This window comes from Saprospiraceae bacterium (assembly GCA_016717265.1).
GTDB lineage: Bacteria > Bacteroidota > Bacteroidia > Chitinophagales > Saprospiraceae > Vicinibacter.
In genome coordinates, this window is the sequence record JADKFX010000001.1 from 57,672 (window position 1) to 173,014 (window position 115,343).

Annotated in this window: 119 protein-coding genes and 4 pseudogenes (2 of these 123 cut by a window edge); 112 read left to right on the forward strand and 11 right to left on the reverse strand. The window is 33.1% G+C overall.

What is annotated here, in order from left to right; all coding sequences use genetic code 11:
- From IPO86_00265 to IPO86_00605, 69 genes and pseudogenes are all read left to right on the forward strand, one after another.
- A protein-coding gene (locus IPO86_00265) for a hypothetical protein (protein ID MBK9726530.1) crosses the window boundary here: on the forward strand, positions 1–206 show its 3' end. 454 nt of this gene lie to the left of the window's left edge; 206 of the gene's 660 nt are visible here — the last part of the coding sequence; the start codon falls outside the window, past its left edge; its stop codon occupies positions 204–206.
- A gap of 197 nt (positions 207–403) precedes the next feature.
- Entirely contained in the window at positions 404–967 is a 564-nt protein-coding gene (locus IPO86_00270; protein MBK9726531.1) for a hypothetical protein, read from the forward strand.
- A 220-nt stretch (positions 968–1,187) separates the two neighbouring features.
- Complete coding sequence (locus IPO86_00275) at positions 1,188–1,844, forward strand: hypothetical protein (protein ID MBK9726532.1); 657 nt, start codon at positions 1,188–1,190, stop codon at positions 1,842–1,844.
- Between the two features lie 294 nt (positions 1,845–2,138).
- A complete protein-coding gene (locus tag IPO86_00280; protein MBK9726533.1) occupies positions 2,139–3,065 on the forward strand; it encodes a hypothetical protein in 927 nt (308 codons plus the stop codon).
- 188 nt (positions 3,066–3,253) lie between these two features.
- Entirely contained in the window at positions 3,254–3,937 is a 684-nt protein-coding gene (locus IPO86_00285; GenBank protein ID MBK9726534.1) for a hypothetical protein, read from the forward strand.
- A gap of 145 nt (positions 3,938–4,082) precedes the next feature.
- Positions 4,083–5,798 carry a DUF262 domain-containing protein gene (locus IPO86_00290; protein MBK9726535.1) on the forward strand — a complete coding sequence of 572 codons (1,716 nt, stop codon included), beginning with the start codon at positions 4,083–4,085 and terminating at the stop codon, positions 5,796–5,798.
- A gap of 217 nt (positions 5,799–6,015) precedes the next feature.
- Positions 6,016–6,828 carry a hypothetical protein gene (locus tag IPO86_00295; protein ID MBK9726536.1) on the forward strand — a complete coding sequence of 271 codons (813 nt, stop codon included), beginning with the start codon at positions 6,016–6,018 and terminating at the stop codon, positions 6,826–6,828.
- Between the two features lie 177 nt (positions 6,829–7,005).
- A complete protein-coding gene (locus tag IPO86_00300) occupies positions 7,006–7,869 on the forward strand; it encodes a hypothetical protein (protein ID MBK9726537.1) in 864 nt (287 codons plus the stop codon).
- A 34-nt stretch (positions 7,870–7,903) separates the two neighbouring features.
- Positions 7,904–9,358 carry a hypothetical protein gene (locus tag IPO86_00305; GenBank protein MBK9726538.1) on the forward strand — a complete coding sequence of 485 codons (1,455 nt, stop codon included), beginning with the start codon at positions 7,904–7,906 and terminating at the stop codon, positions 9,356–9,358.
- 168 nt (positions 9,359–9,526) lie between these two features.
- Positions 9,527–10,180, forward strand: a complete 654-nt coding sequence (locus IPO86_00310) for a hypothetical protein (GenBank protein MBK9726539.1) — start codon at positions 9,527–9,529, stop codon at positions 10,178–10,180.
- 280 nt (positions 10,181–10,460) lie between these two features.
- Positions 10,461–11,987: a T9SS type A sorting domain-containing protein gene (locus IPO86_00315; GenBank protein MBK9726540.1), complete on the forward strand. Its 1,527-nt coding sequence runs from the start codon at positions 10,461–10,463 to the stop codon at positions 11,985–11,987.
- Between the two features lie 260 nt (positions 11,988–12,247).
- Entirely contained in the window at positions 12,248–12,469 is a 222-nt protein-coding gene (locus IPO86_00320; protein MBK9726541.1) for a hypothetical protein, read from the forward strand.
- A complete protein-coding gene (locus IPO86_00325) occupies positions 12,462–12,767 on the forward strand; it encodes a type II toxin-antitoxin system RelE/ParE family toxin (GenBank protein ID MBK9726542.1) in 306 nt (101 codons plus the stop codon). Before IPO86_00320 ends, IPO86_00325 begins: the two co-directional genes overlap by 8 nt.
- A 225-nt stretch (positions 12,768–12,992) precedes the next feature.
- On the forward strand, positions 12,993–13,868 hold the full coding sequence (locus IPO86_00330) for an alpha/beta hydrolase (protein ID MBK9726543.1): 876 nt from the start codon (positions 12,993–12,995) through the stop codon (positions 13,866–13,868).
- Positions 13,865–14,071 (forward strand): hypothetical protein, encoded by a 207-nt coding sequence (locus IPO86_00335; protein ID MBK9726544.1) that lies wholly within the window; start codon positions 13,865–13,867, stop codon positions 14,069–14,071. Before IPO86_00330 ends, IPO86_00335 begins: the two co-directional genes overlap by 4 nt.
- Positions 14,072–14,094: 23 nt before the next feature.
- The gene (locus IPO86_00340; protein MBK9726545.1) at positions 14,095–14,958 is read left to right on the forward strand and encodes an AraC family transcriptional regulator; all 864 of its coding nucleotides are present in this window, start codon (positions 14,095–14,097) and stop codon (positions 14,956–14,958) included.
- 90 nt (positions 14,959–15,048) lie between these two features.
- A complete protein-coding gene (locus tag IPO86_00345; GenBank protein ID MBK9726546.1) occupies positions 15,049–15,912 on the forward strand; it encodes a nuclear transport factor 2 family protein in 864 nt (287 codons plus the stop codon).
- A gap of 92 nt (positions 15,913–16,004) precedes the next feature.
- Positions 16,005–16,400: a hypothetical protein gene (locus tag IPO86_00350; GenBank protein MBK9726547.1), complete on the forward strand. Its 396-nt coding sequence runs from the start codon at positions 16,005–16,007 to the stop codon at positions 16,398–16,400.
- A 290-nt stretch (positions 16,401–16,690) separates the two neighbouring features.
- The gene (locus tag IPO86_00355) at positions 16,691–17,629 is read left to right on the forward strand and encodes a YHYH protein (GenBank protein MBK9726548.1); all 939 of its coding nucleotides are present in this window, start codon (positions 16,691–16,693) and stop codon (positions 17,627–17,629) included.
- Positions 17,630–17,650: 21 nt separating this feature from the next.
- Positions 17,651–18,952 (forward strand): sulfatase-like hydrolase/transferase, encoded by a 1,302-nt coding sequence (locus IPO86_00360; GenBank protein ID MBK9726549.1) that lies wholly within the window; start codon positions 17,651–17,653, stop codon positions 18,950–18,952.
- A gap of 151 nt (positions 18,953–19,103) precedes the next feature.
- Positions 19,104–19,598 (forward strand): hypothetical protein, encoded by a 495-nt coding sequence (locus IPO86_00365; protein ID MBK9726550.1) that lies wholly within the window; start codon positions 19,104–19,106, stop codon positions 19,596–19,598.
- 306 nt (positions 19,599–19,904) lie between these two features.
- The gene (locus tag IPO86_00370) at positions 19,905–20,312 is read left to right on the forward strand and encodes an SRPBCC domain-containing protein (GenBank protein MBK9726551.1); all 408 of its coding nucleotides are present in this window, start codon (positions 19,905–19,907) and stop codon (positions 20,310–20,312) included.
- The gene (locus tag IPO86_00375; protein ID MBK9726552.1) at positions 20,312–20,635 is read left to right on the forward strand and encodes a winged helix-turn-helix transcriptional regulator; all 324 of its coding nucleotides are present in this window, start codon (positions 20,312–20,314) and stop codon (positions 20,633–20,635) included. The genes IPO86_00370 and IPO86_00375 overlap by 1 nt, the downstream gene beginning before the upstream one ends.
- A gap of 5 nt (positions 20,636–20,640) precedes the next feature.
- Positions 20,641–21,549, forward strand: a complete 909-nt coding sequence (locus tag IPO86_00380; GenBank protein ID MBK9726553.1) for an SRPBCC domain-containing protein — start codon at positions 20,641–20,643, stop codon at positions 21,547–21,549.
- Between the two features lie 20 nt (positions 21,550–21,569).
- On the forward strand, positions 21,570–21,743 hold the full coding sequence (locus tag IPO86_00385) for a hypothetical protein (GenBank protein ID MBK9726554.1): 174 nt from the start codon (positions 21,570–21,572) through the stop codon (positions 21,741–21,743).
- A gap of 29 nt (positions 21,744–21,772) precedes the next feature.
- Positions 21,773–22,582 (forward strand): hypothetical protein, encoded by an 810-nt coding sequence (locus IPO86_00390; GenBank protein MBK9726555.1) that lies wholly within the window; start codon positions 21,773–21,775, stop codon positions 22,580–22,582.
- A 207-nt stretch (positions 22,583–22,789) separates the two neighbouring features.
- Positions 22,790–23,974: a beta-lactamase family protein gene (locus IPO86_00395; GenBank protein MBK9726556.1), complete on the forward strand. Its 1,185-nt coding sequence runs from the start codon at positions 22,790–22,792 to the stop codon at positions 23,972–23,974.
- A gap of 159 nt (positions 23,975–24,133) precedes the next feature.
- Positions 24,134–25,168, forward strand: a complete 1,035-nt coding sequence (locus IPO86_00400) for a hypothetical protein (GenBank protein MBK9726557.1) — start codon at positions 24,134–24,136, stop codon at positions 25,166–25,168.
- Between the two features lie 160 nt (positions 25,169–25,328).
- On the forward strand, positions 25,329–26,546 hold the full coding sequence (locus IPO86_00405; protein ID MBK9726558.1) for a hypothetical protein: 1,218 nt from the start codon (positions 25,329–25,331) through the stop codon (positions 26,544–26,546).
- A 217-nt stretch (positions 26,547–26,763) separates the two neighbouring features.
- Positions 26,764–27,684 (forward strand): T9SS type A sorting domain-containing protein, encoded by a 921-nt coding sequence (locus IPO86_00410; protein ID MBK9726559.1) that lies wholly within the window; start codon positions 26,764–26,766, stop codon positions 27,682–27,684.
- Between the two features lie 396 nt (positions 27,685–28,080).
- On the forward strand, positions 28,081–28,935 hold the full coding sequence (locus tag IPO86_00415) for an alpha/beta hydrolase (GenBank protein ID MBK9726560.1): 855 nt from the start codon (positions 28,081–28,083) through the stop codon (positions 28,933–28,935).
- A gap of 311 nt (positions 28,936–29,246) precedes the next feature.
- Complete coding sequence (locus IPO86_00420; GenBank protein MBK9726561.1) at positions 29,247–29,615, forward strand: hypothetical protein; 369 nt, start codon at positions 29,247–29,249, stop codon at positions 29,613–29,615.
- 192 nt (positions 29,616–29,807) lie between these two features.
- Positions 29,808–30,035 (forward strand): hypothetical protein, encoded by a 228-nt coding sequence (locus IPO86_00425; GenBank protein ID MBK9726562.1) that lies wholly within the window; start codon positions 29,808–29,810, stop codon positions 30,033–30,035.
- Entirely contained in the window at positions 30,036–30,215 is a 180-nt protein-coding gene (locus IPO86_00430) for a type II toxin-antitoxin system RelE/ParE family toxin (protein ID MBK9726563.1), read from the forward strand.
- A 217-nt stretch (positions 30,216–30,432) separates the two neighbouring features.
- Positions 30,433–30,675, forward strand: coding sequence for a hypothetical protein (locus IPO86_00435; GenBank protein MBK9726564.1), 243 nt, complete (start codon positions 30,433–30,435; stop codon positions 30,673–30,675).
- Positions 30,657–30,959 (forward strand): type II toxin-antitoxin system RelE/ParE family toxin, encoded by a 303-nt coding sequence (locus IPO86_00440; protein ID MBK9726565.1) that lies wholly within the window; start codon positions 30,657–30,659, stop codon positions 30,957–30,959. Before IPO86_00435 ends, IPO86_00440 begins: the two co-directional genes overlap by 19 nt.
- A gap of 238 nt (positions 30,960–31,197) precedes the next feature.
- Positions 31,198–31,383 (forward strand): hypothetical protein, encoded by a 186-nt coding sequence (locus IPO86_00445; GenBank protein MBK9726566.1) that lies wholly within the window; start codon positions 31,198–31,200, stop codon positions 31,381–31,383.
- The gene (locus IPO86_00450; protein MBK9726567.1) at positions 31,380–31,637 is read left to right on the forward strand and encodes a type II toxin-antitoxin system RelE/ParE family toxin; all 258 of its coding nucleotides are present in this window, start codon (positions 31,380–31,382) and stop codon (positions 31,635–31,637) included. Before IPO86_00445 ends, IPO86_00450 begins: the two co-directional genes overlap by 4 nt.
- Positions 31,638–31,842: 205 nt before the next feature.
- Positions 31,843–32,073, forward strand: a complete 231-nt coding sequence (locus IPO86_00455) for a hypothetical protein (protein ID MBK9726568.1) — start codon at positions 31,843–31,845, stop codon at positions 32,071–32,073.
- Positions 32,066–32,382 (forward strand): annotated as a pseudogene (locus IPO86_00460) (type II toxin-antitoxin system PemK/MazF family toxin). Before IPO86_00455 ends, IPO86_00460 begins: the two are co-directional and overlap by 8 nt.
- Before the next feature lie 169 nt (positions 32,383–32,551).
- On the forward strand, positions 32,552–32,839 hold the full coding sequence (locus IPO86_00465; GenBank protein MBK9726569.1) for a type II toxin-antitoxin system HicA family toxin: 288 nt from the start codon (positions 32,552–32,554) through the stop codon (positions 32,837–32,839).
- Positions 32,829–33,041 (forward strand): type II toxin-antitoxin system HicB family antitoxin, encoded by a 213-nt coding sequence (locus tag IPO86_00470; protein ID MBK9726570.1) that lies wholly within the window; start codon positions 32,829–32,831, stop codon positions 33,039–33,041. The genes IPO86_00465 and IPO86_00470 overlap by 11 nt, the downstream gene beginning before the upstream one ends.
- A gap of 175 nt (positions 33,042–33,216) precedes the next feature.
- The gene (locus IPO86_00475; GenBank protein ID MBK9726571.1) at positions 33,217–34,263 is read left to right on the forward strand and encodes a hypothetical protein; all 1,047 of its coding nucleotides are present in this window, start codon (positions 33,217–33,219) and stop codon (positions 34,261–34,263) included.
- A 205-nt stretch (positions 34,264–34,468) separates the two neighbouring features.
- On the forward strand, positions 34,469–35,104 hold the full coding sequence (locus tag IPO86_00480; GenBank protein MBK9726572.1) for a hypothetical protein: 636 nt from the start codon (positions 34,469–34,471) through the stop codon (positions 35,102–35,104).
- 2 nt (positions 35,105–35,106) lie between these two features.
- Entirely contained in the window at positions 35,107–35,694 is a 588-nt protein-coding gene (locus IPO86_00485; protein ID MBK9726573.1) for a hypothetical protein, read from the forward strand.
- Between the two features lie 139 nt (positions 35,695–35,833).
- On the forward strand, positions 35,834–36,658 hold the full coding sequence (locus IPO86_00490; GenBank protein MBK9726574.1) for an FkbM family methyltransferase: 825 nt from the start codon (positions 35,834–35,836) through the stop codon (positions 36,656–36,658).
- Between the two features lie 224 nt (positions 36,659–36,882).
- On the forward strand, positions 36,883–37,056 hold the full coding sequence (locus tag IPO86_00495) for a hypothetical protein (protein MBK9726575.1): 174 nt from the start codon (positions 36,883–36,885) through the stop codon (positions 37,054–37,056).
- A complete protein-coding gene (locus IPO86_00500) occupies positions 37,050–37,349 on the forward strand; it encodes a type II toxin-antitoxin system RelE/ParE family toxin (GenBank protein MBK9726576.1) in 300 nt (99 codons plus the stop codon). Before IPO86_00495 ends, IPO86_00500 begins: the two co-directional genes overlap by 7 nt.
- A 210-nt stretch (positions 37,350–37,559) precedes the next feature.
- Positions 37,560–38,357, forward strand: a complete 798-nt coding sequence (locus IPO86_00505) for a sterol desaturase family protein (protein MBK9726577.1) — start codon at positions 37,560–37,562, stop codon at positions 38,355–38,357.
- 216 nt (positions 38,358–38,573) lie between these two features.
- Positions 38,574–39,659 carry a hypothetical protein gene (locus IPO86_00510; protein MBK9726578.1) on the forward strand — a complete coding sequence of 362 codons (1,086 nt, stop codon included), beginning with the start codon at positions 38,574–38,576 and terminating at the stop codon, positions 39,657–39,659.
- Positions 39,656–39,835, forward strand: coding sequence for a hypothetical protein (locus IPO86_00515; protein ID MBK9726579.1), 180 nt, complete (start codon positions 39,656–39,658; stop codon positions 39,833–39,835). Before IPO86_00510 ends, IPO86_00515 begins: the two co-directional genes overlap by 4 nt.
- 3 nt (positions 39,836–39,838) lie before the next feature.
- Positions 39,839–40,426 carry a hypothetical protein gene (locus IPO86_00520; GenBank protein ID MBK9726580.1) on the forward strand — a complete coding sequence of 196 codons (588 nt, stop codon included), beginning with the start codon at positions 39,839–39,841 and terminating at the stop codon, positions 40,424–40,426.
- A gap of 195 nt (positions 40,427–40,621) precedes the next feature.
- Positions 40,622–41,434 (forward strand): S41 family peptidase, encoded by an 813-nt coding sequence (locus IPO86_00525; protein ID MBK9726581.1) that lies wholly within the window; start codon positions 40,622–40,624, stop codon positions 41,432–41,434.
- Positions 41,435–41,441: 7 nt separating this feature from the next.
- Positions 41,442–42,005, forward strand: a complete 564-nt coding sequence (locus IPO86_00530; GenBank protein MBK9726582.1) for a hypothetical protein — start codon at positions 41,442–41,444, stop codon at positions 42,003–42,005.
- A 109-nt stretch (positions 42,006–42,114) separates the two neighbouring features.
- Positions 42,115–43,227 carry a hypothetical protein gene (locus tag IPO86_00535; GenBank protein MBK9726583.1) on the forward strand — a complete coding sequence of 371 codons (1,113 nt, stop codon included), beginning with the start codon at positions 42,115–42,117 and terminating at the stop codon, positions 43,225–43,227.
- A 165-nt stretch (positions 43,228–43,392) separates the two neighbouring features.
- A complete protein-coding gene (locus IPO86_00540) occupies positions 43,393–44,349 on the forward strand; it encodes a PD40 domain-containing protein (GenBank protein ID MBK9726584.1) in 957 nt (318 codons plus the stop codon).
- 198 nt (positions 44,350–44,547) lie between these two features.
- On the forward strand, positions 44,548–45,591 hold the full coding sequence (locus IPO86_00545) for a hypothetical protein (GenBank protein MBK9726585.1): 1,044 nt from the start codon (positions 44,548–44,550) through the stop codon (positions 45,589–45,591).
- Positions 45,592–45,786: 195 nt separating this feature from the next.
- Positions 45,787–46,350, forward strand: a pseudogene (locus IPO86_00550) (hypothetical protein).
- A 486-nt stretch (positions 46,351–46,836) separates the two neighbouring features.
- Positions 46,837–47,178, forward strand: a complete 342-nt coding sequence (locus IPO86_00555; GenBank protein MBK9726586.1) for a transcription initiation protein — start codon at positions 46,837–46,839, stop codon at positions 47,176–47,178.
- A 42-nt stretch (positions 47,179–47,220) separates the two neighbouring features.
- The gene (locus tag IPO86_00560; GenBank protein MBK9726587.1) at positions 47,221–48,480 is read left to right on the forward strand and encodes a sigma-70 family RNA polymerase sigma factor; all 1,260 of its coding nucleotides are present in this window, start codon (positions 47,221–47,223) and stop codon (positions 48,478–48,480) included.
- Between the two features lie 181 nt (positions 48,481–48,661).
- Positions 48,662–49,612, forward strand: a complete 951-nt coding sequence (locus IPO86_00565) for a hypothetical protein (protein ID MBK9726588.1) — start codon at positions 48,662–48,664, stop codon at positions 49,610–49,612.
- Between the two features lie 184 nt (positions 49,613–49,796).
- Positions 49,797–50,189, forward strand: a complete 393-nt coding sequence (locus tag IPO86_00570) for a DUF1398 family protein (protein ID MBK9726589.1) — start codon at positions 49,797–49,799, stop codon at positions 50,187–50,189.
- A gap of 35 nt (positions 50,190–50,224) precedes the next feature.
- Positions 50,225–50,674 carry an SRPBCC family protein gene (locus tag IPO86_00575; GenBank protein ID MBK9726590.1) on the forward strand — a complete coding sequence of 150 codons (450 nt, stop codon included), beginning with the start codon at positions 50,225–50,227 and terminating at the stop codon, positions 50,672–50,674.
- Between the two features lie 48 nt (positions 50,675–50,722).
- Complete coding sequence (locus tag IPO86_00580) at positions 50,723–51,169, forward strand: VOC family protein (protein MBK9726591.1); 447 nt, start codon at positions 50,723–50,725, stop codon at positions 51,167–51,169.
- Between the two features lie 166 nt (positions 51,170–51,335).
- Positions 51,336–51,836: a TonB family protein gene (locus IPO86_00585; protein ID MBK9726592.1), complete on the forward strand. Its 501-nt coding sequence runs from the start codon at positions 51,336–51,338 to the stop codon at positions 51,834–51,836.
- A gap of 166 nt (positions 51,837–52,002) precedes the next feature.
- Positions 52,003–52,188, forward strand: a complete 186-nt coding sequence (locus IPO86_00590) for a hypothetical protein (GenBank protein MBK9726593.1) — start codon at positions 52,003–52,005, stop codon at positions 52,186–52,188.
- Positions 52,176–52,463 (forward strand): type II toxin-antitoxin system RelE/ParE family toxin, encoded by a 288-nt coding sequence (locus IPO86_00595; protein MBK9726594.1) that lies wholly within the window; start codon positions 52,176–52,178, stop codon positions 52,461–52,463. The genes IPO86_00590 and IPO86_00595 overlap by 13 nt, the downstream gene beginning before the upstream one ends.
- A 233-nt stretch (positions 52,464–52,696) precedes the next feature.
- Positions 52,697–54,175, forward strand: a pseudogene (locus IPO86_00600) (IS1182 family transposase).
- Positions 54,176–54,439: 264 nt separating this feature from the next.
- The gene (locus IPO86_00605; GenBank protein MBK9726595.1) at positions 54,440–55,693 is read left to right on the forward strand and encodes an alpha/beta hydrolase fold domain-containing protein; all 1,254 of its coding nucleotides are present in this window, start codon (positions 54,440–54,442) and stop codon (positions 55,691–55,693) included.
- 378 nt (positions 55,694–56,071) lie between these two features.
- Here the strand turns inward: IPO86_00605 and IPO86_00610 are convergent, their stop codons facing one another.
- Positions 56,072–56,233, reverse strand: a complete 162-nt coding sequence (locus IPO86_00610; protein MBK9726596.1) for a hypothetical protein — start codon at positions 56,231–56,233, stop codon at positions 56,072–56,074.
- Here IPO86_00610 and IPO86_00615 point away from each other — a divergent pair.
- From IPO86_00615 to IPO86_00625, 3 genes and pseudogenes are all read left to right on the forward strand, one after another.
- Positions 56,202–56,546, forward strand: a pseudogene (locus tag IPO86_00615) (type II toxin-antitoxin system RelE/ParE family toxin). The gene IPO86_00610 and the pseudogene IPO86_00615 overlap by 32 nt on opposite strands.
- Positions 56,530–56,832, forward strand: coding sequence for a helix-turn-helix transcriptional regulator (locus IPO86_00620; protein MBK9726597.1), 303 nt, complete (start codon positions 56,530–56,532; stop codon positions 56,830–56,832). Before IPO86_00615 ends, IPO86_00620 begins: the two are co-directional and overlap by 17 nt.
- A 90-nt stretch (positions 56,833–56,922) precedes the next feature.
- Positions 56,923–57,369 carry a helix-turn-helix transcriptional regulator gene (locus IPO86_00625; protein ID MBK9726598.1) on the forward strand — a complete coding sequence of 149 codons (447 nt, stop codon included), beginning with the start codon at positions 56,923–56,925 and terminating at the stop codon, positions 57,367–57,369.
- A gap of 983 nt (positions 57,370–58,352) precedes the next feature.
- On the opposite strand, the gene IPO86_00630 is transcribed toward IPO86_00625, so the two are convergent.
- Genes IPO86_00630 through IPO86_00645 form a run of 4 tightly spaced genes read right to left on the reverse strand, consistent with a single transcriptional unit; the run spans position 58,353 to position 64,856 of the window.
- Positions 58,353–61,124, reverse strand: coding sequence for a T9SS type A sorting domain-containing protein (locus tag IPO86_00630; GenBank protein MBK9726599.1), 2,772 nt, complete (start codon positions 61,122–61,124; stop codon positions 58,353–58,355).
- A gap of 40 nt (positions 61,125–61,164) precedes the next feature.
- Complete coding sequence (locus tag IPO86_00635) at positions 61,165–62,568, reverse strand: hypothetical protein (protein MBK9726600.1); 1,404 nt, start codon at positions 62,566–62,568, stop codon at positions 61,165–61,167.
- Positions 62,549–63,115: an RNA polymerase sigma factor gene (locus tag IPO86_00640; GenBank protein ID MBK9726601.1), complete on the reverse strand. Its 567-nt coding sequence runs from the start codon at positions 63,113–63,115 to the stop codon at positions 62,549–62,551. The genes IPO86_00635 and IPO86_00640 overlap by 20 nt, the downstream gene beginning before the upstream one ends.
- 22 nt (positions 63,116–63,137) lie before the next feature.
- Positions 63,138–64,856 carry a carboxypeptidase regulatory-like domain-containing protein gene (locus tag IPO86_00645; protein ID MBK9726602.1) on the reverse strand — a complete coding sequence of 573 codons (1,719 nt, stop codon included), beginning with the start codon at positions 64,854–64,856 and terminating at the stop codon, positions 63,138–63,140.
- Between the two features lie 712 nt (positions 64,857–65,568).
- Between IPO86_00645 and IPO86_00650 the strand changes: the two genes are divergently transcribed.
- A complete protein-coding gene (locus IPO86_00650; protein MBK9726603.1) occupies positions 65,569–65,964 on the forward strand; it encodes a DUF1801 domain-containing protein in 396 nt (131 codons plus the stop codon).
- A 10-nt stretch (positions 65,965–65,974) separates the two neighbouring features.
- Positions 65,975–66,433, forward strand: coding sequence for an SRPBCC domain-containing protein (locus IPO86_00655; GenBank protein ID MBK9726604.1), 459 nt, complete (start codon positions 65,975–65,977; stop codon positions 66,431–66,433).
- 611 nt (positions 66,434–67,044) lie between these two features.
- Here the strand turns inward: IPO86_00655 and IPO86_00660 are convergent.
- Positions 67,045–67,554 carry a hypothetical protein gene (locus tag IPO86_00660; protein ID MBK9726605.1) on the reverse strand — a complete coding sequence of 170 codons (510 nt, stop codon included), beginning with the start codon at positions 67,552–67,554 and terminating at the stop codon, positions 67,045–67,047.
- Between the two features lie 334 nt (positions 67,555–67,888).
- Here IPO86_00660 and IPO86_00665 point away from each other — a divergent pair, with 334 nt between their 5' ends.
- The 32 genes from IPO86_00665 to IPO86_00820 all read left to right on the forward strand — a co-directional run bounded on the left by IPO86_00665 (position 67,889) and on the right by IPO86_00820 (position 100,777).
- Positions 67,889–68,359, forward strand: a complete 471-nt coding sequence (locus tag IPO86_00665) for a DUF1801 domain-containing protein (protein ID MBK9726606.1) — start codon at positions 67,889–67,891, stop codon at positions 68,357–68,359.
- Between the two features lie 470 nt (positions 68,360–68,829).
- Positions 68,830–69,186, forward strand: a complete 357-nt coding sequence (locus IPO86_00670) for a nuclear transport factor 2 family protein (protein ID MBK9726607.1) — start codon at positions 68,830–68,832, stop codon at positions 69,184–69,186.
- Positions 69,187–70,247: 1,061 nt separating this feature from the next.
- Positions 70,248–70,733 carry an RNA polymerase sigma factor gene (locus IPO86_00675; GenBank protein MBK9726608.1) on the forward strand — a complete coding sequence of 162 codons (486 nt, stop codon included), beginning with the start codon at positions 70,248–70,250 and terminating at the stop codon, positions 70,731–70,733.
- 37 nt (positions 70,734–70,770) lie between these two features.
- Positions 70,771–71,022, forward strand: coding sequence for a hypothetical protein (locus tag IPO86_00680; GenBank protein MBK9726609.1), 252 nt, complete (start codon positions 70,771–70,773; stop codon positions 71,020–71,022).
- Positions 71,022–71,474 (forward strand): hypothetical protein, encoded by a 453-nt coding sequence (locus IPO86_00685; protein ID MBK9726610.1) that lies wholly within the window; start codon positions 71,022–71,024, stop codon positions 71,472–71,474. Before IPO86_00680 ends, IPO86_00685 begins: the two co-directional genes overlap by 1 nt.
- Positions 71,471–72,160 (forward strand): hypothetical protein, encoded by a 690-nt coding sequence (locus tag IPO86_00690; protein ID MBK9726611.1) that lies wholly within the window; start codon positions 71,471–71,473, stop codon positions 72,158–72,160. Before IPO86_00685 ends, IPO86_00690 begins: the two co-directional genes overlap by 4 nt.
- Entirely contained in the window at positions 72,157–73,191 is a 1,035-nt protein-coding gene (locus IPO86_00695) for a c-type cytochrome (GenBank protein MBK9726612.1), read from the forward strand. Before IPO86_00690 ends, IPO86_00695 begins: the two co-directional genes overlap by 4 nt.
- Positions 73,192–73,239: 48 nt before the next feature.
- The gene (locus IPO86_00700; protein ID MBK9726613.1) at positions 73,240–74,616 is read left to right on the forward strand and encodes a YHYH protein; all 1,377 of its coding nucleotides are present in this window, start codon (positions 73,240–73,242) and stop codon (positions 74,614–74,616) included.
- Positions 74,617–74,712: 96 nt separating this feature from the next.
- Positions 74,713–76,365: an aryl-sulfate sulfotransferase gene (locus IPO86_00705; GenBank protein MBK9726614.1), complete on the forward strand. Its 1,653-nt coding sequence runs from the start codon at positions 74,713–74,715 to the stop codon at positions 76,363–76,365.
- A gap of 507 nt (positions 76,366–76,872) precedes the next feature.
- Positions 76,873–77,457: a hypothetical protein gene (locus IPO86_00710; protein MBK9726615.1), complete on the forward strand. Its 585-nt coding sequence runs from the start codon at positions 76,873–76,875 to the stop codon at positions 77,455–77,457.
- Between the two features lie 232 nt (positions 77,458–77,689).
- Positions 77,690–78,151 carry a PaaI family thioesterase gene (locus IPO86_00715; protein MBK9726616.1) on the forward strand — a complete coding sequence of 154 codons (462 nt, stop codon included), beginning with the start codon at positions 77,690–77,692 and terminating at the stop codon, positions 78,149–78,151.
- Positions 78,152–78,667: 516 nt separating this feature from the next.
- Positions 78,668–79,333: a hypothetical protein gene (locus tag IPO86_00720; GenBank protein ID MBK9726617.1), complete on the forward strand. Its 666-nt coding sequence runs from the start codon at positions 78,668–78,670 to the stop codon at positions 79,331–79,333.
- Positions 79,334–80,400: 1,067 nt separating this feature from the next.
- Entirely contained in the window at positions 80,401–81,780 is a 1,380-nt protein-coding gene (locus IPO86_00725; protein MBK9726618.1) for an HAD-IB family phosphatase, read from the forward strand.
- A 3-nt stretch (positions 81,781–81,783) separates the two neighbouring features.
- A complete protein-coding gene (locus tag IPO86_00730) occupies positions 81,784–82,971 on the forward strand; it encodes a sodium:proton antiporter (GenBank protein ID MBK9726619.1) in 1,188 nt (395 codons plus the stop codon).
- Positions 82,972–83,025: 54 nt separating this feature from the next.
- The gene (locus IPO86_00735) at positions 83,026–83,544 is read left to right on the forward strand and encodes a mechanosensitive ion channel (GenBank protein ID MBK9726620.1); all 519 of its coding nucleotides are present in this window, start codon (positions 83,026–83,028) and stop codon (positions 83,542–83,544) included.
- A complete protein-coding gene (locus IPO86_00740; GenBank protein MBK9726621.1) occupies positions 83,541–83,837 on the forward strand; it encodes a hypothetical protein in 297 nt (98 codons plus the stop codon). Before IPO86_00735 ends, IPO86_00740 begins: the two co-directional genes overlap by 4 nt.
- Positions 83,838–83,959: 122 nt before the next feature.
- Complete coding sequence (locus IPO86_00745) at positions 83,960–84,466, forward strand: GNAT family N-acetyltransferase (GenBank protein ID MBK9726622.1); 507 nt, start codon at positions 83,960–83,962, stop codon at positions 84,464–84,466.
- Between the two features lie 35 nt (positions 84,467–84,501).
- Positions 84,502–85,050, forward strand: coding sequence for a GNAT family N-acetyltransferase (locus IPO86_00750; GenBank protein ID MBK9726623.1), 549 nt, complete (start codon positions 84,502–84,504; stop codon positions 85,048–85,050).
- A 2-nt stretch (positions 85,051–85,052) separates the two neighbouring features.
- Positions 85,053–85,880, forward strand: a complete 828-nt coding sequence (locus IPO86_00755) for a class I SAM-dependent methyltransferase (GenBank protein ID MBK9726624.1) — start codon at positions 85,053–85,055, stop codon at positions 85,878–85,880.
- 425 nt (positions 85,881–86,305) lie between these two features.
- Positions 86,306–86,671, forward strand: coding sequence for a glyoxalase (locus IPO86_00760; GenBank protein MBK9726625.1), 366 nt, complete (start codon positions 86,306–86,308; stop codon positions 86,669–86,671).
- 287 nt (positions 86,672–86,958) lie between these two features.
- Positions 86,959–88,155: a PAS domain S-box protein gene (locus tag IPO86_00765; protein MBK9726626.1), complete on the forward strand. Its 1,197-nt coding sequence runs from the start codon at positions 86,959–86,961 to the stop codon at positions 88,153–88,155.
- Positions 88,156–88,300: 145 nt separating this feature from the next.
- Positions 88,301–88,753, forward strand: coding sequence for a GNAT family N-acetyltransferase (locus IPO86_00770; protein ID MBK9726627.1), 453 nt, complete (start codon positions 88,301–88,303; stop codon positions 88,751–88,753).
- A gap of 44 nt (positions 88,754–88,797) precedes the next feature.
- The gene (locus IPO86_00775; protein MBK9726628.1) at positions 88,798–89,040 is read left to right on the forward strand and encodes a hypothetical protein; all 243 of its coding nucleotides are present in this window, start codon (positions 88,798–88,800) and stop codon (positions 89,038–89,040) included.
- Between the two features lie 60 nt (positions 89,041–89,100).
- Positions 89,101–90,663, forward strand: coding sequence for a glycosyltransferase family 39 protein (locus tag IPO86_00780; protein ID MBK9726629.1), 1,563 nt, complete (start codon positions 89,101–89,103; stop codon positions 90,661–90,663).
- Positions 90,664–91,057: 394 nt separating this feature from the next.
- The gene (locus tag IPO86_00785) at positions 91,058–91,573 is read left to right on the forward strand and encodes a GNAT family N-acetyltransferase (GenBank protein ID MBK9726630.1); all 516 of its coding nucleotides are present in this window, start codon (positions 91,058–91,060) and stop codon (positions 91,571–91,573) included.
- 352 nt (positions 91,574–91,925) lie between these two features.
- The gene (locus IPO86_00790; protein MBK9726631.1) at positions 91,926–93,020 is read left to right on the forward strand and encodes a hypothetical protein; all 1,095 of its coding nucleotides are present in this window, start codon (positions 91,926–91,928) and stop codon (positions 93,018–93,020) included.
- Positions 93,021–93,042: 22 nt separating this feature from the next.
- Positions 93,043–93,999 carry a response regulator transcription factor gene (locus tag IPO86_00795; protein ID MBK9726632.1) on the forward strand — a complete coding sequence of 319 codons (957 nt, stop codon included), beginning with the start codon at positions 93,043–93,045 and terminating at the stop codon, positions 93,997–93,999.
- Between the two features lie 255 nt (positions 94,000–94,254).
- Positions 94,255–96,921, forward strand: a complete 2,667-nt coding sequence (locus IPO86_00800; GenBank protein MBK9726633.1) for a T9SS type A sorting domain-containing protein — start codon at positions 94,255–94,257, stop codon at positions 96,919–96,921.
- Between the two features lie 206 nt (positions 96,922–97,127).
- Complete coding sequence (locus IPO86_00805) at positions 97,128–97,493, forward strand: hypothetical protein (GenBank protein ID MBK9726634.1); 366 nt, start codon at positions 97,128–97,130, stop codon at positions 97,491–97,493.
- Complete coding sequence (locus IPO86_00810; protein MBK9726635.1) at positions 97,486–99,030, forward strand: hypothetical protein; 1,545 nt, start codon at positions 97,486–97,488, stop codon at positions 99,028–99,030. The genes IPO86_00805 and IPO86_00810 overlap by 8 nt, the downstream gene beginning before the upstream one ends.
- A gap of 44 nt (positions 99,031–99,074) precedes the next feature.
- Positions 99,075–99,422 (forward strand): hypothetical protein, encoded by a 348-nt coding sequence (locus tag IPO86_00815; GenBank protein ID MBK9726636.1) that lies wholly within the window; start codon positions 99,075–99,077, stop codon positions 99,420–99,422.
- 494 nt (positions 99,423–99,916) lie between these two features.
- A complete protein-coding gene (locus IPO86_00820; protein ID MBK9726637.1) occupies positions 99,917–100,777 on the forward strand; it encodes a T9SS type A sorting domain-containing protein in 861 nt (286 codons plus the stop codon).
- Between the two features lie 80 nt (positions 100,778–100,857).
- On the opposite strand, the gene IPO86_00825 is transcribed toward IPO86_00820, so the two are convergent.
- Positions 100,858–101,649, reverse strand: a complete 792-nt coding sequence (locus IPO86_00825) for a redoxin domain-containing protein (GenBank protein MBK9726638.1) — start codon at positions 101,647–101,649, stop codon at positions 100,858–100,860.
- Positions 101,650–101,658: 9 nt separating this feature from the next.
- Entirely contained in the window at positions 101,659–102,837 is a 1,179-nt protein-coding gene (locus IPO86_00830; GenBank protein ID MBK9726639.1) for a T9SS type A sorting domain-containing protein, read from the reverse strand.
- A gap of 319 nt (positions 102,838–103,156) precedes the next feature.
- Between IPO86_00830 and IPO86_00835 the strand changes: the two genes are divergently transcribed.
- The 5 genes from IPO86_00835 (at position 103,157) to IPO86_00855 (ending at position 107,358) form a co-directional block, all read left to right on the forward strand.
- A complete protein-coding gene (locus IPO86_00835; GenBank protein ID MBK9726640.1) occupies positions 103,157–104,557 on the forward strand; it encodes a peptidoglycan DD-metalloendopeptidase family protein in 1,401 nt (466 codons plus the stop codon).
- Between the two features lie 80 nt (positions 104,558–104,637).
- The gene (locus IPO86_00840) at positions 104,638–104,958 is read left to right on the forward strand and encodes an MmcQ/YjbR family DNA-binding protein (protein ID MBK9726641.1); all 321 of its coding nucleotides are present in this window, start codon (positions 104,638–104,640) and stop codon (positions 104,956–104,958) included.
- 295 nt (positions 104,959–105,253) lie between these two features.
- A complete protein-coding gene (gene rlmF, locus IPO86_00845) occupies positions 105,254–106,216 on the forward strand; it encodes a 23S rRNA (adenine(1618)-N(6))-methyltransferase RlmF (GenBank protein ID MBK9726642.1) in 963 nt (320 codons plus the stop codon).
- 282 nt (positions 106,217–106,498) lie between these two features.
- Positions 106,499–106,909: an SRPBCC domain-containing protein gene (locus tag IPO86_00850; protein ID MBK9726643.1), complete on the forward strand. Its 411-nt coding sequence runs from the start codon at positions 106,499–106,501 to the stop codon at positions 106,907–106,909.
- Between the two features lie 59 nt (positions 106,910–106,968).
- Positions 106,969–107,358 carry a hypothetical protein gene (locus tag IPO86_00855; GenBank protein ID MBK9726644.1) on the forward strand — a complete coding sequence of 130 codons (390 nt, stop codon included), beginning with the start codon at positions 106,969–106,971 and terminating at the stop codon, positions 107,356–107,358.
- A gap of 286 nt (positions 107,359–107,644) precedes the next feature.
- On the opposite strand, the gene IPO86_00860 is transcribed toward IPO86_00855, so the two are convergent.
- On the reverse strand, positions 107,645–110,101 hold the full coding sequence (locus IPO86_00860; GenBank protein ID MBK9726645.1) for a TonB-dependent receptor: 2,457 nt from the start codon (positions 110,099–110,101) through the stop codon (positions 107,645–107,647).
- Between the two features lie 256 nt (positions 110,102–110,357).
- Complete coding sequence (locus IPO86_00865) at positions 110,358–113,735, reverse strand: methylmalonyl-CoA mutase family protein (GenBank protein ID MBK9726646.1); 3,378 nt, start codon at positions 113,733–113,735, stop codon at positions 110,358–110,360.
- Between the two features lie 282 nt (positions 113,736–114,017).
- On the opposite strand from IPO86_00865, the gene IPO86_00870 reads away from it, so the two are divergent.
- Positions 114,018–114,707: a hypothetical protein gene (locus IPO86_00870; GenBank protein MBK9726647.1), complete on the forward strand. Its 690-nt coding sequence runs from the start codon at positions 114,018–114,020 to the stop codon at positions 114,705–114,707.
- A gap of 112 nt (positions 114,708–114,819) precedes the next feature.
- Here the strand turns inward: IPO86_00870 and IPO86_00875 are convergent, their stop codons facing one another.
- On the reverse strand, positions 114,820–115,343 hold the 3' portion of the coding sequence (locus tag IPO86_00875) for a Fic family protein (protein ID MBK9726648.1). Its footprint extends 7 nt past the window's final position; only the last 524 of its 531 coding nucleotides appear in the window; its start codon lies beyond the right edge, outside the window; it ends in the stop codon at positions 114,820–114,822.

The following is a 115,343-nucleotide window of genomic DNA, read 5'->3' on the forward strand; positions in this document are numbered from 1 at the left end:
ATTTAGAAAAAGAATGGGAAAGAAAAAATAGCTTAAAGTTGGGGTATGGATTTGTATTAACAGGGCTTATCCTTATCGGGATATTTTTTAGGAATGGAATTGCTTTTAATGAAATAATAAGTTCGATTCTATTATTCGGAGTTCTTCTTATTCCAATAGTAAGTGGCAGCTATCTGATTTTAAAAAATAATAATGCCAGCAGGTAACAGCACATTTGCAATAGGCGGGGTTTCGTGCTCCGAATATAGTTTTGTATTTAAAAAAAGTTTATATCTTCGATTAAACATTTGTGGTGAAAAGCCCGCCCATCGCAAATCTGCAAAACGTTACTGGCCATCCAAGAATGAAAACATACATGACACTAATCTTTCATCGTCGCATTTGGTTAAAATTCGCTTTCGGCTTGAAGTCCAAAAAGTGTTTTGTAATATTCTCAATTTTTTCATTTTCTAATTGTTTTATAACTAACACTCCAGGCTTTTATAGCGGCTACAGTAAATTGACTGAAGAACAAAAGAAATCAATCATTTTTGTTGAAGAAAATACTAGTTTTTGCGACTTAAAAAATGATCAAAGGATTTATTCGATTTCTGCGAATCAATTACTAAAATGCTTAAAAAGAAACCAAACTTCCATAATTTATTTTTGGTCGCCAAATTGTCATGCTAAAAGCTGCATCTCTTTAGTTGCAGCTCAAAAGTATTGTGACAATAATAATTACACCCTTTATATTATTACAGAATACTACGACTTAGAAAAAATAAAAATCCAAAATAACGTTTCCTTGTCAATGTTGGCAGTAAATCATGAATATTATAAAACGGATTATTGTAACAAGTATGTCGACTTATTTACAAAAGAAATTGTAAAGAATAAGAAATTAACTAAACCTGAATTGCACAATAGATTTTTTGTTTTTAAAGCTGACAGTTTAGTTAAAACAAAAGCAATTTTATTCACAGAATAAAGACATTTCACTATACTGTTTTGCGATACAACGATCTTCATAAAACAAATTGAAGTAAATTTACTTGCTGAATTGAAGTAATAAATCAGACGGCCAGTAACACTAGCTTGACACAATGCCGCCAAAATTATTTATATTTGCCATCAACCATACGTTAAGGCGGCACAGCGTCAAGCCAAATCCGTTATCGCCAAGCCCAAATATGATAAATAGAAAATAAATGAAATCAATTACCTTAATTATTATTCTTCTATTTGGATTCGGGTTCTTATTGCAATATTCAAAAATTAGAAATTTGAATAATCAGGTTAGTTCTTTAAATGATACAATTGTAGAACTTAAGATTCTAAAAAGTCGTTATCCCAGATTTTCTTATATCAGTAATGAAGCCGCAAATAAAATTAATGAGCTTCAATATTTTAAGCCAAACGATTCCATTTCAGAAATTCATAGAATTATATTCAGTTTTGGAACTACATCCAAAATATTGAAAATTGAATGCTTTAAAAATGATTCAATAAGGTTAACGTATAAATTAGTAACACTTAAGCACCCAATATTGGGTCTAGGAACTGATAGTCTATTAAAAACAAGTATTCAAAGATTAGACAAAAGGATCCTTGATGAATTTAAAAATAAGTTTAGTAGCATCAGCAATTACGAGTTAACTTCTAGGATGGATGGCGAATCCGATTGCATAGGCCCTCAATTATCTTGGGAAGCATTAATTGAATTTAATCATTATGAATATTCGGAAATCTGTAGGAAGTATTCAAGCTTCATGCATACTTGTAAATTATTAATGAGACATGTTGGAGATCAGGAATTACAAGAAATATTAAACCAAATAGAGAATCAAGAAGCTAAAATTAAATAAGATTTGAAAGCAGAACAAAAAATGCGGCCTGGCGATAACATGGCATAGACGCTACACCGCCAGGCATCATAAGTCATTCTCTTTTAATTTTTTCTTATAATGAAAAACTAATTTCCTACTTTTGGCTGCTAAGGATTGGCGGCGCAGCGTCTATGCCCAACCGTTATCGACGACCAATAAATATTAGATATCATGCTCTTATGACTAAATAATACAAATAAAATGAAACATTTCAAACCCTTTATAATATTATTTCTAATAATACCGGCAGCATTAAATTGTCAAAATATCTGCATGGAAGAAATTAAAAATGAAATTGAAAAGTATGGGATTTTTAATCAGGATAAAAAAGGGAAAGAAATTCTTACAAGCATGAGAAGTTTATCCATTGGTCAATTAATAATATTAATGAAAGTAGGATCTCCTCTGGTTAAACTTTATTCTTTCTGGTGCTATGTTCAAAGTGATAATTCGGATTATAGAACCTATTTTCCAGAATTAGTAACCGACACTTTTAAAGTCGAATATTATCAAACTGGATGCGTTCGTTTTGGACCCAGAGAGGTAGGAAGTTTTATTTTTAACATTGCCGAAAATTTATATGGAACTTATGGAAATTCTAAAACATACCCTGATTACTTAGACAGTATGGCATTAGAACTACAATCCTATGAAGGAATAAGAGGCAATATCAATTGCAGATTGATGAATATAAAAGCCCCAGAAAATTTGTATGAAAAATTAAGAGAAAAAGCAAAAAAAGGTGATGTTCCTGCTATAATTGGACTGTCTAGTTACAATAAAGAACAAGATATACCAATAATTAAAGAACTATTAAAACCAAATACTACTTCAATGTTCTATGGCTTAAAATGTGTTGATAAATTCCCACATAAATCTTTTGAAGATGATATTCTTGGAATATACTACTTACAGTTAAACCAAAAACATCCGCTGACATTCCATTCAGTATGTAAAGTCTTGAGAAAATATAAATCGCCAAAAGTTGAAGAAGCATTTACCGAATTGATTTCTTATCCTGTCAAGTATTATTTTCAAACTATAATATTGTGGCATTCCTTTGATGAAATAAAAGAAAATGAACACCCAATAAAAAAAAGGTTATTGAATAAACTTGGCATAAAGGAAATTGAAAGAAGATCAAAGGAATATAAAGAAATGAATTATTGGCAAACTGCAAGCAAAGAAAATAGAAACTGATATAAATTAAGAGCAAATGATGCTCACGATAAGAAAGGCCGTCGATAACATGGCATAGACTCTACACCGCCAAGCATCTAAAATCATTCTCTTTCAATTTTTTCCGGTAATGAAAATGTTATTTGCTATTTTTGGATGCTCAGAGTTGGCGGTGCAGCGTCTATGCCAAATCCGTTAGTGCCAATGCTATGACAACAAATCAGACATCTATATCAACATATCATGAGTATATATTAGAAGCAATATACTCGTTGCGACACGGACTTTCTTTTTATGAAAGAACTAAACTGATCCCACCAGACATAGGCTCAGACAATTCAATGATTATAGCGGAAATAAATTGCAGATATTCATTCTTGATGATTTCTAACTCATTAGAATCAGCCGCAAATGCATTGCTACTCAGCTTAAATCTAGACCAAGAATATTACGGGGAGTTTGAACGGACTAGCACATTAGTCAAGTTTAAATTATTCTGCGATTTTATGGGCAAGCGACTTGACCAAGGTGACATAAAATTTGGGCGAATAAAGGATATCATTAATTGTAGAAACGAATTTGTCCATCCTAAGCCAAGGAAAGCCAATTACAGTATTGACAGCGTAACTTCAGAAATAAAATATGATATTAAATCAACCAAGAATAGAAATTATCCTATATACTTTAGTGAAATAAAACCAAAACATGTGCTGACTGCATTAGAAGACGCTTTGACTTTCCTTTCTTGGGTTTGCTTTGACATTTGTAAACTTGAAACACAAGACGGAGCATTTAGACTTGGGCTTGGCTCATATGGAAGCACTGCAGATATAGACATTATTGGAGAAGAAAACCAAATAAAGTTTGACAAAAGAACATTTGGAAACGGATGAAAAGTACTGGCACTAACACGGGTTTGGCAAAAGTGGCGGTTCAGTGCTCCGCAGACACATTTGTGGTTAATCAAACATTGGTTCTCCGCATCAACATTTGTGGTGAAAATCGCCACCTTCGCCAAACCCAAAAACGTTGGCAGTAATGCCCAAACGACGAAATAGTTTAAACAAAAAACCACTAACATTATTTATGAGTGACTTTTACATACAAGATTTTGATTTACGCAAACTAAAAAGCAAATTTGAAGACCGAGTATTTGCGATACCACAAATACAGAGAAGTTACGTCTGGAAAAAAGACAGTATTTGCAAATTGATGGACAGTATATTTAATAACTTTCCTATTGGCATTGCTTTAGTTTGGGAGACAAAGACTAGCAAAGCATTTGAGATAAGACCCAATGCGAAGACAATAATTCCACAGTACAATAAAAATGCGGCTACAGCAGAAGTCATTATTGACGGACAACAGAGACTTTCAACTATATACGGAGTTCTTAAAGGAATAGAACCAAGTAAAGATGTAAACTCTAAAATTAACTTCACTGAATTGTATTTTGACTTCAACAAAAATGCTGAAAGCCGATTTGTATTTAAAAGAAAACTTTCGGAAAACGAGAATAATCTTATACCGCTAAAAGAAATTTTGGACACACAGCCTTCTGTCCTTTCTAAAAGAAATAAACTTAAAAAGTACCAAGCTGTTGAAGCAAAAAAATGTTATGATGCGTTTTATAGATATAAGTTTAGCATTCTGAAATTCAGAGGATTTGATTTTGACCAAGCAAGAGAAATTTTTATACGTGTTAATTCGGCAGGCATGCGATTAAGTAGAGCAGACCAGTTTTTTGCAGAAGCAACTACTGTTCATTTAAGAGACCATGTAGAGGATACCAAAAAAGATTTAGAATCAGGCTTTAAGGAAATCTCTGACGACGCAATGCAAAATACTGTAGCATTGTTTTATGGAGCTAATAAAATTGGGGGAGCAGAGTTTAAGCGTTTATTAAATTCAACTTTAAAGCAAAATACTAAAGAAACCGATTTTAGAAGTGAATGGAAGAAAATTGAGAATGGGTACAAATTATGTGTTGACTTTTTAGCTTCCGAATTCTTAATTAAAAATTTGAAAGAATTACCAATATCTAATATGTTTTCAATGCTTTCTTTCTTTTTTGCTGTCAATGGAAAGAAAGCGACACCCTATCAAATAAAGCAAATTAGAAAATGGTTTTGGCACACTTGCTTAAATAAACGCTATTCAGGTAGTGAATTCAACAAAAACATACCGACCGACATTAAATTATTCAGAGAACTAGCCAACGGAAAACAAATAAGTTACACAGTTGACAAAAAGGTAAACGTATTTGATTTTATGCGTTCAGACTATCGAGAAAATAGTTCTGTAGCAATAGCATATTACCTAATGCTAAAAAGCAAGACACCTCTTTATTTGATGAGTGGACGACCAATGCTACTTGATAACGTTTCTTCAATTTCCAACAAAAAACACAGGCATCACATTTTTCCAAAAGCATTACTTGAGAGTAATAATTACAATGACAAATGGATAAACTGTATAGCAAACATTTGCTTTTTAGAAGCCGATCAAAACCAGTCAATTGGAAGTTCTCTACCTAAAACATATTTAAGCAAATATGAACATCTAAAACATTTTAGAAAAGCCATGTCTTCGCATCTTATTCCAATAACAAATGACAGTCCAATATGGAGTAATAAGGTTTCAGACGGTTTTCTTGAATTCATAAACATAAGAATAAAAATTATTTTGACAGAAATAGAAAAAATTGCAGGAGCAGAAATGTTTGAAAAATTTGACGACTTGAAACGTTTATAAACTCATCATGAACGACAAACATAACAAAAGCACTACTGCCAACATGCGCTAAAAAGAAAGAAGGGCTTTAGTGGTTTCCTCATCATTATTACTATCTTCGTCATAAGGAAGTGAACAAGCAGAAGTGCTTTCTATTCCCTTCCTTCTTTTAGCGCAAAACCGTTGTGTGCAACCTTAACAAGCAAAATTCAATTATTACTATTAAATAGAATATACGATGACAAAACATGGCAGACGAAAATTTATTTTCACTTCCTTGGGAATTCTCGGTAGCGGGTTATTGGGAGCTTGGATTTTCAGGCGTAAGTTGGTTAGACAAATGTTATTTACATTTTCTGATAATCCCACTGTTTCTGTAACAGCTTCTCCCTTGGAAACAGAACCTTGTGTGTTAACCTCAAAACAAGTTGAAGGCCCCTTTTATCTGCCTTCTCCAGAACGAAGTAACATAGTGGAAGACAAGATGGGCGAATTGCTTAACCTAAGAATGCAAGTAGTTCAGTATCCTGATTGTTCACCAATTTCAAATGCTGTAGTAGAAATATGGCAGGCAGATGCAGAGGGAAACTATAGCGGGTATCCAGAACAAATCAGCCAAGACGAATGGGAAATGTTTATGCTTTTTGGAAAAAATGGTGAAAAACAATCCAATGGAGAATATCATGTAAAACAGGTTACACAAACCACTTATCTGCGTGGCTTACAAAGAACGGATGAAAACGGTTGGGTAAATTTTGACACTATCGTTCCTTGCTGGTATATCGGGCGAATTCCACATATCCATTTCAAGGTTTTTGTAAACAACAAAGAATGGATTAACTCTCAGCTTTATTTTGAAAAAAACTATTGCGACAATCTATTTACGACCAAAGAACCCTACACTAATATGGGTAAGTGTCCAATGGACTTTCCCAATGATGCTGTCTTTGCAATGGCGGGAGGAAAACATAATGGACTATTACTTACGCCACAGTTGACAGATGACAATAATCTTTCAGCTATTGTAAAGATAGGAGTTATTAAAGCATGAGTTATTTGACACAAGGCAGCACACAACAGCGGTTTTGCAAAAAAGCGGGTTCAGTGGTTAATTGAACATTCTACCTCGCATCAAATTTTGTGCTGGGTTGACAGTTTTGAGCTCCGAAATCCGCTTCTTCGCAAAGCCCGAAACCGTTAGGCGCAAGCCATAGAAAAATATTTAAGAATGGTAATTTCACAAAAGACTCTAGAAAAACTTAGAGATATTATTAACGAAGAATCTGAGTATAGAAGCGGTCCTAAACTCGTTAAGTTTTTTAATAATTTAGGGTTCAGAGATTTATATGGCCAAGGTTTTCCATCAAGATGGAAATACACCGACGATAGCTTGACAAAAATCAATGGAACTCCGGAGCTTGATAAAGCAATAAAGAATGTTTTTGCAGTTCAGAATTTTATTGGAAAAACTTCAGAATTAGATAAGTTAATAGAAAGCTTCAACCAATACTTGGCTTTTGATAAATGGAAAGTTGCTAGAAAAGAAACTGAAATAACTTTTGAACGAGTAGATAAGGTAATTTTAAAAACAGAAGTAAAGGTTGAACTTGGGGAAAACGAGTTTTTAAATCAAGAATTTGATAACATATCGATTGATGATATTGGTTTAGATATAATGATTAGTGATATAATCAAACTAAGAATTAAGGAAATAAAGGAATGTCTTAAAGCTGAAGTGCCTTTATCCATCATATTTTTATGTGGAAGTACTTTAGAAGGAATTCTACTAGGAGTTGCTCTTAAACATCCAGCAGAATTTAATAGAAGCTCTTCCTCCCCAAAAGCACTGGATGGAAAGCCTAAACCTTTCCACTCATGGACTTTGAGTAATTTTATTGATGTCTCTTGTGATGTTGGAATTTTGAAGCTAGATGTGAAAAAATTTAGTCAATCACTCAGAGACTTTAGAAATTATATTCATCCTTATGAACAATTAAGCTCTCAATTTAACCCTGACATTCATACAGCTAAAATAAGTTGGCAAGTTTTAAAAGCTGCCTTATATCAATTAATAAACTACAAGATAAATTAGCCAGTGCTTAATAGGTGCGATCAATATATATTTTATGAAAGAAGATTCATTTAAAATGGAATTAATTCCTAAAAATGTTGCCAGTCCACAGCAAATGGAAACATCAATTGCGGCATTTAACAAACCAATCGCCGATTTATTGGATTTTTGTGGTCTACCCACTGTGGATGTGCTTTCTCCCATTGAAGAAAGAAGAAAAGTAATTTATGCTTTAGAAAGTACACTTGAAATTCTACCATACCCTGATAGACAAAAAGCTTATTATTTGTCAAAATTTACAGTGGCGGTTACCGTAGGATTATTTGATGGGGCACTTAGTTTTCTTTGGGATGAGACAATAAGAGCCGTCAGGAACTTAGTTTCTGGATTCGATTTACAATACTTCTTTCAAATTGCTGAAACAATCTCACCTAAATATAAAAACTTGGTTAATTCCGAGGATTTAGAAGCGATTTCTGAACATGACCTTTTAGAAATAACCCGTCGAATTGGCTTAATAAATGATGTAAATTTCAAAAGACTAGAGCATGTAAACTATATGCGTAATCATGCAAGTTCCGCTCATCCTAACGATCATGAAATCACTGGAATTGAATTGCTATCACTACTTGAACATTGTTTAAAGCATGCAATCACCGCAAAGCCAGATCACTCTGTAATTCAAATTAAACAACTATTAGACAACATAAGAAAGAATGACATTCCTGACGAGGATTTTGAACACATAGGAAAAGATTTCATAAAGCAACCTCAAGAAAGAATAGATGACTTTATGAAATCTATTTTCGGAATTTATGTTGATCCTAGACAAGATGCTCAAACTAAAGTGAATATAGAAAAACTAATCCCATATCTCTGGGGTAGTTGTCAAGAAGATACTAAGTTCTATATCGGAACCAAATTCGGATACTATCGAAACAATGCGGATTTAGATCGTAAAAATTCAACCCAGAGATTTTTAGAAATTGTAAATGGCTTAGAATATAAAGATGAAGACAGCTTAGCCGCAGAACTTATAGAAAAATTACAAAATTTAAGGACAGTCCATTTTGAATGGAATAATTTTTACAATGAGTTCCCACACGCAAAATCTATTCTTGATTCTATTCCTAAGACAGGAATACCAGATTCGTCAAGAAAGTTATTCGTGAAAATTATTTCAATTTGTTTTGTTGGAAATGGAAAAGGGTACAAACAAGGTGTTGATGAAAATGCACTACCAATTTACAATGGTTTTATTCAATCATTTGGCGTGACAGAGATTAAACACTTTGTTCATCTATTTAAAGATCATGAGTTCGTCTATGACCTGGATACATCACTTGCAGACCAAAGAATAAAAAAATTAGCGGAGTACCTAAAGACAAAAACAAAAGATATTCATATTTTAGATTTACTTGATTTAGTTATAAAGTTTCCATTAAAGTCTCTGAATAAACTCTCTATTGATTCAAGATATAAAGAAATAATTAAGCACATAGACGAATAATGCCTGCGCCTAACATGGCATAGACTCTACACCGCCAAGCATCTTAAATCAATTTCTTTTAATTTTTTGGGGTAATGAAAAATGTATTTCCTAATTTTGGCTACCAATGGTTTGGCGGTGCAGCGTCTATGCCAAATCCGTTATAGCCAAGCCCAGATTCATTTAAAGATGAGTATTTTTAAAACAGAGTATTATAAGGTATCAAGCATAATTGAAGTATTCAAATTCTTCTTATTAATTCTATCATTTGGACTTATTCAATGCACTTCAGAAGAAAAGAATAATCTCCAATGCTCTTATTTAGTTACATGTGATCTTCAAGATACAATCGAATGCTTTTTCCATTTTTATTCTCCAATTCCCTTTGTTGAAATCAAAGTAGTATCTAAATATTATTGCGATCCAATAACAGTATTTTATAATGAAGAATTTGGACAATTGCATTTTAATCTTTACTCCGAAAGAATTGAACAATCCAGAGATTATTCTACTACTGAATATGTCAATAACAATATCAATGAAATAACCCAAATTGAAGGCGTAAAAAAATATGCAAAGCTTAAAATATATCCTCTAACTGCATATTCCCGAAGGACTCATGGCTATACTTATGGTTATTCTTATAATAGGTTGAGTAAAGAAGATGAATCGTCATGTGTCACTTCAATATATGTTGCAGATTCCCTAATAGGATATGGGATCAGAGTGTATACTGAGCATAAGATTAATAATTTAATGCAAACAGATGCAATCTCTAGCAACTTAGCTTCCTGTATTCTACAAACGTTCTCAATTCACGATATTAATAATCCAGGCAATTAATGTATGCACATTTAATAACAACAAAAAGGCCTGGCTATAACACGGCATAGACTCTACACCGCCCAGCGTCTTAAAACATTCTCTTTTAATTTTTTCCGGTAATGAATATTTTATTTCTTAGTTTTGGCTGCAATTGATTTGGCGGCGCAGCGTCTATGCCAAATCCGTTGGCAGCAATGCAAAGAAATTAATTATATTTGCAAAGCACATTTGCTAAAATTACTAATATTGTTACTTCTAATTATAACATCAGATTTTGATCAAATTAAATACTCAAACAATGAAATATTTTACTTCACAAGTAATTATCGTTTTTCTCTTTTTGCAATTACCCCTTTCTCAATGCAATGGTCAGTGCAAATTCGAAATAGACTCTCTATTTGGATCGACGAAGCCAGGAATTCAAATTGTTGATTCAGCACAAATTTTCCAGTTAAGTAATGGTAGTTACATGAAAAGTGATGATGACGATCATTTTGTCATCGGAACTATTCGTGACTCTTCCATTCAATTTAGAGGAACCATTGTAAAGTTTAACAAAAATGGTTCAATAGATAATTCCTTTGGGAAGAACGGAAAAGTATTTGTGAATAATAGTGGAAGTTCCATATTACGTGGGGGAATCAAACTTTTAAATGGCTCTATGCTTGTTTGTGGAAATCTAAGTTCGGGTGTATTGGTTGCCAAATTCAATTCTCAAGGTCAATTAGATCCAAGTTTTGCCAAAAATGGAATATATACAGAGAAGTCCATACTATCCTTTGGAAATGGAACTTCAATTTTAGTTGATAAAAATAATAGCATTTATGTGTCCGGTTATGTGAGTACTAGAAATACAGGATTTTTTATTTTAAAATTAGATCTAAATGGAAAACTAGATTCCAGCTTTGCTACCAATGGTGTATATAAATATGAAAGCCCTATTGAAACATTAGAAAGCGAAGTCGAAATGGAAAACATAAATGACAATCTTTTTATTGGCTTTTCTACCGGCTCAGGAAATTTAAGCGATATTATAATTTCCAAATTTAATTCAAATGGAATCATTGATACTACATTTGGTAAATCTGGTAGATTAACAATTGATAGAGGATTTAATGACCACTTGTATTCCATGAAAAATACTTCTGACGGTTATTTAACATTATATGGTTATATAAGGTATACATCTTCGAAATGGGGTGGTTTTTTAACTAAAATCGATTTAAACGGTAACATCAATAATCAGTTTGATCCGAATGGTTATAAATTATATAATTCTTACCTTCCACTTGATATGGAAATTTGTAACAATAATTTAGTTCTTTTAAATGGAGAGCATGATGGCACAACCTTGTATGCCACTTTATCTTCAGTTGATTTAATTAGTGGAAAAATGGATAGTACAATTGGAGATAATGGAGTTTTAAAATTTTATCTTGGAAATCTTGCAACAACTCCTTATCATGCCGAACATTTAAGAATACATAATGATAAAATAACAATTTATGGTCACAATGGATATGGCTTAGCAAGTTTTGCCCAAGCCAAAATTTTGAAGCCTTCTGCTACAATTCAAAACAATAGTACTTCCCCGTTCGCAATATTTCCGAATCCAACTAATGCTGAACTGAAATTTATTCCTATTGAAGATAACTATGTGATGAGTTTTACAATTTTTGATTCATTTGCTCGAGAAATACTGTCTGCCAAGGAGTTTAATGTTAATCATGATTATATTGATGTTTCAAATTTTAAATCTGGATATTATTTTTTAAAAATATTTTCAAAAGGTAAATATTTTTATTCAAAATTTTTAAAGATTTAAAATCCTTAGCCAATTAAAATTATAGCTTTATAATTACTTCTTAAAAAGCAAAATAGCACTGGTGCCAACACGGCATAGACTCTACACCGCCAAGCATCAGAAATCATTCTCTTTTAATTTTTTTTTGGCAATTAAGATATAATTTTTTAGTTTTGACTGCTATTTGTTTGGCGGTGCAGCGTCTATGCCAAAACGTTACAAGCAAGCCAAAGCATTGTAATTAATATTAAAATTTGTAATTTAGCATAAATAAATTGTATATGTCCACAGTTAAAGAAAAGATAATCAAAGGAATACAAAATATTGACAATGAAGAATTACTTCAAGAGGTCTATACGCTTATACAAGATATACAGGAAACTAAACAAGTTATTACTTTAAATGCTGAACAAAAATTGTTGATTGAAGAAGCCAGAAATGATTATAAAAGTGGCAGATATTATTCAACAGAAGAAACATTTAAAGATTTATTAGATGACTAAACCAATCGCCTGGTCACAAAACGCAAAGAACGACTTAAAAAACATTAAGAAATTTTTTGACACTCGAAATCAATCATCAACCTATAGTAAAAAGCTATTAAAAACATTTCGTGATTCAGCTAAATTAATAGAAAAGTTTCCATTATTATCAATTCCTACTGAAAATGATAATGTTAGAGGTTTTGTGATACTAGAATATATCATCTTTTATGAAATAATGAGTGAGCACATTCTGGTTCTAATCGTTTGGGATTGTCGACGCGATCCAGAGCAATTGAACAAATTAGTGAAGCGATAAGAAAGGCCTGCTTGTAACATGGCATAGACTCTACACCGCCAAGCATCTAAAATCATTCTCTTTTAATTTTTTCGGGTAATGACAATTTAATTTTTTATTTTTGGCTGCTAATGGTTTGGCGGTGCAGCTTCTATGCCAAATCCGTTAGCTGCCATTTTTTGGCGACAGTGCAAACATCAAACTAACTGCAAAAAAATAGACATATTTACTGACTTGTAACAGACAATGGAAAATATCACTACACGACAATTCAACGGAGTAAACCTTAGCTGGCTCGACAAAGGACAAGGCAAAGCAGTAGTTTTTATTCCCGGTTCTAATGGCGATTACCGAGCATGGCTTCAACAGGTTGACGAGTTTTCAAAACACTTCAGAGCTATCTCAGTAAGCAGACGGTTTCAATTTCCAGACAAGTTTGAGATTGGTGGAAGCAGCACAATTGATGAGAACATTGACGACATCAAACAACTCGTTGATTTTCTCAAATTAGACAAATTTGTATTGGTTGGACATTCATTCGGTGGCTATGTTGCATTAGCTTTTGCAGAGAAATATCCTCAACTGATTGACAAATTAATTTTGGAGGAGCCGACAGTATTTCCATTTCTGATGACTAAAGCATTTAATCCTTTGAAATTAATTCCTCTCATGTTTAAAAACTTTGGGGTAGCGACTTCGTTTTTGCGGACAGGGTTAAAGGGCATAAAGCCGACACGGAAATATCTATCAAATAACGAGTTCCAAAAAGCGAAACTTTCTTTTGCAAACGGTATTGTCGGACATCCTGTAAAACTTGAGGACTTAAATCCTACAATGCGACAAGGGCTTGAAGACAACATCAAAACTTTTGCAGCAGAAAGTAAAACGGCATTTGCATATCCATTGACAATTGAGAGAATGAAAGCCCTCAAAGTAAAAACCCTACTGTTGGAAAGCGACAAGTCACCAAGTTGGTTTTCTTTCATCTGTAAAAACCTTGAACAGACTTTGCCCAATGCAAAATTGGCGAGGGTAAGTTCACCCACACATTGGCTGCACCTTGACTTGCCAGCTGAGTTTAATAGAATGGTAATTGACTTTATAAACGAAGACAAAATATGAGTAATTCCTTCTCTCAACATTTGTGTGAACTTCAGACTAAACGACTTATCGGAGAGAGTATAACGGCAGCTAACAAGGGGTTTGCGATAGCGGGGGTTCCGTGCTTCGCAGACACTTTAGTGCAAGGTGGAAGTTCAGTTCTCCGAACAAAGTTTAGTGCTAAAACACCCCGCCATCGCAAACCCCCTAAACGTTATCGGTAATCTTAAAGACAGACACAGCGTAAATGAACAAACTGCCGAAAATAAAATTTAGAAATGACCTTGACCAAATTGGTTTTGAAATTCTGTCGTTGGAGAGTTTGACAAAAACAGAATTACCCAAAGACCATAATCCGTATCAGCCACACCGAATTAACTTCTTTGCGGTTTTAATCCTTGAAAATGGAAAAGTTAATCATATTATTGACTTTAAGAAGACAATTGTTTCACAAAATGAATGCTTAATCATTTCAAAAGGACAAGTCCATTGCTTTGATAAATTGAATGAATACAAAGGATATTTAATTCTATTTACAGAAGATTTTTTAGAAAAAAACATAGCCAAATCAACTATTGATAATATTTCAAGGCTTTATAATTATCATATTTTTAGCTCGAAATACAAGGTAGATAAAGATAGTGTTGAAATATTTGAACTTCTAAACAAAGAACAAAAACTAAAACACCACAATTTAAAATCCAATATTATTGCTTCTTTGCTTTCAGCTTTTCTTCTAAAATTAGAAAATCACAATCAAAAAGAACCTTTTAAAGCAACCTACAATCACCAATATGATTTATTTGTTTCCTTTGAAAAACATTTAGAAATACACTTTACCGAAAACCGAAACGCTAAATTTTATGCAGAAAAGCAAAACATTACTTACAAGCATTTAAACGAAGTTTGCAAGCAGTTTTCAAATAAATCTGCCAAAGAATTTATTGATGATTTTATCATTTTAGAAGCTAAAAGACAACTATCTTCCACCACACTATCAGTCAAAGAAATTGCCTACTATTGTGGATTTAACGAAGTAACCAATTTTCAAAAATATTTTAAAAAAATAACTACTGAAACACCTATTAGTTTTCGACAAAAATTTCAATAGGTTACACATTTACCATACTTTGTATTTCTTTAACCTTTCTCAATATTTGAACTCAAAGTAAATTTGCATTTCATTAAATAAAATAATAAAATGGTCAAAGTACAATCAATTTTCACAATGCTATTTTTAGCAACAACTCTTTTAAGTTTTACATCATGCGACAAAGAAGACACTACACCGACATTAACCAACGAACAAAAGGTTAAGGAATTATTTACTGTTTTTAGTACTGGAAATCCTGATGGATTAAAACACATTAGTGATGCTCAATACAAACAGCACAATCCTTTTGCACCAGACGGAAAAGCAGGTTTAACTGCAATGTTTAACGGACAAGCAACAGGTATTACATTAGATAATCACCGAATTTTTTCAGAAGGAAATTATGTAATCACTCACACAACCTACGGTGGCACTTGGAATAATGGAACACCACAAGTTGCCTTTGATGTGTTTAGGTTTGACAATGGATTAATCGTAGAACATTGGGATAATTTACAAAACATAAGCAATCCAATAACTGACACAACAAATGGTAATTCTCAAACAAATGGAACTACAACTATTTCAAGTGGCGATGTGAGTGCAAACAAAACACTTGTAACTAATATGGTAAACAATGTTCTCATAGCAGGACAATGGAGCACAAGAGCAAATTATTTCGCCACAAACTACATTCAACACAGCCCAAATGTACCTAATGGAATTGCTTGGATGGCAATGTTTCCAGACGGAACACCATTTTATTCTTCGCTAAAATTTGTGTATGGAGCAGGAAATTTTGTTTTGGCAATGAGTGAAGGTTTAGAGTTTGTAAACAACACACCAACAGGAAACAAAAAAGCCTACTTTGATTTATTTAGAATTGAAAATGGGAAAATTGCTGAACATTGGGACGCTGTTTCTGTAATTCCACCAGCCAATCAATGGGCTAATTCAAACGGAAAATGGTAAATAGGTTACATATTTACCACACAAGGTAATAGATTAACATTTCTTAAAATTAATAAGCAAAGTAATTTTGCACATAAATAAATTAATATAAAATGACAACAGATAATTCAACTCAAACAATGCCAAAATGGATAACCATTTATTTGTGGGTAGCTACAATTATGGCAACAATGTTTAGCCTTTTGGCTTATTTCAAGCCCGATGTACAATTTGCTACATGGGAAACTTTAACAGCAACAGGAGCAACTTCATTAGCAGGTCCATTAGGACTCTACATTGCAAGAAACTTGGCAACAGCCATTTCAGGGTTTTATGCTTTGACACAAAAATCTTTTCCAATGCTAAAACTGTTATTAGTTTTACGTTTGGTTACAGACGGTTTAGACTTTGCACATAATGCGTCAGCAGGAAATATGCAAGGTGGAGTATTTGCACTAATAATGTTCTTAATTGAAGCATTTGCTTTATTCAAGATTTCAAAAAAGTAATTTCTAAACGACATAAAATTTAAAAGGACAATGCAGAAATGTGTTGTCCTTTTTGACGTTGAAGAAAGAAAGACTACCGATAACAGGGGTTTTGCAAAAGCTGGGCTTCAGTACTAAATTGAACATTGGAATTCTAATGAACATTGTGCTAAATTTGAACATTAGTACTTCTAATCCCAGCCTTCGCAAAGCCCCAAAACGTTATAGCCAATTTTAAAAAACCGACAATTCAAATTAAACCTTTTATAAAAATCTAGTCAAACAAGAATTAATCATAAAAACAGCTTATCATGGAACAATTTAAAAGAACATGCGCAGCAAGTTTTCTTATTCTTGCAGTTTCAATATTTACAATTTCTAGTTGTAGTAAATCAGAAGAAGAAAATATTGTTACGCCTACGCATGAGATACCAGACTTAACCAAATTGCCTTTGGGTGGTACAGCACCTTACAAAATATTAATTAGAAACCAAGGTAATCCAAACCCTGATTTTCTTTCTTTATGGTTATGTGGATTACCATCTAATGGGGCTGGTGCAAATAATGCAGCTGACTGGACAAATCCTGATGGAACTTGGGATTATACCAAGAAACCACAAGTCGCAGGAAATGTAATTTGGACTTCTGAATTTAAAATTACTTTAGATGGTAATGGCAACCGTGTATTAACAGGCAATGGTTTACCAAATCATCCAACTGGAGTTTTTCCTATACAACAAGGTACTATAGCCTGGAACTATGATAAAAATCCAAATATTATTTCTCCTCAACCTTTAAGTTTTACTATTCCTGCATTACCGAAAGAAGCTGCAACAAAATCTTGTGTAGGATTTGGTCCTGCTGGTTATTCCTTAACGGGTAGTGCAATTTACCATGGTGCTTCAACTCTTGGCACAGATGCGGCTGCACACGAAATGTTAGATAGATTTGGCGGTCATACAGATGGTACGGAAAGATACCATTATCATTATCCATCAAAAGATTTACAAGACCACATACATTCAAATTCATCTGGACATTCAGCGCTAATGGGATATATGCTAGATGGTTTTGGAATTTATGGTCCTTATGGAGAAAACGGAGAGTTATTAAAATCCGCAGATTTAGACGAATGTCATGGCCACAAACATCCTGTAATGTGGGATGGACAAATGGTTGATATTTACCATTATCATTGGACGTATGATTTTCCGTATAATATTGGTGCTTACAAAGGAACTCCACAATAATCATCATATAGCAGAAAGTATATGTCTAAATTAAAATATTTATTCGCATTTCCAATTCTTGCTTTCTTCATCTTTTCCTGTTCAAAAGATGAGGAAGGTAATACAACTGATGATAATGCTAATTCCAGCACCCCAAATATTCTTTTGATTATTGCAGATGATTTGGGAAAAGATGCCATAAAAGGCTATCAAGAAGGCAGTATAAAACCAAACACTCCCAATATTGATGCCATTAGAAATAATGGTTTACTATTTACTAATTTTTGGGTTAATCCAACGTGCACACCCACCAGATCTTCAATTATTACTGGAAAATATGGCTATCGTACGGGTGTAAAAGGAGTTGGTGATATATTAAATTCTTCAGAAACTGTCCTCCAAAAATATATAAATAATAATACAGGTAATAAATATGCAACAGCAGTAGTTGGTAAATGGCATCTTTCTGGAAATAGTACTGGCATTAATCCTGAAACTTTTGGTATTGATTATTATGCAGGGTTAATTCGTGGGGCAGTAGATGACTATTATCAATGGCAACTCACAGAAGATGGTGCAACCAGTCAGCAAACAACATACATAACAGAAAAATTTACAGAATTAGCTATTAATTGGGTAAACACCCAAAGTAAACCTTGGTTTCTTTGGTTAGCTTACAATGCTCCACACACACCATTTCACGTTCCGCCAAGCAATATGCACAATCAAGGAAACTTGCCTGCATACACCAATGGTATGGATGCAACTCCCTATTTTATGGCTTCTATAGAAGCGATGGATTATCAAATTGGACGTTTTTTAGCAAATATTCCCACAGATGAAAAAGAAAACACAATTATTATTTTTTTGGGAGATAATGGTACTACAAATCTTGTAGCTCAAAGCCCATATTCAAGCGCAAAAGTAAAAAATACTTTGTATCAAGGCGGTATAAACACGCCTTTATTTGTTTCAGGTAAGGGAGTTTCAAGAACTGGAACAGACAATCAGTTATTGATAGGAACTGACCTCTTTTCAACTATTGCCCAAATTGCAGGTGTAAATGTAAATGAGTATAACGATAGTAAAAGTTTTAAATCTTTATTTTCTCAATCTAGCAGTATTCGGAATTATCAATATTCAGAGCTAAAAGACGGAACTGATGAGTTGTGGACAATTAGTAATGGTACATACAAATTATTAATTAAAAATTCTGGTAATGAAATGTATAATTTGGTAAATGACCCTTTTGAAAATAATAATTTACTGAATGGTGTGCTATCCACTACAGAACAGAGTGTGAAAACATTATTGGAAACTGAATTAGATAACATAAGACAATAAAAACTGGCTTTAACAGCACCTACACGCAAGTAGAGGTTTCGTGCTTCTATGAAAGTGAAGTGCTAAATCCAAGTTCTGTACTTTTAATAAAGTTCAGTGCTAAAAATCCTCACCTGCGTGTAGCCGCAAAACGTTATAGGCTATACCAATTATGAATACATTAATTATCATACCATCCATTTTCGGAGTAAGTCTAGAAGTTTATTTAATACTAATAATACTTGCCATTCCCATTTTTTATATTTGGCGTTGGATATTTAAAAAATTTATCAAAAATACCAATATTCAAAAAACTGAGATTTGGCTCGCCACGCTTATTACAACCCCATTAGTATATTATTATAGTGTCATCTTGCTTTTTTCTATACTTTGTTATTATCCAACTAATAAATTTGAAAAAGAAAAATGGATAATGGATAAAGAACATCGTTACGAACTATCAGATGACATTATTGAAAACAAATTACTTATTGGCAAATCAAAACTTCAGGTAATTGAAATTGTAGGCCTTGATTCAAATTGCGATGAAAATGATAAGTGGAAATACTATATAGGATTTGCATCTTGTCTTGGTATTGATCCAAGTGTTTTACAAATTACTTTCAAAGATGGAAAAGTAGTAGAAGTAATTCAGTATGAAGGATGATAACAAATGAATGCACAGCCTATAACACGGCATACACACATTCCAGCCGAGACCTTAACCATTCTCTATAATCTTTTTCGTTCAATAAAATTTAATGTTTTATTTTTGGCTTCCAGCATGAGGCGGGAATGCGTGTATACCAAATCCGTTACCACCAATGCTAAAAAGACAATTCCCATAGACAATTAATCGGCCGACAATTAAGCCTTTTCCCTCTGCTAGACAGCCAAACAAAAATATTTTCAGAAAAACTTGTTTGGTAACTTTAAAGTTACATATCTTTGCGTAACTTTTAAATTACCTATTATGCAAAAAGAAATTAAGCACACATTTTATTTTACTCAAACGCCACAAGAAGTTTGGGATTATTTAACCAAGCCCGTATTAATGGAGCAATGGCTAATGCCAAGCGATTTTCAGCCCGTTGTTGGACATCACTTTCGTTTTACAAATTCTAACAACACATTTGTTGTTTGCGAAGTTTTGGAAGTGAAACCATTCACACATCTTTCTTATGTATGGAAAAACGATTGGGCTGTCACTAAAACTCCTTACACTTCAAAAGTCAGTTGGACACTTACCCCGATTGAAGGAGGAACAGAATTATTATTGGTGCATAGTGGATTTGAGATGTTCAAAGATTTAGCCGCACACAATGGTGGCTGGATGTTCTTAGTGAACAAATTAGGTGAACTTTTAAAGACAGCTAAATAATGCAAACACAAACGCTTGACGCATTCCAAGTAATTGCCGACCCAAGCAGACGACACATGTTGCAGTTGCTTTCAAAAGAAAGTTTAACTATAAATCAGTTGGGAGAAAATTTTGACATGAGCCGACCTGCTGTTTCAAAGCATATAAAAATTCTTTACGGTGCAGGATTCATTTCCATTACAGGCATTGGCAGAGAAAGACATTGCATACTCAAACAAGATGGCTTTAATGAGTTACAGAACTTCATTAATTACTTTGATAAATTCTGGACAACCAAACTCAACAAATTGCAAACAATTTTAAACAACAAATCAAAATCATAAAGCAAATGACAACAACAGATTTTACAACAACTATTTTAGTTGACAATTCTCCAAGCGAAGTTTTTAACGCAATCAACAATGTTCGTGGCTGGTGGAGTGAAGAAATTGAAGGCGACACAAACAAACTAAATGATGAATGGAGCTATCATTACCAAGATGTGCATCACTGCAAAATGAAAATCGTGGAATTTATTCCTAACAAAAAAGTAGTGTGGTTGGTGATGGACAACCACTTTAGTTTTACTAAGGACAAAACCGAATGGAAGGGCAACAAAATTATTTTTGAGATAACTGAAAAGGAAAATCAGACCCAACTTCAATTCACACAAGAAGGTTTAGTTCCCGAGTATGAGTGTTATGATATTTGTCAAGGTGCTTGGAACACATACATTCAAAAAAGTTTACGGAGTTTGATAACAACAGGTAGCGGACAACCCAACGGCAAAGACAAACCACAAACCGAAGACGAAATGAAATTGACTTCAAGTTTCACAACCACTTTTTTCGTGAATCAAACACCCGAAGAAGTATTCAACGCAATCAATAATGTAAGTGGCTGGTGGCAAGGAGAAGTAAAAGGCAGTTCAAAAAAATTGAATGATGAGTTTGAATATCGTATGCTTGACATTCACTTTTCAAAACAAAAATTAGTTGAAATTATTCCGAATGAAAAGGTAGTATGGCTGATTACTGAAAGCAACTTGAGTTCTTTCAAAGACATGCAGGAATGGAACGGCACGAAAGTTATTTTTGAAATAAAGGAAATAAATGGCAAGACACAATTGCGTTTCACTCATCTTGGATTAGTTCCTCAATTCCAATGCTACGGTGATTGTTCAGGTGCATGGGGAATGTTGGTTGAGCAAAGTTTATTCAGTTTGATTACGACAGGCAAAGGCAAAAAAGTTTTTTAATAACATGACAGCGGACAAAAATGACAGGACACAAAGTTGATAGCACTGGTGGTAACAGCACATTTGCAATAGGCGGGGTTTCGTGCTCCGCAGACAGTTTAGTGGTAGCCGAAAGTTATGTGCTCCGAATAAAGTTCAGTGGTAAAAAACCCGCCCATCGCAAATCTGCAAAACGTTATGCCAAATGCAAATGACACGATCTTTAAAAATATTTTCCTGCATTTTGTTGACAAGTGTTTTCCTTTCATGTCAGCACTCAGTCGACAAAGGAGATATAACTAAATATCCAACACTTGAGTATCGCGACCTAGAAGGACTTGAAATTAGATTACCGTACATATATAAATACGGTGACAAGAAACAGCTAATTGTATATGGAAGCAATCACACTACAAATCCGAGGGATTCACAAATAGTTGACATAGAGAATAAAATTATAAATTTTAAACCAGATTTAATCCTATATGAGTGTGATGGAATATCAACCGAAAAAACAAAAGACGCTACAATTGCGGAGTATTTTGAAATGGGATGGGTGATGTACCTTGCTGATAGCCTCAAAATTAATGTAAAGAATATTGAACCTCTTACAAAAAACAAATACAGCTATCTTTTAGAGAAGTATCCAAAAAATGAAGTGCTATTAGCAACACTTAGCTTGCAGATTACAATGATGCAAAAAGAAAAAGAAGATTTTAAAAGCAAGTATCCATCAATGATACATTCTTTATTGCAAGAAGGATTTCCCTTGAAAGAGGAAGAGCAGACGGTTGAATATTTCTACAAAATATACAAAGACTATTTCAACAATGATTTTTCTTATGATAATTTTGACTCAAGGACAATTCAATCAAAATACAATAAAACATCATTAAACAAAATAAACCAGGATGCTAATAAGTACAGGGACCAACAAATTATTGCATTAGTTGAAAACGAATTTAAGAAGCACAATAAAATATATTTGCAAATTGGTGGATGGCATGCAATAGTTTGTGAACCTGCATTTAGAAAAATTACAGAAGACAACTGAGAGTGCTATTCGGACAAACAGAAATAGCACTTGGCATAACACGGGTTTTGCGTTAGTGGGCGGACCGTGCGAATCGAAACATTTGAGCAATTAATAAACATTGGTGCTGGCAGACAGTTTTCGGTTTCAAAAGCCCACCAACGCAAAGCCCGAAAACGTTATGCGTTATGCCAAAGCGACACGTAAAATTAACGATAAACAAAAAATATGAAACTTAAAATCTTACTTGGACTTATATTGACTTTAAACTTGGCATTTGGACAAAATCAACAAATAACAAGGCTTGACGGGACTAAAATCTCTGTTGTCGAAATTGACGAAACCGTAAAACGCTTAATGGACAAAGCAAATGTTCAAGGTTTAAGTTTGTCAATACTCAATAAAAATCAACAAGCCTACATAAAATCCTATGGGTTTAAGAACATAGATAAAAACGAATATTTAGACACTTCAACTGTTTTGTATGCAGCATCATTTAGCAAAGCCGTATTTGGCTATTTGACAATGAAATTGGCACAGGAAAAAGTAATTGACTTAGACAAACCTCTTTACAAATATTTGAGCAAACCAATTCCAGAATATGAGTATTTCTCAGACCTAAAATCTGACGACAGATGGAAATTGATGACTGCAAGAATGTGTTTAAGCCATACAACAGGACTTCCAAATGTCAGATGGGTTCATCCAACAACAGGAGTACTTGACACACTTGGCGTTATGAAAATTTATTTTACCCCGGGACAGAAATATGCTTATTCGGGAGAAGGCATTAAACTTTTGCAGTTAGTTATAGAAGAAATAACAAATAAAAATGTTGAAGAATTGGCAATGAAAAAAATCTTCAAACCAATTGGAATGAAAAGAACAGGATACATTTGGCATGAAAAATTTGATGATAATTACGCAATAGGACACCTTGCAGACAATACACTCAACCCAAAGAAAAAGAGAACTACACCAGTGGCTGGTGCTTCCTTGGTAACAACAATTTCAGACTATACAAGATTTATTGAGTATTTGATGAAACAGAAAGGTTTAGATAAAAAAATGTTTAAAGAAATGATTTCACCTCAAATTGAAATACTGTCAAAAACACAATTCCCAACAATAACAGAAGAAACAACAACGGAAAACAAAGCAATAAATTTATCTTACGGACTTGGTTGGGGACTTTTGAAATGCAAGTATGGCAGAGCATTTTTTAAAGAAGGACACGATGATGCTTGGAGAAACTACAATATAAATTTTATAGACAAAGGCATTTCAATAATCATAATAACAAACAGTGCTAATGGAGAAATTATTTTTAAAGAACTATTAGAAACATTAATTGGCGATACTTTTACACCTTGGAAATGGGAAGAATATTTTCCAATCGACTACAAGAAGTAAAGGCACAAACGCCTAACACGGGTTTGGCAAAAGTGGCGGGTCAGTGCTCCGCAGGCACATTTGTGGTTAATCAAACATTGGTTCTCCGCATCAACATTTGTGCTAAAAATCGCCACCTTCGCCAAGCCCGAAACCGTTAGGCGCAAGAAACAAAGTATTATGTTTAAAATTATTACAAAAATTCTAATAACAATATTTTGCTCTCATTTATTAATTGGACAAAAAATAAATGAGAAACCGATTTTAAAATCTCGTTCAACCTATTTATTTTGGAGTAAAGAAAAATATGAAAATAGAGATTCATCATTCAGAATTACAAATTTGCAAAGTCAATCATGGTATGATCAATCTGGAAACCTTTTAAAACATATAAATTACCCAACAACTATTAATGATTCCTCCATTACAATATATGAATACCAGTATATCGGTGATACACTGATTGAGCTTATTTCACTGGCGGGTGGTTTCAAACTTACAAAAAATACTAAATTATTAATTAAGAATGAATACCATCCGATAGAATCAAGGCGATACGGTTGGGGAAATATTGGCAATTACCGCGCCAATAAAAGGGAAAGTGTTTACGAATACGATTATGACACTTCCGGAAATTGCATTAAATCAATACTTCGATTAGAGCATTCCGATACGACTTTTCATTATATCTTTAAATATGAGAATGACAGTTTAAATAAACAGATAATCTGTCATCGTATAGATCAAATAAATAATCAAAATCATACTACATATACTGATAAGGATTGGAATAATGGAATTAAAAAATGGAAGACCGTTAATGAAAACTCAAGTTATGATTTCATTAAAATTCATTCTCCATTGTCCTATTTTGATAAATTTAGTTGGTTTGCATCAATAGCAATTGAAAACAATGATACAATTGAATACTCAATTGAATATACCTTTAATATTGATAGTATAACAAAGTCAATTTGTAGACTAAATTATCAAAATCGATATCTGTGTAAAACCGAGTTTATCTATGTAAATGAAAAGATTAATTCAGAATTTCGGTATTCACTAATCAATCACAAGTGGGAAATTTCAGAATCAACCACCTTTGAATATGACTTATGGGGACCGGAGAAATTAAAAACAAGAAATGTATTTAAAGATGGGATAATTTCCAATGCATATATAACAATCTCGGAAAACGAATATTACCAAAAATAACCTGCGCCTAACACGGCATAGACTCTACACCGCCAAGCATCTTAAATCATTTTCTTTTAATTTTTTCCGTTAATGACAATTTAATTTTTTAGTTTTGGCTGCTAATGGTTTGGCGGTGCAGCGTCTATGCCAAAACGTTAGCACCAATTTTTAGACAGACATGACAAGACGACTTTTCATCTGGACATTTTTTCTCCCTTTGACTTTTGCATTCTTCTCTTGCAACGGACAAGTTAAAACCGACATTCCCAAAAACAAACAAACCAACGGCGGACAACCGAAAATTATTAAAAATCACTTCCTTGAATGGCCTGACGACCTTTTCTACGTTCAATGCGGGACGCAGGACAAGGCTGGAAATATGTGGTTCGGTACGGCTGGTAATGGCATCTACGTTTATGACGGAAAGTCCTTTGTTAATTTTACTCATAAGTCCTTTGTCAACTTTACTCTCAAAAATGATTTGAATCACAATGACATTCTTTGCTGCATGGAAGATAAAACCGGTAACATCTGGTTCGGTACTCGTAGAGGATTAATTCGGTATAAGCCGACAAGCGAGAAGGTAGATGACAAAGACTTCAGCTTGTTTTTAATTCCCGCAAATACTATCAATAAAACTTCTCGCGTCAGATTACCTTATTCCTTGCAGTCCGGAGATAATTTTGTATGGAGCATCATGCAAGATAAGACCGGAAATATTTGGTTCGGAACAAGTAGGGGCGTGTATGTTCACAATCCTTCAACAGACAATGATAGTCTGGGACCTCTGTTCAAACGGTTTACGGACAACGAGAGCCTCATCAATGACCAGCAACTACAATTAATCAATGTAATGGGCATGCTGGAAGACAGAAACGGGAATATCTGGTTCCTGTCAGCCGGGGCTGACGCCAAAGGCGTAGGTATGGTAAGGGAAGGTGCAGGCATTGTGCGATACGATGGAAAATCGTTTAGTCAATTTAAACCCGACAATCAATTTAAACCCGACAATTTCTCTGGTTTCCGTTCCGTTATCGAGAGAAAAAATGGAGACCTGCTGTTTCTCAATAATTCTCACGGAGTGTATTCCTTTGATGGAAAAAGTTTTTCCAATCTCAATGAAAAAATTGGAATTAAGAATGATACACTTGTTTCGATGAAGGAAGATAAAAACGGAAATCTGTGGTTAGGAATTGCTGGTATTAACATGAAAGATGGCGGGGTGTTGCGTTACGACAGTAAGTCGCTGAAGCGTTATACAACCAAAGACGGATTGCCTCACAATTGCGTTTTCTGCATTGTTGAAGATAAGGATGGAAACATTTGGTTTGGCACAAGAAATACAGGTTTATGCCGGTATGACGGAAGTACATTCATTGACTACACGGACAAATAAACGCACAAAAAACTGGTGCTAACAGCACATAGCTCTTATGCGGCGGACGAGGTAGCGCGCCGCGCGCCGGGACAAGCGGTCGCTTCGCGGACATTTTTGGCGGCGGCGCAAAAAACCGTTATCTTCGATATAACCTTTGTAGGTAGTAGACAGTGGATGCTCCGAAAGCCGCACAAGTGCTATCTGCAAACCATTGCAGGCAAGCTAAATATATATTATGAAAGAAATATTTACCCTTTTTGCTTTTTTAATTAGCTCCGGAATAAGTGTTGCACAGGAGTTTGGCACGTCTGATTCTAAATGGGTATTTGATTACAATGGTGTTTGGTCTGAAGGAATCACAGAGATACAATTTGAAAAGGACACATTTATCGATAACAGACTATGCAAAAAGTTTATTAAAAAAGCATTGAGAAGAGTAAGGCCAAAAGGACCAATCGAAAGTGAAACCCTTTTTCCGCTTTATCTCTATAATAAAAATGGATTAATTGAATTTTCTGAAGATGGATTACACTTTGATACATTAATAAATTTTAAAGCCAAGATTGGCCAATCCTGGAAAATATTTAGGTACTATAGGAATATGATCGTTGACGAAATAAAACTAACAATCATCGATACATTCAACACTCAAATTTCGGGAGTAAATTTATTTTCTCAAGCAGTATGGTATTATTATAGTCCTCAATTAACCAATTTTGTTGACACGGTTTATGAGTATATTGGTGGAAAATGGCTATACATCATTCCTTTTGATGACAAAGAGGTTGCATTGGATGCAGGCGAAGGCGGAATTATTAGATGCTTCAAAAATAATCTATTGGGATTAGTTGATTTCGCAAATAAGCAATACGGAAGTAAATTTGAGTATGAATGCGATGACTTAACAAGAATAAATAATAAAAATGTTGAAATAGAAAATCCTTTTATTCAAATTCATCTATTTCATAATTATCTCAATATTAAAAATAATTCTAAGAAAGACCTCATATTGAATATTTATAATCTTCAAGGGCAGATTGTGACAAGGAAATTACTCGATGTTGGTTTGAATCAAATTAATATTGAGTACTTAAATAATGGAATATATATTGTTTTATGCGAAAATCACATTACTTACAAAATCATAAAAAATTAAGCCTGCCTGCAACATGGCATAGACTCTACACCGCCAAGCATCTAAAATCATTCTCTTTTAATTTTTTCCGGTAATGAAAATTTTATTTCTTAGTTTTGGCTGATAATGGTTTGGCGGTGCAGCGTCTATGCCAAAACGTTGGCAACAATTGGGTTGGCTCGTGGACAAATACCTGTATGCTGACAAAGTTCGGTCGACAAAAATGCAAATCGACTTTTCTCTGCTGACAGTTTACAACATGGTGACAAATTACATTACACTGACAAAGGTGAAAAGAAATTCAAAATCGGGAACAGAAAAGAAAATTGGTTTCCGTGGACAATTTTCAACACAGGGACACCATTCTCGTTCGCGGTAGAATAATAAAATGACTTTAGGTAAATTAAATAAATATCAATGACAAAGAAACTATTGTTATCCATCTATGGAATTATGTTGATTGTTTCAGGCTATTCACAATATCCTCCCGTATTTAAAAATAGTATCTATGGAAACAACCCTAAAGCAGGGCATTATGCCAATGTACGAGGTTTTAAAATGTATTATGAAATCTATGGAAAGGGCGAGCCACTGCTTTTAATTCATGGCGGTATTGGCTCTATCAATAATTTTTCTGGACAAATTCCCTATTTCGCAAAGCATTACCAAGTGATTGTAGTGGATGGCAGGGCACATGGAAAGTCTGTTGACACTACCGATTCATTGAGTTATGAAATGATGGCAGAAGATTTTAATATTTTTTTGGACTTTCTAAAAATCAAATCTTGCTACGTTATAGGCTGGAGCGATGGTGGAAACAATGGTTTACTTTTAGCTATCCATCATCCTGATAAAGTAAAGAAATTGGTCGTAACTGGTGCGAATATTTGGATTGATGAAAGAGCTTTGCCCTCTGACATGTCTATGTCGTTACCCGATACTTATCTTGATTCGTTATTAAAATTACCCAAAACTGCCAAGGTGAAAAACGATATAAAACTTTGGAAGCTACACTACTATGAACCCAATATTTCGTTAGCTCAATTAAATTCAATTCAATGCCAAACGCTTGTGATAGGTGGTGACCATGAATTAATTTTGCCAAAACACACTTTACTAATTGCCGAAAATATTCCTAAATCAAACTTATGGATATTGCCTAATTCAGGGCATTCAACTTTAATAAACTATAGGGATTTATTCAATAAAACAGTTGACGACTTTTTCAAAAAACCATACAGGATAATTAAAGGGATGGACCGTTTAAATTGACAGGGAAACATTTATTTTAAGAAACATTTCAACGGACAAAAAGACATCACACTCCACAGTGAAAAAACAAAAGAACGACTGACGTTTACGGACGAAACCCAACTGTTGCCAACAAAATGTTTCTGCAATGGTGCCGTAACGAGTTGGTTTAAAGTTTTATCTTCGTTCAACGTTTTCGTTTCGCGGGACAGGACGCGGCTTCGAAAAGGCACCACTGCAGAAACACAAACGTTGGCTGCCATACATTAAAAAATATTTTGGCTTAATCTAGATATTTTAATTATTTTGCATTAACTTTAAAACCTTGCAATATGAAACTCTTGTCTTTATTATCATTATTAACTCTGTTTACATTTTCTTGCAGTAAGGAATTAACCACCTCTAAAAATACCGGTTATTACTTTTGCTATTCTCATGAATGGAAACCCAAAGAAGAATCTACAATAAAATATGTACTCTATACAGATATTCTAAAGATAGAAAGGGATGACCAAGTTATTAAGGAAAAAGCTTCTGATTGGGGTATATTTGTAAACAATCGATGCAAAAATACAAAAGGATGTACTTCGGATTTAATGTATTATTATACTATTGAAGAGGCAGATGCAATGAGGAATGAAATGTTCGAAATATATAAGAACCCGGAAAAATATCAAATCGAGAAGGTAGAGTTCAAGTAAAATATCACAGCAGCCAACACGGCATAGACTCTACACCGCCAAGCATCAAAAATCAATCTCTTTTAATTTTTTTTGGCAATTAAGATTTAATTTTTTAGTTTTTACTGCTATTCGTTTGGCTGGAATGCGTGTATGCCAAATCCGTTATACCATACCGGCCGAAATAAATAAAATTGCTATTTTTGTAGAATTATGACAAAGAATACTTTGATAAAGGATATTAACACTCTACTGGAATCCATTGAAGACCTAGATAAACTGGAAGCCATTTATGAGCTGATTGAATATTATAGAAACACAAAGGATACTAGGACTTGGAATTATTTAACCCAAGAACAAAAAGACCACATCCTAAGAGCTTTTGACGAATCAGAGAATGACGATAATTTAGTTCCAATGAATGAAGTATTTAAGCGATAAATGGAAATACGCTTTGCAAAAGCCGCTACGTTTGATTTAAATATCATTCTAGAGTATCTGACAAATGAATGGGGAGAAAAGGCAGCCGTAAAATTCCAGTCCAAGCTTGAACACCTACTAAATTTAATAAGTTCGAATCCTTATCTAGGAGTTCTTGAGAATTCAAGGAATAGAATTTAAAGCATTTTATTGATTAAAAATGTAAGAGTATATTATAGGATCCGCGATGAAAAACTTATTGTTCTTGCCTTATTTGATGTAAGACGGAATCCAAATTTAAGACCTACATGACATGGCCGGCAAGGCATAACAAAGCATGCACGCCCTTTATAAGAGATGCCAAAATCACTTGCACATTAATAATAATAGTATTAAATTTGTATAAAAATTAAATAGAATGAGTCCCATTTCCGTAAAAGACAGACTAATTGGAAAAATAACTTCAATTGAAGATGAAGGCTTTCTTAATGAATTGGAAGAAATAATTCTTAATCTTAGGAATGAAAATCAAAAAGTTGTAGTCCTAAGTGATGAAATCAAAGCCTCCATTGCGAAATCAGAATTAGATATTGCAAATGGTCGACTTATCTCCAACAATAAAGCTATGCAACATTTTAAAGAATGGTTAAAAAACAAGTAATCTGGACTGAAACTTCCATTAAAGAACTTGAGATCATCCTCCAATTTTACATTCAAAGAAATAAAAATATAAATTTCTCTTCTTGGCTGTTGGATGAAATTGAAAAAAGAATTGAAATCATTTCAATCTATCCTAAAATTGGAAGAGAAACAGATTTTTCTGTCTTAAGAATATTACCATTTAATAATTATGGAATAATTTATAAGGAGACAGATGAAAACATATTCATTGAATCAATATGGGATTTCAGACAAAATCCTATGAAACGTCTAGATAAAAAATGAAAAGCACCTCTCATAACAGAGCATAGACTCTACACCGCCAAGCATCAAAAATCAATCTCTTTTAATTTTTTTTGGCAATTAAGATTTAATTTTTTAGTTTTGACTGCTATTCGTTTGGCGGGAATGCGTGTATGCCAAATCCGTTATGAGAGAGCCCAAACATGACTTCTACAAAAGAACCCAATCATTTATGAATTATACTTAAAAATCATTATTTTTGCGTATTAATTTGACTTATATGAAAGGAGTGTCTTATTTAACCGATGAAAGCAATGAAAAAGTTGCCGTTCAAATTGACTTAAAAAAGAACAAAAAACTTTGGGAAGATTTTTGCGATTATACTATTGCTTCAAAAAGAAAACTGGAACCATCCAAAGATTGGCTAAAGGTAAAAGCTGATCTTAAAAAGAAGAAATTAATATGAACTATAAAATAATTCTTGCGAGCTCAGCCGAAAAAGAATTATATAAACTTCAAAAATCGGAAATCCAAAAAATCGTATCATCTATCGATTCCCTTAAAAGTATTCCAAGACCCAAAGGATATAAAAAATTAAAAGGTCCAGAGAATTTTTTTCGAATTAGAAATGGAAATTTTAGGATTATATATTCAATTGAAGATATTAAAAAAACAATTAATATCCTGATTATCAGAAATCGAAAAGATGCCTACAAATAAGGCCCTCTCGTAACACAGCATAAACGCTACACCGCCAAGCATCAAAAATCATTCTCTTTTAATTTTTTTTGGCAATTAAGATATAATTTTTTAGTTTTTACTGCTATTCGTTTGGCGGCGCAGCGACTATACCAAGCCGTTACCAGCGATTTGGAAATTTCTTATTATCCTAAAAATACACTATATTTGAGTTCAAAATACAATTATGACAAAGCAAGCTATAATTGAACGAACAGTTAAAATCATTAATCAATTACCAGAATCAAAAGCGGAAGAAATTTCGGATTTTGCTGATTTCGTAATTAAACGATACGAAGAACAATCACTTATTGGCGGTATTCAAAACATTATCTCAAGTAGTCAATCATTTGATTTCTTGAGCAAAGAAGAAGAAATTTATTCCGAAAAAGATTTAAAAAAGATTTTTAGTGAATAAAGGTGACTTGGTTTTAGTGTCTTATCCATTTACGAATTTAACAGGAAGTAAATTTCGTCCAGCTGTTGTACTTTATGATACTGCTTCAGACTTTACAGCTTGTTTTATCACAAGTCAAATCGAACGCAAGGGACAACAGATATCTTAATAAAAGCGAACAATTCTAATGGTCTTAAATTGGACTCATTAATTCGAACAAGTAAAATCGCTACAATTGACAAACAACTCGCTAAAGGGTTATTAGGAACACTTGAACAATCTGAAGTAGCAGAATTAAATTCTCAACTTAGAAAATTATTTACTCTATAGAAAAAAACCGCTGGTAACATGCTATACACCCCGCCAGCAACTCTATGATTCTCTTTTAATTTTTTTCAGTAATAAAATCTTATTCCTTACTTTTGGACACCGGACAATGGCGTGGCAGCGTGTATAGCAAATCCGTTAGGCCTCATTCTAAAAACTCTAAAATGATAATATGAATCGTTACCTTTGTGTAAAGGGAAAGGCTTCCAAGTTACTAGAAAAGATACTCTATGGAAAGTCTGATCATAACATAAAGTTCAATGAACTTTGTAACTTGCTTACAAAACTTGGATTTGAAGTTAGGATTAAAGGGAGCCACTATATTTATTACAAAGAAAGTATTCAGGAAATTATTAATATACAAGAAATTGTTGGCCATTCGAAAGCATATCAAGTTAAACAAATAAGAGAAATTATCTTTAATTACAAATTAGAAATCCAAGAAGATGATGAATCATAAATATGAAATTATTATTTACTGGAGCGAAACTGATCAAACGTTTATTGCCGAAGTTCCCGAATTAGCAGGTTGTAAATCGGACGGAAAAACATATCAAGAAGCCATATCCAATGTTCAAATTGTAATTGATGAATGGATTGAAACAGCCAATTCTATAGGAAGGCCAATTCCAACTCCCAAAGGAAAATTGATGTACGCATAAAAAGTAAAGAAGAACGAGGCATAACACTGCACACACGCTACCCCGCCAAGCATCTAAATCATTCTCTTTTAATTTTTTTGGAAATAAATATTTAAGTTACTATTTTTGACTGCTAATGAATTGGCGGGGCAGCGTGTATACTAATCCGTTAAGCGTCATATAAAATAAGAACCCAATGAGAAAAAAGAATGCACCATTTCACGGAATAGAATTGTTTACAGGAATTGCGCTATGTTTTATTCTGACTTCGTGTAATGGGCAAGCGAATAATGGTGATAAACAAAACATAATAAAAGAAACAATTCAATCTCCGGATTCACATAAACAGATAAGTCAGGTTGTGAGAATGATGTATCAGGATAGCAAAGGTAATCTTTGGTTTGGAGCGGAAGGGGGAGCGTTTAGATATGATGGCGATTCGTTAATTCATATGGATAGCATTAGAAGCGAATCAGGCGGAAGAGTAACAATTAAAGACATTGCAGAAGATAAAGATGGGACTATTTGGATTGGACATACTGATGGTATTAGCAGTATTGTTGGTACATTAGTAACCAATTATTACGAATCAGATGGCGTAACAAGCAATGATGTCTGGTGCATTGAGACGGATATCAATGGTAATGTTTGGGTTGGGACAATAGAAGGCACTTGCATATTTGATGGAAAAAGGTTCACTAAATTCGACCTCCCCGAAGGGAAGATAGATACAACTGTTGGTTTATCAAGTACAAAAATGATTCATAGTATACTTGAAGATAGAAAGGGAACAATATGGTTTTGTACCAATGCAGGTCTATTTTCCAATACTAATAACAGGTTAATGAATGTTTCTGACAAGGTTGGTATTCCCACCAATTTTGTAAGCAAAATAGTTGAAGACAAAAAAGGGGGATTCTGGGTTTCTACTTCAGTTGGACTTTTTCATCTCAAAGGAGATACACTTACCAATATTACCGAAAAGCATTTTGGCGAGAGTAAAGGAACAGGCAGTATAATTGTGGATTTTAAGGGTGATATTTGGTTTAATTGCTCACGTAGTATATACAGATTAAGTGGTGAGAAACTAACTGAATTTCGAATAGAAAAAGGAAATTATGGTCCGCTGACTTTTCAAATTTACGAAGACCAGCAGAAGCGACTTTGGTTTGTGGGGTTTGGAGGAGCATATCGTTTTGAAAATGACAGATTTATAAATATTACACAAAATGGACCTTGGTAAAAAATACGAACGCATAACAACACCTACAAGAAATTGGCGGTTCAGTGGTTATATGAAGCCTTTTGCTTCGTATCAAGTGCAGTGCTGGCAAACAGTTTTCGTCTCACCCGCCTGAATGGCGCAGTCGGGCAGGGAAATCGCCAACTTCTTGTAGCTGTAAAACGTTCGATGAAACTGAAAAGGAAAAAATATAATAATAAATAAAATGGATAATGCAGCAAAATGGGGGCTGATTGCGACTCTAATAGGGGTAATAATTGCAGTACTTGCTTTATTAAGAGATTTGGTTGACTTTAAAGTGCAGCCATATGATACAAACCCAATTGTTGCAACAACAACTAAACAAATAGAAAAAGATACGTCAAGAGAAGATAGAAAGCAACATGCCCCAGAAGAAAATAATATTCAAAGTTGCACATTTGAATTACTCAAAGGTTTAGAAGATAGTAGTGAAATTGAATTAAGCGTAAAGTTGGAAGGGAAACACTCGGATCAGTTTACAAGTATGCTAAAGCAAGAATTAGAAAATAAAATCGCCAGATATATTCCCGATAAGTCAATTACTTTGAATACTTCAGGAAGTGCAAAATCAAAAGCAAGTGATAAAAAATATTATTTTTTACTTGGCAATTTTAATGTGACCTTTAAATCAACCGCAGAAGTTGCACCAGAAATTGGGCAAATTAATTTAATCACAGGCAGTTCAACTGGTGGTTTTGTTCTCTACAAAGCCTCGATAAAAAACCGGATTTCCAATTGCCCAGTTTTTTTAAATTTGGCAGGGATAGATAAAAAGGAAATCACGAATAATTTAATCACTTCAATTTTTAAAAACATATAACAATGCCAAATTTGACAACAATTTCTAAACTCTTAATAGTATCGTCGATACTAGGCGGTGGTTATTTTGCAATCCGATATGCTATGTGTGGCTCAAAGAAAGAAGAGCCAAAATACGAAGTGTCTAAAAAAATCAGTAACTATGACAATGCAAAAGATGAAATAAAAGATGCAATAGGTCAATCTCTCTCAAATAGAGCCATAAATACAATACTAATTGCCGACTACCTAAATTTAGACAATGAACAGGATAAATTTGGAAGTTATCTAGCAGAAGATTGTTCTGCACTATTTAGCAGAAAATCCAATTCATTTAGAGTCATTGAAAGGTCAAGGTTGAATTTGCTCCTTCAAGAGCAAAAATTAAAGGCAGCTGGGCTTTTAGACCAAAAGACAGTAAGCGAGTTGGGTAAAATAATTGGTGTTGAAGCAGTTATCACAGGAAAATACCAAGTTGTGGGCGATTTTCTAAAACTATGGATAAAGGTCATTGATATTGAAAGGTCAGAATTGATATTGACAAAGGAAGTGAAAATCCCAATTGAAGGAGAATTAAAGGATGCATCTAAATTAAACACTTGGTGGAAATAAATGAATTTCATCGAACAACAGCTTGCTGTCCATGCCGCCAAACAGCCAGACCGCAAACCCTACACCCGGCGCCACGGCAGCAATCCACCCGTTAGCCCACATTTATAATGAGATTCAAGATAACCAATAAATAAATACTATGATAAAATATTTAATCGCATCTTTCAGAAGAAAAATAGCAAGAAGATTTACAAAAAAATATCCAACACGGATAGACAATTTTAATATAAAAGGTTATGGTAGCGTCCAATTTGTTAATTGGGAAAATCCACTAGTCAAACCCAAAGAAATTTTACTGAGCAGCATTGAGTTTTTTAAAAAATTTATTAAAGAAGGTGATTTAGCAATTGATATTGGTGCTAATATAGGACACATGACAACTGAAATATCATTAGCTGCAGGGAAAAAAGGGATTACTTTGGCATTTGACCCGAATCCATTTGTTTATGAGATTCTTTTAAAAAATTCAAAGCTTAATCCTGAATTAACAAACATCCACACCTTCAACTATGCAATATCGGAACAAGAAGAAAATTTTTATTACAATTCTTCGGAAGCATCATTTAATAATGGTGGAATTTCTAAAGAAAAGAAAAACAGACACGGGAAATATTCTTTAGATACAAAAATCAAAGGCATTAGACTAGAAGATTTTATTTTAAAATCGTATTCGGATTCAATTTCAAAACTCAGATTAATAAAAATAGACACCGAAGGTTATGACAAGGAAATAATAAAATCCATTTCAAACTTATTGGACAAATACAAGCCAGTGGTTATTACAGAATGTTTTGGAAAATCAAATGCCGTAGAACGATATGAACAATTTGAGTTATTAAAATCAAAAGGATATTCCCTCTATTACTTTTCTGGGTTTGATGTAAATGCAAAAATAATTCCTATAGAAACAAAGGAGAATATGTTGAATTGGAAACATTTTGATTTGTATGCTATTAATGAATAAAACATAGTAATTCTTGCTTATGACAAATAAACGAGGGCTAACACATGGCAAGCACAAAAAGCACATTTAGGTTCGTATGAAACATTTTAGTAGTTTTGAGCTTCATGGTTTCGTAGAAGGATTTTTAGGTTGAAATGCTTTCTGCGCCTGCCATGGGAACGTTATGAGCGAGCTCAAATAGAAAGTAATTATTTAGTATCTTCGCACTAAATAAAATAATATTTATGAAACGTGATAAAGTAATCGAATCAATTAAAGAACTCCCACAAGAATTTGAATTAGAAACACTTATAGAAAGGCTAATTTTTATTGAAAAAGTTGAACAAGGTTTAAAACAAATAGATGAGGGAAAAACTATTTCTCATGAACAAGTAGCAGAAATAGCGAAGAAATGGTAAAAATCGTTTGGACTGAATTAGCCTTAGAAGACTTAAAAATAATTCACAATTATATTGCACAAGATTCAACCTCTTACGCAAGTAGATTTATAGATAAACTTTTGGCAAGAGTAAAGCAATTAGAAACATTTCCGAAATCAGGAAGAGTTGTTCCAGAATTTGGTATTGATAGTATAAGAGAATTAATTGAAGGTAACTATAGAATTGTTTACAGGGTAAATAGTGAAGCTGTTTATATTGCCAGAGTTCAACATTCAGCCATGATTTTGATCGACATCCAAAAAGCCCGCTGATAACACGGCATTGACTCTACACCGCCATGCATCAAAAATCATTCACTTTTAATTTTTTCCGGTAATGACAAATTAATTTTTTAGTTTTGGCTGCTAATGATTTGGCAGAGCAGCGTCTATGCCAAATCCGTTATGCGTAATGCTTGGGCGACAACGAAGCATCAAACAGCGTAAATGAAATTAACATTGACGAACTAAATTTAAAATAATATGATACAAACATTAGCAGACGTCCAACCAATTTTGCTATTGACATTGCTCATAGTGATGTATAGCATTGAAAGTTTCAGACCTTATCTTGCAAAACCAGCTAATAAAAAACAACACGACATTCACAATTTTATTCTAACATTTATATCAATTGTGGTCAATGCGTTGGTTGGTGCTGTAGTTGTTTTCACTGTTGTTTACACAGCCGACCAGCAATTGGGACTTTTTAATCAGATTAAACTACCGAGCGTTGTTGAAATAATAGCAAGTGTATTACTCATAGACTTTGGTAGTTATTGCAACCATCATTTATTACATAAAATTCCTTTCTTATGGCGGTTTCACAGGGTGCATCATTCTGACCTCAATCTAAACACTTCCTCATCGTTGCGGTTCCACCCTTTTGAAGTTATATATTCTCAGGGAATTTATTTCTGTGTTGCTATTCTTCTCCTTGGAGTATCAATGACATCCTTTGTTATATATGGAACTCTGGGACTTGTTTTTGTCATTATCCAACACAGCAATACCAAATTTCCGGATTGGATTGAAAAATATGGTCGTTACATTTTCTCCACCCCAGGATGGCATAAAATTCATCATTCTGACGAACAAAAATTTACGGATAGTCATTTTGGAGATGTCTTTACTTTTTGGGACAGAATATTTGGAACATGGCACAAAGTAAACCCTGACGAAATAAATTATGGTTTGAAAGAATTTGACAACTCCGAAAAACAGAAAGCAGGTTTTCTTCTTCGCTCACCCTTTATTGATGTTACAAAAGTTATAAAGTAGGAAATTTCTGACGTAATATCAAGCTTGAGAGATTAGCACGAACGCATAACAAGGGGTTTGCGATAGCGGGGGTTCCGTGCTCCGCAGACACATTTGTGCAAGGTGGAAGTTCAGTTCTCCGAACAAAGTTTAGTGCTAAAACTCCCCGCCATCGCAAACCCTCAAAACGTTATGTGTAACCATATGACAACAGTGCATACCTTGAACAGACCGACAATGCAGTTAAAAACACTCTTATTTTTTAGCATACTGACCATATTGACATCGTGTAACGGACAGACAAAAAATAACGCATCAAACACAGACGATTTAAGTAAACATATTGCACAAGGCGACACTGTAAATAAACTTGGCGACCATTTATGGTATGTGTTTCAAGACACAAAAAGCAACTATTGGTTTAGTAGTAATGGCGAAGGTGTGTATCGTTATGACGGAAATACAATTGTCAATTTTACAACAAAACACGGACTTGCCAATGACACCATAAGACAAATTCAAGAAGACAAATTTGGCAATATATTTATTTCAACCTTCAGTGGTATCAACAAATTTGACGGAAAGACCTTTACTACTTTGCAACCAATCAAAAGCAAAGAATGGAAATTAGAACCCAATGATTTGTGGTTTTATATATTGGGCAAAAAGAATGAAGGTGCTTATCGCTACGATGGAAACAAATTATATAATTTGGAGTTTCCAAAACACTATCTCCACGATGAAATTTATCCACGAGTTGTAAATTCGTTTTTTAGTCCTTACGAAGTGTATTCAATTTATAAAGACCGAAAAGGTGCAATGTGGTTTGGCACTTCCGTTTTCGGGGCTTGTCGTTTTGATGGAAAATCTATTAAATGGATGTATGAGAACAACTTAACTATTACTCCAAGTGGTGGCACTTTTGGTATTCGCTCAATTTATGAAGATAAAAAAGGGGAATTTTGGTTATGTAACACTTGGCACAAGTATATTTTTGATTTTGGAAAGACAACCAAAAGCGACCGACTTCAATACCAAAAAACAAAGGGTATTGGAAACAAGCAAATTTTTGGTGGCGATGAATACGTTTATTATTCCCACATTGTAGAAGACAACAATGGAAACATTTGGTTGACGACTTGGGGGAAAGGAGTTTATAAATATGACGGAAAAGACATTACAAATTATCCAGTAAAAGACGGTTCAAATGACGTGAATTTAATATCCATGTATAAGGACAATCAAGGCAACTTATGGCTTGGGACACCTGACAACGGAACATTTAAATTCAACGGAAACACATTTGAAAAATTTAAGCAATGAAGACAGAAAGAAAGGCTACACATAACAGCACATTTGCAATAGGCGGGGTTTCGTGCTCCGCAGACACATTTGTGCAAGGTGGAGGTTCAGTTCTCCGAATGAAGTTTAGTGCTAAAACTCCCCGCCATCGCAAACCCCCAAAACGTTGGCTGCAATTGTATTCGATACACTCGTAAACTATGACAGAAAAACAAATTGGGAGAGTAAGAAACAAGATAGACAAATACAAAAAAGCACTTGCTGCAGATAAAAAACTTTGGGGTGGATTTTATCATGATGGACAAGGGATTAGATATGTAATTCCTGAGCAATTTTTAAAAATAAAGGACTACAAAGGCTGTTTGAGATACTTCAATTGGTTTGAAAAAAACTTTCCAGACGATAGTTGTTACCCAATTTTTTTGTTTGAGTGGACTTTTACTTTATTTAAGTGTGGTAAATTAGTTGACGCTGAAAAGAAAGCCCATAGAACATTTTTTTCAAACACATATTTGTTCGATAAATTTCTTGCGAAGGAGCCTTTGCATCTAAACAAAAACGAAAGTTCAAATTGGGAATTAGAGTCATTAGTTCAATATTTTAGTTACACGAATAAAGAAACAGAATTTTCAGATTTTGGAGATTGGGTTGAAACAATTTTACAAAGTAGAATATTTTTGGACAAAGCAAACGAGTTTGTAGAACTTGAGAGGCAACTGAAAATTGAGCCAGTAGGAAAACGAAGAACAGAAATTGTAAATCGTTTATCAAGACTTAAATATGAATAGTGCGAAGAAGAGCAACTACAGCCAATAATGTATTGCCTCCATGCCAGTGATGCATTTAACTTTCACGCTCAGCAGAAAATATTTACCTTAGCTTTTGTATGGCAGCCGCGGGAAGTGGCACGGCGTCTATGCGGACACGTTAGCAACAATTTGAGAAATGTTAATTATTATTTTTTACAAAAAAAGCATTCGTATATGAAATATCCATTAATCATCTTGTTTGCCCTGTCAATACAAACATTATTTAGTCAAGAAATTACCCTAAGTGACGAGTATAAAAAAGAAACAATTGAAAAACTGTCTTTATTAATACAAGACTTTTACATCTATCCTGATGTCGCGAAGAAAACGAGTGAACATCTTTATAAACAATACGAAGCCGGGTATTTTGATAAGTGTAAAGACAACGAGACATTTGCGACCGTTCTCACAGAGTCAGTACAAAGTGTCAATAAGGATAAGCATATGAGGATAATGACAAATGAACCTAATATAGCTTCCCAAAACAACCTCGAAGTAAAATCAGCGCATCGTATGGGGCAGATCAATAATTACAGAAACCTCAATCATGGCTTCAAAGAATTGAAGATCATAGAAGGAAATGTTGCATATCTGGATTTAAGGATGTTTGCTCCCATGGAAAGAGCTAAAGACATTGCAGATGCCTACATGAAATTGTTATCTCTGTCTGATGCTGTAATTATTGATTTAAGGCACAATGGTGGAGGGAATCCATCAATGGTTCAGTATCTTTGCAGCTATTTCTTTGATAAAAAACTACATTTAAATAGTCTTTATTATAGAGAAGGAGATAGAACTGAAGAATTTTGGACTTTAGAAGAAGTAGAAGGTAAAAAATTGGTCGATATTCCTTTATTCATCATGATAGGTGAGGAAACGTTTTCAGGAGCAGAAGAATTTTCCTATAATATGCAGACTCAGAAAAGAGCAAGCTTAATAGGACAAACGACTGCTGGAGCAGCAAACCAGTGGAACAAGAGGAATTAATGAAAATTTGTCTGTTTTTATACCTACAGGCAGGGCTATTAATCCTATTACAAACACCAGTTGGGAAGGTGTAGGCGTTCAACCTGAAATCCTTACTAAAAAGGAAGAAACATTAGAAAAGGCGCATATACTAGCCCAAAAAGCGGCAGATTTTCTGAGAAAAAATAAACTTGAAACGTATATCCAATTGCAGCAAAATCTAAATCAACATCTCGAACATTATAAACAAGGAGAATCTGAAATTAGTGTCAGTAACAGTATAAAAAACTTAGTGGATTCCGGACTTTTTGGGGAATGGGATATTAACACTTTGGGTTATCAATACATGATGGAACTGAAAAAACCAGAAATGGGTTTATGTATTTTAAAATCCAATACCATTCTTTTTCCTAATTCTCCTAATGTATTTGATAGCTATGGAGAAGCGCTAAAAATAAATGGAGATTTAACGTCCGCATTAGAAAGTTATCAAAAAGCCGTAGATATAGCAACAGAAAACAATGATAAGAATCTTACTTATTACAAAGATGCTCTTCAAAAGATTAAAAATGAATTGAACACAGGTAAGTAAAATATATTTATTATATGCTATTAAGGCAGAAGCTCATCAATTACATGACGGACAAACGCAAACTGGAAGCATGTACAAAACCGCTAAAAACAATAATAAAACCAACAATATGACAAACATTGAAAGCAAGAAAATATTTATAACAAGAAATTTAATTCTAATTGTTTTGTCTTTACAAATATCATCTTGCACAGGACAAGTTAAAGAAAAACCAGTTAATGATACAACAGAAAATGGAATAAACAATCAACCAATCAATTCAAATCAAAGCACGACATTTCCGCAAATTCACACCAATTTAAATGGAATGGTAAGGGAGTTTGTAAGGTCAATGTATCAGGACAAAAAAGGGAACTATTGGTTTGGAACAAATGGAGATGGAATTATACGCTATAATGGACAAATACTTGAAAAAATCGCAATTGCAGGGATCAGCCCATATTTTAGGGTTTTAGAAATGGTTGAAGATACAGTAGGTAATATTTGGTTTGGAACATCCGAAGGACTCATAAAATACGATGGTGTAAAATTTAAAACATTTTCATTCAAAGAAGGACTGCCAGGTGTGAATGCGGAAATTTGGGGTTTAACAATTGACAAAAACGGACTTATTTGGGTTGGGGCGACAGGAGGAGTTAGTCATTTTAACGGTGAAATGTTTATACCTTTTTCGTTGCCAGTTTCAAAAGTCGAAAATGCAAAACCCATGCTATCTGATAAATTGGTTTTTAAAATCATAGAAGACAAAAATGGAAATATGTGGTTTGCTACTGATGGAAATGGGATTTTTAAATATAAAAATGGAGAATTTATTCATTTAACAGTTAAAAATGAACTTACCGACAATAACGTTGCAGATATTTTAGAAGACAAACAAGGTAATATTTGGATTGGTACCTTTAATGGCGGTGTGAGCAAATTTGATGGTAAAACATACACTAACTTTACAAAGGATGGAATTATTGAAGGTGTAGAAACTTACAATCTTTATGAAGATAGCCGAGGGAATATTTGGTTTACGGCAGAAGGTTATGGTGTTTACCGATATGATGGCAATAATTTCAAACAATTCACAACTGAAGATGGCTTGACCTCCAATGTCACACAAAGTATTCTCGAAGATAACAAAGGACAAGTTTGGTTTGGAAGCTGGCAAGGATTAAGTATTTATGATGGAAAAATAATTATGAATGCTAAAGACAAAGAAACTTGGACGAACTAAAAACTGGCTATAACAGCAGCTACCCAAAAGGCGGGGTTTCATGTTCCAAAGACAGTTTTGTGGTTAATCAAACATTAGTTTTTCAAATCAAGTTTTGTGGTAAAAGTCCCGACCTATGGGTAGCTGCAAAACATTACCAGCAAGCCGTCAGAACAAAATATATACATGAAACAATTTGAAATTATGATTAGACATTTAACAACAACTACAATTATTTTAATTGCTCTTGGTTTCAACCAATCTTGTGTGACAAGTTCTAAAACATCCAGAGCAACCATGAACGACTCCATACCTAACGGGACATTATCATTTTTAACAACAAGAGACGGCAATTTTGAAATTTACACAATGACTGCTGATGGAAAAAATATTACAAATCTGACAAATAACAAAGCATTGGACTTTTGGTCTTCTTGGTCGCCAAACGGTAAGTTCATATTATTTTATTCAAATCGTGATGGCAACAATGAAATTTACAGAATGGATGCAGATGGAAAAAATCCGATAAATCTTTCAAATCATCCTTCGAATGATTACCTGCCCGAATGGTCACCAGATGGAAATAAAATTGCATTTACTTCAGACAGAGACCACAAAAGCAGGGAAATTTATACAATGAATAAGGATGGCTCAGGTATCGTCAGAGTAACGGAAAATGATTTTTTTAAAGAAGTACCGACTTGGTCAATAGATGGAACAAAGATACTTTTTACACGACAAATTAAAGAGGCGGACGACACATCTCATACAGCTAATGGTGAAATCTTTATTATGGATGCCGATGGAAAAAACGAGAAAAGATTAACTTTTAAGAAAGGTTATGACTCTGGTGCAAAATTTTCACCTGACGGAAAAAGGATTGCATTCTACGGACCAACAGAGGATAAAAATTTTGAACTGTTTATAATGAATTCAGATGGCAGCAATGTTATTAACCTTACAAATGACGTTTTGGAAGATTATTCACCTTCATGGTCACCAGATGGAAAATGGATTGCATATTCATGCGGGACTTCAGAACAATATGATGTTTGGGTAATAAAAGTTGAAACAAGAGTAAAAATTCGTTTGACGAATGTACCAAAGCGAAATGAGACCCCAGTTTGGCGACCTACTTCTTAAACAACAAGATTATGCAACGAAGTAGGCCAGCTGGTAACAGCACATTTGCGATAGGCGTGGTTCAGTGCTTCACAGACAGTTTTGTGGTAGCCGAAAGTTCTCCGCATCAACATTTGTGGTGAAAATCGCCACTTTCGCCAAGCCCGAAACCCTTAGTGGTAACTCTATGACAACACTGCAATCATCAAAAAGACTACAATGAAATTAAACATACTTTTATTTCTGAGCACTATGACTCTATTGACATCATGCAATGGACAGACCTCTAATCAGAAGAAAAAAATTGATCAATTTATAAAAGGTGATACTGTAAAAGAACTTGGTAAAAGCATAATGGTTGTTTATCAAGACAGTAAGAATGCTTATTGGTTTGGAAGTTGGGAAACAGGAGTATATAAATACGATGGAAATGAATTAGTTAATTACACAACAAAACACGGTTTACTTAACAACAGAATTGATGAAATAAAAGAAGATGAATTTGGTAACATTTATTTTGCCAGTGGAAACGCAAAGTCTTCAATATCAAAATTTAACGGAAAATATTTTACAACTTTAACGGCAATTCCCAGTGAAAATTGGAAACTTGAATCCACAGATATCTGGTTTAAATATTCTTATGGAAATACAGGAAAAGTATATCGCTATAATGGCATTACATTATTTGAATTGCAATTTCCGAACCCACCAAATTTTTCCAATCCATTTGATATCTATAGCATTTATAAAGATAGAAAAGGAAACATTTGGTTTGGCACAAACCCAGTCGGAGTTTGTCGATACGATGGAATATCGTTTGAATGGATTACAGAAGAAGATGTGACAGAATTTCGCAACGAAGGTGCAAACGGAGTGCGTTCAATAACAGAAGATAAAAAAGGTGACTTTTGGTTCAATACCGAATATCGTTATAGTGTTTACGACGCCACCACACTAAAAAGCAATAAATTTTACACAAGACACAAAAGCATAGGTGGTTTAGATGGGAAAATGGAAAGCAATTTGGACGAGTATCTATCAATAGTAAGAGACAATAATAGTGATTTGTGGTTTGTAACTTATCGTGATGGAGTTTGGAATTATGATGGAAAGAAAATTACTCATTATGTAGTTCAAGATAATTCAAAAAACATTACATTATTCAGTATTTACAAAGACAACAATGGTAACCTTTGGCTTGGAACACACGAAAATGGAGCATGGAAATTTAACGGACAAACATTTGTAAAATTTGGACAATGACGAACGACAGAAGAGCTACCACTAACAGACCTTTGGCAAGATTGCGAATTTTTAGAAAATTCACGTTTACATTTCACAAGAAATTTTATCTTTTATAGAAAATAATTAGTTCCGAAGTTCGCAAACTCGCCAAGCACCGGAACGTTATAGACGATGTAACAATTACTCAATACACAAAACTAACTTCAATTTTTAATGAATCTATTTCGTCAATTTTTTGTATCTTTGAATAGTGAAAAAGAGAGAAAAATACAGCTCGATTTTGTAATAGATAAACTAACTAATTCTATTTAAAATACTATTTCCGGAGATAGTTTTGCAACTGAGGTAGGCCGCTTGATTACAACCGACCTAAAACAAATAACCAAGAAAAATGGCTGGAGCTTTAACCGGAAGCAAGAACTTGCAAACAATTCAAGAGAGGTTTATAAGTTGACAATATTAAATAATCCAACTATTATTCAAGGCCTATTGAGCTTTACCATGAAGCCTGACCATATTTATATTGAATTGATTGAAAGTGCTCCTTTTAATCTTGGTCGAAATAAACTTTATGAAGGAGTGTCAGAAAATCTTGTTGCATTTGCATGTAAGGTCTCATTTCAAAATGGTTTTGACGGATATATTTCCTTCAAAGCAAAAACAAAACTTATTAAACATTACGAAAAAACATTAGGCGCTTAACATTTCGGAAATCATCTAATGATAATTCACACTGAAGCTGCTAATCAATTATTAAATAAGTATTTTAAAAGTTAATAAAATAGGACACATTAAAGAACCGGTCGGAATTGACCTAATAATCAAAAGCAGACCCCTAACCAAAGAAGAAGAAACTGCCATAAGCGAATATATTCGTACTTACAAAAAATCACATTCTCAAAAACGGATAGTTAAAAAACGATCCGTAGTAACAACAAAAAGAAAAAAAGTTACTGTCTGATAGAATACTCGCTTCTCCACAATGAAATGGCACCGCCTATAACATGGCATAGACTCTACACCGCCGTGCATCCTTTATCACTCTCTTCTAATTTTTTTGGAAATAAATATTTAAGTTACTATTTTTGGCTGCTAAACTTTGGCGAGGCAGCGTGTATATTAATCCGTTATGCGGCAGCTTAAAGATGATAAATCGAATGAAAATATTATAAGATATTTTAAGAGGAGTGTCCCTTTTGACATATTCAAATTGTTATTGATGTATAACTTAAACATTCATTAACAATTAAAAAAGACAAAATCATGAAAGAATTCATCTTAATTTTCAGACACGAAAATGTAAACGGTAAAGTTTCCCCAGAGCAAATGCAAATGTGGATGAAACAACAAATGGACTGGGTTGGAACTATTGTTGCCCAGAACAAATTTGTAAGTGGAACTGGGCTTTTGTTTGATAACGCAAAGGTTGTCAATCATAAAAAGCTTGTTACCAATGGTCCTTTTGGTGACATTAAAGAAACACTTGGAGGCTACATTGTTGTAAAAGCTGAATCAGCAGACGAGGCGGCAGAATTTGCAAAAGGCGCACCTGTTCTACAAAGTGAAGGTAATACAGTAGAAGTTAGAGAAATCATGAAACATTAAAATGATCTTAGAACCCCGACAAATCTGGGTTTTATTTTTGCAATGACCAGTAATGACATAATTCCACACCTCTTTAGAACTGAGTACGGTAAACTTGTAGCTGTACTGACTAAGACGTTTGGGATTGAGCATATAGAAGTTGCGGAAGATATTGCAAGTGAGACCTTTTTATTAGCGCTTGACACTTGGCCTTACAAAGGAAAACCTGAAAATCCGACCGCTTGGCTATATACGGTTGCCAAGAATAAGGTGAAAAATTATTTCATCCGAAACAACCTTTTCAAAATTAAAGTTACTGAGAAAATAAAAGCGACTGAAAAACAATTTGACGAAATTGATATTGACTTTTCTGATAAGAATATATCCGATAGCCAGCTTAAAATGCTATTTACAGTCTGCCATCCATCTATTTCAGTCGAAGCACAAATTTGCCTGGCATTAAGGGTACTTTGTGGTTTAGGATTAAGCGAAATTTCTGATGCATTCCTGTCCAATAAGGAAACAATTCATAAGAGACTTCAAAGGGCAAAGGAAAAACTTTACTCAGAAAAAATTGAAATCGACTTGCCGAACCATAAACAGATCGACAAGCGGTTAGATGCAGTTCTACACATAATATATTTATTATTCAGCGAAGGATATTATTCGGAAAGTAACAATGCAATAGTTCGAAAAGAGCTTTGCGTTGAGGCATTAAACTTAGCATACTTCCTATTAGGAAACCAATTAACAAATACCCATTCCACGAATGCTTTAATGTCATTGATGTGTTTTCATTCATCCCGTTTAGATGCCCGACAATCAGAGAAAGGTAATATTATTTTATATGAGAACCAAGACAAGAAACTTTGGGACACCGAGCTAATTGAAAAAGGATTTTATTATTTACAGCAGGCATCGAAATGGGAAATAACATCAAAATACTATCTTGAGGCAAGCATTGCATATTGGCATACTGTTGGCAACGACAACAAAGACAAATGGACGAGCATTTTGAATTTGTATGAAGCCCTACTCTCCGTTGACAATTCTCCAATCGTAGCTTTGAATAGAATTTTTGCATTATCCAAAGTGCAAGGAAATTTAGCAGCAATAAATGAGGCTGAAAAAATGGAATTGAAAAGTAACCACTTTTATTTCGTACTGTTAGCTGAACTCTATAAGCAGGTTGACTTTGACAAAGCTGTCGAAAACTTTCACAAAGCTTTTAAACTTTGTAAGACAGACACTGAAAAAGAAATGATAAAAATGCAAATTCAAAAACTCATTAAAAGCCGACCGCATAACAGATGCTACCAGTAATTGGCACTGATGAGGTCATCGCAAAGCCAGTTATTGCCTGCTTCGCAGATTTTTAATTTGTTTTGGCTTTGCTAACAATCATTTGTATCTTTAAATAAACATTTGTAGGTATAGACAGTTGAGTGATCCAAACGCCAACTACTGGTAACCACCAAACGTTAGTCAGAATTTAACAGTAACAATGAAGATAATTTTTTACATTGGTTTATGCATAGTATTGTCGAGCTGTAATACTAGAAATTCTGTTCCAAAAGAAGTATCGAAATATCTAACAGAAACCTTTGATTTATTGGAAGAAAATTCTGTATATAAAAATGAAATTGACTGGAAAGAGTTTAAAAGTGACGTTTTAAAAAAAGTATCGAATGCAAAAAAAATTGAAGATACTCATCCTGCAATAAGCTATGCAATTAAAAAGCTTAATGACAATCATAGTTACTTCAGACCTATAACAGAGTCAGAAGCTAATCTTGAAAACAAACCTTTGCCTATATTAGCTGATGAAATCACCCCAGATGACATTGGATACATTAGAATACCTTTTTGTATTGGGAATGAAAGTGAGTACAATGATTACATTATGGAAATAAGAGCCAAAATAGAGAAAGAGTTGCAAAATAAGTTGAAAGGTTGGATAATTGACCTGCGTGGCAATTTTGGTGGAAATATGTGGCCAATGCTTCTTTCAATTGAACCATTAATTGGAAATGGGACCTTTGGCTACTTTATAGATGCAAATGAAAATAGTGAAGCCTGGAAAATAATCGAAGGCAAAGCTTACATAGAAGATCAATTTGTTATGGAGACAAAAATTTTATCAAAACAAAATCTTAGTAATCAATTTTTAGCTGTATTAACAGACAACCAAACAGCAAGTTCAGGAGAAGCGGTGGCGGTAGCCTTAAAGTTGAGAGAAAATTCAAAATCATTTGGACAATCAACTTTTGGTGTTTCAACAGGATGTGTTTCACACGAATTATCAGATGGTTCAATAATAAATCTGGCTGAATCTATATTTGCGGACAGGAAAAAGACAAAATTTGGAAGTAAAATAATTCCTGATTTTCAAGTTGAAGAGAACCAAACTTTAAAAGCTGGAATTGAATGGATTTACGAAATGAATAAAAACTAAAGCTAACATTGTACTTGCGAATATACCGCCAAATATCATAATTTTTCACTATTGGTTTCTTATGAAAATATTTCTTACTTTTGGCTTTGGTGCAAGTGGCGGCACGTCGCAAGTACCGCTCCGTTGGCCGTCATTGTATGGCGACACTAAACTGAAAGAAAATAGAACAAAATTTAAAATAAATATGTTTACAGTAGAACAAATTGAACAAGCTCATAAAAAAGTAAAATCAGGTGCTGACTTTCCAAAATATATCCAAGAAATCAAAAATTTCGGAGTGAAAGGTTTTGAAACTTGGGTTAAAGACAGCCATACAGAATATTTTGGCGAAAATAATTTCAGTACTAAATCAAAATCGAAGTATGATGAATTAGATATTTCCGATAATAGTAATAAAGAAAATTTTATTGTTCAACTTAAATTCCACCAACAAGGAAAAACTGACTATTTTACTTTTTGTATAGATTGTGCAGAAACGGGAATTGAAAAATGGGTTGTTAGACTTGACGAAATGACTTGTATTTATTACGACAAAAAAGGAAATGAAATTTTGGTTGAAGAAATTCCCCAATTGTAATAAATTCGTCTAACAATTATAAAAAATAATTTTCAATGACAAATAACAAAGTTACACTTCAAAGAGTTTTTACTGCACCAAAAGAAAAAGTCTTCAAGGCATTTACCGATGCTGATGCTATGGCTTCTTGGCTTCCACCTTACGGTTTTGTTTGCAAAATTCATAGTATGGACGCAAAAGTTGGCGGTAAATACAAAATGTCTTTTACTAATTTTGGTACAGGTAGCAGCCATACATTTGGTGGTGAATATTTAGAAATTATACCAAATGAATTTCTTAAATATACAGATGAATTTGACGACCCAAATTTGCCAGGACAAATGATTACAACCATTGAGTTGAAAAGCGTATTATGTGGCACAGAACTTATTGCAACCCAAGAATGCATTCCTGATGCTATTCCAACAGAAATGTGTTATTTAGGATGGCAAGAAAGTTTAGAGAAATTAAAAAAATTAGTTGAACCAAATATTCCTGACGTTTAACATAGAAAATAAATCAGAAAAACAAATTAACAATTAAAATTTATAAAAATGGCACAAATAAATCCTTACATTCATTTTAACGGCAATGCCGAAGAAGCTTTTTTATTTTACAAATCAGTTTTTGGTGGAGAATTTGCAATGATAATGCGTTTCAAAGATTTAGAAATACAAGGAAGTATTGCAAATGAAAATGAAGCCAATAAAATTATGCATATTGCTTTGCCAATTGGCAAACACGACATACTTATGGGAAGTGATACACCAGAAGCATTAGGTGTACACAATTTAAACGAAACAAGAAGTAAAATCTCAATCAGTGCTGAAAGTAAAGAAGAAGCAGACAACCTTTATAACAGACTTTCGGTAGATGGACAAATTGAAATGCCAATAGCCGATAGTCCTTGGGGTTCATATTTTGCGATGTTTAGAGATAAATATGGAATTGAATGGATGATTGACTTTGACCCAAAATACAAAGGAGAAATTTCAAAATAAAAACAACGAACGGCTAACAGCAGTTTGGCAGAAGCTGGGCTTCAGTGCTAAATTGAACATTTGGAATTCTAATGAACATTGTGCTAAATTTGAACATTCGTACATTTAATCCCAGCCTTCGCCAAGCTGCAAATCGTTGGCTGTCATTACAAAAAAATTAGGAAGCATGAAAAATTTAAATAAAATAATCCTATTTGTTATATCTGCTCAATTAATTTTTAGTGCTATTAGTATTGGCCAAAAGATAAATTTGATAACTAAAATTCGTGATTCTACAAAAGTCCAATCCAGTAAAATTCCATCCTTACCAATCTTATACTTTATTGATCAAAACAATAATGACATTTATGAAAGTCTTCAATTAAAAGAAGAGCTAATACCTTTTATTGGTTATAAAGCATTTATAAGAAAATTAATATCGACAATTAGATATCCAACCTTAGCTAAGGAATCAGGAATAGAGGGAAATGTAATTTTAGAAATATTTGTTGATGAGTTAGGAAATATTGCTAAAGTAAATATAAACCAAAGTGTTTCTAAAGAATGTGATGAAGAAGCTCGAAAAAGGTTTATTGATGCAGCTATTAATGGATATGCTCAACTAATAATTGATTCGAAGCCCGTAAAATATAAGATGCACTTCCCGATTAAATTTAAACTGAATTAAAAAAAACGACCGCCAACACTAGCTTGACACAATGCCGCCAAAATTATTCATATTTGCCATCAACCATACGTTAAGGTGGTGCAGCGTCTATGCCAAATCCGTTAGCTCGCATGCAAAACATTTGTAAAGTCATGCTGTTATTATTACCTTAGCAAAAAATAAAGAGATGACAATAAAAAAACAAAAACTCATCGAAACATTCCAAGCTCTTCCTGAAGATGTTACGTTAGATCAAATATTAGATCATATTATGCTAATGGACAAAATTGAAGAAGGCCTTAGACAGTCTGACTCAAGAAATGTAATCCCTGATGAAGAATTAGAAAAACACCTTCCTAAATGGTTCGTTTAAATTGGACACCACGATCACTCAAAGATTTAGATTCCATTGCTGAATACATTTCAGAAGATTCTGTAAAGTATGCTATAATTCAAGTTAGACGAATTAGAAATAAAGCTAAAATAATAAAAGATCATATATATATTGGAAGACCAGTACCAGAGTACAATGAACCTGCAATAAGAGAAATCATTATGGGAAATTATAGGATCATTTATAAGATATTTTCAACAAAGGAAATTGATATTTTAACAGTGCATCATTCATCAAGAATGCTCAAACTCTAAATCAAAGTAAAAGCACGCAAACTAACACGGCATAGACGCTACACCGACGTGCATCCTTTATCATTCACTCTTAATTTTTTTTCGGTAATGAATAACTTATTTCTTAATTTTGGCTGCTAGATAATTGGCGGTGCTGCGTCTATGCCAAATCCGTCAGGCTGTGAAAAAACTAGCTGAAAAATAATTAGTAAAACTCTTTGGTATATTATTAATGATTCGCATTTTTATATACTATGAATCATGTAACTGGCTTACCACGATTACAAATGCAAATGTGTTCACTTGAGGATAATATTGATCAAGAAAACCCTGTGCGATTTGTTCCTGCCCGACTGCAGGCGGGGATCTATTTGTTGAACAATTAGATTTATTAAAACTTGGCTTTGATGTTAATACTTTAAAGAATGTAGGACGTCCAAGTTTTGAATCTTCTACTCTATTAAAAATTTATTTGTATGGCTATCTAAATGGATTGAGAAGTAGTCGTATGTTAGAAAGTAAATGTTGCCGCAACATTGAACTCCAATGGCTCACATTAAGATTGAGACCAAACTATCATACGATTGCTGATTTTAGAAAAACAATCCTAAAGCATTGAAAAGCGTGTTCAAATTGTTTGTTTCCTTTCTTAAAGATATTGATTTAATTGGTGGTCAGATTATTGCCATTGATGGTACCAAATCCAGAGCCCACAATAGCAAAAAAAATAATTATAATCAGAAGAAAATTGATAGGCACTTAGCTTATATTGAAGAGAAAAGCAATGAATACTTAAATCAACTTGATCAAAACGATATATAAGAAGATTTAATTAAGGTTTTTAATATCCAGAAAAAGCTAAATAGACTGAAGCTGAATAAAATTAAATACGAAGTACTTCAAGAACAACTTAATTCTTCAGAAGAACCACAAGTTAGTACTACAGATCCGGACGCAGGTGCACTACTTTTGCTTGGTCAAGTTGTTGAAGTGGGTTACAATATACAAACAGCAGTAGATGACAAACATAAATTAGTTGTCGCAACACATACTATTAATCGAAATGATCGGAATGCGCTCACTGATATTGCATTAGAAGCAAAAGAAAATTTAAATGCAGATAGCTTTGTTGCAATTTTAGATAAAGGATATCATAATGGCAGAGAAATTCAACAATGCGCAGATTCAGATATAATTACAATCGTTGCTCCTTCCACAATAGTCAATAGTAATGAACACGGAACCACTCCGGATTCTGTTGTTACACATTTTGCCTACAATCAAAAAAAGCGATAGTTATACCTGTCCTCAAGGGAAAATATTAAATACAACGGGTACCTGGCATAAAAAAACTAGAGATCGTAAAACAAGCTATAATTACAAAAAATACAGAACACCAGAATGCAAATCATGCCCAGTAAAAAACTCTGCACAGGAAGAGCAAGCGGAGGTAGAGAAATAGAAAGAAGTGAATTTGCAGCTGCAGTAGAAGCAAATAATCAACGCTAAAAAAAAATGCTGCATTATATAGCAAGCGTCAAGAGATAAATGAACATATTTTCGGAACCATTAAAAGAAAATGGTGATATTATTACACCAACTTCACAGGACTTGAAAAAGTCAATGGAGAGCATAGTCTCATTAGGTTGGTATTTAACATAAAACGTTGCTTTACAATACTTGGAGTACCAGCACCAACCGAGAAATTAAAAAATTGGAGTTCACCTTACAAAAAAGACTCTACTTTCATTCCAAAATGCCTTAATTTAAGACTTTTGGAGCTTTTATTGTTTTGTAATACTATTAGGCAATTAAAAAAATACTACTCATATACTTTCTAAAATTGCGTTACTTGAACTTATTCAAAGTGCTTTTTGGAATTATGAATAAAATTGTTGGTATTTTCACACTCTGACGTTGGCGGCGGTATTTTTAGACCGGCAGTATTTCGATTAAACCCTTTGACATTTTGAACGCTTACCATGACATTAAAAAATATGAAAACAGAAATACTTATCTTTTCAGTAACTTTCTTTGTACTAATCGTCAAATTAAACGGACAGTATTGCACGAATGACTCTCGCTATACCGAAGTACAATATTTCGATTCCACAGAAATTTCAATTGGAGCAAATATTCAATTCGGTACTGCCTTAGACCACTTGGGAAACCCTTATATTTTGAGAATGGATCTTTACTATCCAAATCTTACAATTGACCCTGCTCCTAAACGTCCATTTGTTATGCTGTTTCACGGTGGTGGATTTTCATCTGGCGATAAGCAATCAGGTGACATAAAAGATTTATGTATTCACATGGCTATGAGAGGTTTCGTTTGTGCCACAGTAAATTATCGGCTGGGTTATGACTTTTCTGAATACGGTCAGTACAAAGCAAGATACAGAGCTATTCAAGATGGACATACTGCAATGCGATATATCGTTAACAATGCAAATGCTGTTAGAATTGATACCAATTGGCTATTTGTAGGAGGACAAAGTGCAGGCTCTTTACTTGCTTTAGGCATGGTGTATGCAGATCAATCTGAATTTGACAGCGTTTCTCTTTTATATAACGCAACAGCTACAAGTGTTGAATTAGGAAGCCTTAGTACTTCAGGAAATAATTTAACTAATTCGTATTCAATTAAAGGCATCTTTAATAATTGGGGAGGTGTAAATGCAACAGAAATAGATATCGAAGAGATGATTCCTACTGTTGCATTCCATGGAGAACTAGACACTACAGTATTAATTGACGCTGATAATTCCTTTTTACATTATACTCTAAATGGTTCACGAACTATACATAATGACTTAATAGCTAAAAGTGCTTGTAGCGATATAACAATAGACACAACAGGCGGACACGGAATTTACAGAAACGCTAGTAGTGTATTTAGAGCAAGTAGAGCAAGTTGCTTTTTTAAAAGTGTTTTTTGTAACAATTGTTCAAACTTTTACACGACAGACTCGATTCCATCAAATTGTTCATCACTTGTAAATATAAACGAGTATAATCTCAACTCAAATATTTTAGTGTATCCTAATCCTTTTGAAAACTCATTTAAAATTGAGGGTGTTGCAGGATCTTTCAATTTAACAATTTACAACTGCTACGGACAGTTGTTATACAAGGACAAAAATAATAGTGGAAACATTCAGGTTGATTTAATTCCCGGGGTTTACTTTCTGACCATAAGGCAACTTCAATCAAACAAATCAATCACGACGAAACTTATAAAAAATTAACTGCTTAAAACAACATCTAAATTCAATTTGGGCATTCGGCTTTGGCATTTGCTGTTTAATTAATGAAATAAAAAGTAATTTTGTTTTGGACTAATCAAATGAGAGAACGTTCTTATATTGGATACCATCCTATCACAAGCTCAAAAGGCTTACCGAACGGTATAGTATAATATAAGAACGGGAGCAAAGATAAGCGTGTTAGAAAATCTTAATGCTTAAGAGGTTTGACTATCTTAATCTGCTCCCGTTCTTTCTATTTATTTTATCTTTACATTAGAGTAAATTTAATTAAAATGTAAACATAGGACGGGTTTGGCAAAAGTGGCGGTTCTGTGCTCCGCAGACACATTTGTGGTTAATCAAACTTTGTTCTCCGCATCAACATTTATGGTGAAAATCGCCACCACCGCCATGCCCGAAAATAACGCTATAGAAGACTTCTAATAAATGAACTAAATTAAAAAAATCGTGTTGTTCATTCGGACAACTTGTTATATCTTTGTTTCTAATGAGCGATATCAAGGTTCGAACGATATTCATATTCAAAGAATACCTTTCCGACTACTTTAAAAAACAAAGCTTGAAAGTCAAAGAAAAGATTATCTTGACTTTCTGATTAATTGAACAAATTGAACACGTTCCAGAAGAATTCTTAAAGCATCTTGAAGGAACTGATGACTTGTATGAAATTAAAATTAAACAAGGAGGCAACAGTTTTAGAATATTATGCTTTTTTAATAAGGGCAGATTCATAGTTATAGGCAATGGCTTCCAAAAAAAATCACAAAAGACTCCTAAAAATGAAATAAGTAAAGCATATAAAATTAGAGAAGAATATGAAAAAGAAAAGTAATGTAAAGACTTTAGATCAATTTGTAAACGAACAATTTGGAAAAAAAGGAACCACAATACGAGACAAACACGACAAGGGTTATGAATCTTTCAAGCTTGGCATATTATTACAACAGGCGAGATTAGAAAAAGGACTTACTCAAGAAGAATTAGCTGATCGATGTGGCACAAACAAAGGTTATATATCTAAAATAGAAAATGATATCAAAGAGGTTCGTATTTCTACTTTGCAGAAGATAGTTGAATTGGGCTTAGGTGGACAACTTAAACTTTCAATCAAACTATAAAAATGAAACGCTTCGAAGCTACTATAACATGGTATAAAGACAAGCACTAACGCGCCAGCGAGTATACCTTAAAAGTCAGCTAACATTTTGATGAAACTAAAAGACATACTACCAAAATATCAAAAGTATCTTCTGGGAATTGCTCTTTTAATATCATCTATAGCAGTTTCAATAAGGTCAAATGATGGAAAAATTAATTTGGTATTACACCAATACCCAACTCTTATCTTTTTTATGATAGTAATTAGCTCTTTCTTAGTTACAATCTACTTTCAAATAAATAAAAGGAAAATTTCTAGCCTTTCGAATGAAATTAAGGAGCAGTCCAAAATTAAAAGTGAAGGATTTGATGCTCTACTTAATGGATTGACGGAGAGACAAAGGGAAGTGTATGACTTGATTATTTCGGGAAAGACAAATAAAGAAATACTGACTGAGCTATTTATCGAGCAAAGCACGCTGAAGTCACACATTAATCAAATTTATGGGAAACTGAATATCAAAAGCAGGAGTGAATTGAAGTCAAAATTAAAATAATGATAATCAGCATTTTATAACAATATCAACCCTTTTTCAACCCGAGATTATTTGTTCTAATTGATGTTCATAAGGATATTTGCGTATCATAAATTTTCACTAAAAATAAAAGTATATGAAAAGTAATTTATTGTACTTCGCAATGTTCCTGATGATTCTCTGTTTACCATTCAGAGGAAATGAAAACGAAGTTTGGTGGCTATGGGCAGATATGCTTTGGATACCGATGGTGTTCATATTTAGTTCATTGATGTGTGTAGGGCTTTACTTGTTCAAAAAAGAAGGGATTAATAAAACAAACGTTAGCTAACATTAAGTCGTTTTTACAAAAGCCACGCCATGCAATAGGCATGAAGATCAAAAACTCCGATAAAAGATTAACAAAATTGGTTTTTGAATATGCGGTGTTCAGCGAGACCTGTGTATACGTGCGTAAGTATTAAATAAAACAAGAATTAGTCATTCCTATAATTGGAGAATCGAATATATTTCTAGCTTTTTAATATGGTTTCGCCATTCCAAAAGCCAATTATTCTTTTTAGATATGGTGATTTGCTTAATGTATTTTTTATAGAATGTTACCATAACGTAGATTGTCTTTTTTGGGAGAACATTTGTTCTTTATGATATTGATGTCGATTAAAATTCCGTTGAAATAGATTTTAGTCTTCCCAAGAATCACTGAATAATACAGAACGTACAACAGCTTATATTGGACAAAACAATAAAACAACAGAGACTTCTAAATGCATTTGATGTGAAATCCTATTTTGGGTGGCCTATCTATGGAAAACAAAAGCCAATGACATTTAGCTTAATAAAACCAGGTAAATGGATAAAGTCAAAATTAATTTTTACAATCTGACTTTAATATGGAAAGTGAAAATACACTCTTAAATAAAATGAATTGGTCTGTCATATTTGGAGAAAAATAAGAGGACACAAAATTGTGTCCTCTTATCATAATAATCAGAAATGTTTCTCTATTTCTTTATCAAAAGTTTCTTATATATTCTACTTCCATTATTAAGTACCATCAAATAAACTCCTGCTCCAGGAAATAATTTTGCATTCATATTTATATAATTTTTTGCACTGGAAACGAAATACGTATTTTGAAACAACTTCTTACCCTCCAAGGTATAAATTTCAAGCATGATTGCACCAACTGATTCATTATCTAACTCTATTTTAAAATTATCATTGAACGGATTTGGAAATACATTCAAATATCCCAAGTTGCCAATTTTTTCGTCAGCTGTTGACGTAATTGCTTTGGATTCAAGTGTTGGGATGGACAACTCAATATCAGAACTAATTACAAATAGTGGAATCGGAAAATGAGTTGATGACATTGCTTCATTAACCATACCTTCAAATTTAGAACGCACCCGAATTTTCAAAAACCCTCCGGAAATTGTCATCAAGCTAATATTAGGGTTAATTAATAAGCATCTCCAATCTCCTCCTTCGTTAATTGTATAATCAGACTCTTTCACAAGATTTAACAATGGCGAGGTAATATCAAGAATTTCAATTTTTTTCTCGTCAAACAACTGACCAATTTGAACGCCATACACTTTATATTCTTCTGCTGACCGAACCCATATATCATATGTCTGGTCAATTCTAACATTAAAATTATCAACGAAAAAACTAAACTTCTCTCCAGACCTTACTTCAATAATTGGATTCTGCACAAAAATACCATTTCCATTAATGTCACCTTTCTTAACGGGCACTATATTATAGTCAAAGCGTGGTAAATTTTGAAGTTTAATTTCTTTAATTAACTGTGGCTTAGCAATATTGTCTGAATAAAATTGAACGTCATCACAACTTAATTTATTGGTGATGCCCAATACTAACCTTCTCAAATCGAATATATCAAAAATGGTAATTTTGTTATCACAATCTGCATCCGCTGCAATAGCCTGGTAAGAATTAAATTTCAGAACGCCTAATAGATTTTTGATAATTTGTACAATATCAAAGGTCGTAACACCAGATCTCACATTCGGTACTTTAACTCCCGGGATAAGAAATCCAGACTGAGTATTATTGGCTGTGTCTATGCACAAGCTATAATCTAAATTAGAAAAATTTACGGGTTCTCCACATGCATACAATGGAATAATGTTTAGTTCATCATTCAAGTTAAAATTAAAGTTGTTTTGTACCCCAATGGATTCAAGATTGTAATTTAGCAATTTTCCTCCAATAATGTTTTTTGTATTTGGTCCGTTACCTTTAAAAACAAAATTTACTGTAACAATACAAGATGTTTGGTTTCCAGATAAATCGGTTACAAAAAGAGTAACATCCATTGTCTTACCTGCATCAAGTATATTAAATTTTAAAGATTTTATGAACTCCTCTTTATCGAATGAAAAACTTAGTCCCCCGCAATTGTCAAAGCTCGCATTATCTAGCATTTCTGGGAAAAGCGTGACTTCTCCTGAACTTGGTACAGCAAAAGTAGCCTTCTCATTGCATATCGCCACTGGTGGAATGGTATCTGTGCCACAATAAATTTTAAATACCTGGTTGTGATTGTAAATTTCTCCTGAACACCAATTAACAACTGTCCAGGTTCTAATTATTTTATAATCTTCTCCGCATGGAGTAGGTCCAACTGGAATAATAAGATCATTATACTTTGCTTCCATCCGAATACATGAATTAGAAATTGGTCTGCCTGTAAATTCCGGTACAGGAATAAATCCATCTTTTCTTGGCCACTTATCTTTACAATTTAATTTTGGCAAATCAAGTCCATCGTAATTGTGTAAATTTGAAAATATCCCATTCAGAGTTCTTTCAAATTTCACTAATTGTGTAAATTGTTTATTTGAACCTCCAGGAAAGATTGCTGTCCATATTCTCGTGATCTCAGCGGTATTAGGATCATTGCATTCTTTTGTAACAAGTTGATCTGTATAACTCACACTTATTCTTGGACATGCTGGATTGTACTCCACATCATATGTTTGAAGGGAACCAGTCTGTTCAACTTTATAATGAGTAGGAAAAGGATATCCTACATCTCTTGGATCAGCATCTTGGATGCAATTGGTTGTGACTGAATTATTACTAAATTTAAATTCCCCTTCCGGATCGCACACTCCAAAAAGCCCATAACTTACTTCACCCCAGCAATAATTACCGGTCACTGAATCTTCGACCCGATATTGAAATAAACGGGGTAAACTTTCATCTATTTGGACAATGGGTAAAAAAATAGAGCCATTATAATAGCTTATTTCAAAGATATGGTCCCTACAGTAACTTCCTTCCAGGAATTGATCCACTGACAAAGGCAAACTACCACCTTTTTGGATACTGAATTTTAAAGCGTCATTGCAAACTAATGTTTGAGTGCAGGTACTAATAGATATTTTTCCAATTGCTTTTGCAATATTTCCCGCTTGATCGATTGCAAATACGGCAAGGTCCAATGGAAAATTAGTATTTCTTTGTATTTTCTTTTCATTATCACTTGCAACCTCTGAAAAAGAGTAACGCATTTTGTCTGGTGGAGTACAATTATCAATACAAAGACTTACCATTTCTTCAGCTCTTAAATTATATTCAGAGGCTATATCTAAATACACAGTATAATTGCTTTTTACAGATAAAAAAGGAGCGACAACATCCGGACTGCAATCTTGAGCAAAAAAAGAACCGACACTAAATTTTATGAATATTAAAGACAAACACAAAATTTTTTTAATCCAATTTGTAGAATTTTTCATAATATATTATTTGTTTATAAAATTTTAAAGTATAATTAATTTATTTTAACCGATAACACATCCCAACTTGAAAATTAAAGGATCCATGCTTTTCACTGATACCACTTTCGGCATCTTTCCAAAAACCCAATTCTCTCTTTCCTAGCATTCCCAAAACTAACTTCAGTTCAGGACGTATACTATAATCTACTTGAATGCCATATAAAATGCTGCACGGAATTTTCGATAAAGAAATATTTTCTCCATACGGAACCAATTCCATTGATTTTGTAGCACTGTTTGAAATTCTTCCGCTAAATTTTTGATAAACCGGAATGCTCAATCCCAAAATAGAAGACAAACTCCAAGATCTATTTATATCTTGAATATAACTAAATGTTATGGGAATTGAGATTAGAGTTCGGTGATGATATAATTTTCTCGAAACGTTTCTATACTCATTTACTACAATTGCACCAGTATCTTTCGTTAATTCAGCATTTGCATTCACTTTCTCAAGCAAAACTTGCCCATAAAGCACATGAGGAATTGTATCTTTAAATCGCTGTGTAAAACGAAGTGTATGATATTGATAGTCTAATCCAAGCCCAAAGCCATAATGTCGCTTGAGCTTAGTGTGTACCATTATATTTGCTCCATATACACTTTCAGAATTCTCTAATGCCAATCGCGTATTCAATCTTGTTGCGGGTCCATCCAAAAATTGATTTAATATTCCTATTGAGCCCATTGCCTTTAATGAAATAGGAATGCCTAATTGATTCTTGGATAAAGCAATTTGTCTGGTGAACTCTAAATTCTCAAGAAGCTCCAATGGAATCTCTTCATTCAAAATTACAATCTCCTTTGTTGGCAAAAGATCAACAACCAAATTCACTTTTTTTGACCAATCACCTTCTACTATCGTGCTGTCCATAGTATTAGAAAAAGGATTTTGCATGATGCTTAACACTGATTTTTCAATCTTATAAGCAGCTGAATGATGAATTAATCCGCTTGTTGCTTCATTAACAATATGCTTAAGTACCATTTCATACGGCGTCCCATTACTCGAAGACACCGCTTGAATAGATGGTAAAACAACTTTTTGCAAGGTGCACTTCGCATAATTTATTTCAGACAACTTATCTGACAATGTGCTATTTGGAATTTGCGCATTTGCAACAAAGGTCTGTTCATTATTATTTTCAACTAATCTCAATGGGAGTTCCTTTAAACTTGCTGCAATTCTATTTCTTTCATACATGCCCGCACTCTCATAATAATAATACGAACCCAATGCTCCCATCGCAATAGGAAAGAATAACCAAAAAATAAGTCCTCGCCTTGATTTTTTCTTTTTCAACTTCGGCTCCAGCAACGCCCACTCCTTTTCTTTATCTAAAGACAATTTTTTTTGCTTAAAATTTTGTCTTAGCCATTGATCAAATGATGAATTTTTCATAATTTGTAGTATATAGTGACTCCAATTTTTTCTTTAGTAATTTACGTGCTCTGCTCAACTGCGAACGAGATGTACTTTCTGATATATTCAATGCAGCAGCAATTTCCACGTGTTCCAAACTTTCAAAAACATACAAGTTCAGTATGGTGCGATATCCTTCTGGTAAACTTTGAATTTCCTTCAAAATCTCTTCCTCCTGAAAATTGCTTTGATCAAATTGCACAATAATATCATCCTCAGGGCATACCTCTTCCAAAGGACTAAAAACTATTTTCCTGGAATGGAAATGGGTAATGATACAATTTTTTGTAATCCGATATATCCAGGCATGTATATCCCCATCTTCCATTTTATAAGATTCGAGGTATTTAAATATTTTCAAATAGGTCTCCTGAAATAAATCTCTTGCATCGTCCTGATTACTGCAATACCTTCTACAAGTCGTCATCACCCGATCCGATGTTAGGTCAAAAAATTTCCTTTGACAGGACCTGTCATTATCCAAACAACCATTTATCAGTAATTTTAACTCTTGCTCCAGTATCATGAAATGAATCCTTATGGATGATTTACTGAATTACTGCTCTAAAAAATACGACATCAGAAATAAACTTCTCTTTTGTCTGATCGTTTTCAATGATAACTTTTGGCAAGTTGCATTCCATCAAATTCACACCATTTTCATTAAATAAATAAAAATCAGGTTCATTGATCAATTCCTTTAATTTATAGGTGTTTTGAATAAAAGATGAATGCGTCATACGCCAGTAAAATCCATTTTGCTGATTACTTAATTTCTCCAGAATGAGTTTTTCAGTAAATTGTCCTTTATTGCCGTATTCAAATATATAAATAATGTTGGCTGTATTTTGAGAAGCTATTTTTCTTACACGGCAATTAGAGTAACTGGTATCAATCATATTGAAACTAAACCTGGCCAAACTAGATACCTTATCCTCACAAAGTCTAACAAGAAAATTCTCTCTAAAAGTGATATTGATTTCATAAGATTGACTGATGTTATTTCCAGTATCAACCGCTTTGATTTCATTTCCTTCTGTATTGCAACATAGTATTTGGGTTTCAAACTTACCGAATGCTAATATTGGAAACGCCAATGGCTTTTTCATCTTATTTGTAATTATCATATATCCCCGGATGTCGTTGCTGCCATCACATTGTATTACTGAACCCGAAATTTCATTCAAAAAAGGTATCTTGTCATGCAAAACAATATTTTTTTCAAAATCGCTGCTCATGGATGGCAATTCAAATTGATAGCTTACTACATTACATTCAGAATGTAAGCTAAAATTATTTGAAGCAGACTTAGCAAAATAGATTTTATATCTTCCTGAATAAGTCGATCTGCTTTTATAAGAAGGCTCATTATTTATAAGATTTTGAACTTGACTAAATTGCATTTTTCTTCCATTATCTTGACCTATAACACCAGTACATAAGGCATAATCGTCTATTCTTCCTATGCATAAATTGTTGACTTGAGTTGTTTCAAATTGATAAATTCCATTAGTATAATTCATTTGGACAGATTCTTTCCAAACTTTATTTTCAATATCAAAATAAAACAATCGAAGAGTTGCATTAAGTGAAGATGAAGGAGCAGTATATTTTATTTTAATCCGTTTTGTGAAGGATAACAATTCACCAGATTCGATACTCCACGCCTCAATCCCCAAATGATACTTTGTAGTAAGTAATTTAATGGTTGAATTAGAATCTTTTACAAAATAAGCTGCTTGCTGTTCTTTAAATAAACCTGGGTCTCTGTATTTCGGAGCTATTTTGTATTTTCCGGTAAATAGTGTTCCCGATTGAGTCAACAAAGCATTTGCTGGAATTTCAATATCATATAAATTATCATAACTAAAGAATGCATCCTGGCTTGATGAAAAAGAATTAGTGAAAATTTTCTCTTCGAGGATTGTTCTTCTAAAACTCAAATCACCTGCAAAACCATCGACCGTTTCCAAGCCATCAAAGTAATTATCCGCCACAATAAAAATATAATCCTGCAAATCGTTAATATATACATTTTTAAATTGGTAAAAACCATTATTGTCCGTACGTGTCATCATTTTTCCAATGTTGACTTGAGCATTTACAATAGGAATGCCTTTCGGGTCAGTAACCAACCCCATTAAATTTGTTTCAATGATTTTACCGGGCGGATTGGGTTTATCTATAATAATGTCAATATACTCATCATTCTTATGGCAAGAAAGGACGGTCATCAGGCTGATCAACAATATAAAATATTTGCTCATGTTACACTCTATTATCTATTACTACCAATTATATTTGTTTTACGCTGCATGAATCCTCGAATCTAAATAGGATTATTTAATTTTATGTGACCGATTGAAAATTTCAGTTTTTTTTAGACTATATTAGGGTTGTTGCACCAAAGATACAGCTGCATTTTGGGCTTCTGATTGAATTTTTTAAGCTTGCAATTTAACTTTTGTAGTCGTACTGTAAGCTCATTTTAGGACTCAATATGAATTGCAAACCCATTTCAGCATGAATTCATTAAAACTGTAAACCCCGCCTGCAGTCGGGCAGGTTTTTTTAGGACGAGTCAGTTTTTCTGCCAGCCTATAAAATACTTCAATTTTTTTTCCCCTTTTACTAAAAAGCAAAAATAACCCACCTACTTTCTAACCACCAAATGAGCCCCCCTTTCACAGTGCCCTCCCTTGACAATTTAATGCAAATTCGACGCGACAAAACCATTGACAGTAAGAAGGTCATCATGCAACATGGGGATTAATGAAATGGAGGGTTCTGTGGTTAATTATACATAGACAAGTTGTCGATATTTTTTACAACATTCCAGCCGCTATTGATGACAAACATAAATTAATTATGCATGTTATTAAAAATTAATTTTTTAATTTTGGCTGATAATTGTTTTGCGGTTCAGTGTCTATGGCAAATCCGTCGAGACTATGTTATTCGACCACAACGAAAATCAAAATGAACGAAGAAATTAAATCATACAATAACCAACAGGAGCCAAAAGACAAAGAAATTTGCGACCTACTTGCAACGACAATTAGAAACGAATTGACCGAAGCAGAGAATAAAATTTGGCACGCTCACCCTGTTTGGTTTTTAGACGACAACCCAACAGTCGGATATAGTAAACAGAAAAAGGGAATAAGACTGATGTTTTGGAGCGGTGCGGACTTTGACGAAAAAAACCTAAACGTTAAAGGACAGAAATTTAAGGACGCTTCAATTTTTTATAACAGTATGACAGAAGTAAACACAAAAGACCTAATTCGTTGGCTTAAAAAATCAAGAGAAATTCAGTGGGACTATAAAAACATTATAAAAAGAAAAGGAAAACTCGAAAAGTTAAAACAATAATCAAAAATTTATGAATAAATTAAAATTTAACGTAAGTATTAATGCACCTGTAAATAAAGTCTATGATATTATGCTGGGCATTAACAAAAAATCAACTTATGAGCAATGGACTGCTTTGTTCAATCCGACATCTACCTATGATGGCAATTGGAATAAAGGCAGTAAAATGCTATTCATAGGAACCGATGAGAAGGGAGAAAAAGGTGGAATGGTTTCAGAGATAGTTGACAATATTCCCAACTGTTTTATTTCAATTCGTCATTACGGACTGGTACAAGCAAATGTAGAAATCACTGATGGACCAGAAGTTGAAAAGTGGGCAAACGGATTTGAAAATTATACTTTTGAAGAAAACAATGGGACTACAATCGTTACTGTTGACTTAGACACCACAGAAGATTTTTTGGAATATATGAACCAGACCTACCCAAAAGCACTCGACAAGTTGAAAGAAATATGTGAAAAATAGAATCACACAAAAATCTAACAATGACGAATAAAGAAACATAGCCTATAACAGCTAGAAGAAAGACAGTCCACTGGTTAAAAGAAGCTTTGTACTTCGTATCAAGTTAAGATCATCCTACAATTTTAGATACAAAGAAATCAGCGTATTAAATTCTCTTCCTGGCTGTTGGATGAAATTGAAAAAAGATTCGAAATCATTTCAATTTATCCTAAAATTGGATGAGAAAAAGATTTATCAAACTTAAAAATATTACCATTTAATAATAATGGAATAATTCATTAAGAGATCAATGAAGATATATTGATTAAATCAAAATGGGATTTAAGACAAAATCCTTTGACTCGACTAGATAAAAATTGACCCCATATAATAAGGCATAGACTCTCCACCGCCAAACATCTTAAATCCTTTTTTTTAATTTTTTCAGTAATGAATAATTTATTTCTTAGTTTTGGCTGCTAATCGTTTGGCGGTGCAGCTTGAATACTAATGCGTAGCTTGCCACCTTATACAGTTTTCAAACATGATGTTGTGCCTTCATTGTCGCATTTGGTTAAAATCCGTAATTGGCTTGAAAACCAAAATGTTTGGCTTTTTAAATTATTTAATTCTCATTTTATTCGAAATGAAAATCCTGCAGTTGTCAGGCCTTTCTGCGGATGCACCAAAGTGATTTGCTCAAATGATATGATTTCACCTGAACTTATTTCGGCTAAAACTTTCTTGGTTTCCTCTGTAAATTGAGATCCCAAGTTGGCAATTGTTCTGGGTGCCTGTTTCGATTTATTTATAACGAGATTAAATGATTGTATTTCCCATTCACCCGCCCACTCCCGTTGAAATTTTCCATTGCAACGAAATTCGATAGCAGACAATTCAGTGACTTGAGCAACTGTAGCCATGCTTATTTTGGCAATAAATTTTTTAGGTAAGGATTCGCAATTATCTGCATCAATGAAAACATTTAAGTATTTGACTATCTTGATAACTTCGATATTTGTTTCAAGGTCAAAGGTCACGATCGTATCAATTCCAGTATTGAAACCGGTTTCGTATTTTTGGGATGTGCATAAATTAGTAGTTAATATCAATAAAATGAATAGAAGTGATGAGGTTTTCATAAGATATTTAGCTGTTTAAAACTCTAAGTTAACAAAATTTTGAAAAGCAAGGAAAACAAGAATCTTAACATTAAGAAGAAATTCAGGCCACCAGTAAAACGGCATAGACTTTAAACCGCCAAGCATAAAATAGCATTCTCTCCCGCTATGCGGGATCTGTGTTACACAGCAATTTTGAATTTTTTCATTTAGTAAAATTTAATGCTTTATTTTTGGCTTCCGGCAAGAAGCTGGAATGAATGCATACCAAGACCGCTAGCTACAATCCATTGACCATAATTAAGACGAAAAACGCATATTAAAAAAAAGTATATTTGATTAAAACAAAAGCCATATGAAAGCACTAGGTAAAACAGTAAAAGAAATTTTGATCAATCTTCCCGAGGATAGAGCAGAACCTTTTAACAAACTACACGATGTCATTGTGAAAAACCTGCCAAAAGGTTTTGAAGCAGCTATTAGTTATGGTGGATTGGGTTATGTTATTCCGCATACACTTTATCCAGCAGGTTACCATTGTAAACCAAGCGAGCCGTTACCTTTCGCGGGAATTGCTTCCCAAAAAGATTCTATTAATTTTTACCATATGGGTATTTATTCCGATCCCACATTATTGAATTGGTTCGTAACCGAATATCCCAAACACAGCAATCAAAAACTGGACATGGGAAAAAGTTGTGTCCGCTTTAAGAAGTTAAATGAGATTCCCTATAACCTCATTGCTGAATTAATGAAAAAAATGAGTGCTAAGGAATGGATTGAGATGTATGAGAAAAATTATGTACCAAAATCGAAGAAGAAGTAAGTATATTATAGGTCGCAAAAAGAAATGAAATGAAAATTTAAAACAAATATTAAATACTTATCAAAAGAGAAAGTATGTCGTTTTAAATTAATTGGATAGGCAAAACTGAATATGATAAATTAGTTATTATTACAATCCTTAAAGTCACACTGTTTTCTTATGTTGCTGGTAGTTATGTTATTGGACTGCGGACAACAAAAGTTAAAACAACGATCCGATAACAGCAGCGTTGCATTATGGTGGGGAAGGTGCGAATATAAACAGTAGTGAAATTAATAAATAGTTATCCGTTTAGACAGGTTGGTGGATCTAATGCGCCTAATCGCAAATCTGCAAATCCTTCTTTGCCAACAACCCTATGACCGATATATTGGTCGAATAGCATTTTAATTAATGAAATAATAATTTTTAAGAGAACTTTATTTAAACTTAATATTTTAGTTTTACAACTTAATTTTTAAATCTAAAAAATGACAACAACAGAAGTAGCTAACAAATTGGTAGAACTTTGTCGCCAAGGAAAAATTGACGAAGTACAAGAAACATTATTTGCAGACAATGCACAAAGCATTGAGGCTAACGAAATGATGGGACCTAAATTTGTAACAGGTTTGGACGCCATCAAAGAAAAATCAGTTGCTTTTCAAGCAGGAGTAGAAGAGTTTCACAGTGCTACAATCTCAGACCCTATTGTAGCCGGAAATAGCTTTGCTATTACTTGGGCTATGGATGCGACCTTTAAAGGAAGTGGAAGAATGACAATTGAAGAGGTATGTGTTTATCAAGTAAAAGACGGTAAAATAATTTTAGAACAGTTCTTTTACTAATCGCTAACATGACAGGAGAAGTCAAAGAAAGATTTCCGAATCTTTCTTTGACTTATTTGTCTGAATAACAAGTAGAATATTTTACAGAAAATAAGTTAAGTTCTCCTAAACCTAAAAACTAAAAGTACTTGCAAGCAACGTATCATTTGGCATGAACGAATGTATCAAAGCAAGTGCGAGCGCATAACCTTACGCCAAAAATACATAATCATAGCCAAGTTAAACAAATAATGATCAAAAAACTCCAATAAAGGATTTACAAAAAATCTTTCAAATATGCAGTGTTCAGCGAGATCTGATTTTTATTGCATACCCTAATTTTAGGTGTATTAGTATTCATTGGCAACTTCAAAGTTGCTCAACATTTTGATCACCTACAACATTTGTCTAATAAATACAGAAGCGTATCAGCAGTCTCAGTAACTGGTAGAAAGCTAGCATAAATTATTTGAACTAACGTGTCTCACCGCTGCGGGATGAACATTAAAAACACCGCCTTAGCAATTGGAATCTTAGGATATGGAAATGGTTTAGCTGTAATACTAAAAAGTATTCAACTAAAATTCTTTGAACGGACATGACATTAACAATCCTACTATTCATCAACTTTGACCGATTAAATCAAGGACTACCTATAGTAACCAAGAACGCCAGAATGACTTCCTGAGTATAATCAACAAGGCAAGTAAATAGTATAATAATAGGCTGGGCAAAATACATAGAATTGCTATTATTATTGAACCGTTATTAACACATAAAATCCTATTAAAGCCGAACAAGTAGGAAGAGTTTTGAAGCTTTAGCGTCACAACCTTTTCCTTGTATACAGTTTTGTATTTCCAGATACAACCCAAGATAAAATATAAAAGCAAGTTTTTGTAATCCAAAGAAAACAATAAACAGCTCCTAAAATGGTGATATTCACTTTTCAATTGCTGTAAATTAAATTTTTATGAATACATTTAGAAAATAAAATAATATAATGATGACCTTCGCCCTTAAAAAACATCAAATCAAACCCAAAATTGAACTTTGAAGATTTATATAACAAACACAAAAGCATGGTTTATAACCTTGCTTTAAACTATATTCAAAATATTGAAGATGCACAGGAGATTACTCAAGATGTTTTTGTTACAGTTCACCAGTCAATAAATTCTTTTCAAGAAGTATCTTCCTTGTCAACCTGGATGTATCGTATCACCATAAATAAGTGTTTGGACTTTTTGAAAGCTAAGAAACGCAAAAAACGCTTTACTTTTCTCATTTCCCTATTTTCTGACGGCAGCAATGACTTAAAGCACAATCCACCCGATCACAATCATCCGGGTATTCTGTTGGAAGACAAAGAAGCATTAGACAATCTCTTCAAAAAGATAAATGAGTTGCCCGATAATCAAAAAACAGCTTTGATACTTCATAAAATTGAACAAAAGTCACAAGTAGAAGTGGCGGAAATTATGAACCTTAGCCCCAAAGCCTTGGAATCCTTGATACAAAGGGCTAAAACAAATCTTTCAAAAAAAATAAGCAACAGCGAAGGATAATCAAACAAACATCGTCTAACACTTAAAGCAGAATAAAATGGACTTAGATAATTTACGTAAGATTCAAAGAGTAGAAGTTCCTCCATTTCTATTAAGTAAAATTTTGCATAAAATTGAGCAAACAAAAAAAGAACGGATTCCGAAAAATATTTCATTTGCAATGAGCATTATATTTATCCTAATTTTAGTTTTTAATGCCGTTATTCTAATAAACTATCATTCGAATGCAAACACCACCGAAAGCTTTGCAACATCCATAAATTTAATTTCTAACAACTCTTTATACTAATGAACAAAGTTAAAGCATTAAGTATTATTTGCATTGGATTGCTGGCTGCAAATATAATTTTGATTTGGTTTTTGGTTTCCCACAAGCCTCCTCAACACGCTAAAGAAGGACCTAAAAAAGAGATTATTGAAAAACTGGGCTTTGATGAAAATCAAATTAGTGAATATGAAAAATTGATTGCCTGGCATAAAGGTGAAATAAAAAAGTCAAATCAACAAATGATTGAGTTAAAGCATAAACTTTATGAAACATTAACAGCCAATGAAACAGCAACAGGTAAAGATTCACTGCTAACAGAAATTGGAAACTTGCAAATAGTCCTTGAAAATATCCATTATAAACATTTTCAAGACATAAAAAAGCTATGCAAGCCAGAACAACAAAAAGCATTTGACGCATTTACTTTAGAAATCACGAACCTTTTTCCAAGAACCCAAAACAGACAACATTGATAAAGGCCAGTTTATTACTTAGTTTTATGGTATTGGCAAATGCAACAGATGCACAACAGATAAGCACCATACAAATCTCTTTTACTTATGGTTCTAAGGTATTGAGCATGGATGATTCCTTAAATCAATCAAACGATTCTTCTGTTTTGAGAATTACCCAATTAAAATTTTACATTTCTAAAATTAAATTTTTGAATCATGGAAAAGTCGTTATGGAAGAAAATAATAGCTTTCATTTGGTAGATGCCAGCCAAATAAATTCACTTCAAATTTTAATTGACAACAAACAAAATATTCCTTTTGATGAACTAAAATTTAACCTGGGACTAGACAGTACAACCAATGTGTCGGGTGCTCTGGGTGGCGACCTTGACCCCACCAAAGGAATGTATTGGACTTGGCAAAGTGGATATATCAATTTCAAATTAGAAGGAAAAAGCAATGTTTGCAAAACTCGAAACAACGAATTTGCATTTCACTTAGGAGGCTATCAACAACCATATTATGGTTTACAAACTTTATCCTTTCCTTTAAATAATACAAATCGAATCCATTTGAATTTAGATGTCCTTGAAATTATTAAGGAGATTAACTTGACAAAAACAAATCACATCATGTCGCCAAGTGCGGAAGCTGTAATGCTTTCAAAAATTGTAGCCAACGCGTTTACACTTTCAAAAAATTGAAAACTAAATTTATCATATTATCACTGCTATTATTTGCCATCCTTGCATTTCGGGTAGCCAATGATGTGCAGTTTGAAGTGCCTTCTAATTTTCCAAAACCTGTTTATGAATTTTCAAAAAATCCATTATCAGAAAATAAAATTCAATTAGGCAGGGCCTTGTTCTATGACCCTATTTTATCACGGAACAATATGATTTCCTGTGCCAGTTGTCATTCGCAATTTTCAGCTTTCACGCATGTTGATCATGCTTTAAGTCATGGCATTGAAGATAAAATTGGCTTCCGAAATTCGACTGCTTTAATGAATTTGGCTTGGCAAAAGTTATTTATGAGAGATGGAGCCATTAATCATTTAGATGTACAGGCACTTGCACCCATAAGTGATCCCGTTGAGATGGATGAAAACATATCGCATGTTGTTTCCAAATTACAGGCAAGCTATCTTTATCCAAAATTATTTTATAAGGCATTTGGAGATTCCGTAATAACAGGAGAACATACCTTAAAAGCCATTTCTCAATTTATGCTCACTTTGGTTTCAAGCAATTCAAAATATGATAGCGTAATGCGAAAGCAATCCGTATTCACACCACAAGAAAACAATGGCTACGCTTTATTTCAAAAGAATTGCTCATCGTGTCATAGCGAACCGCTTTTTACAAATGATGATTTTAGAAATAATGGATTGTCAGTGGACACAACGCTTAATGATTTTGGAAGATATAGAGTAACAAAAAATCCATCAGACTCTTTAAAGTTTAAAGTACCAACACTGCGTAATATTGAATTTTCATATCCTTATATGCACGATGGAAGGTTCAAAAAACTTTCCCAGGTTTTGAATCACTATACAGATGGAATAGAAAAAATTACAACGATTTCAACTGAATTACAAAAACCAATTGTGCTAAGCTCTAATGAAAAGCTTGACCTCATCGCTTTTCTGCTTACACTTACAGATAAATCTTTTCTTTTTAATCCAAATTATTTCTATCCGAAAGAAATTTTTTCACAAACAGCGAAGGATTGAAAAATAGAAATCGTCTAACTCAAATATAACAATCAAAGCAAAATAAAAATGACAAAAATAATTCTTATTGTATCGCTTCTATTTGGCAGCATTTTGTGCAAGGCACAACTCAATCCTGCAATTACTTCTTTTTTGCAAAACACCACAACAACAGGAACCTATTATGTTAAGGGCAATTCAATTGCACAGTCAAATGGCATTTTGATAAATTGCCAAAGAGTAGCATATTCTGCTGACAATGTGTACATTACTACTACTGGAGTTCCAGCTTATCCTACAGGTCCATTTTTAGATGGTAACCCATCCAATGCTACAAACCAAAACGCTATTTTCAAACTTCCTTTAAATCCTGTTCAAAACACGGGAACACCAACAGCTACCACTGGTGGAAATATTGGGGTGTTTATTAATGGGGTTGCATTATTTGATTATAGAGATGGTGTTGCTTGGAATGCGAACACAAATGCTTTATGTGGTGGACCCGGGAACCCACCTTGCCCTGGAGGAATGGGCACGACACAAAACTGGAACAGAGATGCAATACCTGCTGAAAAAGCTGGATTTGATTGTTCCAAAGCACATCCTGCAATGGGTAATTATCATCATCACCAAAACCCATCTGCTTTTAAATTGGATATAAATGTGATTTCAACAATTTGCAATTTATACGATGCCGATGGCTTATATGCTATCGATAGTACACAACATTCACCACTTATTGGATTTGCTTACGATGGCTTCCCAATTTATGGAGCTTATGGCTATAAAAATGTAGATGGTACAGGCGGAATTGTGAGAATAAAATCAAGTTACAGTTTACGAACAAACATGACTGTAAGGAATACAAATCCTGCTGGCACAATGGTAACGAACGGTGCGCCTATTAATGCAACTTATCCATTGGGATATTTTAGAGAAGACTATCAATATATAGCAACATCTGCTGCTACCCCAGATTATTTAGACGAACACAATGGTCGATTTTGTATAACTCCTGAATATCCAAATGGAATCTATTGTTATTTTGCTACGGTAGATGCCAATTGGAATTCTACATATCCGTATGTTGTAGGACCTACTTTTTATGGTGTATATGCTAACCGAAAAGTTACATCAGTAACAGAAGCTACTACCGTTTATAATTCTATAACTGGTATAGCAAATAATTTAAAAGAAACATTTAATGTAACTATTTTTCCTAACCCTTCCAATGATTTTATTGCTATACAAGTGATGGGTTTGAATAAAGAAAAATTAATTGTTGAATTGTATGATGCAAAAGGAACATTAATACAAAAATCATCCATTAATGCCGGTGCAACGAATACCTACTTAGATACAAGAACATTGTATTCCGGGAATTATTTAGTGAAAATTTCAGGGGTAAATGTGTTGTCCTCAAAACAGTTGGTGATAATCAAATAAGATTTAAAGCAGCAATATTTATAAAAAACTCTTTTGTGACTAAACTCAAAAGAGTTTTTTTATACCGTATCTATCTATCAAAATAAATCATACAAATTGAATACAATTTTACTCCAAATATTTTTTTGCCTAATTCTTATTGGTCAGATTAAAACTCAAACTACCATCGGACTTACACAACACAGCACAGGCAGTTTGGATAATGGATATGTTTTGTTTGCACCGATAGGGAGTAATAACACCTACCTCATTGACAAGTGCGGCAAGCAAGTAAAAACATGGGCGAGCACTTACAAGCCCGGGCAATCTTGTTATATTTTACCAGACGGAACTTTATTGCGTACAGGAAATGCTAATAACAGCACATTTACTGCTGGGGGCAAAGGAGGCATTATTCAAAAAATAGACTGGAATGGAAATGTAACCTGGACTTATTCTGTTTCTGATGCTACGAAATGCCAGCATCATGATATAAAAGCATTGCCAAATGGAAATGTGTTAATAATTGCATGGGAATCTAAAACAAATACACAAGCAATTTCACAAGGAAGAAATCCTGCTTTAGTTCCTGCAACATTATGGAGTGAGCAGATTTTGGAGATACAACCGGTAGGTGCAACTGCTGGAAATGTAGTTTGGGAATGGCATTTATGGGATCATCTTATACAGGATTTTGACAATACAAAACCAAATTATGGAATTGTAAATTCTAATCCGCAATTAATAAACTTGAACTATAAAGCAAGTACAACAAATTCTGATTGGATACACTTAAATTCCATTGACTATAATCCATCATTAGACCAGATACTATTAAGTTCTCATTCCTTTAATGAAGTTTGGATTATTGACCACAGTACCACCAAAACGGAAGCAGCAAGTCATTCTGGCGGCAACTCAGAGAAAGGGGGTGATATATTGTATCGCTGGGGAAATCCAATGACATACAATATTGGCTCCACTAGCCAATTTTTCGGCCAGCATAATGCATTATGGATTGAAAGCGGATTGCCAAACCAAAATCAAATATTGGTTTATAATAATGGTAATGGTAGACCGGGTGGAAATTATTCTACCATTGAAATTATCAATCCACCCGTTACGGGCTATAATTACACTTCCACATTACCCTATTTACCTGCATCCCCTTCCTGGATTTACAACGCTGCAAATCCGAATAATTTATACTCTCAAAACATTTCGGGAGCACAACAATTATCAAATGGAAATATTCTTTTCTGTAGTGGACCCAGTGGAACATTTGTTGAAATTGATTCCATTGGAAATACACTTTGGAAATACATTAACCCTGTTGCCAACTCAGGCATCCTGATTCAAGGAGTGGCACCAACTCAAAATCCTGTTTTTAGGTGCAGTTTTTATCCTGCAACATTCATTGGATTTGCTGGACAAACTTTAACTGCTGGAAACACAATTGAAAATATAAACACAATTTCAGCTACTTGCAATTTATCAACTGGACTTATTAATAATTTAATCAAAGACGAAATTTTAATTTATCCAAATCCCGCCAATTATTATATAAATATTCAAATTCATGAACGAATTTCTGAAAAATTGAATGTTGAATTGTTTGATGTATTTGGTCAGTTAGTTCAGCAAGCTGCAATCAATCCAGGAACCTCCTATTTATGCTTAGATACAAAAACACTTTTCGCTGGAAATTACCTAATAAAAATTATTGGGATGAATGTTCTTAAAACGAAGCATATTATGATTTCTAAATAAACATTACTAAAAATAAAAAGTCAAGCACGAAAAACATACTCTCATAAATGACTATAAGTAAAGCCAAATTACAATTCCAATATGGGCCTGTTATCTAAATGATTCTTTCCTCGGGTGACCCCACGAACCTCAATAAATAAGGGCATAAACCAACATACTTTTCAAACTTTTCTGTTAAAACACGAAATTTAATTTTTCGCTATATTTAGTAAAACCATTCAAATTTTACCAAAATTCATATTTTGGGCAACTTGTTTGTTAGGCTGCTATTTAGTATACGTAAATCGAATATTTAATCCTATTTGTAATAGCTAGATTAGATTATATTGATTTATATATTATTTGAATTATGTTACAGATACTGAGCAATTACAAATACAATTATATCTAAAAGTGGCTGCAATTGATTAAAAAGAATAATTTACAAAAATAAATGCAAAATATAGTATTTTCACATCCTGATATCATTGGTTGTATTAAGACATATATTATATAAATTGATAGAACATGAAAACAAAATTCTTTCTATTGACTTTTCTACTTCTTTTTGCAAGAGGATGTGACTTTTATTCCACAAGTCTTTGGTTTTTTGACAATCCCGGAGGTGAAACGAATCCATTGGCTAGTGTCTTAGGCTTTGGCTGGACAGGGCTCTTGGCTTCCAATGCAATAATTATTAGTTTAATAATTTATGCTTTCTACTATTATTCCTTCAAATATTCAATTCGTAAAGTTTCAACTAAACCAGAAAAAATAACAGACTTTGTTTCAGAATTATATTTTAACGAAAAAGGACGCTTCTTTGAAGTTTTTTATAAATCCCCAAAAAACAAAAAAGCCCTTTTAGCACATTCAGGATATGTATTAATCCGGGGTATAATTATTGCAAGTTTTTTGGCTACATTTCATAACCTGTGTCAATTTTACAATGTACCCATCTACAACTCTTTTAGAGAAATAGTTGGAAGACCAAGGTATGTAATATATGGACTTATGCTGTTATCGTTTTTTTATTTTGCATATAGGATATGGAATAAAGAATATCAGTTAAATAAAACACATTTCAAAATTTTGGATTTAAAAAATGATTAATTGTTAAAGTGGTTTTATAAAATTTTAACGTTTAACACTTCAAGTTGCAAAACGTAAGGCTGTCTATAAAATAAATCATAATATTTTATTCTACAAATTAATTTCTTTAAATTTAATGTAATTTTAGCAAATAAATCATCCAAATGGTATTGAGACTTCAAATACCATAAAGTGAATTGGAAAATTCAATTGAGTATTTATGAAATTAACAGAAATTAGATAAATTTGTAAAATGAACTTTAAACCTTCAGATCCAGATTTTGAAATTAGAGTTAGAGCTAGCTTTAATAAGCAAAAATTCATGGAATTTATATCTGCTAAATTAGTTAAAATTAAACCAGGATATTGCGAAATTCAGATCCCATTTCAACCGGAAATTACGCAACAACATGGTTTTTTTCACGCCGGAATTTTAGGAACCATCGCAGACAATGCCGCAGGTTATGCAGCATTTACATTAATGGATATTAATTCTTCCATATTAACAGTTGAGTTTAAAATAAATCTATTATTGCCAGCTGAAGGTGAAATACTTATTGGCAGGTCAAATGTTTTAAAATATGGTAAAACTTTAACAATTTGTCGATCAGATGTCTATATACTCAAAAATGGAGTGGAGAAACTTTGTGCGGCTTCACAATCAACTTTAATAGAATTGAAAAATAAAATCGATCCTAATGATATTAAAATTTAATTCCTAAGAAATACCAAACTTGGTCACCATAATAATAGAAATGCTTATCAACAAAACAGTTTAAACTCTTCTGGAATTATACAATGAATCTTGAAAATATTAGTCCATGGAATATAAATATTAAAATTACGGTTTGGAATTTATGGCAACCTTTGAAAGTGGATTCCAAAGTTGCCTATATTGCACATTATCTTTAACGAATCTTTGCTTATATATGTGTCTTTCAAATTAATCACTCGACAAAAATAAGTAGTATGGCCGATAGCAAAACGATTATCAATGAAGATAAACTTTACAAGTAATGCTGTCGAAAACAAAACAACTAAATTGACTTTACAGAACAAAGTGAACCCAACACATTTTCCCAAATCATTGGTTCCGTTTATGTCAACAAAAACGTAAAAGTATAACATGAATGACCTGGTAATTCTCCAAAATAAAAAAATTAAAATGCGTACTGAATGAATAGGATAAAATACACATTTAACCTTTTGAACAATAATAAAAAAAATAAATATGAAATCAATATGGCTTATTCCATTAGTAAGTTTTATAGCTTGCAAATCACTTCATAATTTTGACAATAAAGAGGTGCCTTTCAATACAAAATATTTTACTGGAATAATTAAATACAAATATACTTACGAAAGCAATGTATTAAATGCTGATTCTTTAAAGCGCATCAAGCCAAATAAAAGCCTTTTCAGATTTGATAATAATGATTACCAAAGTCAGTTTATTGGTAAAGATACCTTGACCTATTTTTATTCTGGGAAATTAAACAAATGTTTATCAGAAACAAACAGTAAAAAAGATTATGACTGCGAAGATTATGGAATGCTCACAGATTCCATTATTTATTTTAAGATTTACAATACTGATGAGACAATAATGGGATATAAGTGTAAAATAATTGAATATCAAACAAAATATTTTTGGAACAAGTACTATGTAAGTCGGGATTTGAAAATTTCACCCAATACATATATAAGGCATTTGGCATATAATTGGAGTTTTTATGGCATAAAAACGACTGGTGGCTTAATACTCAAATTAGAACATCGATTTAAGAACTACATCATGAAAGGAGAAGCAGTTGAAATAAAAAAATATAATGACACCTTTATTGCTAATGAAATTGCTCAAAATAAAATTGAAGAAATATGTCAAAGAAATAAGTAAGGATTTGAAATTCATTAAAAGAAACCCTATACATTGGTTAAAAAGAAAGCTGTGCCATTGTGCATATGTTAAATACTTTTTCTTTCTTCTTTTTTTCAGAAATCATGAGGAATTTGCTGTTTCGATTCTTTAGTCACGCTTAACCAATTACCACTTTGTCATGCAATTGTGACATTCACCAGCCCATGGACTTATTTCTCAGGCAGCAAACTCTTCTTTAAAATCCATCTCTAAAAGTACGTTTTAAATGCCAAAATTAACTTTTCAGGTATAAAAATAAATCATATTACATTGAATTACAAAGCATTATGAACAACAAATTCTAATGGCGGTCATTTGGATTTATGTTCTAATGACAATTCTGGGATAAAAAACCGGCGGCAATGCATTCCAGCTACCTTTGAGATGATTTGTGCAAGTATCGGAATAGGCTAGTCACCCAATCGTGCAATGTACAAACACCCTATCTAAAATTTATTGATGTAAAGCGCTATTGAAATTCCGAAATTTAACCTCCGCTATACATTGAAACAAGTCTATAATTTGGAGATTGAAAGTCCTGTACACAATCCTGATTAAGAAGTAAAACGTCCTATTTCTGAAACAAAAAGATTTTTATTGCTTTCATTGGTGACTTCAATTTATTCGAATACCTACCGCAATAAATAAGGGACAAGTTGCTCAGTATTATTTCTAAATCAAAGTTACATCCTGTGAATACTCAGGATATCTTAAATTTTGTTTTATATAAAATGAAACCAGAATTAATAAATCGAATTCGAAAATTTATTAATAATTTTGATTTAAAACTAGTTGATCCTATATTTACAATTTGTAAATTTTCAGGCATAGTTGGTGACAATAGTAAGAACCTTATAGAACCTTGCAACTATCAAAATTTGGGATCGACAGTAAACAAAAGTAAACCTTAGGCAAACCTGCTCGGTTAACCTACACATACGTAAATGAAATGTATAGACATACATATAAGATAGTACTTAGTATTAGATTGAACGTGCAAAAATCTACCTTTACCGTTTCCCTATAAAACAACAACTTACAGACAAATGATAACAGTAATTATACCGACACTTAATGAAGAAGAAAACATTGCTAGCGTAGTTAACTTTGCAAACGGGCAGCCGCATGTAACAGAGGTGATTGTTGTGGATGACAAGTCGCTTGACAAAACGGTTTCCATAGCACAAGAAAACGGAGCAAAAGTAATTACCAGCACCAAGCTTGGAAAAGGTGCATCTATGAAAGACGGTGTTCTTTGTGCTACTAATGATATTATTGCTTTTCTTGACGGTGACATTGACCCTTATCCACATTACACGATTAAACTACTTACCGACCCTATATTGCAAGGTGAAGTTGATTTTGTAAAATCTTCTTTCAACCGGAATGCGGGAAGGGTAACAGAACTTGTTGCAAAACCTTTACTCAGTATTTTTTTTCCTGACCTACTTCGTTTTAGCCAACCCCTTAGTGGAATGATTGCGGGGAAGAAATCACTCTTTATGCAATTAGATTTTCGGGACGATTACGGTGTTGACATTGGTATACTCATAGACATGCACCTGATGAATGCTCGAATGAGAGAAATTGAAATCGGATATCTCGAAAACAAAAGCAAACCTTGGCAGGCGCTTGGCAAAATGAGTAAAGAAGTAGCTCAAACAATTATCTTGAAAGCCGCATCCTCAAAAAACCCTCATTACAATTTTGAAGAACTTGGAGTGTTAAATGAAATCCGTTCGCAAATGGAATTTGCTTTGGATAATCAACTCTTCACACTTAGCAAATTAATAGTGTTTGACATGGACAACACACTTCTAAAAGGTCGCTTTATAGACACTAGTGCCGAAAAATTTAATTTCAAAAAAGAACTGATGAACATTCGTTCAGCCGAAACCGATATTATCATTCTAACAAAACGAATTGCCACTTTATTGAAAGGAAAAACGATTAATGAATTGATTGAAGTTGCTGACAGTATTCCAATAGTAGAAGGAACAAAGGAAATCATTATGCAACTCAAACAAAGAGGTTACATGATTGGAATTATTTCCGACAGTTATGATTGTATTACCAACCACATCAAAAATAAATTGGGAATGGACTTTTCACTATCCAATGAACTTGAATTTTCAAAAAGCATTTGTACAGGGGAAGTAAAAATCCCATCCTTTCTTTTCAGTAACGCAAAAAGTTTGTGCAAGCATTCGCTCTGTAAAACGAATGCACTGTTGAGTATACTTGAAAAATACAGTATTCAAAAAGAAAACTGCATAGCGATAGGCGATAGCATGAATGACCTTTGCATGATTAAAGAAGCTGGACTTGGTATTGCCTATTGTTCAAAGGACGAATTACTAAATCATCATGCAGACATAATACTTAGTGAACAAAGTTTTTCCGAACTGCTTAACCTGACTAAATAAATTATGACCATAGCCATCATCATTACCATTTGTTTGTTGCTTTTATTGGCTTATGTGTTCGATATTAGTTCCCCACTAACCAAAATACCATCTGTTATCCTACTTCTGCTTTTAGGTTGGTTTGTCAAGCAAATAACTGATATCTTTCATTTACACACTCCTGATTTAAATCCCCTTTTGCCAATTTTTGGAACAATAGGTTTAATCCTGATTGTACTGGAAGGGTCGTTAGAACTTGAACTCAACAAGTCCAAACTACCTATAATTACAAAGTCAATACTAAATGCACTCATTCCAATGTTTGCATTGGCATTTCTCTTTGCATTTACTTTTCAATACTTCGGGCAAGTATCATATAAAGTAGCTTTGGTAAATGCAATTCCATTTTGCGTTATCAGCAGTGCGATTGCCATTCCAAGTGTTAGAAATCTTTCTCCGTTCAACAAAGAGTTTATTATTTACGAAAGTAGTTTGTCTGACATTTTCGGTGTACTGTTCTTTAATTTTATTGCACTCAATGAAATTATCAATGAACAATCATTCGCCAATTTTGCTTTAGAGTTACTACTCATCATTGCCATTTCATTTATCTCCGTTTTAGGACTTTCATTCTTACTAAGCCGCATTAAACATCACATCACCTTTACCCCCATTATCTTAATGGTGATTCTTATTTACGCAGTTTCTAAAGTGTATCATTTACCAGGCTTAATTTTCATTCTTGTATTCGGTTTGTTTCTTGGAAATCTTGACGAACTGAAACGGTTTAAGTGGATTGAAAAATTGAAACCAGAAAAATTAGATAAAGAAGTAAAGAAGTTCAAGGAGATTACAGTAGAAGCTACTTTTTTAATTCGTGCTTTATTCTTTATGCTGTTTGGTTTTCTTATGGAAGCTAAAGAAATTTTCAACCCAAAAACAATTCTTTGGGCAGCCGGCATTGTGCTATCCATTATAATTATCAGGTGGCTTGCACTTAAAACTTCCAAGTTACCTACATCACCACTTCTATTTGTAGCGCCAAGAGGGCTTATTACCATTCTGCTTTTTCTATCAATCCTCCCAGAACAAACATTTGCACTCGTAAACAAAGCACTAATCATTCAAACAATTATTCTTTCAGTTTTAGTAATGATGTTTGGTATCATGGCGAGTGGGAAAACAGTTACTAAAACAATTCACAATGTATAAATAATAATGACCAACCTCATCATGATTTTCAATTTAGGGTAAATCGCCATCGTAATGATAAAGGAACTACTAAGCTTTGAGATATTAAACTTCAGCAACGATTCCATCACGGTTTCCAATATTGCCTCTATGCTCGCATTGGCAACTGCCAGTGTGGCTATATTTTGGATTGTAAAACGAATTCTTAACTGCTACAAAATTTTTAATGCGGTGCAAATATTTACCGGTTATACGATCGTAAAAAAGTTCCTAATAGTATTTTACATTTCGGCTTGCCTAAAACTTTTCGGTATTGATGTAACTGTGCTTATTGCTGGATCCGCTGTTTTACCTGTCATTATTGGCTTGGGGTTGAAAGCGCTCTTTTACGATTTCATCTCAGGTATTATTCTTTTAACAGAAGGAACAATTAAGGTTGGTTATGTTATTCAGATTGAAGATAAACAAATCGAGATTTTAGCCATCCGTTTTAGGACCTTGGTAGTAAAAACCCGCAAAGAAAAAGAAATAATAGTTCCAAATTCGTTCCTTACAAAGAACGAAATCATCAACTGGTCTAATCAGAAAAAATGAACCGCTATTCTGCAGATGTGCTTATGAACGAAAAAGATGTGGAACAGGCCAAGCAATTAATACAGCAAGGAATCAACTTGCTTCCTAACGTTTTATCAAAGCCTAAACGGCATGTTAGAATTAAAGTGTTTACCAGCTGTTCTGTTTTGCTTAAAGTATTGTTCTGGTCTGAAGAAGTTTTTGCAGTAGGAAAAATGTTAGGCGAAATACGATTGCTCATTCTTAAATCTTTTCAGGAAAATAAAATTACCATGTCTGGTCAGCATCCGGTTATCACCTCAAATAAACGCTGACGAAATGTTCATAGTATTTGCGCTGCTCATCATAATAGTTATCCTTTTTACCCTTGATAAGTTTCCATCCAATTCTGTTGTAACTCAAATTAAGAAAAATTAAACCCACATAAAAAGACAAGATGAGAATTTTAGAAACACAAAGATTATACTTAAGAGAAATGACAACTGCCGATGCGGAAAATGCCTATCTTCTAAACCTGGATCCAGAAGTTTTAAAATATACAGGTGACGAAGCCTTTGAATCTATAGAAAGCGCTCGGGTGTTTTTAGAAAATTATAAGCATTATAAAATTTATGGTTTTGGAAGGTGGGCAGTAATTCATAAAACGGATAATCTATTTTTGGGTTGGTGCGGATTAAAATATACCCCAGAACTAGATGAAATTGATATCGGTTACCGATTCTTAAAAAAATATTGGAATCAAGGCTATGCCACTGAAGCCGCAATTGCATGCATAGAAATTGGCTTTCAGAAATTGAAATTACAAACTATTGTAGGACATGTTTTAAAAGACAATATAGCATCCATAAAAGTGCTCGAAAAAATAGGACTACACTTCTTTGAAGAAAGAAAACAGGATGGCGATGAATATAACGTATATAGAATTGAAAATAATGCAAAATAATAAAATCATAATTAAATAATCAAATATTTTTAAATATGAAAATAATTTTAGAAACCGAAAGACTTATTTTAAGACAACTAGTTCCAAGTGATGATATTGGCATGTTTGAATTGGATTCTAACCCTGAAGTGCACAAATACCTGGGCAATAAACCTGTAACCAATATCGAAGAATGCAGGTCTATTATTGAATCAGTTCAAAAACAGTATTTAGAAAATGGCATTGGAAGGTGGGCCATGATTGAAAAATCATCCGGGAATTTCACAGGTTGGACCGGACTAAAATTTATAAAAGACAAAATAAATAATCACGTTGATTTTTATGAAGTAGGGTACCGGATCATTCAAGAATATTGGGGTAAAGGATATGCAACCGAATCAACAAAAGCATCTTTAAAATACGCATTTGAAAACCTGAGTGCAAAAGAAGTATTTGGAATAACCAATGTTGAAAATCTAAAATCCAGAAAAGTACTTGAAAAATGCGGACTGAAATTTATCGAAACTTTTATATGGCACGAATGGCATGAAGTGAACTGCAACTGGCTTAAAATAACGAAGGAAGAATGGGAGCGACAAACTTAAATATGGCAAGCTATTTAAACTACCAATTTAAAGATACTGAATCATTCATCAACACTTTTGATGAGGCACCTCTGTGGAGTGCTTCCTTTGGCTTACTCCTATTGAAACATGTGGAACTTAAATCAGATCAAACCGTTATTGACATTGGTTCAGGTGCAGGTTTTCCCCTATTAGAATTGGCTGGAAGACTTGGAAATTCTTGCAAACTTTATGGAATTGACCCCTGGAAAAATGCAAATGTAAGAGCTCATCAAAAAATTGAAAACTATGGTTACTCCAATGTATCTATAATAGAAGCCTCCGCAGAACAAATTCCATTTGAAAATAATACTATAGACCTGATCGTTTCTAATTTAGGTATTAATAACTTTGAGAATCCCGAAATTGTTTTCAAAGAATGCCATCGTGCATTAAAACCAAATGGCAAACTTGCATTAACTACAAATTTAAATGGACATTGGAAAGAATTTTATCAATTATTTTATTATACACTTGAAAATATTGACAAAGCAAATTTAATTCCAATTCTAAAAAAAGATGAAGAACATCGTGGTACTATAGAATCGATCTCAAAATTATTTACCAACAATAATCTTACACTAACCAGACACTATGAAGAACAATTTAAAATGAATTTTATTGATGGAAGTGCATTTCTAAATCATCATTTTATAAAATTAGGATGGCTCACTACCTGGATAGGCCTATTTCCAAAAGCCGAATTACTTGAAATATTTACAGCATTAGAGCTTAATCTAAATGATTACGCTGTAAAAAATAATGGTCTAAGCTTAACTGTACCTATGGCCTATCTGGAAGGCGTAAAATAAAATATAGTACTAAAAATAAACTATTAAAACAATTTCCTATGGAAAATTTCAGTTCTTGATACTGATACCCAAAGATTGAATTTTAACATACTCTAGCAATTTATTAACTTCAATCACAGGATTAAACAATTCCTTCTCAAAAATATAAATAAGTGTAAACATTCAATAATTAAATTAGTCCTTGTGCTAAATCGTTCTACACTCAATCATTGTAAAAGTCTGATACTTACTTTAGATAAAATTCTCAATACTAAAATTAAATGCCTACTTTTGAATTTCCAATAAAAACGGAACTGATACCTCATAAATTCCATTGATTATTAAATTTATAGGCAGCATTTTAATAAAACTGTTAATATTAAAACTGAAACCATCTGAATTATTAAATCCCAAATAAAAAGCTAAAAACAAAAACACAATAAATCATGGAAAATAATACAAAATCAATTCGACCATTTATTGGTGCTAAAGATTATGAATTGTCAAGAAGTTTCTATTGTGACTTAGGATTTTATGAAAGTGTTTTGGATTCTAATATGTCTTATTTCAATACGGAAGGCTTGGGATTTTATTTACAAAATGCATATATTCAGGATTGGATAAATAATTCTATGATTTTTTTAGAAGTTCAAGATGTCACACAATATTGGGAAAAGGTTCGAGCTTTAAATCTTACTTCAAAATATGAAGCTGTTAAACTGAGCCCAATTCGTGTATTTGACTGGGGAAGAGAATTTTATTTACATGACCCGTCAGGAATCCTCTGGCATATTGGAGAATTCAAGACCTAACTTATCAACATCACAGCACATCAAAATTCACTAAAATAACCAAAATAGAAATCAAACGGTGAGCGGAAATAAAGCTATTCGAAATGATATAATTGATTTTACTTTTCCCACTTTGCTAAAACCTAATATATTTTAATTCGTTAAATTAAATCCAATTTTTAAAAGAATAAATTACAAAACTTTCAAAAAATACTATAGTTAAAGATAAATTTACTACTTTCACGTACTGAGAACTATTCAGCCTAACTAAAAACTAAAACCTCAAATGAACCTCTAAAATAATTGCAATGGAAAACAAGCAAGAAAATGAAAAAATTCTTAAACGGAAGTACATACCTACTTCTGAATTTTATAGTCAAATTATAGATAGCTTACAAGATTATTCAATTTTTACCTTAGATAAAGAATTCAATATAAACAGTTGGAGTTATGGATCAACCAAAATATTTGGATATGAAACTGACGAAGTTATTGGGGAACCATTCGATTTAATATTCACAGAAGAAGATATTAAAAATGGAATCCCTAAAAAAGAAATAGAAATCGCTTTAAAAGAAGGTAAGGCGACAGATAATAGATGGCATATTTCTAAAGACAAAAGTTTATTTTATGCCTATGGCTTAGTTTTTCCCCTCATTGGTTTAGATGGTGAGATGTTAGGCTATGTAAAAATATTACGGGACCTCACGGAGCGTAAAAAATCGGAAGATGCCATTAAAACTTATGTAAAGGAACTTGAAGAATTAAATTCACATAAAGAAAGTGTTTTAGCAATACTCTCACACGATCTAAGAAGCCCTTTATCAGCGATTATCGGAACTGCCAAATATTTGAAGTCAAATTTTCACAAAATGAAAACCGAAGTAATTTCAGAAATGTTGGAACTGCTTCATAAATCAACAACCGATGAATTAGAAATGTTGGATTATTTAGTTGAATGGGCAAGAATAAAATATGCTTCGGAGGTATTTTCACCTAAAAAATTAAACCTGATTGAATACATCGATAAAGTGTTTTTCACCTTAAAAGAAACCGCTTCCCTAAAAGTTATTAATCTTCATCATGAAATTCCTGAAAATACAACTGTATTTGCAGATGGTAAAATGTTACTATCTATTATTCAAAATATAATTTCTAATGCGATAAAACATACGCAAAATGGAGGAAGCATTGCTGTATCTTCAAAAATTAAAAATAACAAAATTATTATCCAAATAAAAGACAATGGAGTAGGCATGACTAAAGAAATACAAGAAAAACTCTTTAAACCACAAATTAAAGCACTTTCAGAAGTCAGGAAAGAAAATCAGGGAGCTGGCATTGGTTTATTGTTGGTAAAAGGGTTTTTAGAAAAAAACGATGGTGAAATATGGGTTGAAAGCTGCATTGGAGAAGGTTCATCCTTTTATTTTACCTTACCTATTGAAAAACCTATCCATAAGATTGAAAGCGCTGACCAAATTATGTTTGTTGAAAGTGCTTGATAATTACTACCATAAATTCCCATTCTAAGATTCAAATCAATAAAGGGCTTTCAATTTTGGCGGAACATTAATTCTACAATTTCCACAAATAAAACATTCATACAAATATTGATCAATTGTATACAAAAATTTATCAAGACAAAAAATGATCATTAGAGAAGCCAAAATTGAGGATATAAAACAAATTCAAAAAGTTAGAAATTCTGTGAATGAAAACATGCTAACAAATCCAAATTTGGTAACAGATAACGATTGCAAAGAATATATAACAGGAAAAGGAAAAGCATGGGTTTGTGAAATGAATACTGAAATCGTTGGTTTTGCAATTGTTGACTTACAAGCAAATAATATTTGGGCGCTCTTCTTAAAACCTGAATTTGAAAAACAAGGAATAGGTAAAAAACTTCACGATATAATGCTTGACTGGTATTTTAAACAAACAAAAAATAATGTTTGGCTAGGAACATCACCAAATACCAGAGCAGAAATATTTTATAGAAAACTTGGATGGACGGAAATTGGAACGCATGGAAAAGGTGAAATTAAGTTTGAAATGAAGTTCAATGACTGGATTCATAAGTTGAATAACAAAAAGTAAATTAGAAGAAAATAATAAATTGTGAAATTCTCATCAATGAAAAAATGGAAACACAAAATATTCTGAATTATACAAGCCGTGGACGTACTGATTCTGTTTTTGAACTTATGAAAACCCCAAATTGGAAAATCACACTTCAACAAGGACAAATTAAACCTCTTCAATGGCTTGTGTACTTTAATGATACTACAGGTCTAAAAGCTGTTCTAGAGAATGATGGTGACATCACAAGTTTGTTCTTAGATGAAGAATTTTTTATCTTCGTTCAACAAAAATCTATAATTTAAAAATGCATATATATTCAATTCTAAAGTACATTACTCTTAAAATCTATTGAAATTCATAGAATGAGGTTTCACTATTTTACAACGAATCAATTTATACCACTTGTAATTAGCCTACTAATTTTAATTTGCTCCATACTCTATTATAATATTAATAGAACAAAATCAAGTTTAATACTTCTATTCCTTGGCTCCTTAGGACTCGGCTATTTTATTGCAAACCTTGACCCATTCCTCATTTTGTGGGACGAACAGTACCATGCCCTGGTCGCAAAAAACTTGATTGTTAATCCACTTAAGCCTACCCTTTATTCAACGCCATTATTAGATTATGACTACAAAAATTGGACTGCTAATCACATCTGGTTACACAAGCAACCCTTATTCCTATGGCAAATTGCTTTAAGCCTAAAACTATTTGGCATAAACACATTAGCCGTCAGGATACCAAGCATTTTACTGCATGCTATACTAGCCTTAATGATATTCCGAATAGGAAAAATTTCAAACTCAGAAAGGGTTGGATATTATGGAGCACTGTTTTTTACAGTTGCCTATTATCCACTCGAGTTAGTTGCCGCCCGATTTTCAACAGATCATAATGATCTTTCATTCCTATTTTATATAACCGCAAGCTTCTGGGCATGGTTTGAATATCAACATTCCAAAAATAAATATTACCTAATTTTAATTGGTTTGTTTTCAGCTTGTGCTATTCTTGTTAAATGGCTGGTGGGTTTATTAATATATGTCGTTTGGACATTAATCATTGGAATTTCAAACCGTTCTCATTTAGTAAAAATAAAATACTATTATCCAATTATAACATCAATTTCCATAACATTCTTAATTTTTATACCCTGGCAAATTTATATACTCATAAAATTTCCACTTGAATCGAATTTTGAATATGCATTTAATACCAAACATTTTTTTGAAGCATTAGAAAATCATGAGGGAACTATTTGGTTTCATTTAAATGCTTTTAAAAATATCTATGGATCCGGAGATGCCTTACCATTTATATACTTAATCGGACTTGGTATTTATTTAAAAAATATAAAATTAAATATTTTTCGATACGCAGTTGTATTTGCAATCGCAATTACATATACATTTTATTCAATTGCTTCTACAAAAATGACCTCTTATTGTGTAATTGTTTCTCCATTTGTTTTTTTAGGGCTTGCAAGTTTATTCGATTCGGCCACCAATTTCTTAAAGTCGAAAATCAATTACAATAAATTTGAATTCATATTCAGACCGCTGGTATTGATTATAATTTGTACATTCCTTTTAAACCTAACAAAAATCCAAAATTATCATACGGATTGGAAACCCCATGATAATTACAATAGAACGCTTGAAATAAACAGAATGGATTTCATAAGTAAACTAAAAGCTCAATTAGGTAACGAAAAATTTGTTGTATTCAATATAAATGAAAAACTAAACGAGCATATACCAATCATGTTTTATACCGATTATATTGCATATGATTTTATTCCAACTGAAAAGCAAATACAAATAATAGAATCCAATAATTATAAAATTGCCATCGTAGATAATTCCTCTCTGCCGAATTATATTACTTCAAAACCTTCCATTATTAAAATCAAACTATGAAATAAAAAATCAAATTAGAAAATAAAACAAATTTAAGGTGTTTTGGATACATAAAATTATGGAATACCCAAGCTAATTGATTTTGCCAATCAAGTTTCAAGATCGATCCTTACTGCAAATTTTGAAACCCTGGTTATTGCAGTTCTGATTATTCTGAATATCCCATTTCTTGACATTTAACAACAAGCAATATTGTTTATAAATTAAGTTCGCCTGGTGTAATACGTTCCGATAATTAAATTTGAATAATAATAATCTTAATTATCTTTATTCGTAAAATGGATTCAAAGCAAAGCCGAAATATAAAGGATTCACCCTTGAAACTTGACGTGTCATACAATATGTTGAATTCTTTGGAAATACATCCCACAAATTAAATATTAATTTAAAACAAATGACATCCATACTTAAAGCAGAACCGAAAGATTTTCAGTTACTTGCCGACATTGGTAAAAAAACATTTATAGAATCCCATGGCAATAGTGCATCCATGATGGATATAAATAAATATGTTAGTGAAAAATATAATCTGGAGGTATCTGAAAAGGAATTAAATGATACTCATAATATTTACCATTTTATTTATTATGATGAGCAAGCTGTAGGTTATTCTAAAATTATTTTCAATTCTGAAAATTCTAATTTGAAAAACAAGAATATAACAAAATTAGAACGACTTTACTTATTAAAACCTTACTATAGCTTAAAATTAGGTTTAGAACTCTTAAACTTTAATATCCAATTATCAAAACTGAATAGTCAATCAGGAATGTGGTTATTCGTTTGGATTGAAAATCACAGAGCCTTTAATTTTTATCAAAAAACAGGATTCAAAGTTATTGGAAATTACGATTTTAAAATTTCTGAAAATCATTCAAATCCAAATTATCAAATGTTTCTAAAATATTAATCACCTTGTGCAGGACTCCGTTTAAAGCTTTGTGTTGAAGTCCTGTTTCCCTTGATTTTCAATTATCAGCTTAGCGTTTTCATATCTTAAATATCGTCTTTTGATGAACCCGGACGGATTCATCTGAACTCTTTAAATCATCCTTTCCTGCCAAAAGCAATATCAAAGTCAATCATTTTCGTAGTTATCTTTAGCTATGTTTCAAAATTCCTCAAATTCTAGCTCAAAATCAAAGCGATTTACCCAAAATACATCCTTTTACATTTCTGTTACATCGTTTTACAGCTAAATTGTCGTCATAATTCGTTCCAATAATACTTTTGTTTCATTGTTTCACTAATTAATATTTGCCATGCATACCTATACATTCGTCTTATTGTTCATTATTCAATCAATTGTTGCTTGTCAGCAGCTTCAATTAAACGCTTTACTATTGAAAACAAATAATACTTATCAATCAAAGCTTAATACACATTCAGACTTAGTTAATCCGATTGCTTCAGCATCCGGCAAAGTTTTTCAGTCTGTAGATTTTGGCCAAACCTGGCAAGACATTAGTGCAGGGCTGCCCATAGATTTGGAAGTCCAATGTATTTATGCGGACAATAATAAGGTCTACCTAGGTCATGAACATGGATTGTTCAAAAGCAAGACATCAACTCCAGCTCCAATTTGGGAACAAGAAGCTTTACTAATTGACAGAGTTTTAGACATTTTCGAAGGCAAGACTGGGATATATGCTCTTAGTGACTGGAAAGGTTTTTTTCAAGAAATACCAAAAACAGGTATTTGGAAGCCAACATTTACTTCCTTAAAAGACAAGTTTATACGTTGCGTTTTGGACAATCCGGATGGAAGTATTTTGGTTGGCTGCGATAGTGGTATATATAAATCCTACGACGGAGGAAGCACCTGGAAGGCAGTCTGCATTGATAATCAGGTTCTGAACATCATCTCTTGGAATGGTGTGCTCATTGGAGCTGCTTACAATGGCTTATTACGGTCTGAAGACGCTGGCGAAAACTGGCACTTGGTGTCATATGGAAAAGGTTCAGTTCGAGCAATAAACCATTTTGGTGACTATTTCGTCGCCATCACAAACGGAGTTGGTCCCTGGAAAGAAATCATGGCCGACCCAGATGGTATGGCAAATCATTTACTCATTTCAAAAGATAGCGGCAAAACCTGGCAACAAATGGAAGAAAGCTTTACAAAAGGTAGGTTTATTTATGACCTAGATAAAAAACCATCGGTCCAGTTCATTAATGATATCGAACATATTGGTCAATACATTTTTTGCAGTTTAGATACCGGTATTTATCGCTCTTCAGATAATGGTAAGACCTGGAAACTTATGCATCCAACTTCAGAAGGAAAAATGTTCAATTTTGCCGTTTCGAACAAGGTGATTTATGCTATCAAAGGAAGTATGTTAGGCGGTTGTTGAAAAATCGAGCTATTTTTCGGACATGTTTTCAGTCTGTTATTTAAAAAATCAACGGCTTTTGCCATTGTTGGCCTTCCCTTTTTTGGTTTGGCTGTTACCACAAAAAACAGACGTAAAGTCAACAGATATTTCCTCTGAAAAAATCAACCTCGCTCTACGCCGAACTGCAGATGGATTGTTACGCCAATCGGGCGACAGTACAAGTCGAATACCAGCAATTGAACAAGTCAGCAAATTAATTTGGAGGGTGCGACTCGACCAGCCTTTTAATTACGAACAACTTCCAGCAATACTCCAATCTTCATTAGACTTGCATGGAATCCTGCAAGCTTATAATGTAACGATTCGCAAATGTGTTGATGCAACGATTGATTTAGGTTACCATCAATTTGATTTTTTGCAACAAAAAGCAAAGCTTGACAATAAAATCAAAACAAACGATAGCCTTTCTTTACTTTCAAACTCCAATAAAAATGAAATTCTTGTGCCTTGTGTAGGTCGAGATATGCCTGAAGGTTGCCATTATATTGAAATTTCTTTTTTGGAAAATGAACTAAAAAATTCTTTTTGGTCAACTAAAAGCTTGATTTTACTATTCATTTTAGTCGGTTTTGCCGGGTATTGGTTTTTAATCAAACAAAAATCAATGTATTTGCTGAATGATGATTCCAGAGAACCAGAATGGTTGGAATTCGGAAATTCGCGTCTCGATGTTCCTGGTCAAATATTACTTTGTTCTGGTATTCGTCAAACACTAACTTTCCGGGAAACGAAATTACTAAAACTTTTGGTCACCAGTCCTGATCGACTCTTGGAACGAGATTTCATAATTCAACAGGTTTGGGCAGATGAAGGTGTTTTAGTCGGTCGAAGTGTGGATGTTTTTGTTTCAAGATTGAGAAAGAAATTATCTGCTGATGTTTCTATCGGAATAGTTGCTGTGCATGGCGTTGGTTATCGACTTGAAACCGGAAAATAAATGCTTGAAATAATCAACTGATTTTCTGAGTTCTATCTGAACAACTATTTTTTTCTTAAGATATTCTATTAAGTTTCTAATTATGGTAATTAGGTAAATTTGAATTCACCCTCATGAATAGCATTAAGATAGAATCAAAATCAAATATTTTGTACTTATTCTAAGACCAGAATGAATTTACAAGAATCATTCACTTTTAATGCATTTCTATGAAATCTCTTCACGTTTAAATTGAAAAAGTTTATAAATTTGAGAATGAAGAGATTAACTATTCTTATAAGTATCCTTTGTTTATGTGCAATAAATATTAATTCCCAAAATATTTATGATGCTAGACAATCTGTAATCGTGGAGGCTAACATTTTTGAAAATCCACCCAGAATCAAGCTAAATTGGGTATTAGATACAATTAATGGAGGATATACTATATGGCGCAAAAGTAAATACGATGTCACTTGGGGTGATAGTGTAGCCATCCTTGGACCTGACATGACTTCATGGGTCGATACTGCTGTTACCGTGGGTATAGGCTATGAATATCAAGTCCTTAAAAGTTTGCCAGCTTTTACATATGAAATTGGTAAAAAGAATTTTGGTTCCGGATATATTTATTGTGGAATAAAACTACCACCTATACACCATCGCGGAAATTGTCTAATAGCAATTGATAGCACATTTTCACAATCACTGGCACCTGAGATTTTGCGTTTAATTTCAGATTTAGAAAGTGATGGCTGGAATGCTCAATCTGTTATTATCGGTCGAAATGATCCTATTGCAAAAGTGAAATCCTTTATTGTTAGCTGGGCAGAAAATAACAAGAACCAAAATCTAACACTTTTTTTATTAGGTCGAATTCCGATTCCATATTCAGGTGATATCGCTCCGGATGGCCACCATAGTGACCATAGAGGTGCTTGGCCATGTGATGGTTATTATGGAAATTTGGATGGTATTTGGACTGATTCATTAATAAATAATAAAACCGCTGCAGACCGGCGAAATCAAAATATTCCAGGGGATGGTAAATTTGACAACATTGTATTTCCAACACCGGTAAAAATCCAAATTGGACGTGTAGATTTTGCGAAAATGACCAAATTTTCAGAATCCGAAGAACAACTTTTACGTCGCTATCTTAATAAAGATCATATTTGGCGAACCGGAGGTTTGAATATTCAGGAACGAGGTTTAGTTGATAATAATTTTCCATCTTCTTTGGAAGGATTAGGACAATCCGGTTGGAAAAATTTCTCCACGATGTTTGGCTATTCAAAAGTAAAAGATTTACAGTACCGACAAACACTTACTAACCAATCTTATTTATGGTCCTATGGATGCGGAGGTGGTGGACCTGAAAGCGCTTCAGATATTTCAAGCACGACATATTTCACAACGGATTCGCTACAAACAATATTTACTTTGTTATTTGGTTCCTATTTTGGTGATTGGGACTATCCAAATGATTTTCTACGCGGCGCAATTGCGTCTAAAACCTGTCTTACCAGTACCTGGGCGAATCGTCCAAATTGGCTTTTTCATCATATGGCCCTTGGAGAACACATAGGATATTCCACACAGCTTACAATGAACAACTTTGGACTTTATTTTCCACCTTTTTACGGAGCTTATGTACATACTGCACTCCTGGGTGATCCAACACTTCGAATGCATATTCTCAAACCTATTGAAAATCTGAGTGCAGTCCAATCTGAAAAAAACATAAAAATTGAATGGCAAGACCCTGCTCATGCTTTAGGATATTTTATTTATAAAAAAACAGCTAAAGACTCAACTTATATTTTATTGAATTCAATTCCTGTTACAAATAAAATTTATATTGATTCCTGTGCTGGGTTTGGACAGATTTCCTATAGGGTGCGAAGTATGGAGCTTCGAACAAGTGCTAGTGGTTCATACTATAATCTAAGCTCTGGAGTTGAGGTTTCAATTTTTAATGATCCAAACTCTTATCTTACAAAAGCAGATTTAATTCCATCTCTATATTTTGATAAACTTACTGTAAAAAATACTTCTCTAAATAGCAAATCTTTTTATTGGACTTTTGGAGATGGCGGAGAAAGTACTGAGTTTCAACCAGATCATCTGTATACCCTGAATGGAGAATATAAACTTTGTCTTACCGCATATGATGCTTGCAATTCTGATACTTCCTGTCATGTTTTGACTATCACTTCAAGTCTCCCTCAAGTTTCAGCAATGATTGATGATGCAAAATGTTTTGGGACTGCAACAGGATCTATCACTTTGCAAACCGTAGGAGGCACACCAATGCTTAAATTTAATTGGTCGAATTTACCAGATACAATTAACAAGCTTAATAACATTTTAGCTGGAACTTACTTTTGTACAATTACATCAGAAACTAACAATCGCGCTGTACATGGACCTTTCATTGTTAAACAGCCTACAGCCTGGATAATTAATGAAACCATTGCGATGTCAGATCCCGGTAAATCTAATGGCTCTGTTTCCATAAATCCTCAAGGCGGCTGTCCACCTTATATTTTTAAATGGAGTACAGGTCAAACAACCTATGGTATTCAAGATCTGAATCCTGGTCTATATTGTGTCACGATTACTGATTGCAAAACTTGTTCACAAGAATATTGCGCAACCATTAAATTTAAAACAAGTATTCAGGAACTTCCTTCCCTGGTATCTTACAAGCTCCTTCCAAATCCGACTTATGAAACCTTATCGTTAGAACTTGAATTTGAAGACAGCCAAGAACTTCAATTATGCATTTTTGATGCCAATGGTAAACGGATTTCAAATCAAAAATGTCAAGGTAAAGACATTCAATTAAGTTGGGATGTTCGAACGTTGACAAATGGAATCTATTGGATTCATATTCAGAGTGCGCAAGGATATGCGATTATTCCTTTTACGAAAGTGTGAAACTAGTTAATTAGGTATTATTATCCGTGGTGGCTTAAATTTTAAATTTGTTTCAATGTTTAAGTCCTTTTTAATAAATAGAAACCAATCATATATAGAAATAACTAAATTATTTGACTAATTTGCTTCTTGATTTAAGTAGCTATTATTTTTACCATATACTTCATTAATAATTCTCAAATTTAGATTCCTTAAATATTTAGAAAATGAAAAAAAATATTCCAAATCCAAAATTTTTGATTTTCATTTTATTTTTGATAGTTTTCACTTCCAAAAGTTGCACTACCATCCACGCATACCAAATTGGAGGTCCGCATGGCCGGGAACTTGGAAATCAACCTTCTACTGAATGGAAAAGTCAAAAACAAAATACCTACTTATGGGGAGCCATACGACAAGATGTTAAAATTGAAAATTGTGCATTGGCAGATGGATCTCGATTGAATATTGAAGAATTTAAAATCGAAAAAAACTTTGGATGTACGATTGCGCATATTTTAACCCTTGGAATTTGGGAACCCGTTATTATTAGTTGGAAATGTGCTAAACCAAAAAACATTCATCATGATTAGAAGAAATGGACCTGTGAAATGGAGCAATATTCATGTTACCGTCACACAAACAGTTGAAGATTTAATCGACATTGACAATTCAAATACAACTGGCTTCACACCAACTAAAATTGAACTCTTAAACCAAGCATCCAGCGATATAAATAATTTAATTCAAGAAGCCCGATTGAAAAAAAAACGAATTCGGGCTATCGGATCTTCATGGGCGCTCTCAAACATTCAAGTCACAGAAAATTGGCTTTTAAATACTAAATTACTCAATGCATGTTTTGAATTAGAAAATAATTGGTTTCATGCAACGTACCCCAACGAAAAAAAGAATCTTCTTGTCATTACACAATGTGGAATTTCAATAGCCGAACTAAATGTATATTTAGAATTACCAAAAAATAGAAATCAAATAGCCCGGTCTTTAAAAACTGCAGGCATTGGGGCAGGTCAAACAATTGTTGGCTCAGTTTCCGGAAATACACATGGCGCCGCTGTCAATTTTGGAGCGTTACCTGACTTTGTTGTAGCAATTCAAATTTGCAATGGCACGAATACTCCGATTTGGTTAGAGCGAAGTGACTACAGTGTAATGAGTCAAGAATTTATTGAAACTACAAATTCAAAATTAATTCGGGATACAAATATCTTTAATGCCGCTCTCGTAAGTTTTGGTGCATTCGGAATTATTACTGCCTACGCAATCGAAACAGAGCCAATTTATCAAGTTAAATTTCCTAAAATCAAAGAAATAAATCTTGAAACCCTTGAAAATTTATTAAATGATGCTTCCTATTACTCAAAACTTCACCACCTTGAATTTGTATTTAATCCCTATACAGAAAATAGTTTTTATCTAATTGAAGGAACCAAAGTTGATTTTGAAGCTGGTCATCCAATACCACCACCTTTGTGGATTATCACTAATAGAAAAGGATATGCTCCCGGAGACAAAACAGCAAAATTTTTACTAAACCTTCCATTTATATCTGCAAAATATAAATCAAAGATTCAATTTAATGAATATCTTAAGAAATCAGTACTTAGTGATGTGAGAGGTACTTCAGGTCAACTTTATACTGCAACAATAACCTATTTAGAAGGATACAATGAAACGGCTCTCGCAGTTTCTATCACAGACGCCATTAAAACTATTCAAATATTAAAACAAGAAACAGCTAAATTGAAATTGCCTTTGGTCTTTCAATCAAGAGTTGTCCATCCTGGCAATGCAATATTCGGATTTACAAATCATTCCCCAAAATCAGTCGTATTTGAATTTGGAATTGTTAACAATTCAACCTACCCAAAATTTGAACAATTAATATTAAGTCAATTGGAAAAAGCAGGTATAAAATATACCTTACACTGGTCAAAAAATTCGCTCGTTAATAAAGCCCGACTTTTACAAATGTATGGTCAACTAAAAATTGATATTTGGAAAAAAAGTAGAAAAGATTTATTTAACAATGAAATAGCGTTAATGCAAATATTTGATAATATCCATTCAAAACAATCAGAACTTGAAAGTCCTATCAATATAGCTTAATTTTGATAAAATAATTACGCATAATATTAACCGGAATAATTAAAATGTGGAATATAAATACCATTTGGTTTGAAATTGCTGTTGTAAGTATACTTCTGGTATTGGGGCATATATTCTTAGGCCACTTTGAAGAACGAAGTCCAAAATGGAGAAAACTATTGAAATTTATAATTGCAATCTTGCTCACTATTTTGCTATCTATTTATTTTGGTCGGACGGTTGCATTTTGTGTCATCGGGATTTGGTTGATCCCTATATTTTATATTCATGGTGTACTCTTACCCAGGAAAGGAATAAACGGTTGGACAGGCGAACCGAAATCAAAATACTATGAGTTTCGTGGATGGAGCAAAGATATCTTTGACAATAACAACACAAAGAATTCAGCTTAAAATAAATTTTGGTAAAAACTTATACAGAATCCCATATAAATTGCTATACCCAGCAACCTAGCATTCTGAAGAGTCCAACGATCAATTACCAGAATGCTTGTCACTCTTTATATACTTTTTAATGGAGGAGCGATAAATCGCTTTTAACCGCTCCTATTTGTTTTATAAATATATTTTCTGTATTTAAATACTAGTATATAACATTTCTTATTTGAATTAATTCAGAAAATTATTATTAAATTACAACTCGAATCTTTTAATATCAAGGTTTCTGTTGCGTTTGAATTATAAATCCGGGAAAATAAAATTTCCACTGAATTATTTACTTCTTGTATTTTCATAAATGTAATTTGAAGACTCTTTTTTTCTTAATTTGTGTTAAACTATAGTATTAAATAAATGCCAAATCAACTTTGACAAATAATCTTATCTTTGCAAATAATTTATAGATATTAATTTGTTTAATATTTTTAATTTGAGTTTCCCTGATTTTAATGAAAAAATTAATTATCCTATTATTTCTTATAGACTGCAATCAAAGCTTTAGTCAGATTTTAAATAACTCGTTTGAAGATTGGATTTATGATCCAAAAGCTTTTATCGACACCCAAAAGTGGGCTCTAAAACACTGGATTCACTGTGATAAACGCGGAAATCCTGATTCTCTAAAATACGGTACTTATAGAAATCCAAATGCCCAATCAGGTAAATATGCATTATCACTGTCGAGATGGTACAATTATTCTTTTGATGTCGTTAAATATAAAAACAGCATTAAATCAAAACCTACATTTTTACAAGGATTTTACAAATTCTCTGAAAATCGTATGGGCAGTGGGATCCTTGATACCGCTGAAATCTCCATTTACCTTACAAAATTTAATACAGTTTCCAAACTCATTGACACGATTGCTTTAGCAATTTGTGATTTACCTCCTACACCCTATTTTACAATTTTTAATTGCAAGATAAATTATAAACGCTTAGCACTCATTCCCGATAGTATAATCGTTTATATTAAACCATCCAAATTTGAAAACACCGGCGGTGGCTGTGCAAACGAACCTTGGTGCTCCTATTTAAATATAGATAATTTAATGCTCGAATATGGAAACTTAAATCAAGATTCAATTGAACAAAAATATTATAAAATTTCACCAAATCCTTCTTCTGGACAATTTACAATCATCGGTAAAACGAGCAATAAAAGAATTAGTATTTATACTTTACTTGGCAATTTGGTGTATGATCAATTTATTGATGAGGATCACATTAAAATTACAATGAAAGATCTTAAAAACGGCTTATATTTTTTACGCATTAATGGAAAGCCATTTAAATTATATATTAAATAGAGGTATAAAAAGCAACACCCAAAATAAAAGTCTGTCTTTATTTTGTATCCAGGATTAATTACTACTATATTCTTCCAAATTTAAATCACTTCAAATTTTATAACAAAATGCTTCTCATTTCCAATAATCATTTTAAATAGGTAGGTACCAGATTTTAGTTCTGGAATTTTAAGATCATATCGGTTTTCATTGTTAAAATGAATTTTCTTTTTTAACACAGTCACTCCTAATAAATCAAAAATTTCAATTTTTGCCGGACCTGAAATGAATTCATCTAAATAAATCTGTAAATTTTGAGACTGGACTGGACTCGGTGAAATAACAACAAATTGACTCCTTACATTGCTAACATTGGTTAAACAAGGTTTTGGCAAATTACCTTGCATTGCAAGTTTAAAATCAAAAACTACCAAAGTAGGTGGATCAAATTCAGCTACAATCTTTTTTGTAGAATCTATTAAAATCAAGGTAGGAAATGCGGAAATATTATATTGGCTTACTACTTTATTCCCACCACCTTGCAATCCACTAATGGAAGGAAATTCAATTTTATAAGTATTGTCGTATTCTAAAACTTCTGCATCTGTATCATTATAATCAATGGTAATAAATATAAGATCCTGCGTATTGCAACCATATTTCTCATAAGCCTTATTAACTTGTGGTGAATAGTATTGGCAAGGAATGCAGTTTGTAAAGAAAAAATCAATTATAACTTTTTTACCTTGCTCAATATAATCATAGAGCCGATGCGTTTTACCATGAACATCTGTAACTATAAAATCAGGCGCAGAATTTCCTACCTGGGCATTGACCTGAAGTCCATATATAATAATCAAAATGACTAAAGTTGCTTTAATTTGATTTGACATGTTACTATTTTAATTGATGATTATAAAGCTTCTATTAAGTTTTCTTTTTTGATCTGTTAATTGTATAAAATAAATGGAGGCTGGTAAATCCTGTATTTCAATCCTGTGAGATAGATTTATACTTGCGTTTAATTTTTTAGCTAATATTTGTTTTCCGGTTACATCCAATATTTTTAGATTCCAAGGAACCCTATCCTTTAAATCAATTCTAATGAAATTATGATCTGTAAAAATCTCAGGTGTATTAAATTGCTTTTCGTCAAAGCTCCCGGTGACATTCGGACAAAACTTAAGAAAAGAAGTTCCGACGGTCGCGTCAATTGCATTATTCCCACCGAGAGTGTATATACAAGCATCCAAAGACACCATATTATGGTATGTTCTTCCTGTAGGAAGGGCCACTCCTGGGGTATAGGTTTTGGTATCCATATTATAAACCCAAACATCCTTAGAATCTTCAAAATCATGATAACCTCCAACCAGATAAATTTTATTTCCAATGGCTGCTCCTGCCAAACCATGTATTGCAACAGGCATATTTGGCAATGTTAACCAGGTATCCGTTGCTACTTCATATTCGTGAGCAAAATTTATGGGTGCTGTATAACCTCCTCCACAAAAACGAAAAATTTTACCAACAGCAACTACGTGTGCTCCATACCAAAATTTTGAATCCGGCAATTTTTTCTTATTTATCCAACTATTGTTGTTTGCATCATATTGTTCAAATCGATCTGAAACACCCTGGCCTGCCATTGAATATAATTGATTATTCAAACTTACAGCATAATGAATTGCACGTGCTGGATCTATATTAGCTGCAGCTTTCCAGGTATCTAAAATAGGATCATAAACATAATGATCCTTTACCGGGGAACCAGAAGTCGGAAATCCTCCACCAAAAAAATGAATCTTCCCGTTATTTGCAGTTCCTGCTGGTTGTTGCGCTTTGTAAGGAATAGGTGCTTTAATCGTCCATGTATTGGATTGTGGATCATACTGATAATGCTTATTTGTAGCTCCGCCAACTCCACCACCTCCCAGTATATGAATTTTTCCATCAACGACTGCAGTAACTGGAAATGTAAGTTTCTCAGGAATATCCGATAATGATTCCCAGGTTTGTGCAAATAGGCTTCGTGGAAGACAAATAATTATTAAAACTACGAACTGCAAGGCTTTCAACATATGTAAGATTTTTACAAACTTACAAAAATAAATTCACAAAGACAATATGGAGTATTTACTTTTATTTCAATTGATAATAGCATAAATATTTTAATTGACTATTTGCTATCCGACACCCAATTAAGAAATGAATATTGCATCTGTTTAAAAGGATCCTGTTAAATGACCCTAAGAATGATTTAGTTTCTCATGATATCATACCGTCATTCGATTATATATCTATAATTTATTCCATTCCAATGTACAAATTAAATAAATATTCCAGACAGCAAAATACCTCAATAATGGCTCTATACATTTGTACCTTAGCCTTCAAAAAATGAAACGTAAAATTTACTTGCATGGAATGGTTGTATTCATTGGAGTGTTCCAATTTGTAAACGCCCAAATTAATACATTTGAATCCAAGATTAATATAATGGAAATTCTTGAAAATAATGAACCCCAATCTTGTATTACATCAGAGCAATATAATTTCTTAGAAAATCAATGCAATAAAAATGCACAAATTTTAGATTTACAGACAACTTTAATCCCCGGTTCTGTAAGCTTATCATGGCCGCTTCAGGCAGACACAGCGCTTAAAGATTGCAGTTATTACAGAATTTCAGCGTATGTGGATCAAAACACAACTACTGGAAATTTTGAGGATTACAACTGTGGATCAAATACATATGATGGTCATAAAGGCACAGACATTTCTATTTGGCCAAATAATTTCTATAAAATGGATAATAATCTGGTTAAAGTAATTGCTGCAGCATCCGGAATTATTATTGATAAACAGGATGGGGAATTTGATAAAAATTGTGGCTCTACATCTGCTACAGCTAATTATATTGTAATTCAACATGAGGATGGTTCACGGGCTATTTATTTTCATATGAAAAAGAATTCTTTAACCGCAAAAATTATCGGACAATCCGTACTTTCCGGTGAATTTCTTGGTATCGTTGGGAGTTCCGGAAATTCATCTGGACCGCATCTTCATTTCGAAGTGTGGAGTGGAAGCACAGTTTCAACTCGAATTGATCCCTTTTCCGGTACTTGCAATACTTTAAATTCAAAATCCTGGTGGAACGATCAAAAAGAATACAAAGAATCTGCTATTGTAAAAGTTTCTTCAAATACCACAGATATTGTGCTTCCCCCTTGCCCTGGCACGGAAACCTTAAATGAAAGTAGCTCCTTTCAAATCCCATTTCAAGGTACTGGTTTGCCTGCTGGTTTTGCAAAATTCTATATGTATATCCGGGAAGAAATAATTGGATTGAAAGCAGAAATGAGCATTTTAAATCCAGATGGAAGTAACTTTACAAATTGGACATACATAAGCGTAACCGATTCTAAAACCAGAATTCAAGGATATTCAAAAAAATTACCCACGCTTGCTGGTAAATATATATTTAAAGCAAGTTATAATGGGAAAAGCTGCTCTACAGATTTTGAAATTATAAATCCTACAAAAAGTTCTTCTACAATAGTAAATGCTCCCATAAATTTATATCCGAATCCGTCAAATGGAAATTTAAGAATTGATTTTGCAAATCATTTAACGTTAGATTTAATCATCTATAATAATCTTGGAAATATGGTATTCAAATCCAAATTAATTAGGCAAACTCCAGAATTAAATTTGGTTCTACCGTCAGGAATGTATATGTTTAAGCTCCTTCATGAAAATCAAATAATGAATACCGGAAAACTTATTATAGAATAAGATTACTCAACTTGCTTTTAATAATTTAGCTATAATTTTATAGCCAACTCTTACGATATTTGCAGACAATTCAAATAAAATTGGTCGATATAGAATCATTCCGTCAATTAGCACTTTCATTGCCTGATGCCATAGAATTAGCTCATTTTGAAAAAACATCCTTTCGGGTGCATAATAAGATCTTCGCTACACTTGATATTCAAAAAAACTTAGCCTGTTTAATGTTATCTCCAATTGATCAATCTGTTTTTTCTGCCTTTGATTGTAATATTATATATCCCGTTCCAAATAAATGGGGTCAAAAAGGTGCTACATTTATTGATTTACAAAAAGTACCTAAGTCCATTCTGAAAGATGCCCTTCAACAAGCATATAAAAAAATATTAAAGCCTAGGACATAACTGATTTTTAATACTTTGCTTAAAGAATATACTGAACGCTTTCTGGAAATTGAACGAGTTTGCCTAAAGATAATGCAGCTGTTTTAACTAAAAACCCTACAAAGACCGTAATTAAAATTTCATTAAACGAATTGTAATTTCAGTAGTTCTTATTATATTTGACTATCGACTTAAGACCTCAGTAAACAGCACATGCTTTAATTACATAAATTTGCAAATTGGCTAAACAACTTATACAACTGCTGAAGTACTGTATAAATTAAGATAATATCTTTAAAATTTGTCATTTCTTTTTATGATTCAAAAAAAGAAGATTCATCCAATTGAAAAATATAATTTACATATCCGTAATAAACATAGAACTCGTTATGATTTCAAACAACTTTGTTCTTGCCTCCCTGCCTTAGAACCCTTTGTTATTATTAATAAATTTAATGATAGTTCTATTGATTTTGCAAATCCGGATGCAGTAAAGATGCTAAATAAAGCACTTCTTAAATTTCATTACCAGATAGACTTCTGGGATATACCTAACAATTATTTATGTCCGCCTATTCCTGGCAGAGCTGACTATATTCATAATATTGCAGATTTATTAGCTTCTGGAAATGCTGGAAAAATCCCAACCGGCTATAAAATAAAATGCCTGGATATTGGGATAGGCGCTAATTGCATTTATCCGATAATTGGACATCAAGAATATGGATGGTCATTTGTTGGATCCGATATACATCAAACTTCTATTGAAGCAGCAAAACAAACGATTGCATTAAATTCATGTTTACAAGGATTTATAGAACTCCGACTACAATCGAATTCTAAAGCTATATTCAAGAGCATCATTCAGCCTAAGGAACTTTTCCATGTTACCATTTGCAACCCGCCATTTCATAATTCTATTGAAGAAGCGCATGCGGGTACGCTTCGTAAACTAAATAATTTAAGTCATCTAAAAATTGCAAAGCCTGTTTTAAATTTCGGAGGTGATACGCATGAACTATCTTATAATGGAGGTGAATTAGGATTTGTAAAGCAAATGATTCATGAAAGTATTGAATACAAAACTTCTTGTTTATGGTTTTCCACTTTGATTTCTAAGAAAGCCAATCTCCAAATTGTTTACGATACCCTTAAACAAGCGAAAACATTTGAAATAAAAACATTTCCAATGGGACAAGGAAATAAAATAAGTCGCATTGTTGCCTGGACATTTTTAAACAAAGCGCAACAACAATCTTGGAATCAATTAAGTAACTAATAAATAAGGATTAAAATATGGTTTCGTAAAATAATGAAATAAATCTTATTGCACTACTTGAAATTCATTTTAATGACTTTCTGTACTTTTTAAAATTAAGATCCTTAAGCCACCTGATTCTATCAAAATTTAAGGCAACAATGCCCTACTTTAAATTTCTTTTTACAGAACTGTCTAAACATATTAGAATAGCACTTAAAAGGCCTTGTTTGGAATGAAAACAAATAAATTTTAGACATTCAAACTATTTGTAATATTTTTGTATTAAAATACCAAGAATACGTGTTAAAAGTAAAAACCATTAAACAGAATATAAGCTTCGATGCTAGCCCGGAGGAGCTCTACTATTTGTTTATGGATCCTTATAAACATGCAGCTTTTACTGGATCAGACGTTATTATCAGCAATGAAATAAATGGAAAATTTAATATATTTAATGGGTATTGTAAAGGCTATAACATTGAATTAGCAGTGGCCCAAAAAATTGTTCAAGCCTGGAATTTTGCTGAAAATGGTTGGCCAGAAAACCATTATTCCATTTGCAAATTTAGCTTTGAACCCAATGGAAATAAGACAAAATTGAAATTTGAGCAAACTGGTATTCCCGAACATAAAGTTGAACAACTTAAAAAAGGTTGGAAAGAATATTACTGGATACCTATGAAAGCCTATTTAAAAATTAATACAGATTAACAATTCTTAATTATTTAGCTTATATTTGAATTAATATTACCTTAAAATAATTTAATACTATGAAAATCACATATCCTAAATTAACATTTAGCTTGATTGCACTTTTAACAATTACAACATTCGGCGCTTTTCAAAATACACCCGATAAGATCTCTATCAGTGAATCTGAATCTGATGAAACTTATGAGATTACAGCTTCTTATGGACTTGAAAAAATTCAACAAGTTCATAATTTTTTAAATGAAAGCTTTGCACCAACTCCTGTATTTAATTCTGTAAATGATTATTTTGAAAAAACATTTACTTTTGAAAATAAGATGAGACTCTATATTAAAACGAATCCTGGAAAACTATTGCTTATATTGAACAAACAGGAAAACTCCGAAGAATCTTTAGAATGGATGAAAAATCTATATACGGGTTTGGAAGAAACACTGTTACAAAGATAATTTAAATTCCTTTCTTGGTTTTAGTTTCTATATCTTATAGAATTTTAAAATTCAATTTAATTTTATTAATTTTAGTTTCTAAATATTGAGAAGTTAATCAAAAGCAATTTAGCTTTTTAAGAAATTTGCTACACCACATTATATACAACCAATTAAATAAATTTATAATCTTACAATTCAAATTGAAGCAGAAGACTTTAAAATTGCCTGGAATGAAGGAACAAAAATGAATATTGACACCATGGTCAATTTTGCAATGGAAAAGTAAGTCCTAAAATATAAATAGCTATCCTTGACCACTTGATGCCCGCTTCTTTTCATCTTCTGCACCGCTAACTCTTTTTCTGCTACCAGCAATTTTTGTATTTCCAAATCTATAATTAAAACTGCATGAAACAACCCGTGTTTCTCGTTTTACAACAAAACGCTCAAAATAATCCCGGTATTGAATATTAGCCTTTGGTAAATTGGTCCAAAATAGATCAGTCGCACTTAATTTAATACTTGCCTTCTTATTCAAAAATTGCTTTTGGATTCCTAAATTTATACCCCACATGGTTTCTAATTTCATAAAACCATAGACTTCTGGTGTCTGGTAACTTAAACTAAATTCTCCAGACCAATCCTTTTCAAACTTAATTGAATTATTTGAACTTAAATTCAAAACTATATTTCCATCTTGTAAACTGGTATTTGCAAAATTTCCACGATATTTACCGATCCAACTGCTTACATTGATCATGCTACTCCAGTTTTTAAGAATATTAATATTAGTAGATCCACTTATTGAAATATTTTCAAACTTCAAAAGATTTTCATTTGTTTGCACTGTGATACGGTCTTGTCCTTCGACCGGACCAATAACTTCAGTTATATTATCTTTTGTGTTTGTGTATGAAACTGAAATATTATAATTCTTGAGTATGCTGTGATTCCATTCTAGCACCCAACTATACTGTGGATTTAAAAATGGATTTCCTTCTTTATAGGTACTTGGATCAAGGAAAAATTTAAATGGATTCAATTGCTGGTAATGCGGGCGGTCTAGTCTTCTGCTGATATTAAAACCCATGTCATAAGTTGGCTTTACTGCATAATTTACGAAAAAAGATGGAAATAAATTTGTATATTCTCGATCAAAAGAATTTTCATTTACAAGTTGCTTCCCAATTGCAATGGTTTGTTCAACTCTTAGACCTGCTTGCACACTTAATTTAGTCTTCTCATAGTGGTAATTTAAATAGGCCGCATTAATATTTTCCTGATATAAAAAATGATTACTCTTGGTACTATCATAAACAGGTAACAAATTACTTTTATCATAAAAGGCAAGATCATTATCAGCATCCACAATACTGCTTTTTATACCCGCTTCCATTTTCCAATGCTTAAAAATAGATTTGTTAAAATCTATTTTTAGAGATCGAATTTCCAGGATACCATTCAAATCTCCATATAAATAATAATCTTGTTTTATGGGTTCCTTTTTCAAATCGTAATACTTAGTTAAAAAGTTCTGTTCCGTTTCATTCCAAAATCGAGCATAATCAATATCCAAGGTGATTTCTGTTCCTAGTGAATCAAAACTATGTTTAGCATTAAAATTAAAAGCATAATTTGGCCATAAATCACTACTGCGATTGCTCGTTTCAAAAGAAGATACTTTTTCATGCAGCGCATTCTCCACATTTGAATTATTTTCTCCATGCGGTTTAAATCGATTTATGGAACCAGATGCAACAACTCCCAGGATTGTTTTGCCATTTGGAAAATAATAATCAGTTCCTAGACGGATTGTATTATAATGAAACGGGAAAACCAGATAATTTTGTTGATCATATGCACCTGTACTTTTCCCATTTTCGAAAAATTCTCGATACAATATCAGTTTATTCAAACCTTTTCGAAAACTGTAATTTGAACTTCCAAATAAATTAAAATATTTTGTTCGATGATTTAGATTTAATCCAATACCCGCTTTAGGATAAATACCTTGCCCATAATTGGCGGAGACACTTCCATTGGTTCCAAAACGTTGATCTTTTTTTAGTCGGATATCTATGATACCCGCATTTCCAGCTGCTTCATATTTGGCTGAAGGATTACTAATGATTTCAATCCTGTCTAAACTATTTGATGGCAAAGCTTTTAAATAATTTGCAAGATCTGTTCCTGCTAATGGACTTTGTTTGCCATCAATCAAGATGACAACACCTGTTTTACCTTTCATAACAATTGCATCCAAATAATTGATAGTAATTCCAGGAGCTTTCTCCAGCATCTCAAAGGCACTACTTCCATTTGCCAAAATACTACTTTCAACATTCAATACAAAGCGATCACTTTTACGTTCAATAAATGGTTTTTTTCCATGAATTGTAATTTCATTCAAATTATTTGAGCTTGATTTCAATTTAATTGTGCCTAAATTAATCTGTGATTGCTCTGCATTTAATTCAATTGGAGATGAAAAATAAGATTCATAAAATACCATGCTGACATTGAGATAATATGCTTGCTGAACGTTTGGTTCAATTTCGAATACAAAGTGACCCGATTCATCGCAAACTTCTGTTTTTACCATTGTACTATCTTTCATAGAAAATAAAACGACCACCGCAAATGGCATTGGATTGCTTTCTGCATCCACAACATTCCCTAATAATCTGTAAAAAGGTTTAGGAAAGCCATAAGCTGAACCAAGGCTTAACCAAAGGCAAGCCAAAAGCATGAAACGATACATACTAAATGATTTATTTTTTTAAATAAATAATTGGAATTAAAATTCCATCAAAAACCAAATGTATCACAAATCTACGAATTGTTTCGTAGATTTAGATTTAAATAAATAATTATTTTTAAACAATGGATTTTTAAAAAACTGAAATCCATTCCAATGCATACAACGCTTGCAAAAAATCGGGTAGAATCTTTGCAAACAATTACCCAAATAGATTCCTAGAATGCTTCTTCTGAAGTTCGATACAGCATTTACCTGGTTACATATTTCTGCGATACTTTCCTCCTACAGCATATAAAGCAGTTGTAATGGTTCCTAACGAACAGGATTTTACAGCCTCCATCAATTCGGCAAACATATTTTGATTACGCAAAGCTGCTTGTTGCAAAAGCCTGAGTTTTTCATCACTGGATGCTGTATTTGCCATTTTCAAATGCTCTAATGCAGAGATCTGATCATTTTTTTCTTCTTCTGTCGCACGGATCACTTCCCTTGGTAAAACCGTAGGTGAACCATCCTTTGAAAGGAAGGTATTAACCCCAATAATTGGATATTCTCCAGTATGTTTTAAGGTTTCATAATACAAACTTTCTTCTTGAATCTTACTTCGCTGATACATTGTTTCCATAGCACCTAAAACCCCTCCTCGTTCAGTCATTTTATCAAATTCTAATAAAACAGCTTCTTCTACTAAATCTGTTAATTCTTCAATAATAAAAGAACCCTGTAGTGGATTCTCATTTTTTGCAAGTCCCAATTCCTTATTAATAATTAATTGGATTGCCATTGCTCTTCTTACAGATTCTTCTGTAGGGGTTGTGATTGCTTCATCATACGCATTGGTGTGCAACGAATTGCAATTATCGTAGATAGCATATAGAGCCTGCAGCGTGGTCCGTATATCATTAAATGAAATTTCCTGGGCGTGCAGCGATCTACCCGATGTCTGAATATGATACTTCAACATTTGGCTTCTTTCATTGCCATGATATTTATGTTTCATCGCTTTTGACCAAATCCGACGGGCAACTCTACCAATTACTGCATATTCAGGATCTACTCCATTGGAAAAGAAGAACGATAAATTGGGTGCAAAATCATCAATATTCATTCCTCGTGATAAATAGTATTCAACAAATGTGAACCCATTCGCTAGCGTAAATGCTAATTGTGAAATTGGATTTGCTCCTGCCTCTGCAATATGGTAACCACTAATAGAAACTGAATAAAAATTCCGCACTCCATTTCGAATAAAATATTCCTGCACATCGCCCATAAGTTTCAAAGAAAATTCTGTTGAAAAAATACAGGTATTTTGTGCTTGATCCTCTTTTAAAATATCAGCCTGAACAGTACCACGAACAGACTTTAAGGCTTTGGCTTTTAAATTTTGGTAGGTGTTTGGATCGAGAATTTCATCTCCGGTAATTCCAAGTAACAATAAACCAAGTCCATTATTACCAGGAGGTAAATCACCCTGATATGTTGGTCTGGTGAAACCCTTATTATCAAATTTTATTTTTAAAGCTTCTTCTACAGTAGCTTCCAATTTATGTTCGTGGATATATTTTTCACATTGTTGATCTATGGCAGCATTCATAAAAAATGCACAAATGGTTGCAGCGGGTCCATTAATGGTCATGCTTACCGAAGTCTTAGGATCGCACAGATCAAATCCACTGTATAATTTCTTTGCATCATCCAAACTGCAAACACTGACACCACTATTTCCAACTTTTCCATATATATCAGGTCTGAAATCAGGATCTTCTCCATAAAGTGTTACGGAATCAAATGCAGTACTCAAACGATTTGCGGGCATGTCTACACTTACATAATGAAATCTGCGATTTGTTCTTTCAGGCCCACCTTCGCCAGCAAACATTCTGGTAGGATCTTCTTCATCCCGCTTAAAAGGATAAACACCTGCAGTATAGGGAAAAGAACCCGGTACATTTTCTTGCAAAGTCCATTTTAAAATGTCTCCCCAATCCTTATATTTTGGTAAAACAACTCTTGGTATCCGTGTATGGGATAAGGATTTTGTAAACGTTGGAACTCTAATTTCTTTGTCTCTTACCTTATAGATATATTCATCGCTGTTGTAAGCTTGTTTTTTTTCATTCCAGTTTTCCAAAATGGATCTGGAATTTCCATCAAGTTGTTCTAATATTTGTGTACTAAGTTTTTGAATTGCATTTTTCAGTACTTCCTGGTCAGCCAAATCCGAAACGGTATTTAATGCTTGCCATTGATGTGCAATCTCAGACTGTTTGCTTACCCATTGATCATATTGCCGGTTATTATCAGAAATTTCGCTGAGATATCGTGTTCTGTTTGGCGGTATAATATAGATTTTTTCGGATTCACCAATGGAAACGCTTAACTGAGAATGCAAATTAGAATTGGTTTTCTTTCCAATGGTTTCCATTAAATTTTTATACAATAAATTGGTTCCAGGATCATTAAATTGGGAAGCAATCGTGCCATAAACTGGCATCTCATTTGAATTTTTATCAAATGATTTATGATTCCGCTGAAACTGTTTTCGAACATCCCGAAGGGCATCTTGTGCTCCTCGCTTGTCAAATTTATTGATCGCTACAATATCTGCAAAGTCTAGCATATCAATTTTTTCTAATTGAGTTGCTGCGCCATATTCAGGAGTCATAACATATAAAGAAACATCACTAAAGTCGACAATTTCGGTGTCGCTTTGTCCAATTCCTGAAGTTTCCAAAATAATTAAATCAAATGCTGCTGCTTTCAAAATTTTTAATGCATTTTGAATATGTGGCGAAAGCGCCAGATTGCTTTGTCGGGTAGCTAGTGAACGCATAAAAACTCTACCACCACTAAATTCAGGATGAATTGCATTCATGCGGATTCGATCACCTAATAAGGCTCCTCCAGTTTTTCGCTTAGAAGGGTCAACAGATAATATGGCTATTTTCTTTTCTGCAAAATCAAGAATAAATCGTCTTACCAATTCATCCACCAGGCTCGATTTTCCTGCGCCACCAGTACCTGTAATCCCCAGAACAGGAATGATTTTTTGCACTGGAGTTTTGGAAAGGGCATTCAGGAGTGCTTCCGATTGATCTGGGAAGTTTTCCACCGTAGATATTAAACGGGCGACCGCTCTAAAATCAGTATGAATAATTTCCTTTAATTCTCCATTTAAAGAACCTCCAGTAGCAAAATCACATTGAGAAATCAAATCATTGATCATTCCTTGCAAACCCATGTGGCGCCCATCATCCGGACTATAAATACGGGTGATCCCATATTTTTGAAGAGCTGCAATTTCAGATGGTAAAATAGTGCCGCCGCCGCCGCCAAACAATTTGATATGGCCACAGCCTTTTTCTTTTAACAAATCATATATATATTTAAAAAATTCATTATGACCACCTTGATAACTAGTTATAGCGATTCCTTGGACGTCTTCCTGAATTGCAGCATCCACAATTTCTAAAGCCGACCGATTATGCCCCATATGGATAATTTCTACCCCGCTACTTTGCATGATTCGACGCATAATATTAATGGCCGCATCGTGCCCATCATACAAAGAGGCCGCTGTTAGTATCCGAATTTTATGTTTAGGCTGGTAAACCGTGACTTCTGCGATCATAATTTTCTTAATTAATGTTCAAAATTACAGCTTTCATAGCTTGAATTTGCAATTCCTGCCCATAAATGGTGGTTTTTAATTGATTCGTATGAAAATCCATTAATCATACCCATATAAAATTGCATTTTAATCGAAATATTTCTAAATATTTTAGTGTTATTTACAAGTTAATTCAGTTTAAAAACATATATTTGCTAATAGACCTTAAACGAATTGCATACTTTATAATGTATTGGTAATCGCAGTCTAATGATAGAATCTATCTGAAATTGAATTACTAAAATGAAAAAAACATTCCTTGTCGCACTCCTATTGCTTTGTTCTCAGCAAGCAATTTTTTCAAAGCAATGGCTTGTTTTTTTTTCAAAAGAAGGTTTTTTTGATGGCGTAATAAGACAGTCTTTTGGGCATGCTTACATTGGTTTAATTCAGGAAGATACCATTTTAAATAAAAATGTGGTACTAGCATGTTTTGGCTTTTATCCTAAAGGTGGTATTCAATCAAGTGGTGTATTTGGATTTATGGAAGGTGAAATCCGGGATGATTGGAAATCCATTAGAGATGATGGATTTATAATTGAAATTTCTGAACAAGAACTAAAAACATGTCTGAAATTAAAAAACCAATTAGTAAAACAAAAATACAGTCTTCGAATTAATAATTGTTTGCATTTTATTAAAAACTTTGGTACCCAAATTTCAAAACTAAAATTACCAAAAGGATACTTTTTATTACCTTCCAGTTTTATTTCTGCCTTGAAATCAGAAAATCGAGATCTCGAATTTAAAGGAACTCTAAAAAATATTATTACAAAAGAAAACTTGCTTATTAATAGTAAATTATTTTTAAAAGAAAAACATAAAAAACTTCGGGATGCTAAAATTAATTTTTTCAAATCCAGAAAAAATATAAATTTACAAAAATCTCAAAATAAACAAAAGACCAAAAATCTAAATTTACAGAAACATTAAAAGATTGCTATACAATAAAATAAGTGCAAAGCTCTCTGAGCATCTATCAACGCAAATTCTAAGCTGAGAACTAAAAATTAGTCATTTTTAAATTCTTAAAGATCTTTTTCCTTTAATTTATCAGGTTTACAATCAGCTTTATCATTTGTTCCATTTCGGCAGGATTACTTTGCGCAACCAATAATGCTAGCGCTACGAGTCCGTTATCATTAATTTTTAATTCGCCATTCTTTTTAATGTGATGTTTGTTTTTTTCTAAAAACCAAACAAAGATGAACGCACCAATTCTTTTATTTCCATCTGAAAATGGATGATTCTTAATTATAAAATATAATAAATGAGCCGCTTGTTCTTCAATGGAAGGGTATACATAATTTCCATCAAAACTTTGAACAACATTGCCAAGAATTCCTTCAAAACTATCATCCTTACGATTTCCAAATAGCATCGTAGCTTCATTTTTTGAAATCAAATAAACTTTAAGTTCCTGAATTGCCAGTAAAGCTTCTTCAAATTGAATTTCATAGGTAATTTTATCATTCAAATCATAGAACTCCAAACTATTCCTATCATATTGACTTAATACGATCAAACTATTTGAATAAATTGAAATAATATTTTGGATCCCATTGGCTT

Coding starts and splice junctions, on each gene's coding strand:
- IPO86_00275 (MBK9726532.1), top strand. CDS start 1,188: ATGAAATCAATTACCTTAATTATTATTCTTCTATTTGGATTCGGGTTC.
- IPO86_00280 (MBK9726533.1), top strand. CDS start 2,139: ATGGAAGAAATTAAAAATGAAATTGAAAAGTATGGGATTTTTAATCAG.
- IPO86_00285 (MBK9726534.1), top strand. CDS start 3,254: ATGACAACAAATCAGACATCTATATCAACATATCATGAGTATATATTA.
- IPO86_00290 (MBK9726535.1), top strand. CDS start 4,083: ATGCCCAAACGACGAAATAGTTTAAACAAAAAACCACTAACATTATTT.
- IPO86_00295 (MBK9726536.1), top strand. CDS start 6,016: ATGACAAAACATGGCAGACGAAAATTTATTTTCACTTCCTTGGGAATT.
- IPO86_00300 (MBK9726537.1), top strand. CDS start 7,006: ATGGTAATTTCACAAAAGACTCTAGAAAAACTTAGAGATATTATTAAC.
- IPO86_00305 (MBK9726538.1), top strand. CDS start 7,904: ATGAAAGAAGATTCATTTAAAATGGAATTAATTCCTAAAAATGTTGCC.
- IPO86_00310 (MBK9726539.1), top strand. CDS start 9,527: ATGAGTATTTTTAAAACAGAGTATTATAAGGTATCAAGCATAATTGAA.
- IPO86_00315 (MBK9726540.1), top strand. CDS start 10,461: ATGAAATATTTTACTTCACAAGTAATTATCGTTTTTCTCTTTTTGCAA.
- IPO86_00320 (MBK9726541.1), top strand. CDS start 12,248: ATGTCCACAGTTAAAGAAAAGATAATCAAAGGAATACAAAATATTGAC.
- IPO86_00325 (MBK9726542.1), top strand. CDS start 12,462: ATGACTAAACCAATCGCCTGGTCACAAAACGCAAAGAACGACTTAAAA.
- IPO86_00330 (MBK9726543.1), top strand. CDS start 12,993: ATGGAAAATATCACTACACGACAATTCAACGGAGTAAACCTTAGCTGG.
- IPO86_00335 (MBK9726544.1), top strand. CDS start 13,865: ATGAGTAATTCCTTCTCTCAACATTTGTGTGAACTTCAGACTAAACGA.
- IPO86_00340 (MBK9726545.1), top strand. CDS start 14,095: ATGAACAAACTGCCGAAAATAAAATTTAGAAATGACCTTGACCAAATT.
- IPO86_00345 (MBK9726546.1), top strand. CDS start 15,049: ATGGTCAAAGTACAATCAATTTTCACAATGCTATTTTTAGCAACAACT.
- IPO86_00350 (MBK9726547.1), top strand. CDS start 16,005: ATGACAACAGATAATTCAACTCAAACAATGCCAAAATGGATAACCATT.
- IPO86_00355 (MBK9726548.1), top strand. CDS start 16,691: ATGGAACAATTTAAAAGAACATGCGCAGCAAGTTTTCTTATTCTTGCA.
- IPO86_00360 (MBK9726549.1), top strand. CDS start 17,651: ATGTCTAAATTAAAATATTTATTCGCATTTCCAATTCTTGCTTTCTTC.
- IPO86_00365 (MBK9726550.1), top strand. CDS start 19,104: ATGAATACATTAATTATCATACCATCCATTTTCGGAGTAAGTCTAGAA.
- IPO86_00370 (MBK9726551.1), top strand. CDS start 19,905: ATGCAAAAAGAAATTAAGCACACATTTTATTTTACTCAAACGCCACAA.
- IPO86_00375 (MBK9726552.1), top strand. CDS start 20,312: ATGCAAACACAAACGCTTGACGCATTCCAAGTAATTGCCGACCCAAGC.
- IPO86_00380 (MBK9726553.1), top strand. CDS start 20,641: ATGACAACAACAGATTTTACAACAACTATTTTAGTTGACAATTCTCCA.
- IPO86_00385 (MBK9726554.1), top strand. CDS start 21,570: ATGACAGGACACAAAGTTGATAGCACTGGTGGTAACAGCACATTTGCA.
- IPO86_00395 (MBK9726556.1), top strand. CDS start 22,790: ATGAAACTTAAAATCTTACTTGGACTTATATTGACTTTAAACTTGGCA.
- IPO86_00400 (MBK9726557.1), top strand. CDS start 24,134: ATGTTTAAAATTATTACAAAAATTCTAATAACAATATTTTGCTCTCAT.
- IPO86_00405 (MBK9726558.1), top strand. CDS start 25,329: ATGACAAGACGACTTTTCATCTGGACATTTTTTCTCCCTTTGACTTTT.
- IPO86_00410 (MBK9726559.1), top strand. CDS start 26,764: ATGAAAGAAATATTTACCCTTTTTGCTTTTTTAATTAGCTCCGGAATA.
- IPO86_00415 (MBK9726560.1), top strand. CDS start 28,081: ATGACAAAGAAACTATTGTTATCCATCTATGGAATTATGTTGATTGTT.
- IPO86_00420 (MBK9726561.1), top strand. CDS start 29,247: ATGAAACTCTTGTCTTTATTATCATTATTAACTCTGTTTACATTTTCT.
- IPO86_00425 (MBK9726562.1), top strand. CDS start 29,808: ATGACAAAGAATACTTTGATAAAGGATATTAACACTCTACTGGAATCC.
- IPO86_00430 (MBK9726563.1), top strand. CDS start 30,036: ATGGAAATACGCTTTGCAAAAGCCGCTACGTTTGATTTAAATATCATT.
- IPO86_00435 (MBK9726564.1), top strand. CDS start 30,433: ATGAGTCCCATTTCCGTAAAAGACAGACTAATTGGAAAAATAACTTCA.
- IPO86_00440 (MBK9726565.1), top strand. CDS start 30,657: ATGGTTAAAAAACAAGTAATCTGGACTGAAACTTCCATTAAAGAACTT.
- IPO86_00445 (MBK9726566.1), top strand. CDS start 31,198: ATGAAAGGAGTGTCTTATTTAACCGATGAAAGCAATGAAAAAGTTGCC.
- IPO86_00450 (MBK9726567.1), top strand. CDS start 31,380: ATGAACTATAAAATAATTCTTGCGAGCTCAGCCGAAAAAGAATTATAT.
- IPO86_00455 (MBK9726568.1), top strand. CDS start 31,843: ATGACAAAGCAAGCTATAATTGAACGAACAGTTAAAATCATTAATCAA.
- IPO86_00465 (MBK9726569.1), top strand. CDS start 32,552: ATGAATCGTTACCTTTGTGTAAAGGGAAAGGCTTCCAAGTTACTAGAA.
- IPO86_00470 (MBK9726570.1), top strand. CDS start 32,829: ATGAATCATAAATATGAAATTATTATTTACTGGAGCGAAACTGATCAA.
- IPO86_00475 (MBK9726571.1), top strand. CDS start 33,217: ATGAGAAAAAAGAATGCACCATTTCACGGAATAGAATTGTTTACAGGA.
- IPO86_00480 (MBK9726572.1), top strand. CDS start 34,469: ATGGATAATGCAGCAAAATGGGGGCTGATTGCGACTCTAATAGGGGTA.
- IPO86_00485 (MBK9726573.1), top strand. CDS start 35,107: ATGCCAAATTTGACAACAATTTCTAAACTCTTAATAGTATCGTCGATA.
- IPO86_00490 (MBK9726574.1), top strand. CDS start 35,834: ATGATAAAATATTTAATCGCATCTTTCAGAAGAAAAATAGCAAGAAGA.
- IPO86_00495 (MBK9726575.1), top strand. CDS start 36,883: ATGAAACGTGATAAAGTAATCGAATCAATTAAAGAACTCCCACAAGAA.
- IPO86_00500 (MBK9726576.1), top strand. CDS start 37,050: ATGGTAAAAATCGTTTGGACTGAATTAGCCTTAGAAGACTTAAAAATA.
- IPO86_00505 (MBK9726577.1), top strand. CDS start 37,560: ATGATACAAACATTAGCAGACGTCCAACCAATTTTGCTATTGACATTG.
- IPO86_00510 (MBK9726578.1), top strand. CDS start 38,574: ATGCAGTTAAAAACACTCTTATTTTTTAGCATACTGACCATATTGACA.
- IPO86_00515 (MBK9726579.1), top strand. CDS start 39,656: ATGAAGACAGAAAGAAAGGCTACACATAACAGCACATTTGCAATAGGC.
- IPO86_00520 (MBK9726580.1), top strand. CDS start 39,839: ATGACAGAAAAACAAATTGGGAGAGTAAGAAACAAGATAGACAAATAC.
- IPO86_00525 (MBK9726581.1), top strand. CDS start 40,622: ATGAAATATCCATTAATCATCTTGTTTGCCCTGTCAATACAAACATTA.
- IPO86_00535 (MBK9726583.1), top strand. CDS start 42,115: ATGACAAACATTGAAAGCAAGAAAATATTTATAACAAGAAATTTAATT.
- IPO86_00540 (MBK9726584.1), top strand. CDS start 43,393: ATGAAACAATTTGAAATTATGATTAGACATTTAACAACAACTACAATT.
- IPO86_00545 (MBK9726585.1), top strand. CDS start 44,548: ATGAAATTAAACATACTTTTATTTCTGAGCACTATGACTCTATTGACA.
- IPO86_00555 (MBK9726586.1), top strand. CDS start 46,837: ATGAAAGAATTCATCTTAATTTTCAGACACGAAAATGTAAACGGTAAA.
- IPO86_00560 (MBK9726587.1), top strand. CDS start 47,221: ATGACCAGTAATGACATAATTCCACACCTCTTTAGAACTGAGTACGGT.
- IPO86_00565 (MBK9726588.1), top strand. CDS start 48,662: ATGAAGATAATTTTTTACATTGGTTTATGCATAGTATTGTCGAGCTGT.
- IPO86_00570 (MBK9726589.1), top strand. CDS start 49,797: ATGTTTACAGTAGAACAAATTGAACAAGCTCATAAAAAAGTAAAATCA.
- IPO86_00575 (MBK9726590.1), top strand. CDS start 50,225: ATGACAAATAACAAAGTTACACTTCAAAGAGTTTTTACTGCACCAAAA.
- IPO86_00580 (MBK9726591.1), top strand. CDS start 50,723: ATGGCACAAATAAATCCTTACATTCATTTTAACGGCAATGCCGAAGAA.
- IPO86_00585 (MBK9726592.1), top strand. CDS start 51,336: ATGAAAAATTTAAATAAAATAATCCTATTTGTTATATCTGCTCAATTA.
- IPO86_00590 (MBK9726593.1), top strand. CDS start 52,003: ATGACAATAAAAAAACAAAAACTCATCGAAACATTCCAAGCTCTTCCT.
- IPO86_00595 (MBK9726594.1), top strand. CDS start 52,176: ATGGTTCGTTTAAATTGGACACCACGATCACTCAAAGATTTAGATTCC.
- IPO86_00605 (MBK9726595.1), top strand. CDS start 54,440: ATGAAAACAGAAATACTTATCTTTTCAGTAACTTTCTTTGTACTAATC.
- IPO86_00610 (MBK9726596.1), bottom strand. CDS start 56,233: ATGAATATCGTTCGAACCTTGATATCGCTCATTAGAAACAAAGATATA.
- IPO86_00620 (MBK9726597.1), top strand. CDS start 56,530: ATGAAAAAGAAAAGTAATGTAAAGACTTTAGATCAATTTGTAAACGAA.
- IPO86_00625 (MBK9726598.1), top strand. CDS start 56,923: ATGAAACTAAAAGACATACTACCAAAATATCAAAAGTATCTTCTGGGA.
- IPO86_00630 (MBK9726599.1), bottom strand. CDS start 61,124: ATGAAAAATTCTACAAATTGGATTAAAAAAATTTTGTGTTTGTCTTTA.
- IPO86_00635 (MBK9726600.1), bottom strand. CDS start 62,568: ATGAAAAATTCATCATTTGATCAATGGCTAAGACAAAATTTTAAGCAA.
- IPO86_00640 (MBK9726601.1), bottom strand. CDS start 63,115: ATGATACTGGAGCAAGAGTTAAAATTACTGATAAATGGTTGTTTGGAT.
- IPO86_00645 (MBK9726602.1), bottom strand. CDS start 64,856: ATGAGCAAATATTTTATATTGTTGATCAGCCTGATGACCGTCCTTTCT.
- IPO86_00650 (MBK9726603.1), top strand. CDS start 65,569: ATGAACGAAGAAATTAAATCATACAATAACCAACAGGAGCCAAAAGAC.
- IPO86_00655 (MBK9726604.1), top strand. CDS start 65,975: ATGAATAAATTAAAATTTAACGTAAGTATTAATGCACCTGTAAATAAA.
- IPO86_00660 (MBK9726605.1), bottom strand. CDS start 67,554: ATGAAAACCTCATCACTTCTATTCATTTTATTGATATTAACTACTAAT.
- IPO86_00665 (MBK9726606.1), top strand. CDS start 67,889: ATGAAAGCACTAGGTAAAACAGTAAAAGAAATTTTGATCAATCTTCCC.
- IPO86_00670 (MBK9726607.1), top strand. CDS start 68,830: ATGACAACAACAGAAGTAGCTAACAAATTGGTAGAACTTTGTCGCCAA.
- IPO86_00675 (MBK9726608.1), top strand. CDS start 70,248: ATGGTTTATAACCTTGCTTTAAACTATATTCAAAATATTGAAGATGCA.
- IPO86_00680 (MBK9726609.1), top strand. CDS start 70,771: ATGGACTTAGATAATTTACGTAAGATTCAAAGAGTAGAAGTTCCTCCA.
- IPO86_00685 (MBK9726610.1), top strand. CDS start 71,022: ATGAACAAAGTTAAAGCATTAAGTATTATTTGCATTGGATTGCTGGCT.
- IPO86_00700 (MBK9726613.1), top strand. CDS start 73,240: ATGACAAAAATAATTCTTATTGTATCGCTTCTATTTGGCAGCATTTTG.
- IPO86_00710 (MBK9726615.1), top strand. CDS start 76,873: ATGAAAACAAAATTCTTTCTATTGACTTTTCTACTTCTTTTTGCAAGA.
- IPO86_00715 (MBK9726616.1), top strand. CDS start 77,690: ATGAACTTTAAACCTTCAGATCCAGATTTTGAAATTAGAGTTAGAGCT.
- IPO86_00720 (MBK9726617.1), top strand. CDS start 78,668: ATGAAATCAATATGGCTTATTCCATTAGTAAGTTTTATAGCTTGCAAA.
- IPO86_00725 (MBK9726618.1), top strand. CDS start 80,401: ATGATAACAGTAATTATACCGACACTTAATGAAGAAGAAAACATTGCT.
- IPO86_00730 (MBK9726619.1), top strand. CDS start 81,784: ATGACCATAGCCATCATCATTACCATTTGTTTGTTGCTTTTATTGGCT.
- IPO86_00735 (MBK9726620.1), top strand. CDS start 83,026: ATGATAAAGGAACTACTAAGCTTTGAGATATTAAACTTCAGCAACGAT.
- IPO86_00740 (MBK9726621.1), top strand. CDS start 83,541: ATGAACCGCTATTCTGCAGATGTGCTTATGAACGAAAAAGATGTGGAA.
- IPO86_00745 (MBK9726622.1), top strand. CDS start 83,960: ATGAGAATTTTAGAAACACAAAGATTATACTTAAGAGAAATGACAACT.
- IPO86_00750 (MBK9726623.1), top strand. CDS start 84,502: ATGAAAATAATTTTAGAAACCGAAAGACTTATTTTAAGACAACTAGTT.
- IPO86_00755 (MBK9726624.1), top strand. CDS start 85,053: ATGGCAAGCTATTTAAACTACCAATTTAAAGATACTGAATCATTCATC.
- IPO86_00760 (MBK9726625.1), top strand. CDS start 86,306: ATGGAAAATAATACAAAATCAATTCGACCATTTATTGGTGCTAAAGAT.
- IPO86_00765 (MBK9726626.1), top strand. CDS start 86,959: ATGGAAAACAAGCAAGAAAATGAAAAAATTCTTAAACGGAAGTACATA.
- IPO86_00770 (MBK9726627.1), top strand. CDS start 88,301: ATGATCATTAGAGAAGCCAAAATTGAGGATATAAAACAAATTCAAAAA.
- IPO86_00775 (MBK9726628.1), top strand. CDS start 88,798: ATGGAAACACAAAATATTCTGAATTATACAAGCCGTGGACGTACTGAT.
- IPO86_00780 (MBK9726629.1), top strand. CDS start 89,101: ATGAGGTTTCACTATTTTACAACGAATCAATTTATACCACTTGTAATT.
- IPO86_00785 (MBK9726630.1), top strand. CDS start 91,058: ATGACATCCATACTTAAAGCAGAACCGAAAGATTTTCAGTTACTTGCC.
- IPO86_00790 (MBK9726631.1), top strand. CDS start 91,926: ATGCATACCTATACATTCGTCTTATTGTTCATTATTCAATCAATTGTT.
- IPO86_00795 (MBK9726632.1), top strand. CDS start 93,043: ATGTTTTCAGTCTGTTATTTAAAAAATCAACGGCTTTTGCCATTGTTG.
- IPO86_00800 (MBK9726633.1), top strand. CDS start 94,255: ATGAAGAGATTAACTATTCTTATAAGTATCCTTTGTTTATGTGCAATA.
- IPO86_00805 (MBK9726634.1), top strand. CDS start 97,128: ATGAAAAAAAATATTCCAAATCCAAAATTTTTGATTTTCATTTTATTT.
- IPO86_00810 (MBK9726635.1), top strand. CDS start 97,486: ATGATTAGAAGAAATGGACCTGTGAAATGGAGCAATATTCATGTTACC.
- IPO86_00815 (MBK9726636.1), top strand. CDS start 99,075: ATGTGGAATATAAATACCATTTGGTTTGAAATTGCTGTTGTAAGTATA.
- IPO86_00820 (MBK9726637.1), top strand. CDS start 99,917: ATGAAAAAATTAATTATCCTATTATTTCTTATAGACTGCAATCAAAGC.
- IPO86_00825 (MBK9726638.1), bottom strand. CDS start 101,649: ATGTCAAATCAAATTAAAGCAACTTTAGTCATTTTGATTATTATATAT.
- IPO86_00830 (MBK9726639.1), bottom strand. CDS start 102,837: ATGTTGAAAGCCTTGCAGTTCGTAGTTTTAATAATTATTTGTCTTCCA.
- IPO86_00835 (MBK9726640.1), top strand. CDS start 103,157: ATGAAACGTAAAATTTACTTGCATGGAATGGTTGTATTCATTGGAGTG.
- rlmF (MBK9726642.1), top strand. CDS start 105,254: ATGATTCAAAAAAAGAAGATTCATCCAATTGAAAAATATAATTTACAT.
- IPO86_00855 (MBK9726644.1), top strand. CDS start 106,969: ATGAAAATCACATATCCTAAATTAACATTTAGCTTGATTGCACTTTTA.
- IPO86_00860 (MBK9726645.1), bottom strand. CDS start 110,101: ATGTATCGTTTCATGCTTTTGGCTTGCCTTTGGTTAAGCCTTGGTTCA.
- IPO86_00865 (MBK9726646.1), bottom strand. CDS start 113,735: ATGATCGCAGAAGTCACGGTTTACCAGCCTAAACATAAAATTCGGATA.
- IPO86_00870 (MBK9726647.1), top strand. CDS start 114,018: ATGAAAAAAACATTCCTTGTCGCACTCCTATTGCTTTGTTCTCAGCAA.